Origin of the sequence: Zooshikella ganghwensis, assembly GCF_018263875.1 — a bacterium.
GTDB classification, from domain to species: Bacteria; Pseudomonadota; Gammaproteobacteria; order Pseudomonadales; family Zooshikellaceae; genus Zooshikella; species Zooshikella ganghwensis.
Genome location: NZ_JAEVHG010000009.1, coordinates 1 through 115,343 on the forward strand (window position 1 = coordinate 1; position 115,343 = coordinate 115,343).

Genomic DNA, 115,343 nt, shown 5'->3' on the forward strand with positions numbered 1-115,343 from the left:
AGCGGTTTGGCTGTGTTTACTAAATCGTTTTTAGCTAATTAGTAGACAATGATGTCTCCAAATCAATTTTTTAGACATTATAATAGGGTATGTACAACTGCGCCATTTATTGATAAATAAAACTAAGTTTTACGCTGGGATGATATTCGTTAATAGTTAATGCTCAAATGGAACGAATTGTAGTTATAGGAAACAGCGGCTCTGGTAAGTCCTTCTTATCAGGAGAAATTGCCAAAGCAAATGGGAATAAACTAATTTCCCTAGATGATTTATTCTGGGAGCCAGAAGGATTCAATACCAAAAGGCCCAAAGAAATAGTTAGAAGAGATATTGAACGTCTTAAAGTAAAGAGCAATTGGGTTGTTGAAGGAGTCTTTGGTGCATTAGCAGAAGCATTTATGCCCTATTCAGATCTTGTAATTTTTTTAGATGTTCCATGGGAAGTTTGTAAAGCAAGCATATTGTCTAGAATTAGGCAAGGCCAAACTGAAGACTCATTAAAGAGGTTGATAGACTGGTGTGCTGAGTACTACACACGAGAAAGCAAGAACTCTCACTCATTCCACTATGCGCTTTACGAATGCTTCAACGGAGATAAATTGAGATTTGAAGGTCGTACTCAAGTGAATGAATGGCTAGAAAGCATCAATAAGGCAAGAAGCCACCTTGCCGGATGCTAAGGGGCATAAGCTCTGCAATGAAGCTGGATTTCGCGCTAGAGTGGAGTTCACTCGTATTTATAAGATAAAAGGGTCATAGGTAGTAAAGTATGGAACTTGTATTTTGGGCTTTCGTAATACATCTGCTTCTGGGGTTTAGCTTTTGCTCGTGGATCGCACGCAGACGAAGCACTTCCCCAACAAAGTGTACTGGTCTAATGCCATCGGACACTTAAGAGGATTGGCAACTTGAAAGCAGCGAAAATTTTAGGGCTTACAGTGCTGGTTTTACCATCGCTATGTGGCGCCTTTTTTTTAATACCAATTTTCGTATTGCAAATTCACTTAAGTGGAGCGTGTCAGGAAATAGCAGCAATAGCTAGAGATGAGCAAGCAGTTGCCTATTTAGATAATTGGGTTTCCAAGAATATTTTAAATCAGGGTTATACTTTCGTATTTGGCATGCACGGTAGAGTTTGGGTTCGTGAAGCCGATCAATATGTAAATATCACCCAGCTGCCCGAAGAATCGATATCTAGAATTCCAAATGAGTATTTAAGGCTCGAAATTGTAACAGTCAGTGGTGACCGTGACCAACCAATTACCAGTACCAATGTTGGTCAAATTGCAATTGGGTATGGGAGAAATCAAATCATCCTACTTAAAAACGGTAAATCTCTTTTAAGCTATCGAAGTGATGATGAGGGCTCAGGGCATTTACTTCGTATCAATGAAGCAGTGTATGCATATTGTGCGGATGCAAGGTTTTAGAAGCAATTAACTCAGCTCTCTACCCACCTTGCTGTATACCACTAAACATAAGGTCTACAGTGATGTTAGGTTTACGTCAGAGTAGCGTTTATTAGTAGTTATGTGAACACAAAAGTGACGGGATAGATCTGAATGAAGTGTCATGGAGTTTATGTCTGTAGAGGAGTTAGAAACTCCATTCAGTATTTGTTTGAGGGTGGCCAAGAAATAATTGACTACTTTTCAAATATATCTGCATTTAAAAGTAAGTTTGAAGATGATATCGCTCAATTCGATAATCAGTATATTAGAATTGACTCACCTTAAATATTTGAGTTTTTAGAAAATGTGGATGGGGGTTATGCGGGAATGCATATAAGTACCTATTTGAAGTTGAAATCACTCTGGAGTATGTCCATAACCCCTTTAAGAGAGAATGTTTAGGGCAATTTGAAAAAATTAAATTCTACGAAGATAATCAAATTAAGCATATTTTTGAGGTAGGCTAAGAGCTACTAGCTAAAACCGTAGAGCTTACAATGAAGCTCGCTTGTGTCAATGTGACGTTCGTTAATAATTATAGCTAAGACATAATATATGGAGTATGGGTACCTAGCAGAATCATCGAAATATAAAGTCTTTTCGCTAGCTGATTACGTCTATTTGAAGAATAAGGCTAATTGCAAAAGTCATACTGAATAACGAAAATATTGCGTGGATTTATGGTGAGCCTGATTCTGCCATTATTACCTTTGATGAACGGTATGTTGTAATAGCTGGCTGTGGAATTTCCGTTTACGACATTCAGTTAAAAGAAACTACTTATTTGTTTGGTGAACCAGATTCTATTGAATGGACTGAAGGCGTTTACCTTAGTGAAAATGATGAAATTTTTCAAGTTAGGTTTAATGCATTGACTAAAACCGAAAAGCTGGTTATCAAACGTTTAAATTTGAAGTCACATAATGTCGATATCTTGAGCTGAAGCTATAATCGGGTAAGAGCTGGTACCTAAACTGCTTCATTATTGAATACCAACTCCACCAAAATAGCCGATAACCCTAACCCTGCGTATCTGCTATTTTGGTGCAAACCACATAAAGCCCAACATCTATGGGCCTTTATCAATCATTCACAAAGCTATCTACTGATAGTGCGGATAGACAGATAAAGTTTATCTATTAAAATGAATATGTCGCAGGCAAATCCAGAGCCGTAAGACAAAACACTTTTTGAATAATTCTGTGAATTAGCAGGTTAAGTATATCCAAAATAAGTTTGTTTTTACGCTAATTAATTTTTGCAACAGAACTATCTAAAGGAACCTTGGGTTTTCAGTTTGTGTTTCGCATCTTAACTCGCCTAAATTCAATGATGGCAGCGCCATACTTTCTTCTTGCAATGGCCAAAACTCGTTTGTTGATGTAGATGCAAAATATGACGGCGAGAGCAGTAAACCATAGAAAGCCCATGGCTTCTGTTATATCAAATTCGATATTTCTTGTGGCTAAGCCAACGATGAGAATAACCAATATGATGATCGCAGAGATCGGAAGCATCCAGATAAACAAAACAATAATTGCAGTTAGTCCATACTTTATGGATAGCAAAAGGTAAGAAAAGTAAGTCTCAAGTTTAGTTCCCCGAAGTCGAAACAGCTTGAATAACCATTTAGTCACCGTTAATTGAGAAATTGCTTCGATGAACAGATAACAAATTGAAAAAAGGAAAAACACGGTGCCCAGGTTTTCTTCATCAACAAAGATGATCCAGATAAATGATAGAGCCATTAAATGGAGGAGTACGGCCAGTACAATCCGAAACCGGGATACCTCGGCTTCCTTAACCAACTCATAGCTTTCCATTACAAGGGGGTTAATATACTGCCAGTTTTGATTGCCTTCATGTATCAGCGCAAACAAGACAGAAAGATCCAGTGCTTCGTACTGTTTAAAGATTTGTTGCTCCTTCGGAGTCCATCCAAAAACCTCATCCAGTTTGGCAAGCATCTCAGCGGGAATATTCGCTTTGTGTCGTAGCAGTCCTTGCTTAACCTCCAATTCATCATGCAGCCAAAGCAAGACGTCTCTGCTTAAGGCTCTGAATGTCGAATAGTTATTCAGGGCGTCATGATGCACAATTTCGTCAATCAGAGCTGGGTCTTGAAATTGGCCCTGTTTCCATTTATTCAACAGCGACATTACTTGTTCAAACAAGCCGCTGCCGTCTTCTTCGCGCCAATTTGCTTCTTGCGCTTTACTTTGTTCAGGCTTGGTCTCTTGTTCAGGTTCAGTGTAAGAACTGGGTTGGATTATGGTCTTAGTCTCTGGCGACCGTGTATCCTTTAGTGGCTCCGGCGGCATTTCTAATTCTGGAGTTTGAGCATGCGTTTCCAGCTGAAAACTAGGCGTTTTTTTAGTTGGACGATGGCTCTTTCTGGCTTGCTCAAATGCCTGGCGAACTTGGCTGAATTCTTCCGGATGGGTATCCGGCCGATAGGTTTTTATCAGTTGACTGTATGCGGCTTTGATATCTGCCAATGATGCATTGGGTTGAATGCCCAGAATTTGCCACCACATTTAAAACCAGATCTCCTGTTCCATAGCATTTAAGGCGTCTTTCACTTTGTCTCGGTTTTGCTCAATTGTTTTCGGATCTTGCGTGGCCAGTAATTGATTAAAGTAGTCGATGATCTCCGCCACCTGATCTCGTCTTTCGCCGATAGATTGCTCGTACAGCCGCTCTGCCTTTTCAAGAATTGCTCGATTGGCTTCATCATCTCTAGGGTGAACTTTTATTTTTTCGAGCTTTTTCAACGCTGCCTGAATTTCTTCCGGTGTGAGTTTGCCGGGAGTTTGTTCAAAAATAAGCTGTTGCGTTCGGCCATGGCCAGCTTCGACAAGAACTTCAAGAATTCCATTTGTATCATACGTAAAGCGAACATCAATAAACCGCTGTTCAGCGTTTTTGGAAAGGTGTAATTCTGCTGATCCTAAATTGATATTATTTCGGGTATATCGGCTTTCTCCCTGAAAGACATCAACCCGGATTTCAATCTGCTTCTTTTCGACAGGATAAAACCGATTGACCCGGCTAACCGGAACGGTTTGGTTCCGCTCAATAATCGGTTCAAAGTACGGATTTTCCAGCTCCGATTCATTATGCACAGCAATGCCCATGGAGTAGGGCATCACGTCCGTCATGACCACTTCCTCCAGGCCTTCGCTTCTAGCTAACAATCCTGCTTGTATCGCCGCACCCAGCGCTACCACATGGTCTGGGTTTTCGGAAGAGCGAGGAAATCGTTTGAACAAACGAGTGACAAATCCGTGGAAAATCGGCATGCGAGTGGAGCCGCCGATAAAAACAATGTCGTCAAGCTCTTCTGGTTCGATTTCCGCATCCTGTATCGCTTTAACAATCGGCGCTCGAATACGATTTATTAGCGGTGTCGCCAGTGACTCAAACATTGATGACAGTAGCTTTAGTGTGGTGTCTTCATCGATTTGAATCGAAGTGTTATCGGCCTTGGAAAGACTCCGCTTGGCAGACTCCGCCATTTGATAAAGACGGGAGGGAGTAGGAGACTTAACTTTTAGTTCGTTGCACTGTTTGGTGATCCAGTCTGCAATCACCTGAGTAAAATCTTCGCCCCCCAGATAATTGTCTCCCGCACTGGCTCTGACTTCGAGTATGCCATTGAAATATTCAAGAATGGACACATCAAAGGTTCCGCCTCCTAAATCTAAGACCAGATATTTACGGTCATCGGATTGATCTTTCAATCCGTACACCAGGGAAGCAGCCGTTGGTTCATTGATCAGTTTTACCTCAGTAAAACCAGCAAGTTTTGCAGCGTTCTGCGTCGCTACCCGTTGGGTGTCATTGAAGTAGGCAGGTACACTGATGACTGCCTGATCGATCTGTTGGTTTAGGGCGTTCTCAGCATCGGCCTTGAGGCTTTTTAAAATCAGGCAGGATAATTCTTCAAAGCGCAGCGTTTGTTTGCCGAGCTTCCAGATTTTACTAGTGCCAGCCATGCGCTTAAATGCATGGACAGTTTCCGATGCATGGCTGATTAACCTCTCCCTAGCACTAGCTCCAATGAGAAAGTTGCCATTTGAGTCAACACTGACAATTGACGGTGTTAAGTAATCGCCATGTACATTTTGAATGAGTTTTGCTTCGCCATTTTCACACACGGCGATAAGGCTGTGCGTTGTTCCCAGGTCTATGCCGATATCTGCCATATTGAATCCGCCTTTATGTAACTCACTGTTAGTATTTTAGTAAGCGGAAAGCAATGAGAGGTACTTTAAATCAGTCGACCAGTATAAAATCACTCGCTAATAGATGGCGAGCTTAAAACTGAAGGTCAATACAGAGAAAAGCCAAGTGGTGAAAATACCACAAAGCCAATTATTAGGCTTTTGTTTTAAGTCGGAAAAGGTCCAGTGGCATGCGAAAAAAGTACTGCACAAATTTAAACAAGCCATACGTACACAAGGAAGAGGACACCCATGATTTGATTTTTATCAAAAAGTGGATGCCTCCTGCTGTTTATTATGCTTCTGTTAATGCGTTGAACGGGTCATTTTATCTAACATGCCCATGCCAAAAGCTGAAAGAACAAACGTCAGGTGGATGATTACATACATCAATAATTTTTCGTTTTGTATATTTTCAGCATCTACAAAAACCCTCAGCAGATGAATAGAAGAAATCGCGACAATCGATGCAGCCACCTTATTTTTAAGCGTGCCAGCATCCATTTTACCTAGCCAATTTAGTTTTTCGGTACCCTCTTTAATATCCAATTTTGAAACGAAGTTTTCGTATCCACTGAACATTACCATCACCAAAAGGCCACCGACCAAAGCCATATCGATTAAAGATAATATAACCAGAACAAGATCCGATTCTTTCATTTCAAGCAGCGCCGGAACAACATGGATTATCTCTTGCACCAGTTTAATACCCAGCGCCATCAAGGCTAAACTCAAGGCCAAATAAATAGGTGCCAAAATCCAACGGGAGGCGTACATTAAATTCTCAACCCAACGTTCCACTATGTGCATATTTGCCTTCCTCAAGTTTTTTTAGCTTTGCCTCTCAGTACACAAACGACCAATACAGCCCTGGCAGTGCGGGCCATTGAAAGGGCAGGCTATCTCGCCCCCCGACCTGGTTGACCCCACACTTAGACAGGCGTTCAACATCCTAAGATGTTTTAAGCAATGGGTCCAGAGAAGAGTGCTCAGGTCAAGCCCAACCGGATACTTTACCTTGCAAACTTCGTATAGCCTATTTTGTAAATAGACGGCAGATTGAGTTTATTACACCAATATTTCTGGCAATCCAACTAAGACGAAAGTACAGATAAAGCTTCTTGATTGAGCCTACGGTAATCAAAGAATCATATGCAGCAGGATATAAAGCAGTTCGCCGCAAAAAAACAGTGTGATTTGCTATTCTTTACAGAGGTTTAGATGCAGAGTAGTTCATTATGGCTGAAGTTACTGGAAGCAAAGAAATAACCTCAGAAGATCGTGAGTCTGCCAAAGAGATATTGAATCATGTCTACAACGGTACATTGACAGTTACTTATGCAAATGACCAGCTTGTCGTTATTGCAGCAAAAATCGTACATGAAAGTGGTGAATGTAGTAACTCTATGAATATGGTTAATATTGTTTTTAGCCTATTCGCTGGCAATGTCCAAGGCAAAGTTAATATGCTGAAGGTATTGCGAGAAGGTGGGAAAGCATTAAGACGAAATGGCAAATTTTACTCGTCATGCATTGATGCAGTTAAACTCAAGTATCGTCGTGATGTTGAGATGAATAATATATAAGTCATCGACTTAAACGTCGGATACTCTTAAAAATTGGCATAATATCGATTTCTCTTGAAACAGAGAAATCACCCATATATTTTGATTTTTCAGTTGTTGTAAAAAAGATAACTGTACTTGAAGTATCATCGCTATCCATCATAAAAATTATTAATCCATCTTTTTTTAGTTCTTTAACTCTGTTGGATTTTATACTTTTTGAGGCATCCATAACTTTCATCACGTACTCAGCAACTGTTACGTTTTCTTCTGCAGCCTCTTTGCTTTTATCTTCGTAGGCAGAAACCCAGTTGAAGTTTTTACCTTTAAAAAAGATGCTCCCCCCTTTACTCCCGCTACTCCCCCTGAGAAATTCAGCATTCTCAAGATCAATTGGAAAGTCAGCTAGCCAACCTGGAAAAATGATCACTGGAATCGTATTGGGCTGTTTCGCCGTGACATGACTACAGCCCACTAACCATAAAGCAAGGAAGAGAAAACTAAAGTGATTTTTTTTATACATCTAGCTAAAAGCCTCATTTATGGCTAAAACATGTACTACCCAATATAGCTTGAAATGAGTATTTGCGATAACTGCTTTATGTTCCGCGTGAAACATTGCGGTGAAACGGTTATTAAACTGTCATCCGCCCTCGAAGGGCGGAATATTATGCGCAAAATTAACGCCACCATTCTTTTGGTCTTACATTGCCCAGCCACTCTGAACGCATTAACTCTTTGAACTCAGAAAACTCCATATCACTATCTGGGTAATAATGCCCAATACCTGTACCTTCGTTATCAATATAATCAAAATACTCATAATGACTTCTATTACTTTGGTTATAAAGATAACACTGTATTGTCATACAAGTAGGGCCATTCTCATTGATGTTCTTCAGCTGATGAATTTGATTCAACCCAGGTGATATCCACGTTACATCATCTTTCACTAAGATTTTTTGTGCGAATGGTTGCTGATGATTAATAGACAGCATTGCATAAAGGTTAACGCCTATTTCACCATGCAATACACGAATAATCGCATTGGCACCTGCATGGTTATGAATAGGGGAGTAATGTCCAGCAGGCCAAATTTCTAGAACATATGGAATGCCTGGACTCCAGCCTTGGTTTACGCCTAATGTAATTCTTAGGTAAGTTGCTTTGATGTCTCCCTCACCGCCAAACTCGCTCTTTTTTTCCTCAAGTTTTTTATAGCACCACCCATTAGGGTTACGAATACTAGCTTCAATAGCATCGGTAAAATCAGGAAAGTCAGGCGTATTAAGTACAAAACTTTTACCAACAACATTTGAATACAGCTCCTGGCACTCTTGAGATAGCGCGTTTGGTACCACAGCCCGATATTCTGCTGCATCCATCATTGTGAACTTATCTGTTGGTAAAACAATAAGCGGAGGCTCAGCAGTGACAGGATCTTTCCACACGGTCACTTCTGAAGGGCTACTGACGTTGTACTTTGATAAATCATTCATCCAGAACTTTGAGGGGTCGCCACCATCATCAGGAAAAACATACTCAAGCAATGTAGTCAGACTTCGCATCTCCCCTTTCCCATAGTGAATAGCGCGGTTTTGGCCAAAAAAGCTAAACCAGTAAGTAGCTCCTTTGTCTTCATCAAGGCCAATCGCTAAGCCCGAGCGCTCCTCCAATAGTGTTTCTGTGCCACCTTCAAGCTCATAGAGTTTAACGCCTTCCTCTAGTACGACTAGACGTATACCTTGCTCAAGGGTTTCATTCGTCACAACATCAATTGAAAATGGAGTGCGTTCTTTCAAGACTACAGAAACAACTCCCTGACCATTAACGATTAACGTACCAAAGGAAGAAATTACAGTACGGTTTTGACTATCGGTATACGTCTGCTGTTTCCCCCCCTCTTGTTGTAATACTTTTTTTATTGGACTCTCTAATAACGTTTTTAAAGCCTCGTCCATGATAAGCTCCTCATCAAACCTTCTAAGTTGTATTTTTATAAAGTTATTTGTTATGTACTGGCGGTGTAATAAATGAATAGTTGAGAATAATTTAAGGGTCAACAAGGATAGAAAAATTCTAACAATAGGCTTGATCGCCTAATTATTGAGTGGTCCATCAGGTTATCCATTGACAACTCTAGATCTTTGATTTTTCTTGTAATCCGAAAAATATTATTTTTGCAATATTTCTGTAATGCAGCTCATGAGCTTATCTTTACTCAAGAACTGTACAGTTTTAAGCTATTGGGGAAAATGTTTTCTTTGCATTGTCTTACGCAAAAAAATCGTCAATATATACCCTTCACAAATCATTTTTAGGTTTGTATTAGAGTGGCGTTCATTAATAGTAAGGTAGCAAGTTAGTGCAATCAGAAAATTATAAACCTAGTCTCGATGAAGTGTTGAATGCATTACGTGACTCTTGGTCTTTAGAAAGTACAGAAGAACCTGAAAATTGGGAGCCATCAAACCCAAGTCGAGGGCAATGCGGCATTTCTTCTCTAATCATAAATGACTATTTCGGTGGCCAATTAGTTCTTTGGAAGGTTTTCGTTGGTGAAGAACAAGTTGGTTTTCACTACTCCAATGAATTACCAGACGGTACGTGGATTGACTCTACTAGAGACCAATTCTGGGAAAATGAAATGCTTAGAGATCCTGAGGTTTTTACGAGGCCAAATACACCACCTAAGAATGGTGCTGATCGCTATGCAGAGCTATCAAAACTCGTTAATAAAAAAATAGAAGGCTATGCTTTGGGTGTTAATGCCATTTCCTAATAGGCTCAGAGCAGCTCCCTAGCCAGCCACACTCTGGAATACTGCTTCCACAAAATAGCCAAAGCATTTTTTTCAAAGCCACTTAAAACTATTTTAAAAATAATTTCATCAATATTTTCTTTGGATTTATCTTTATTTTTGAACTACAAAAGTCTGAATTTCATTGGCAAATCCCAAACCCGCTTCTTTATAAATATTGAAGGTATGCTCTACGCCAATTGCTTTTAAATCATCTTCCTCATCGGGGTATTTTGCTGTTGCGGCAATATTACCAAGGTACCCCATTTCTTTGAGGCGTAATGCAGCATTCATATTGGCTTTATGTGTTGGCAAAGTCAGTAATACCCATTCCAACCCATCCAGCAATTCAGGCACCCTAGTCCAAAAATCAGGATTGGTCGCATCACCACTTACCACATTTAGCCCTGATGCCCTGTGGCGTAATGTCTTATCCTGATCAATCTCAACACCCACTAAATGGCCTTCGTAGTCACAATGCATAGCATTATATGCAGCTGTCCCCATGCGTCCCATACCAAACACGACGACCTTGATATAACCAAGATCCAAATTCTCTTCTCCTAATAAACGCCTTGGTCGCTCGAACCTCTTCAGCTTTGGCCGCCATAAGTGATACAGGCTATCCCGAATATTCACTAAGTGGGCTGATAAAATAAAAGAAAAGGTCAGTACAATCGCAAACACTGCCAACCATTCATTTGATAACCATCCCGTTGAAGCTGCAATGGCTCCAACAATCAAACCAAACTCACTATAGTTCGCTAAGTTTAAGGATGTCCGCCATGAGGTACTGGATCGCAAACTAAATAAGTTGAATAGACCAAAATACAGCGCAACTTTTAATGGTAAGAAAAGGATCAGTAATAGTGCGATCAATATCTCGACCCAGCCTGGCATTGCTGTCATTCCCACGCTAAGAAAAAATCCCACCAAGAATAATTCCTTGAAACCCAGCAGTGCCTTTGACAACTCATTGGACTTAGGATGATTGGCAATGAGCATACCCAGTACAAGCGCCCCAACATCTTCTTTTATACCTACCAGCTCAAAGATATCAGCTCCTAACAGCGCCAGCGTGATGCCAAATAAGATAAGTAACTCGCCATGTCCAACCCTATTGAGTAACTGGTAAAGTAGAAACCGCAAAGGAATAAGAGCAAGCAAGGCTAAAGCCCAAGGAGATGGAAGCTTACCCATCGACAAAGCTATGAATACAACCGCAGCAATATCTTGCACCACCAGCACACCAATTGCGATTTGGCCATTTTTTGCGTTAGCTGCACCAAGCTCATCAAGTATCTTTACGGCAAAAACGGTACTGGAAAACGACATGGCAAAACCAATCAATAATGCAGACTCCAAATCCAAACCAGATAGGAGTGGAATGCTGGAATAGGATAGTAGCAGTATCATTGCCCCAACAAGTAACGTTACTATCGTCATGTGTAGCGATGCGACACCCCAAACCTCTGGTCTCACCAGTGCTTTCAACTTAAGCTTGAGTCCAACAGAAAACAGTAAGAGGGTAATACCAAGATCAGCCATTGCATTAAGGAACTCCCCACCCTCAGCACCCAACACATTGAGTATAAAACCAGCAGCAAGAAAGCCTATAAGAGGGGGTAACCCCAACATCTTAATTATTAATCCACAGAGAAAAGCGATAGCTATCCAGAGCGGGTCACTATAATGAATGGAGAGTAATTGTGGATCCATGAGTTACCTAAGCGATAATGAATATTTCAGATATACACTTGCGCCAACATGACAGGCATAAAAGAGACTCCTACTTTAAGCTTACCTGTTTTTACTCCCGCATATAACCGACTATGTAATATTAATTAACCCTTTTACTGAAGTATTGTTTGCGGTGTATTTGCCAAGTTTCAACCAGCTTTTCCCCAGTAAGTGACTGTCTCAAAATTCGAGAAACCTGAACTATTGAGAGAATTATAAATAATGACCAGCAAAGTCTTATTCAAACAAGCTTAGCACTCACTGTTGCCATAAAAAAACTGGGGCATCGCCATATATATCCTTAACCAATCAATTAAATAAAGCGTTTTTGAATGAGGTTTTATTTCTGTCTGTTAAAACACCGTCTGGCGGTCAACCTTCACAAAATAATCCTTCAGATAATCAATCAACAGTCGTAGTTTTTTTGAATTAGCACTGCCTGGTGGAAAAACGCCATAAACATTAATATCACTCAGTTGATAGTCCTCTAATACCTGCTCAAGTGTGCCAGCCTGGATTTTTGGCCTGGCATCGTAAACGGGAATGCGCCCTAAGCCATGGCCACCCTCGATAAAAGCAGTGCGTGCTGCGGCGTTATTGGTGGTAATACTGCCCTTCACAGCAACGCTGTATGACCTGCAGCCTTTGCTTAATTTGATAGCACCAGAGGTGAGTTTATAAATTACCCAGTCATGTTGTTCCAGCTCAGCAGGTGTACTTGGGCGCCCATGCTTTTTGAGGTAATCAGGTGATCCGCACAGACAGGTGGCTAAAGTGGAAAGTTTACTGGCCTGAAGTCCTGAATCAGGCAAAGGTGCCCCCCGAATGGCAAGGTCGATACCTTCTTGTATGATATTAACGACTTCATCTGTCAGCATAACATCCAGTTCAATTTTGGGATAAAGACGACGGAAGTCGTTTAATGCTGGCACAATCATCTGTAAACCAACATTCACTGGACAGGTTATTTTTAATAAGCCTTCAGGTTCACTTTTCAGGTTCTCTATCTGCTGATTTGCAGTGGCCGCCTGCTCAGCAATGATTCGGCAAGACTGATAGTATTCACTGCCAGCTTCAGTCAGTGCAATGGAGCGGGTAGAGCGATTAAGTAATTTCACCCCCAGTTGCGATTCCAGTTTTTTGATGTGATAGCTGACAACTGCTCGCGATAAACCAATGTGCTTAGCTGCAGCGGTCAGGCTACCTTGCTCAACGACTTGAGCAAAAACCACCATGCTTTTGAGTTGTTCAAAATTTAATGTCATAGCCTAATTGTATCAATTTTTTGACTAATGAAGTCTAATTTTTCCATATTGTTAGAAATAGATTGCAGCCATACACTGTCATCAATTGTTGATTGAGGAGATAGAAAAGTGACTGGCTCAAATGTAAAAAGAGTATTAATGGTCCTAACATCCCATTCAGAGTTAGGCAATACAGGTGAAAAAACAGGCTTCTGGGTAGAAGAGTTTGCTGCACCTTACTACACCTTGGTTGATGCAGGAGTGCAGGTAACACTCGCTTCTCCTTTTGGAGGGCAACCACCCATTGACCCAAAGAGCGAACAGCCTGACTTCCAAACAGCTTCGACGCTGCGTTTTAACGACGATACGAAATTACAGGCCTTGCTGGCAAACACTCTGAAACTGTCCGACGTTAAGCCTGAAGATTATGACGCCGTGTTTTATCCCGGAGGGCATGGACCTCTTTGGGATTTAACTGAAGATAGCCACTCCATTGCCCTAATCGAAGGATTTTTAGCTTCCAAAAAACCTGTCGCAGCAGTATGTCATGCACCCGCAGTACTTTTGAATGCTAAAGACGGTCAAGGTAACTATGTGGTTAAAGGCAAAGCAGTGACAGGTTTTAGTAACAGCGAAGAAGAAGCTGTGCAATTAACGACTGTTGTCCCCTTTTTACTGGAAGACGAGTTAAAAAATCGTGGCGCTGACTTTCAAAAAGTAGCTGACTGGAATGCTTTTGCCGTACAAGACGGTTTGCTGATCACCGGCCAAAATCCAGCAAGTTCGGAACTCGTAGCTGATAAATTACTTACTGCACTTGATGTATAAAAAGGAATATGTGTGATGTTGAATTTTAGTTTTCAAAATACAACCCAAATCCACTTTGGTGAAGGGCAAATTAAAACCATTAGGCAGGCAATACCAGCATCAGCAAGAGTATTAGTTACTTATGGTGGCGGCTCTATCAAATCTAATGGTGTTTATGAGCAAGTGGCCGAAGCACTGAGTGAGCATACCTGGTTTGAATTCTCAGGCATTGAGCCGAACCCAAGTTATGACACTTTAATCAAAGCTCTGGATTTAATCCAACAACATAACATTGACTTCCTGCTGGCCGTTGGTGGGGGGTCCGTTATTGATGGTACCAAGTTTATTGCGGCGGCGGCGTTGTATAACAGTGATGACCCCTGGGAGTTTGTCGCCAGTGGGCAGGTTATAGAGCAGGCTCTGCCAATAGGATGTGTACTGACGCTACCTGCCACGGGCTCTGAAACCAATGTTGGCTCAGTAGTGACTCGTGATGGTGCTAAGCTGGCGTTCCATAGCCCCTTAATACGTCCCTTATTTGCAGTGCTAGACCCACTTGTTACTTTATCACTCTCTGACCGCCAAATTAGTAACGGGGTCGTCGATGCATTTGTTCATGTCATGGAGCAATATTTAACCTACAACGTAAATGGAAAAGTACAGGATCGGTTTGCTGAAGGGCTGCTACTTACACTTATTGAAGAAGGACCAAAAGCGCTGGCACTGGAAACCAAAAATGATCTTGAAGTCCGTGGCAACATTATGTGGGCTGCCACCATGGCACTTAATGGTTTGATAGGTGCAGGAGTACCTCAAGACTGGTCGACACACATGATTGGTCATGAAATCACTGCTGCTTATAGCGTTGATCATGCGCGAACCCTGTCGGTTGTTTTACCCGCTGTAATGAAAATCTGTAAAGATGCTAAACGCGAAAAGCTCTTGCAGTATGCTGAACGCATATGGAATCTGACAGAGGGCGATGATGAGATCCGCATCCACAAAGCCATCGAGTTAACAGAGCAGTTTTTCGAAGTCATGCAAGTGCCTGTGCGTTTATCGCAAATCGACATCGCTGAAATGAGTATTGACACTCTCGTCGAACAGCTAACCCAACATGACATGACTCAGTTGGGTGAACACGGCGCAATCACACCTGAGGTTAGTCGCAATATTTTAACTGCCGCCTTGTAATGATAGGGAAATAACAAATGACAAAATTCAAGCCACAAAATGGAACGATTAATCGCCAGTGGGTTTTAGCTTCTCGACCTGTAGGTGCACCTGCGCTGAGTAACTTCAACTTTTTAGAAAGCGAGAAGCCAACACCTAAGCAAGGAGAGCTCCTATTACGGACGGTGTATTTATCACTGGACCCCTATATGCGTGGCCGTATGAGCGATGCCAAGTCCTATGCTGAACCTGTTGCAATCAATGAGGTTATGGTGGGTGGTACTGTGTGCCGCGTGGAAGTATCTCATCACCCAGATTATGAAGTGGGTGAGTGGGTGGTTGCCTACTCTGGCTGGCAAGACTACTCGATTTCTGACGGCAGCGGTCTGCTGAAGCTGGGAAAAGCACCCATGAAGCCTTCTTACGCGCTGGGCGTAATGGGAATGCCCGGTTTAACCGCTTATATGGGTTTGCTGGATATTGGCCAGCCAAAGGCAGGTGAAACCGTTGTTGTTGCCGCAGCTACTGGGGCTGTTGGTAGTCTGGTGGGACAAATTGCTAAGTTGAAAGGCTGTAAAGTCGTCGGTATTGCCGGTGGTGAAGAAAAATGTCACTCAGCTGTTGAAGATTTGGGCTTTGATGCCTGTATCGATCATAAAGCCCCTGACTTTGCTGAGCAGTTGGCCAAAGCATGTGACAAAGGCATTGATGTGTATTTCGAGAACGTAGGCGGTAAAGTCTTTGATGCAGTATTGCCATTACTCAACCCAAGTGCACGTGTTCCCTTATGTGGTTTGATATCACAATATAACGCAACAGAGCTACCTAAAGGCCCTGACCGTATACCGATGTTAATGGGTACCTTGCTAGTAAAGCGGATTAAAATGCAGGGTTTTATTGTCTTTGATGACTATGGCCATCGTTACAACGAATTCAGCCAGGACATGATGCAATGGCTGCAAGATGGAAAAATCACTTATCGTGAGGATCTGGTCAATGGACTGGAAAACGCTGTTGAGTCTTTTATTGGCCTGTTAGAAGGGAAAAATTTTGGCAAGCTGGTCATCCAGGTCGGCCCAGACGAGCTATAAAAGCGCCTGAAACCCCAATAAAAAGGGGCTTATTTAAAATACTTTTTAGTGTAGTACAGGTATTGTTTGAAGGTTGCTTATTTAAAAGCTCCCTATTTAAAAGCCCCTTATTTACAAACCCCTTTATAAAACTCAGCTAGGAATACATTATCTATGTTGACAGTACATCACTTAAATCAATCCCGCTCCACACGAGTACTATGGTTATTGGAAGAGCTTTCCATGCCTTATCAGCGTGTTGATCACCAGCGTGATAAAACAACTCATCTTGCGCCAGCAAGTTTAAAAAAGATTCATCCGTTGGGTAAGGCCCCAGTTATGGTCGATGGGGATGTGGTTTTATGCGAGTCCAGTGCAGTAATGGAATATATCATCGATTTGGATGAACAAAAACGTTTGAGACCAGCCCAAGGTACCGCAGAATATTATCAATATCTTGAGTGGTCCCATTTTGCTGAGGGTTCCTTGGGTTTGCCCGTTATTACTCACCTGTTTATGCAGCGAGAAACGCGCAATGGTGACCAGCCTATGGATAACTACATTGCCAAGGAAATTAACGTAGATTTTGCCTATATAGAATCTACATTGAGCCAGCGCGCATACTTTGCTGGCAATGAGTTTACCGCTGCAGATATTATGATGACGATTATGTTGGAGATTGCGAATAGAAGTGGCTTGCTAGAAGGCCGCGAAAATACTTTGGCCTACCTCACCAAGATAAGGCAACGTCAGGCTTACCAAAAAGCATTGAGTTTTGGGTAAATAATTCATCCATTTTTTTGGTACCTTCTCTCACTATCATAGGCAATTTTTAACCCAATTAAGGTTAAAAAATTGCCACCATGAACATCACTTGATATACAACAAATTCATCTTACTTTACATGCTGTAATATTCTCTACAGATGAAAATAAAAGCTTAAGAAAAAATATAATTGGCAAAGCGTGCCGACACCAGGTCTTATTGATGTGCTGGAAAAAATTAACACAGCTTCGCCAGCCCTTTTGTGTAAGCACTACTGGTAGTACACAAGGGTGCTCATAAAAATGATTAGTGAAGGGTATATAATTGGATTTAACAGCTACAATACCATCCAGTCTTATTATTTTCGTTGACAACAATATTTAGGGGAATACCTTATCCTTAGCAAATTATACTTTTTTATTTCCTAATTATTTGGGTTAATGATGGTAGTATAAATATGAAAGAAGGAAACGCATTAAGACCTGAGCTTACATGGCACAGTATCTCTTCTAAAATCACGCTTGAAAAACTTCAGACCTCTACCTCAGGCTTAAGCCAACATGAAGCCGAAAAAAGACTAAATAGTCATGGCCCAAATTGTTTACCACAAGCCGACAAGCGTAGTGCTTTCATGCGTTTCCTACTGCAATTCAACAATATTTTAATATATGTATTAATGGGCTCTGCTGTCATTACTGCCTTTCTTAGTCACTGGATTGATACTGGTGTCATTCTGGCGGTGGTTGTTGTTAATGCCATCATTGGTTTTATCCAAGAGGGAAAAGCAGAAAAAGCGATGGATGCCATACGCCATATGCTAGCCCCACAAGCCAATGTGATTCGTGGCGGGGAACGGATCACTATTGATGGCAAACATCTGGTACCTGGCGACATTGTTTTACTGGAAGCAGGCGACAAGGTACCTGCTGATATTCGTCTTCTTACAGCACACGGTATGTCAGCCCAAGAAGCTATTTTAACGGGAGAGTCAGTTCCAGTAGAAAAGCACACCCAACCAGTAGCAGAGAATGCACCGCTGGGAGATCGGTCTTGCATGGCTTTTTCCGGCACACTCGTCACTAACGGACAGTGTAAAGGAGTAGTAGTAACAACGGGATTAGGCACTGAGATTGGACGCATCAGCGACCTGTTATCCGAAGTCGAGACCTTATCAACACCCTTAGTCGAGCAAATGGGCATGTTTGCTAAATGGCTGACCATGCTCATTCTTGTGATAGCGGTAATACTGCTGACATTCGGTTATTTCGTCGCACATTATGAATTTACTGAAATGTTTATGGCTGTGGTTGGGCTGTCAGTGGCTGCTATTCCGGAAGGGTTGCCTGCTGTTCTGACAATCACACTGGCCATTGGCGTCCAGGCTATGGCTAGACGAAATGCCATTGTAAGGAGGTTACCTGCGATTGAAACACTGGGAGCACTGTCAGTGATCTGCACTGATAAGACTGGCACCCTCACACGCAATGAGATGATGGTAACCTCAGTACTCACCCACCAGCACCTCTTTAATCTAGAAGGTAATAGCTACGAACCTAGAGGCGCACTCATGTTAGATGATGCTCATGTTTCTCCCGCAGAGCATAGTGTGCTGGAAGAGTTAGCCAGAGCAGCGACGCTCTGCAATGACGCAGCACTTCGCGAACATGAGGGGGTGTGGATGGTAGAAGGTGATCCAATGGAAGGAGCACTACTCGCCTTCAGTGGAAAAATGGATATCAACATCCGACACGAGCAAGCCAAGTGGACTCGCACAGATGCGATTCCCTTTGATGCAAAACATCGCTTTATGGCAACCCTTAACCATGATCACGAACACCATGCTTGTGTTTTCGTCAAAGGTGCTCCTGAGCAATTACTCAGCATGTGTAAGAACCAGCGTGGTGCAAATGGCGAAATAGAGCCATTGGATACCCATTATTGGAACAGTCAGGCAGAAGCAATCGCTGTTCTTGGTCAACGTGTGCTGGCATTTGCGGTTAAACCCGTACAGCCAAGCGAGACCATTTTGGAATATAGCGATGTTGAAGACTCACTGACGCTCGTGGGGATGGTGGGAATGATCGACCCTCCTCGCTCAGAAGCCATTGAAGCCGTAGCGGAATGCATTAGTGCAGGCATCCGAGTGAAAATGATTACCGGCGATCACATTAAAACAGCTGCAGCAATAGGTAAGCAGATTGGTTTACAGAGTACAGAGAAAGTTCTCACAGGCGCTGATCTTGATGGTTTAGATGACGCAGCCTTAAAACATGCGGTACTTGAATGTGACATTTTTGCCCGCACCAGTCCTGAGCATAAGCTGCGCTTAGTGATGGCACTGCAAGCTCACGGAATGACTGTCGCAATGACAGGTGACGGTGTTAACGATGCACCAGCACTCAAGCGGGCTGATGCAGGTATTGCTATGGGTCAAAAAGGCAGTGAAGCAGCTAAAGAAGCAGCAGAGTTGGTTTTGGCTGATGATAACTTTGCTTCTATTGTGGCAGCTGTACGCGAAGGACGCACAGTTTACGATAACCTTAAAAAAGTTATCAGCTGGACACTGCCCACTAATGCAGGTGAAGCAATGACGATTGTTATCGCTCTGCTCTTAGGTATGACGTTACCCATTACCCCTGTTCAAATTTTATGGGTTAACTTGATTACGGCCATTACACTAGGGATAGCACTGGCGTTTGAACCCACGGAAGAAAATACAATGCGCCGTCCACCACGCACTCGTAATGAGCCATTATTAAATGGTGGTTTAGTTTGGCATATTGTGCTGGTTTCCTTTCTTTTTCTTTGTGGTGTATTTGGTATTTATCATTACGCAATGGATCAGGGTTATACCGTTGAACTTGCTCGCACCATCGCACTTAACACGCTAGTGGTTATGGAAACTTTCCATCTGTTTTTCATTCGCAATATTTATGGTACATCGCTAACCTGGAAAGCCATACGTGGCACTAAAGTCGTTTGGTCAGTAGTAGCCTTAGTTACAGCAGCTCAGTTTGCAATCACCTACTTTCCACCACTACAAGCCGTATTTGCAACAGCCCCAATTCCATTCTTAGATGGTTTATTGATCATTTGTGTTGGTGTTGCTCTGTTTACAATTATTGAACTGGAAAAACAAATTCGCCTCGCATTTCGGCGAATGAAAGAACCAGTTGTATAAAATATGATTTTAAAATTGTTTGTTTTAAACTTGGTATTAGAAAAGAGTCGCTAAAACAGCTTTGGCCCTAACAATATTTTGCTCGACGGTAAGAATAAAATAGGCATACATAAGTGTTTGATGCCTTTTATTCTGAGACGCATGGTATGAAAAAATACTAATCGCTTTATTTTGATTACAACGTATAGGCTTACTTGCTTCCTCTTTTTTTAACTCTTTAAGTATCCATTTTAATAACAAGGAGGTGTTTTCATACAATTCCTTTGGTTCCATAGCACATCCTTTTAAAGCGTGAAAATACTGTATATTTTACGCAACAAGAAAAACCTCAAGAATAACTAGTCTTTCAATAAACACATCTGCTTATTATAATTCACCGCACAGGATGTTGTCTGTCCCCAAAAAATGGGGACAGACAGAAAGTAGTTGGGATGGCATTCTAAAAGGTTTCACCAAAAGCTTTAACTTAGCTGAGCAATCACACTATTAGGAAGAGATGGATTCAGATGAACAAGATGATCACTGGCCGTAGTACCAGTCAAGCTCGTGACTTTATGGATGGTATATGGAATAAACATGAGTTAGCCTGTATTTCTGAGCAAATGGCACATAATTCAATTATCGAAAGCCCTGTCAGATATTCTATTGGTAGTGTGGCTTTTAAGAATATTATGCAAATTTGGCTACGTGCCTTCCCCAATATCAAGTATATGGAAGAGTCGCTTTCAATCACAGAAGATTGTTTACTCTTAAAGTGGTCTGTAAGCGCAAATCACCTTGGTGAATTTTATTCAATTGCGCCTACAGGAAGAAAAGTACGCTATGGTGGTTTAACAAAGTTTACCATTAAAGATAACTTGATCTGTAATTACAGTGCTTTTGTCAATGTCAAAGGTATTTTATCCCAGCTTACCAGCCAAGATACAGTTATTTTGAACAGTAACTTAATCGACAGCTTATACGATGCGGTAAGAGAGGTGCTAGGCAAAAACTTATCGAATCAACAGATCACATGTCTTGCACTTTCCTGCTTAAATATTTCAGTAAAAGAAATTGCTCAGTTTTTACGTATAGAACAAAGCTCTGTACTCACCTATTTACACCGTGCATTTTGCTCACTTGGTATTTATAACAAGAAAATGCTGATTGATTTTGCTATTGAACATAATGCATTTGAACTACTTACTAGAATTGCCACAACCTTAAAGCTGCAAAAACTATGAACCAATCTTCAAAGTTAGAAATATAAAGTGGACCCCATACAGTTCATGTATGGGGCCAGTGCTTTAACAAAAAGCACCGCAAAACATCAAACAAAATCATTATAAAAGAATGGTTAATATGCGTACATATAAACGCTTGCTATATTTTCACTTAATTACTTATCAACTCTTGCTCTGTACGAAAGTTATGGTCTAGTACTCTTGAGCTACCCATTATTTTGGTCGCAAACAAGTAGGTAAATCCTGTTGCACCTATTACTAATCCTGTAAAAACTGGGTTAAATGTTGATAGTGAAGTTATCACCAGCGGTGTTAATCCACCAAAAATGGACAGCGCTATATTATACCCAAGCGCAAGTGAGGTTGTTCTATTTAAAGCCGTAGTCTGGTTAAATAAAACAGCGCATGTTGGCGAGAGAATGAGTGCTGATATGATGAGAATACAAGATTGCGCCAAGATAAGCATGCTTATATCCGTTGAATCAAGCATCATATAGAGCACGGGTGAAAATACAATCAATCCATAAATGCCCATAGTCATGGCTTTTTGTGTAGACCAGTGCTTGTCCACCGCATAACCAACCACCAAAAATAATAGCACCAATATTGTATTATTGAGCAAAGCATAAAGCGCTTTTAATTCGCTGCTGTCAGCAATCAGTTTAACTAAGGTATTTGAGCAGGTAGCATTAACATAAAAAATAATACCTGCAGGAATGGCAACCAAAAATACTTTTACAATAGAGTGCATATCAAGCTTAAAGGTTTTATGATTAGCCTCAAGTGGTACTTTATCCGTTAATTTGAGTTTAAAGTAAAAACTAATGATGATATTTAAAACCCCAAGCGCCAAAGGTACTCTCCATCCCCAACTTGTCATTTCTTCTGCTGTTAGCTGATACTCCAATATAAAGGTAACAACTAAAGAGATAATAACGCCCAGCAAACTACTACTCACAATTAACGATGAAACTCTGGCCTTTTCGTTAGGATAAGCATTATCTAATAAATAACTGATAATCACGGGGTATTCACCGCCAAAGCAGAAAGACTGCATCATTTGCAGTAATAGCAGGGCACAAGGTGCTAACAATCCAATATGTTGATAGGTCGGTAGACATGCAAGCATGAGTGTTGCTGCACCAATTAATGCGCTAGTAAATATTAGCGCTGGCTTTCTACCATGTTTATCAGAATACATTCCCATGACTAAACCACCAATGGGTCTCATGAGAAAGCGTAGTGCAAAAATTCCCCAAACAAAAAGCAATGAGTTTTCAGTACTTTCTGGAAAGAAGTTTACTGCTATATAAGTTGATATGCTTGCATATACTGCGATATCATAGTATTCAAAAGTATTCCCTGCGACAATTCCTAGTCGCCTTTTCCATGAAATCATTTCTTACTTCAGCTCCGTACTTAGTTTTATTCCATAAAAACTATTTTACATTGCCTTTATAAAATTAGGTAGACATGCTTTCAAATAATACTTACAGTAAGGCAGATACAGTGTTTTAACTTGTTTATCTGCTTTACTGTAATTAAATTAGAGTACTGCACAGAATATACATCAACAAATAAAAATGTTTTACAGTTCTTTTGCCTCAGTACTAATGGCCTTCTGATACCAATAAAAGCTTTTTTTACGATACCTTGCTAAATCCTTGAGATCAAACTCGTCACGATTAACGTAGATAAAACCATAACGTTTACTGCAACCTTGATGAGTACTAACCAGATCTATCGCTGACCATGGACAAAAACCAAATACTTCAACACCTTCCTCAGTCGCTAAACGCATCTGTTCAATATGCTGGCGCAAGAAGTCAATGCGGTAATTATCCTCAACCGTAAGATTACCCTGCTCATCTTTTACTAACTCATCAAAGGCACCTAAACCGTTTTCAGTCACAATTAATGGCAGCTGATAACGATCATATATTTCTCGTAGAGTCATCCTAAAGCCAACAGGATCAACCTCCCAACCAAACTCATTAACCTTTAAGTGAGTGTTTCGGCTAGCGGTATAAAAGCCTGACTCACCTACCGTTAAATGCTGATCGCCAGTATGACCTTTTTCTACCTCTTCACCCGAACTACGTGTAACCGTTTGAGATGTATAATAGTTAAATGCTATAAAATCAGGTGCTGCATTTGCCAGTATTTCCATATCGCCTTTTTCTATCGTTGGAGTCCACCCCCTACATTCTAAAAAGTTCCAGGCTATAGTGTTGTAACGTCCAAAAACAGCCATATCCAAATATAACCAGTTTCGTATAGCAGAGTACGTATTTGCTGCAAGTATATCCTCAGGATGAGATGACGCAGGATAGATAGAAACAATGTTCGGAGCAGGGCCAATCTTAGCAGTAGGTAAAACCTGTCGACAAAGTTTTACTACCTGTGCTTGAGCTAATAACATATGATGATTTTCTTGATACAGTGCTTTCATCGGATCAGCTAAGAAAGTATCTTGCGTTCCAAGAGCATTACCGTGAAGTATCATCATGTTTTGCTCATTAATAGTAAGCCAGAATTTGACCCTGTCACCAAAGTGATTGAAGACTGTTCGCGCGTACTCAATAAATGCATCTATTGTCTCGCGATTTCCCCAACCACCTTGTTCTGCTAAAGCTTGAGGTAAGTCGAAGTGATAAAGCGTTACAAATGGCTCTATCCCATAATTTAATAACTCATTAATCAAACTATCATAAAACGCTATTCCCGCTTTGTTAATATCACCTCTTCCAGTTGGGTATATCCTTGTCCACGAGATGGAAAAACGGTACGTTTTCAAGCCTAGCTCTGCAAAGAGCTTAATATCTTCTTTGTAACGGTGATAGTGATCACTACAAACCTTAAAGTCAGTTACACCTTCAGTATGGTTTGCCAAATCAATCACTGAAAGCCCTTTCCCATCTTTATCCCACGCGCCTTCAACTTGATAAGCCGAAGTAGATGCTCCCCACAAAAAATGTGGTGTTAACTGTCGTGACTTTGGATTTAACATACAACGCTCCAGAAAAAACACCGTTCATGTCATAACAGTGTATTAGTATACTGTAAGCGAACCTATGAATCTCAATAAAAGACATAAACTGTATCTTAGCCAATAACACTGACTAGATATTTTTGAAAATTTTACACCATTATTTTCAGTGATTATATCCACTCGCTTTTGACTTCTGTAATAACCACATCCATACTGGTTAACCCACTCTCTATTTGAGATGTTATCCGTTCTATGGTTTGTTTATCCTTCGAAATAATGACAGCATTCCATTCAGCTAAGTCATGGCTATTGTGGTAGTCAGACTCAGTTACTGCGACATTAGATAGCCTTCCAAATTTATCTTTAAAGCCAGCCATGCGTTGACGTTTCTCTTTGAGAGAGCGGCAGCCAGGTAACTGAAGACTGAATATTATTAACCGAATATGCATAATTTAAAATTTTAAGCGTTTTATTTTTGTGATTAATTGAATAACTGCATAAACTATATTTAATAAAAAATACGACAACATGACATTATAGTTTAATATAGTTTTAAGGTAAGAAAACGACTTTTAACTTTATTTTAAAAAATAATATTAGAGAGGATAAGGTAAAAAATATTTAAAGTACTATCCCTGTACAGCTGATTATTCCTTAAATAATACAGTCTTACTTATATACTCAATAAAAAACTAGTGTGAAACTTGCGTTTGCCTTTTAGCTTTATATTTATAAACTTCTATATGGTTAACTGTTGGGTTAACTTGTTGCATCTCTGGGTGACTCGACATAAAAATCTCTTCACCAACAATTTCACTATACTTATCATCTGCATCAGGAAGTAAACGAACAGCAAGCCCACGCATCACATTTTCAAGATGACCGTCTTCCCATGAACTGACTGTTCCCTGAAAGTCCCAATCAAAACCTGTTAGTTTAAAGGGCTTTCCATTCATCTTCTCAATATCACGCAAAGTCAAACCTATCACAATACCTTCTTTATTATGGTAACAAGGTACTTCATCCTCAGTTACTCGATCAATGATAATAGCCTCAACTCTTTCGTTTTCATCCAGCTGTAGCACTAATTGTTTTTCTTCATTTTCAGGGTAAACAGTGACATGCTTTAAATGTGTATCTTCATCCAGGGGAATTTCTTCCACTAACATATTGTGCTTTCCAATATGTTTGCGCACACTGGAAAGTGAATCATTCAACTTAATACTGCCCACTTGTTGGCCTGGAATTATCAAGCAATCATCGTCGGCATAGCTAACAAAAGCCTGTCCTAATAATATAACAATACCCAGGTACCACTTTGCATAATTACTCATGTTGTCACTCGTTTAGCATTCCTTTTATTTATGAATGTTCACTAACTGTTTTATTAATACATGTACTGTTGTATGTCGATACACTCTTCGCAAACCATTTTTAATGGATATGCATGCAGTATGTTATATTAAGCAAAAGCTCAAATACGTTAGTCAATTCACTATGTCTGTAACTAACACTATCACAATTACTTAAACAGAAAGATTGTGAGTTACCGCAATCTTTTAAACTTATACCAATATCCCAAATTTCTTTTGATTTATTAGTCATATTGTTGTGACTGGTGTATCAATTTTGGCTACTCTAATTTTAATAATATATTACACTTATGTTATTAAAATTATACGCGCCTGACTCAGCCTCTTAGGGCACCTAAGTCAACCAACTATTTGCAATGTCTTGAATAAATGCTGGTTAATTAACTCAATACTTGGCTTTCATTCATTATGATTGATCATATCACTCTAAACGTGGGCAACTTGGAAAAAAGCAAACTGTTTTACCTTTCAGCCCTTGCTCCACTTGGTTTATCAGCAGTACAGTATTTGCAAAATTGGACCGCGATTGGCAAAGATAACCAACCAGTGCTTTGGTTTCAGCAAAGCACTACCACTCGTCCCCATTTGTCCCTTGCTTTTAAAGCTGAGTCACAGCGACAGGTGGATGAATTTCATACCGCAGCTATTAGTGCTGGCGGTATCAGCCATGGCAAGCCTGAAAACCGACAGCAAGAGAGTCATTCAAATCGACTTAGCTACAGCGCTTTTGTGCTCGATCCAGATGGTCACATCATTGAGGTATTCAAGCCTTTAGAGTAAAACCTTTCCTCAGGACGAGGGTATCGCAAAAGACTAGGAACACAGCAAAAGCTAGGTAAAATCAGTGAAAAAGCAGAGTTTATAGATCATCAATGAGCAGTAGAGATCAAAGCTGATCTTCTACTGCGGGGAAGAGTAAATCACTTCATCAAAACGAGCCGTGTATCAGTACGAGATAACGCCTTAACAGACTTACCTTCGTTACCAATACCTCTTAGAATGCGCACGCCATCATCAATAACTTCCATTAAACGATCCAAGTCATCCGCTTCTACATAGAACAACGTATCATGACTACCAAGTAAAGCATGTGCACTTTTTATTTCAGGGTGCTTGCTAAGTAAACGCTCACTGATATTTATTGCACCACTAATATTAATATCAGCCAGAATCCAAGCGGCTGTATTTGTGGGGTGCCCATGGCTTTCTGCGGTTAATTGCTCGCCAAAATATTCAAGTGAAAGAGAAGTTTGCGTATGCGAAATAGGGTTAAATTTATCTTCAATTAAATGAGCTAGTTTAAACGTTACCACTTCTTTCAATGCAGCTAAAGAACTTGCCTCACCATAACAAATCAAGTCATCTGGACCAATTAAACAGTGGACAAGAATAATTTCATCTATTTGTAACAATTCTTCACGAATTTTGTGGACATCATTATCGCCCGCATCGACCAAAATAAAAAAACCCAGTTTTGTGCTCACGATGAACTCCTGCCACTTGTTAATAGTTTAAACTCAACATGCACTATGTTAGCAGTATATTGATACAATACCTTGTTAAGCATCAAGCACCTTGCATCTCACAAAGCAGTCGCTCTATTACAGGTTGAGTATCTGGTCTTATCCCACGCCAACAGTAAAATGATTCTGCAGCCTGCTCAACCAACATACCTAAGCCATCAAGCTGAACCCTGCCTCCGGCTTCTTTTGCCCATTGGTTAAACACCGTTATATTTGGCCCATACATCATGTCGTATGTACAGGTAGTTGGGCTGATCAATGACTCAGGTAATGGAGGAAGCTCTCCAGCTAAACTCGCCGCTGTACCATTGATCACGAAATCAAAGGTGCCATCATTTGCCACCAGCGATGCCAAAGAGGACAGTTGTTGTGCAGTCACATTACCAGCTGCTTGAAATACACTGGCAAGCTGTTCCGCCTTAGCATGTGTACGGTTAGCGATTGTGATACTTTGTGGGCCTGCTTCTAGCAGCGGAGCAAGTACTCCTCTTACCGCGCCGCCCGCACCTAGCACTAAAATTCGTTTTCCTTGGAGGGAGAAAGCATGATTTTGTTGTATATCTCTAACCAATCCCACGCCATCAGTATTATCTCCCCACAGCTCACCTTGCTGATCTTGCCATAGGGTATTAACTGCACCAGCCTGTAATGCTCGCTCAGTTAAATTGTCAGCTAACTGAAATGCAGACTCTTTGAAAGGAACGGTTACATTAAGTCCCCCACCATTATTCGCAAAGAACTCTTTAACCGCAGACTCAAACCGATCCAGTTCAATACAGTAAGCGTCATACTGCAATTGCTGCTGAGTTTGTTTAGCAAACAGCCTATGAATTGTTGGTGATTTACTATGGTTGATGGGATTACCAAATACACCATATCGTGCTTTTTGCTCAGCAGCTTTCATTTCAGTTACCTAAATCCATTCTTGCTTTTTCAGATACCGCTCATAAAGTTCTGCTTCTGGCGTACCTGATTCAGGCTGCCAATTGTAGTCCCATTTCACTAAAGGCGGTAAAGACATCAGTATCGATTCAGTTCGGCCGCCAGACTGCAAACCAAATAATGTGCCTCGATCATAGATCAAGTTAAACTCTACATAACGACCACGGCGATAGAGCTGAAAATCTCGTTGCTGCTCATTAAACGGCATGTGTTTACGTTTAGCGACTATGGGCAGATATGCAGTTAAGTAACCATCACCTACAGCCTTCATAAATGCAAAGCAACGGTCAAAACCCCAGGCATTAAGGTCATCAAAAAACAGTCCACCAATCCCTCTGGGCTCATTACGATGCTTTAAATAGAAGTAATCATCACACCATTGTTTATAGTCTTTATAAACTTCATTACCAAATGGCAGGCATAAGTCATACGCCACTTCGTGCCAATGTTTACAATCTTCATCAAAGCCATAGTAGGGTGTTAAATCAAAGCCTCCTCCAAACCACCAAACAGGGTCAGCACCAGGCTTCTCTGCAATAAAAAACCGAACATTAGCATGAGAGGTCGGCACCATTGGGTTTTTCGGATGGACAACTAAAGATACCCCCAGGGCCTGAAATGATCTGCCAGCCAACTCTGGACGATGAGCAGTTGCAGAGGGTGGGAGTCCTTCGCCATAAACATGCGAAAAGTTAACACCACCTTTTTCAAAAACTGCTCCATTAGCGATAACACGAGTACGACCACCACCTCCCGCTTCTCGCTCCCAGCTTTCTTCAACAAACTCAGCATGTCCATCCATTTCAGCGAGCTGTTCACAAATTTTATCTTGCAGGGCTAGCAGATAATCTTTTACTGCAGCGATATCGGGTTGGTTCACCGTGTATTACCTGTATTAATTATTTGCTCAACCTGTTTTTTGGTACTAAAACAAGCGCAACTACTGACGAACAATACGTCCTGATACCAAATCTTTAATCACCGAAGGCCTTAACTGCTCACCTAAAGCCCCTCTCACAATCCCCCCCAAGTTACTACCTAATGAATGCTGCAAGCCTTGTTCATCAAGAGGGGGGTCTCCTGCTTTGTTTGCAGAGGTTGAAACAATAGGCTTGCCAAACTCAAGGCATAGCTGACTAACAATGGGGTGAGCACTCACACGTACTGCCACTGATGTGAAATCACCTTTGATCCAATAAGGAAGCCAGTTTTTTGAATCGGGGATTAACCAGGTGGTATGACCTGGCCATGACGCTTTAAGCGTTTCCTGTTGCTGAAAAGACAAAGGGGCTATTAATGGTGCAATCTGCTCTAGGTTAGCCGCAACGATAATCAAACCTTTATTCACTGGCCGTTCTTTTATCGTTAGGAGCTGCTGAGCTGCTTTTTCCTGCCATGGGTCGCAACCAAGCCCCCATACAGCTTCTGTGGGGTAGGCAATAACCTCCCCCATTGTTAACGCAGTTGCAGCCTGCTTAATACTCAGGCTTTTCATCATCGGGCCTGAAGCTTCTCTTGTAAGGCCTGGTTTTTCTCTAACACTTCAGCTGCATTATTTTTGCGATCTTCAAGCAGCGCTTTCTGTAACTCTGCATCTTGTAGTGCGATAATTTGCAAAGCTAGATAACCCGCATTTTTTGCACCTGCCTTGCCAATAGCTACTGTAGCAACAGGAATACCACCAGGCATTTGAGAAGTAGAAAGTAATGCATCCATACCATCCAATGGACCTGCATCAATAGGCACACCAATTACAGGCTTAATGGTAAGTGAAGCAACTACACCGGCAAGATGCGCAGCCATACCAGCACACGCAATAAAAACAGCACATCCACGCTGATCGGCGTCTTTGACATAGTGATGGGTAGCATCTGGGGTTCGATGCGCAGAGTGAACTCTTACTTCAACAGGAATATCAAACTTTTCCAGGACATTTAGAGCGGCCTCAACTTTCGGGAAATCTGAGTCTGAGCCCATAAGTATCGCAACAAATGGCTTTGCCATAATTACACTCCCTCAATGCGTTAGTCTCGACGGTGCGTAAGTTATCCTGTCAAATATTATCTGGCAAGCAATCCATGGCTAAATATTTTTTGATCGTAGTATATTCCAAACAGCTCAACTTCTTATAAAAATCCAGGTGCAAACATAACCCAATATAGAGCGCGCTAAGACCTCATACGTTTGCGATAGCCACCAGGAACACTTTCAATAAAGCCTGATAATTCTAGTTGCAATAACGCATCAGCAACTTGTTGTACATTAAGTGTCGTTCTCAAAACAATTTGGTCTATGTGACAGGTAGTATCCTCTATCGCTTCCATCACACTCTGCTGTTCAGTGTTGAGTGCTGATTGGGTTGCTTCGTCAGATGTTTCATTATTTCCAAAGTCAATGTGTTGGACATTGGGAGGGGTCTGGCGCCGTACTTCTTCCACAATGTGATCAACTTGATCAACCAGCTTGGCCCCCTGTCGAATCAGCTCATGACAACCTTTACTCAACGGGTTGTGAATAGAGCCTGGTATTGCAAATACATCACGCCCCTGTTCCGCTGCTAACCTAGCAGTAATCAACGAGCCACTGTTCAATGTTGCTTCCACCACCAAGACTCCTGTACTTAGACCGCTGATTAGCCTATTGCGACGAGGAAAGTTACTGGACTGAGGTTTTGTTGATAATGGAAAATCACTAATCAAAGCACCTCGCTCACAAATACGTTCAGCAAGTGCTTTATGTCGCGCGGGGTACACCACATCAAGACCAGTTCCCAATACCGCAACTGTCGCACCACCACCAGCCAAGGCCCCTTGATGCGCAGCAGCATCAACACCATAGGCTAAGCCACTGGTAATCACATAACCACGACTGGCTAACTCTGCTGCAAATGAATAAGCATTTTCCTGCCCTTGGTTACTTGGATTTCGGCTACCAACAATAGCAATCTGCTTGAGAGACAAAAATTCTAAATGACCATTCACAAATAGCAGTGGAGGCGCATCAACAAGCTCTTGTAATAACTTAGGGTAGAGTGTCGCGTGGTAGGGAATTATGTAGTGATGAGGTTTTTCAAACCAAAGGTAAGTATCCTCAAGTTGTCGTTGAATTTCTGAGTAAATTTCACCCGTCTGCCTTTGTAACTGCCTTAACCCTTCAATGGATTCCTTTGGCAAACCCGTTAGTGTATTTGGGTTTGCTGCTAATACATTTTCAGGTGTTCCCATTTTTTCTAATAGCTGATGAAAACGACGCGGCCCAATGCCAGGAATTAAAAATAGCGTCAACCATGGTGCAATAGCAGTCCATTCATATTGCTGATGTGGCATAGTGATTATCGCCCCTCGTCATTATCATGTACTTTCCAATATACAATCACATACTTTACTTATCGCTCAACACAAAAAAGGAGGACTCTGGTCCCCCTTTATAAATAATCAGTAGTTTTTTATTTACTGAAAAACAACGTTCTTATGGATTGGTAACCATGTCACCCGTATTAATAGGCTGTAATGCTTTTAATACAATGCCATAGCTCATTTTATCAAACGCTTTATACACCATCAGTGTGCCTACATGCTCTGGCGGTAACTCGACTTTTTGCTTAGCAATCTTATCATGAACAATTGCTACCCGATTAATTGATAAGACTGTTCCAGACATCACACCATTGCGGCCACCAAGGTTTATTAATACATTATCAAACTGACCAATTTGGGTAACCCCCCCAATCACACTCAGTATTTCACCCTCAACGGTTTGTTTTGGTGCACTAGGATAAAAAGTCGGTTGTACCGCTGTTTCTTCTGTTTCTAACAGACGGTCACCTACTCTAATCTCCTGGTTACTTTCGGTAATAGAAACAGTCCCCACATCACCTGAAACAGACTTTATTTTCGCCACACCAATATCATGAACAACTGTTCCTAAATACTCTTTTGTTTTTGGATCAGTGTAATCTCTGCCTTTACGAAACACCCCCATAGCTTTTGCATCTTCAGGGAATTGTCCTCTTGCATAAATCACATCACCTGCCCCAGTCACAATTCTTTCTTGACGGCTGGCAATCACATAAGGTGCTTTTGAAACACCGTCTGTGTTATCAATAATTCGGCTCCGTTTTAAAAAGCTGCTAATGGCATTTAATGGAATTGATGGTATTGCCGTATCAATGGGTGTGGAGCGAATCTTTGGAGACAAGCGAATTGTGCGTCCACCATCTCCACGCTTACCCAACACGAGTCGTGGTTTGCCATCAACATACACTAAGTTGATCACATCACCTGGATAAATTTTATGTGGATTTTGTATTTCAGGATTAACATGCCAAATTTCAGGCCACATCCATGGCTTGCTTAAAAACATGCTTGCAATATCCCAAAGGGTATCACCGCGTTTCACTGTATAGGACTGCGGATGCCCTGACTTCACTACATCTTCTGTCGCCCCAAAGGCTGAAAAGCTGAACAAACAGGATAATACTATCCCAAGCAGCACTTTCCTCATGGTGAAGGCCCCTAACTTATTGGTTATCATCGTTGCAATTAAGGCAGATAAAATGATGGAGCGAACTCCCCCGAAAACGAATTTGACCCCTTTGCAATATGTTACATATGCCAACATACACAGTCTGTTGTATACACAAAGCGGTCGAGGCTCATATGGGCACTCATATCATCAATGCCTCTAAGCGCAATATAGCGCAGGATTTTCTGTATTACCGTTACTTTTTCACAAAAAATGTGATGTATATAACTATTTATTTGTGAATAACTATTATTTGATCAAGAGATACTGATAACCAAAAATTATAGAACGTGATCTCAAGTCAAACCAGTAAATGAACTATCACCTTATATAAAAAGACAAACCATTAATGACAGGTTGCTAACGACTTAATGGATACTTTCTCTCACCCGTTACTTAAAGCAGAGTGTTTTGTGAAAAGCACTTTGGTAACAGAGAACCAGGACAACACGTTAAGAAGCTGACCAGCGGCCATAACTTAAGCCAGTTTTCTGTTTTGCGCTATTGTATTATTATGGGCTTCCAAAAAGTGGGCAGTGTTTGAATAGAGGTATAAGAGAAAGCATGGCTATCTTAAATATTCTGGAGTTTCCTGACTCTCGTTTACGAACCAAGGCACAGCCAGTTGAAAAGGTAGATAATGCTATCAAACAACTTGCTAAAGATATGCTGGAAACAATGTATGCAGCGCCAGGTATTGGTCTTGCTGCCACTCAGGTGAATGTGCATAAGCGTGTGGTCGTTATGGACACGTCTGAAGAGCAAAATGAGCCCTTAGTGTTTATCAACCCAGATATTACCCCACTGACTGACGAACAAGGGCATCTTCAAGAAGGCTGCTTGTCTGTACCAGGTTTTTATGAGGAAGTAGTTCGCCCCACTCGAGTCACAGTAACAGCACTCAATGTCGAAGGTGAATCCTTTACGTTGGAGCTTGAAGGCCTACAGGCTGTGTGTATTCAGCATGAAGTGGATCATTTAAACGGTAAGCTGTTTGTTGACTACTTATCTCCACTAAAACGAAACCGCATCAAAAAGAAACTTGAGAAAGCACACCGCCTTCAACAAAACCCAGTGAGTGCATAACCCTAACATCACTTTCAAATATATCTCTTCTAGTTCTAATCTCCCTCATTAGAGTATGCTTCAGGCTTGCTTTTACAAAGCAGGCCTTATCGTTTTGTCAGGAGAAAAAATGAGCCAATCACCACTGAACGTTGTGTTTGCTGGCACCCCAGACTTTGCTGCTGCCCACTTACAGGCATTACTTGAAAGCGAACATCAAATTATCGCCGTTTATAGCCAACCTGATCGCCCTGCTGGCCGTGGTCGAAAAGTTACCATGAGTCCCGTGAAAACACTGGCTCAACAGCACCAGCTGCCTGTTTATCAGCCGAAAACATTACGTGACCCAAGTGCTCAAGCTGAGTTAGCTGCGTTAAAGCCTGATGTATTGGTAGTTGTCGCTTATGGCTTAATTTTGCCACAAGCTGTGTTGGATATCCCACGCTTAGGCTGTATCAACGTACATGCATCATTACTCCCCCGCTGGCGAGGTGCAGCCCCCATTGAGCGAGCATTATTAGCAGGAGATGAAAAGACCGGAGTAACCATCATGCAAATGGATGCTGGGTTAGATACGGGTGATATGCTGTTAACAGCAGAGTGCCTAATTACCCAGGCAGACACATCTGCTGAGCTTTACCAGCGCATCACTGCACTTGGCGCACAAACACTGCCTGCAGCTCTTTCTGCACTTGCTCAAGGAAACCTTTCTCCTGAGCAACAAGATCACAGCCAAGCAACTTATGCAGAAAAGATCAATAAAGCTGAAGCTGAAATAAACTGGCAGCAACCTGCTGAAACTATCCACCGATTAATTCGTGGTTTTAATCCTCGTCCTATTGCTTTTAGCAATCTCAACGGAGAAGTAGTTCGTATCTGGGAGGCTGAGCTGGAAGCAATTGCTCACCAAGCAGAACCAGGAACAATTCTAGCAGCAGATAAACACGGTATTACTGTAGCCTGTCTAGATAGTGCCATTCGCATAACCAAGCTACAGCTTGCTGGGGCAAAAGCGATGAGTGCTCAAGATATCCTAAACAGTCGTGGCCACTTATTTACAATTAATCAACAATTCACATCTGCATAAACTTTATGAGTGAAAAAATTCCCCCAGCTAAAAACCATAGCCAAAATAAGCCTGCGAGCAAAAAACAGGGTAAATCACTAAGCGCCCGAACTGCAGCAGCTTTGGTTATCAAAGAGGTTATTGTAAATAAGCAATCACTTGCTAGTTTATTACCTAAGTATTCACTGCGAGTTAATCAAACAGAAAGTGGTTTATTCCAAGCACTATGTTTTGGTTGCTGCAGACACTTCTATAAACTGCAACAGTCAGCCCACCAGCTGTTACAAAAACCTCTTAAACCTAAAGACCAGGATGTTATGGCGCTTATCATGCTGGGCATTTTGCAGCTCACTCATATGCGAACCCCTGCTCATGCCGCAGTCTCTGAGACAGTGGCTGGGGCTAGACAGCTCAAAAAACCATGGGCCAATAAATTAATTAATGGGGTGCTGAGGAATTATCAACGCCAGCAAACAGCGACTTCCTGTCAAAGTGAAAAAATGGAAGTCACTTTCAACCATCCTGCTTGGTTATTAACATTGCTAGAAGCGCAATATCCTGACCAATGGCAGCATATTGCCTCAGCCAATAATCAGCACCCTCCCATGACGCTTCGAGTAAACCAGCGTTATATTCAGCGAGATGAGTACTTACAAACACTCAAAGCCAGCGGAATTGGTGCATTTGCAACGCCACATTCATCAGTTGGTATTCAGCTCGAACAACCTATTGATGTTGCACTGCTACCTAACTTTACTGATGGTTTTGTGAGCGTACAGGATGAAGCACCGCAATTAACGCCAGCATTATTAGACCTAGCACCAGGCCAGCGTGTGCTGGATGCTTGCGCCGCTCCAGGCGGTAAAACCTGTCATATGCTAGAGCATGAGCCAGACTTAGCCAATATGGTGGCGCTTGACTGTGACAGTGAGCGTTTACAACGTGTCAGTGACAATTTATCCAGACTAAAACTCAGTGCAGATTGTATAGCAGGTGATGCTGGTAATCCTGAAGCATGGTGGGATGGCAAACCATTTGACCGTATTCTGTTAGATGCACCGTGCTCGGCAACAGGTGTTATTCGTCGTCACCCTGATATTAAATTACTCAGGCAAGCCAGAGACATAGCAAATTTAGCAGATCTTCAACAGCAGATTTTGTCAGCACTTTGGGCTTTGCTAAAGCCGGGAGGCAAGTTACTCTATGCAACATGCTCAGTGATGCAACAAGAAAATAGCCAACAGATTGCGTATTTTTTGCAGCACACAACTGATGCATCGTTATTAAATTTGGATGTAGGCTGGGGTTATGATACAGGTTATGGCAGACAGCTACTCCCTACTAACGATAGCCATGATGGTTTTTTTTACGCACTATTACAGAAAAAAAAGGCATAACACCGCCATCATTACCGGTCTGTAACCAATAGCGCAAACGACTTTAAAAATATACGGTTTGTGAAGACTATTTATGTAAAAATACTTATATCATTTCATTTATGCATAACTATTGTTTACTTAACCCCCATTTTCTGGCTAAGCCGGAAATAGAATAATCATGAATCACGTAGGGTACTCAGCCTGTTGTGAGCATCTTGTCAGAGGCTGTGAAGAGCGACTATGAAAATAATTATACTAGGCGCAGGTCAGGTTGGCGGGACACTCGCTGAAAATTTAGCTGATGAAGCAAATGATATCACTGTAGTAGACACCAATGGTGATCGCTTACGTGAACTGCAAGACCGAATCGATATTCGAACCATTCAAGGTCACGCTTCATTTCCGAATGTATTACGTCAGGCTGGGGCAGATGATGCCGATATGCTGGTTGCCGTCACTAACAGTGACGAAGTGAATATGGTGGCCTGTCAAATTTCTTATACCCTGTTTCGCACCCCCACTAAAATTGCACGTATCCGTCAGACGTCTTATTTAAATCAGTCAGAGTTATTCAAAAACGATGTCATTCCAATTGATGTCCTGATTAGCCCAGAGCAGGTTGTAACAAACTATATTCAACGCTTGATCGAACACCCAGGAGCACTTCAGGTTCTAGACTTTGCAGGAGGAAAAGTACAGCTAGTAGCAGTAAAAGCCTATTACGGCGGCCCTCTTGTTAATCAAGAATTACGCTTTCTACGTGAACATATGCCTTCTGTTGATACACGTGTTGCCGCCATTTTTCGCCGTGGTAAGGCTATTATGCCAGAAGGTTCCACCGTCATCGAAGCAGATGATGAAGTGTTTTTTATTGCAGCACAAAAACACATTCGTGATGTTATGAGTGAGTTGAGACGGCTGGATAATGTCTATAAGCGCATTATCATTGCTGGTGGGGGAAATATCGGTCAGCGCTTAGCAGAGTCGATTGAGAACCGTTATAACATCAAAATCATCGAGCGTGACTTACCTCGCTGTCACTTTTTATCGCAGTTACTCAATAAATCAATTGTCTTCCATGGTCACGCATCTGATCGCGAGTTATTACTGGCTGAAAATATTGAAGAAACAGATATTTTTTGCGCCTTAACTAATGACGACGAAGCCAATGTCATGTCTGCAATGCTGGCAAAACGTTTAGGTGCCAGAAAAGTAATGGCATTAATCAGCAACCCTGCTTATGTTGATCTTGTTCAGGGTGGTGAAATTGATATTGCCATTTCACCACAAATGGCAACCATTGGCAGCTTATTAACCCATGTTCGTCGCGGTGATGTCGTCAATGTCCACTCATTAAGAAGGGGAGCTGCAGAAGCAATTGAGGCCATTGCTCATGGTGATGCCAAAAGCTCTAAAGTAGTCGGTCGAACAATTGATGAAATTGAGCTACCTCCAGGCGCATCAATTGGCGCGATTGTTCGTAATGAACAAGTCCTCATTGCTCATGACCATATTGTGATTGAATCTAATGATCATGTTATTTTATTCGTAACCGACAAGCGCCGTATTAAAGAAGTTGAGCGTCTATTCCAAGTTGGCCTCACATTCTTCTAGCTTAAAGGACTAAATTTAAGGCAAGCATGCGTTTTTCTATTATCATTAAAATTCTTGGCATCTTGCTCATGCTTTTTAGTTTTACGCTATTGCCTCCAGCATTAGTCGCTAAATGGTATGGTGAGCAAGAAGTGGCTATTTTTGGATATGCCTTCCTGATCACGTTAGCAACAGGCTTCATAAGCTGGGCACCTGTTTGGAAAGTCAAACAGGAGTTAAGGATTCGTGATGGTTTTTTAGTCACAGTACTTTTTTGGACAGTGCTAGCAACCTTCGGAACACTCCCCCTCTACTTAATGAAAAGCCCACAGCTGTCGTTTATAGATACGCTGTTTGAGTCACTGTCTGGACTTACCACAACAGGTGCCACAGTGATTACCAGCTTAGACAGCCTACCCAAGTCCATTTTATTTTATCGGCAGCAACTTCAGTGGTTAGGGGGAATGGGGATTATCGTGCTTGCGGTAGCCATTTTGCCCATGTTGGGTATTGGAGGAATGCAGCTGTACCGTGCAGAAACGCCAGGCCCTATCAAAGATACCAAGCTAACACCGCGGATAACAGAAACGGCTAAAGCGCTTTGGTATATCTATTTATGCCTAACCCTGGCCTGTTTTCTCGCTTACTGGTTAGCAGGAATGAGTTTATTCGACGCAATTTGTCATAGTTTTTCAACCATCGCCATTGGCGGATTCTCAACACATGATGCCAGTCTGGGTTACTTTAACAATAGTGCCGTTGAAGCTATTTGTATTGTTTTTATGGTTCTGGCAGGGATTAATTTCGCGCTCCACTTTTTTGCCTGGCGACACCGAAGTATCAAGCACTATTTTAATGATTCAGAGGTTAAACTGTACCTCTGGTTACTGCTTTCAATTAGCTTAGTCGCTGTTTTAGTTTTATATTTTGACTCCCCTTACAACCTCTCAGAGTCTATTCGCTTTGGGGTTTTTGAAGTGGTGTCTATAGCTACAACCACTGGTTTTGGTACCGCAGATTTTTCGATCTGGCCACACTTTTTACCCTACCTGCTATTTTGGACATGCTTTGTCGGAGGCTGTGCAGGATCTACAGCTGGTGGAATTAAAGTTATTCGTGTTATGTTGATATTTAAACAGGGGGTGCGTGAGGTTCAAAAACTCCTTCACCCAAATGCCATCGTCCCCATTAAGCTTGGCAAAAAAGCACTTCCTGAACGCGTGATAGAAGCGGTATGGGGTTACTTTTCAGTATATGTTTTCATTTTTATTACGCTTTTTCTGGCAATGCTGGCATTAGGTTTGGATTTACCCACTTCTTTTTCAACAGTTGCATCCTGTATGAATAACTTAGGTCCAGCCCTAGGTGATGCAGCAGCGAACTACGCAGGTTTACCTGATGCGGCAAAATGGATCCTTTGTTTGGCTATGCTTTTAGGTCGTCTGGAAATTTTTACACTGCTTGTACTATTTTCTCCAGCATTTTGGCGGCGCTAACAACCAGTATTTTGGCAGTGCTAACAAGAGGGTATCTGGCAGTTTTTGTAAGCAACAAGGAAGCATAATGCCTATCCCCAAAACAAAGGTTTTTTAGCAGGCTAGTCTGGCCTGTTAATGATATTACTTGAAAACAAGATTACTTTACTCATAACGTAACACAACTGATTTAAACCATTAATCTGTCTTAAATGTCTTGACCCATAGGGTCTAATCTATAGGAAATACATCGATAAATATAATAAGCAATACTTCAGGAGCCGGACATGAATGAGTTTAAAAATATCCTCGTAGCGATTACTCACACCCATTACAACAACGATGAGATCGATAAAGCCATTAAGCTTACCAAAGCAAATAATGCAAAGCTTACGATTGTAGCTATTGATGAGCCTATCTCTCGCCTGGCTGAGCTGGCCATGGAGACAAAGCTAAAACGGCTTTTTACTCATCAACTGGATGAAGTAGTGAATGAGTTTCGCAATAAAGTCAATCAGGCAGGTGTTAGCAATTGCGATACTCGAATACTTTGGGGTAAAGCTTACACCGAAATCATACGACTGGTTCAGAAAGAAAACTTCGATTTGGTAATTAAGCTTGCTGACCCCTTTATCAACTTCAGCCGTAAAAAATTAACAGGCGATGACCTTAACTTGTTACGCAAATGTCCCGTCCCAGTTTGGCTCCTTGTCGATACAGGAACACACACTGGTGATGTGAAGAAAATTTTAGTGGCTATCGACTCCGACTTTGACAATGATGAGCGCGTCAAGCTCAATAAGCGTCTACTTAGCTATGCAGATAGTTTGTTTACTATGGAGCAGGCAGAAGAACTTCATATTATCCAAGTGTGGGGGCTATATGGAGAAGAAAGGTTAAGAGGTCCTTTTATCAATATGCCTGAAGAAGAAATTGACGAAATGCTGGAAAAAACCCGTAGTGAAAATGAGCGGGCGATGAATAACTTAATTAATGCCGAGGGAATGGATAAACCTGGAGTCATCCCACACCTGATCAAAGGCAGTGCTTCTGTAGAAATACAACGCCTGGCGCAAAAAGAAGATGTTGATATGATCGTCATGGGCACCGTTGGCCGAACAGGACTCGCAGGGTTCGTCATAGGTAATACAGCTGAAAACGTACTGAATGAAGCGAGCTGTTCAGTGCTTGCGGTAAAACCAGAAGGTTTTGCTGCTCCAACCATTAAATAAATATACCCTTAGTTGAGGGTAATACTCAGCAAACTTTGGCAAGAGCCAACTACAACAGCCCCATACATAAAGTGTTTATGAAAGCAACTACTTTAACTTTCATGTAATACAAGTATTTGGGGCTTTCTCTATATTTTCATATCCATAACACGCTATAATCCCGCTCATTTTTCCATCGCATTATGCTATTACCGAGGTGGTATTGTGGCTAAGCAGAATTCACCAGACATCCGTACATTTCAGGGATTGATCCTGGCACTCCAAGAGTACTGGGCAAACCAGGGCTGTGTTATTTTGCAACCATTGGATATGGAAGTAGGTGCAGGCACATTTCACCCAGCCACCTTCCTACGTGCTATCGGTCCAGAACGCTGGAGTTCTGCTTACGTACAGCCCAGTCGCCGGCCCACTGATGGTCGTTACGGTGAAAACCCAAACCGTTTACAACATTACTATCAGTTTCAGGTGGTCATAAAGCCATCGCCAGATAATATTCAAGAGCTGTATTTAGGTTCTCTTAAAGCACTGGGCATCGACCCACTTGTTCACGACATTCGCTTTGTTGAAGATAACTGGGAGTCACCCACATTAGGTGCATGGGGCCTAGGTTGGGAAGTATGGCTTAACGGTATGGAAGTCACTCAGTTTACTTACTTCCAACAAGCAGGTGGCATAGAGTGCTACCCCGTTACAGGTGAAATTACTTACGGCTTAGAGCGTATTGCTATGTATCTACAAGAAGTGGATACCGTATACGACTTGGTATGGACTGATGGCCCTTTAGGCAAAGTCACCTATGGTGATGTTTTCCACCAGAACGAAGTGGAAATGTCCACGTTCAACTTTGAGCATGCTGACACTGAGGAGCTGTTCAAACAATTTGACTTTTTTGAGCGGGAAAGCCAGCGCCTTGTCGATTTAAACCTACCTCTTCCTGCTTACGAGTATGTACTGAAGGCTTCTCATACATTTAACCTGCTGGATGCTCGGCATGCCATCTCAGTAACAGAAAGACAACGCTTTATTTTGCGAGTACGAACGCTAGCCCGAGCAGTAGCCCAAGCTTACTTTAATGCACGTCAAGCGCTGGGCTTTCCCCTAGCGGACCCATCTATTCGCGCAGAAGTTTTGGCTAAATCTCATGAGGAACAAAAGTAATGGCAAAGCAAGATTTCTTAGTTGAGCTAGGAACGGAAGAATTACCACCTAAGGCTTTACAGTCTCTTTCTATTGCCTTTGCTAACGGGATCATTGAGGGTTTAAAGGCCGCTAACTTAAAGTTTGCTAAGCACCAGATATTTGCAACGCCTCGCCGCTTGGCACTACTTATAAGCCAGCTCGAAACACAGCAACCAGACCAAGAGATCGAGCGGAGAGGACCTGCACTTACTGCTGCCTTCAATGCTGACGGAAAACCGACGAAAGCAGCAGAAGGTTTTGCACGATCTTGTGGTACAACTGTGGATAACTTGGATACCTTAACTCAAGGAAAAAATGCCTGGTTGGTATATCGCACGGTACAAAAGGGCTCTAAGGCAACCACTCTACTACCATCAATTGTGGATAAATCTGTTGATAGTTTACCGATTCCTAAGCGTATGCGTTGGGGTGCGAAACGCGATGAGTTTGTCAGACCTGTACAGTGGCTGGTCATGCTGTTAGGACAAGACATCATCAACTGTGAAGTATTGGGTCAGCCCGCAAGCAACATAACCTATGGCCACCGCTTTCACTGTGGTAAACCTTTACCGCTGAAAGCACCACAGGATTACCCTAAAGTATTAAAAGAGCAAGGCTTTGTTATTGCTGACTTTGCTGGGAGAAAACAACAAATTCGCCAACAGATAGAAGACTTAGCGAAAACCATTTCTGGTCATGCGGTTATTGATGAAAGCTTATTAGATGAAGTAACAGCGCTAGTTGAATGGCCTGTTGCACTGTTAGGCTCATTTGATGAACGTTTCCTGAGTGTACCCTCTGAAGCGCTTATCTCTTCAATGAAAGGTCACCAGAAATATTTCCACTTAGTGGATAAAGAGCAACAACTGTTGCCTAACTTTATCACGGTTAGCAACATTGAAAGTAAAGACCCCAGCCAGGTCATTTCAGGTAATGAGAAAGTAATACGCCCTCGCTTGGCCGATGCGATGTTTTTCTTTGAAACAGATAAGAAAAAAACCTTGTTCGATTTCAGAGAAAAACTTAAACCCATCGTATTTCAAGCAAAACTAGGTAGTATTTTTGATAAAACAGAACGTGTCGCCAACTTAGCAAGCTATATTGCCACAGCAATCAATGGCGATGCAGAACTTGCTCAACGTGCAGGTCAGCTCTGTAAATCAGACCTTGCAGCAGAAATGGTACTGGAATTTCCTGAGCTGCAAGGGACGATGGGTTATTACTATGCCCAGCACGATAATGAACATGCAGAAATTGCAAGTGCCTTGCATGAGCAATATATGCCCAGATTTGCAGGTGATCAGGTACCGACAACAACGACAGGTGCCGCCCTCGCGATTGCAGATAAATTGGATACACTTGTAGGTATTTTCGCTATTGGTCAACCACCTACAGGAACTAAAGACCCCTTTGGCTTGCGTCGTGCAGCTTTAGGAATTCTACGTATTATCATTGAAAAATCACTCGACTTAGACCTACTAAGCTGTATTCAAAAGTCTATTGAGGGTTATAGCCAAAGTAATACCAAGCTTAATATTGCTAAAGACTTGCATGAACATGTCTTTGAGTTTCTTTTAGAACGGTTTAGAGCTTGGTATCACGATGAAGGTATCGCAGCAGAAGTATTCCTGGCAGTTAAAGCACTGAAACCAGTCAAGCCTTTAGACTTTGATCAACGTATTAAAGCTGTTGCTCGCTTTACTGAACTCCCAGAGGCTACTGCGCTTGCTGAAGCGAATAAGCGTGTCTCCAATATTTTGGCAAAACAAGGTAAAGCTTTTACCGACCAACCTATTGATAAAAAACTGCTTCAAGAAAAGGCCGAGCAACAACTAGCAACAGCGCTTGACAGTAAGCGCAAAGAAGTAGCACCGCTTTTTCAACAACGTTCATATACTGCAGCGTTAGAAGCATTAGCGTCGTTAAAAGACAGTGTTGATCGTTTTTTTGATGATGTTTTAGTTAATGCTGAAGATGCTGCATTACGTCAAAACCGATATGCACTGCTTAGAGAACTGCGAGCCTTATTTTTAGGTGTAGCGGATATTTCTCTATTAACCACTAAGTAAGAAATAAAGCAGCTGTTTTACAGCTGCTTAAACATTCCAGAGCAGTTATGAGCAAGCTAATCATTCTCGATAGAGATGGTGTCATAAACCAGGACTCAGATAGTTACATTAAGACAGTAGAAGAGTGGCAACCGATTCCCGGAAGTATTGAGGCTATCGCTAAACTTTCTCAGGCAGGTTATCTCATTACAGTTGCTACAAATCAGTCTGGCATTGCACGTGGACTGTTTTCAGAAAAAACATTATTGGCAATGCATGAAAAAATGCTATCAATGGTTAGCGAGGCAAAAGGCAAGATTGAGTGTATTGTTTACTGTCCTCATGGACCTGATGATGCATGTGACTGCCGCAAACCAAAAACGGGTTTAATAAATCAAATTGAATCAACATTGAAAACATCAGCTATCAATGCCTGGTTAGTCGGTGACTCATTACGAGACATCGAAGCTGCTGAAAAAGCAGGCTGTAAACCTATATTGGTAAAGTCAGGTAAAGGTCAACGTACATTAACAGCAAACCCAGCAATTAAAGCAGAAATACATGATGATTTGGCAGACTTTGCCGAGGCTCTTTTATCCCAGGACCACAAAGCATGAAGGATAACACTATTTTATTAGTTTCCAGAACCGTTCTATTTTATTTAGTACTATCAGTATGGACATGTTTGTGGACAAGTTTTTTTATTTTAGTGGGACTCGCAATCCCTCCACAAAAGCGTCACGCCATTATTGTCAGCCCTTGGGCTAAAGTAGCGGTTTTATTATGTAAAATTTTTTGTGGTATAACCTTTGAGATAAAAGGCAAAGAAAATATTCCTGAAGATAGCTGTGTTATTATCAGCAATCATCAAAGTGCTTGGGAAACATTTTTTCTACAAACACTCATTAGTCCACAAAGTCAGGTAATTAAACGAGAACTTCTTTTTATACCTTTTTTTGGCTGGGCTTTCGGCTTAGTGCAACCAATTGCGATAAATCGCAGCAATAAACGCCAGTCAATGAAATATATTTTAAAAAAAGGGTCAGACCTGCTTAAAAAAGGTTACTCAGTTTTAATTTTTCCTGAAGGAACTCGAAAGCCATCAGGTCAGTTAGGAAAATTTTCAACAGGAGGGGCAGTTTTAGCTGTAAATTCCGGAAAGCAGATTCTCCCTATTGCACATAATGCTGGTGACTGTTGGCCGCCAAAATCATTTATTAAACGTCCAGGTCATGTCACAGTCCATATAGGCAAACCTATTGCAACAGCTGGCAGAGAGTATAAAGCAATTAATGATGAATGCCGCCAATGGATTTTTTCAGCGCTGTCATAGCGTCTAATGAAGGTGAAGCAGCTTTATTGCTTCACTTTTAATCCTCCCTGCAAATACCTCCTTGCTGTATTCCATACTCTCCATTTAAGCACCATAAATAAACAATCATTACAGAGCTGATGTTTAACTGTCGTCCGCAACCAAACCTCAAAAAGGAGGTCAAGGTATACGTTAGAGTGACGCTTATTAATAGTTGTGAGTCCAAGGAGAGTTTGTACACCTAGTCATGTTTGACATTGATGGGACGTTGGTCAAGTCATATGATTTCGATACAGAGTGTTTTCAGGATGAAAGTGAAGTGCGCTATCATTCCAGAACCTACTTCGGGGATGGCCCTTGTGATCAAAAGGCATCCGAAATGTTAGGCTACAATTTTGTATCAGTTGGAAATAGGGTGCAAAGCCCCCAATTTATTAGTGACTACACTGAGGCTGACAAAGCATTAAAATATAATGGTTTGTAAAAAATCGCTGCACAGTAACTTATTTTTCGCAGCTTCAAGCCTACACATAAGCTGGATGTTAAACACCATGATGAATATTGAAGTACGAAAAGCTGAAAATAGTGATTTAACGGCGTTTTGTATGTTGTGGCAGTTTTACCAATACCATCAAAGCTCTTTTAACTACGAGGATATAGATCAAACTGGACGCTTTGATATTGATGACGAATACCTTAACGACGTGTTATCTGGTCTTGAAGAGTGTGATGCCTACATTATTTTTGTCGAAGATAAAATAGCAGGGTTTGCAACCATAGAGACTACCAAAATTTCAGGGAAACAAATGAATGAGCTGTCAGATATATTTATTCTTCCAAAATACCGAAAGCAAGGAGTAGCTAAGTCTGTTGTAGAAACTCTAATGATATCTAAACAGTATGAGTGGCATGTTGCTATCTATCAAAATGACAGACAAGCACTACACTTTTGGGAAAGCATGTTCAATAAGCTTGAAATTAAAGGGGTTACTAAAATCGAACCTCCTGAAACAGAGGGTTTTCACGAGTTTGTAGTAAAAAACACCTAGTTGGATAAGCCTGGTAAACGATGCCCTAGTTATTACTGTAAACTTAAAATTAATCTGGCAAATCTAGAGGGCTTCGACAAATAGCTTGCATACCTCGATAAATTGATAGATGTATACTGGAGAGCCACAGGATCTATAAAACGTATACAAGTTAGTGTTTTTTTCCACATTTCAATGATTGGTGCATATTAATAATTTAAACCAAGGAAGGGTGACCTGATGGGTAATAGAATACAGTTTGTACTAAACCGTTTGCGAGAAAGACTGTGGTTCAAGCCCATTGGTATGTGCTTGATATCAGTTTTTTTTGCACTGATGGCTAAAAATAGTAGCTATCTCGATATTAATGATCATGTACCGAATATTTCACTAGAAACACTAGAAACATTACTGTCAATCATATCTAATAGTATGTTAGTCATCGCTACATTTTCTGTAGCCTCCATGTTATCTTCCTATACCTTGGCCAGTAATACAGCTACACCTCGTTCTTTTGATTTAATTATAGCTGATGATGTTACCCAAAATGCTCTTTCTGCCTTCATTGGCGCATTTATTTTTAGTATTGTGTCATTAATAGCGTTAAAAAATAATTTTTATGATAAAACAGGTATTTTTGTACTTTTTATTATCACCTTAACGACTTTTGGTATTGTCATTTTAACATTTGTTCGATGGGTTGATCGGGTTGCAAGATTAGGTCATCTAGGCCCCACCATTAATAAAGTTGAAGTGGCGACAAAGAAAGCCTTTCAGAAACGATTACAAAACCCCACACTAGGTGGTATTAAGATAAAAACGGGCTTTGTAGAAAAATATACTGTTTATGGTAGTGAAATAGGGCATATACAAAGAATTGAGATGAGTGGGCTTCAGAAGTTTGCAAAAGAACACGATTGTTTTATCGAAGTTGTGGCATTACCTGGTACTTTTGTAAGTCCGGGATATCCATTGGCTCACATTTATAATATGGAGTCTTTTGATGGTTGTGACGAATGTATTCAAAAGACTTTTACCATAGGTCGCTGTAGAACGTTCGACGAAGACCCTTGCTATGGTTTGGTTTTATTATCGGAGATTGCTTGTCGATCACTTTCACCAGGTGTGAATGATTCAGGTACAGCGGTTGATGTAATTAAATCAATGATACGACTGTTTGTTTTATGGAATAAATCAGACAAGAAGGAAACTACCATAGAATATGATAGAATTATGGTACCTGAAATTACCATAAGCTCAATGTTTAATGATTCATTTAGAGCGATTTCCAGAGATGGTGCAGGGGATTTGTCAGTATCAATCTGGCTGCAAAAAGCTTTTTATTCACTTTCAAAGCTTGAGTGTCCAGAGATTCAGAAAGCTTGTCTGGAGTATGCTAGAGACTCATATTTATGCTCTAAAAAAACGTTAGGTATTGAGTGTGATGTTGATATTTTGTCTGATATGGTAAAAAAGATGAATGACAAGGTCATTTGTGACTAATTATATTTTTTTACATTAAAATTAATTTTTCAACACAGCTCAGTCATATTTTAAACATGAGTTATTTTACTCAGGTGTAAGCGAATAGGCGCTAACAGTGAGAAACTAAAATCACCATTACTATTAGCATTTCATGATTCTTTGTAATTTTAAGAAGTGGTAGTTTTGAAAGCTTCATATAAACCTCAGCGTATACTTAAGATACTTTTTTACTACAATACTATTATAGACTTGGGTACTAATTTATTTGCATTCACTGGAAATAGCTTTAGTAAAAATAATATTCATTCATTAATCATCTAAACCAAGCAGACGTTCCAATTAATTTTTCAGAAATACTCATTTCAAATCCCAACCGGAATACTTATGTCGGACCATAGAGAATACTCACATGAATCTTGGTTTGAACACCTTGGTACAGCACTAAAGCGATCTATTGCTGGTATCTTCTTAGTTATTTTGTCCTTTTACCTTCTGATATGGAATGAAGAGCGTTCAGTACTCCGGCATCAAGCCATTAAAGAAGGGGCTGGTGTGGCTATTAGCGTTCGACCAAATCAAGTTTTATCTGAGAATAATGGCAAGTTGGTTCATACTTCTGGTCAGCTAAAAGTGTTTAATCAATTAACTGACCCAGTTTTCAACGTTAGCGTTGCTGCGATAAAAATGTCCCGTGATGTATTCATGTACCAATGGGTTCAAGAAATCATAACTCGAACAGAAACTGCTCAGGATGGCGGTGAGTATACTATTACTGACTATAACTATAAAAAACAGTGGGTTAATAAACTGGTAGACTCAAGTAGTTTTAAGAAAAAAAACCATGAAAACCCAACAGAAATCCCCTTTCAGTCTCAGCTATTTTTGGCTGATAAAGTTAACCTCGGTGATTTTTCACTTTCAGAAAAGTTTTATAAAAAACTAAAACATTATGAGTCATTCAAGGCAGAGAGTATTGAACCACTAGCATTAAATGAGCGAATGAAACAATATGACGGAGGGTACTATATAGGAGAAAACCCACTATCACCGGCAATTGGTGACGTTAAAATTTCATTTCATATAGTAACGCCAACCATAATCAGTGCTATTGGTGAGCAAAGAAATAATTCGTTAGTTCCGTATTCTACATCGAGTGGTGAAAGCCTCGCGTTATTAGAGTATGGTACAGTAAGTATGGGCAAAATGTTTACTATCGCTGAGCAAGAAAATATAGCGTTAACATGGTTGGCTCGATTTGGCGGCTTTATACTGATGACGTTTGGTTTTCTTGCAACGTTTTACATATTTGAAGTGATTACACGCGTACTACCTTTTTTTGGGCGTTTAATAAATGCGGGTTTACTTATATTGAGCGTATTTCTCTCTGCATCTTTATCAATCATTACTATAGCACTAGGGTGGATAGCCCATAGGCCAATAATTGCATACAGCCTCATTGCAATTGCAGTATTATTTTTTGTATTTAGTATTTTTAAAGTAATGAAAGCAAACCCAGATATTGATGATGACTAGCTTTACTTGATCATATTGACCTATAAATGAACGCTTAAATACGATTTCCGACGTCTAATAAGCACCATAGCCAGTTGTTTTAATCAGACATCAAGCTTGCGAAATCCTCTTTTATGGCTTCTTGTGCCATGGTAACAGTAATAGGAACAGCTCCAGAGTATGGGTGCAAAGCATATACATTCATGACACTTATATATTCTATTGCTTTAATACCTGAGTGGTAATTGAGCAAAATGTCAGGTACAAGGCCAATACCCATATTCGCCTTAATTAATGCAATTGTTTGCTGAATAGTGTTTGTTTTGTGTTTAGCTTCAAAGCAGACGTCTTTGCCCTTTACTTTATGTGTTACATACTCAGGTTGCCAATGGTTTGCAATGTAGTGAGCATCTTCTATTTTCACGTCTGAATCAATGGATTGACAGAGTACATCACGAAACTCTCCTATACGCTTTTGACGATAACTACTGTCATTTGACTCTCCTACTCTAATGGCTAAATCAATGCCGTGACTCATTAAATCAAGCTTCGACTCCGAGCAAATTAATTCGAGAGAAACATCTTCAAGGTGTGAAAAGGTCCGAGTAAGCGCTGGTAGAACTAAAATATCCATCAAGGCATGTGGTGCCGTTACCGTTAACTTACCCTTTGGAACTTGCTGTTGAATTAGAATTTCATCCCATGCCTGATCCAGAATGACCTGGAGTTTACAACATTGTCGATAAAACTGTTCTCCTGCAGAAGTCAGTGATTGCCTACGGGTAGTTCGCTTAAGGAGAGTGGTCGATAACTCTATCTCAAGCTGTTTTAAATGTTGACTAAGCACTGATTTAGAGAGGTTAAGCTTTTCTGCTGCCTTAGTCATAGAGCCAGACTCTACGATAGTCATAAACAGCATCATACTTCTGAGTTTTTTCATTTTGTTTAATTTTTATAAACAGTTAGTTTTTATTTGTTTGTTTATCATAACAAATAGAGCACTTAAAATCTCTGTATCTTACTAGGAGGAAGTCATAGATGAACTCAAAAACTCTAGAGGTTTTCAAAGCTGGTAGTATCGCATGGCAAAATGCCTTTAACTCAAAGAATGCAAAAGTCTGTGCAGACCAGTATGCCGAAGGCTCAACGATGGTAGCAAAACCTTTCGGTGAATTTGTTGGTCGTAAAGCAATTGAGGCTTTTTGGCAAAGTATTATCGATCAAGGTTTTTCTGATGTGGAATATTCTAATGTTGAATGGCAAGCTGAAGATGAAGGTATTTACACTCTTACTGCTAAATGGACAATGAATAAAGCATTTGGGGTTATTCATAAAGAGCGCTGGCAAATTCAGGAAGATGGTAAGGCTCTTCTTATCTATGACGAGTTCGAAGTCATGGGAGAGAGGTAAGCATATTAAACCAACAAAACCAGATAAAAGTTAACGTCGTGCTCAGCTAGAGAGACTCCGTCTTTTATCTGGAAACATTCTTATGATGTGCTCGTAATTTCTTGATGGCCCACTCATAATGGCTAGACATTGCTGATACACAATAACTTCCAAGTGTAGTAGTACCTGTCCAGTCAAAATACTGTTTAGTAAAAAGCGCTTCATCAGAGAATGCTTGAGTTACTTCTAATACAGACGCATGACTTTCATTAAGCAGCTTTTTCGCCTTTTCAAGGCTAGTATTTTGATGTTTTTTCCAAATTTCAATATTCATTTCACTGTATATTTTCCATGTATACGGCTCGGGAAGAAAATTTCTTTTATTTCCAGCAGTGTTGGATTTGATCCAACTTAAAAGTAACTGATGCCACTCATAAAGATGCACTAGTACATCTCGAAGATTTTTATCACGTTTCCAGTGAGCTTCTTTCTTTTTCGGGTCATTTGAAAAGTCAAAATCCTTTTTAAGGGATTCATCAGGCATAGAATCAATTAACTGCCATAGTTTAGTAAAGTTAATATTTGCTGCCTCAATCATTTCTTTTTTTGTACTAGGTCTTGCCATTTTTATATCCCTTTCTGTACGCTAGCCGAGGAAAAACTTAGTACTGAAACCAGGTTGAGCGTTATAAAATTCCCATACTCTAAATGCGCTAATATCATACAAAATAATGTATACCCAAACCGAAGGTTTTTTAGGGGCGGCCGTCAAGCGATGAAGCCCCAGGAGCTTATATTAATAAGTGACTGGAGTGAAGAGCGCTGACAACAAACCCTAAAAATGATTCGTGAAGGGTATATAGCGCCTTTTAATTATAAAAGACGCATAGGTATTATTTATTACACCCAATCAATGTAGAAACTCAAACTAAAAATTATAAATACTGTTTATGAAATCTTAAGTGATCTTCAATAAATGAGGCTATGAAATAATAGCTATGATCATACCCTGACTGCAGCCTATACTCCAAAGGATAATCAATAGCATCACAAATATCTTTTAGTCGATCTGTTTTCAGTTGATTCACTAAAAACTCATCTTCACTGCCTTGGTCCAACAACATCGGAACTTTAGTCAGATTCTCTTGCTTTAAAATACAGCAAGTATCATAAGCTTCCCACGAGGCTGTGCTTTCACCAAGATAATGTCGAAATGCTTTTTTCCCCCAGAGAGAATCTACTGGATTTACAATGGGTGCAAACGCTGAGACCGATTTAAACCTGTCAGGATTTCTTAATGCTATCATCAATGCACCATGCCCGCCCATAGAATGACCACTAATACTCCAACGATCACTGAGTGGAAATTCTTTCATAACCAAGGAAGGCAACTCATTCACAATGTAATCATACATTAAGTAATGCTTATTCCACGGGGACTCAGTAGCATTGACATAAAAACCAGCCCCAAGCCCGAAGTCATAATGTCCATCAGGATCATCTGGAACATTATCTCCGCGAGGACTTGTATCAGGCATTATCAACGCAATACCTAACTCAGCCGCTACACGTTGAGCACCTGCTTTTTGGTTAAAGTTTTCGTCAGTACATGTCAATCCAGATAACCAATATACTACAGGTACTGGCTGCCCCATTAATGCCTGAGGGGGCAGGTAAATTGAGAATGTCATCTGACAGTTTAACGTTGATGAGTAATGACTATAACGCTGTTGATGTCCCTTAAAACAGTAATTATCCGCCAGCTTTTCTAATACCATAACCAAACTCCTGATGGCTGGTTTTTAATAATTGATAAACTAAAAGTGAATAACTGTTCGAATCGACTTACCTTCATGCATTAAATCAAAAGCAGTATTTATTTCTTCTAATGGCATTGTATGAGTAATAAATGTATCTAACTCAAACTCGCCTTTTAAATACTTTTCTACGTAATCTGGTAATTGAGACCTACCTTTTACGCCACCAAAAGCCGAGCCACGCCATACCCGCCCTGTAACTAACTGAAAAGGCCGTGTATTAATTTCAGCTCCAGCTTCTGCTACTCCAATTATTACCGATTCACCCCAACCTTTATGGCAACATTCCAATGCAGAACGCATTACATTAACATTGCCAATACACTCGAAGGAAAAATCGACGCCACCGTCAGTCATTTCAATGATGACTTCCTGAATGGATTTATCGTGGGATTTTGGATTAATGACATCTGTAGCACCAAGCTGCGTTGCAATCGAGAATTTATCTTCATTAATATCTATAGCAATTATACGACCAGCCTTTGCCATACGTGCGCCAATAATAGCGGATAAGCCCACACCACCTAATCCAAATACAGCAACTGTATCCCCTTCTTTAACTTTAGCTGTATTTATTACTGCTCCCATACCTGTTGTAATGCCACAACCTAATAGACAAACTTTTTCTAATGGTGCTTCCTTACTGATTTTTGCAAGGGCTATTTCTGGCAAAACAGTATATTCTGAAAAAGTTGAAGTCCCCATATAGTGAAAGATAGGCTTACCATCCTTATAGAAGCGGGTTGTTCCATCAGGCATTAACCCTTGTCCCTGTGTACTACGAATTGCCTGGCATAGATTCGTTTTACCAGAGGTACAAAATTTACACACACCACATTCAGGCGTATACAGTGGTATTACATGATCTCCGGGTTTTACACTTGTCACACCCTGGCCAACTTGCTCTACAATTCCAGCCCCTTCATGTCCTAAAATAGCAGGAAAAACACCTTCGGGGTCTTTTCCTGACAATGTATAATCATCTGTATGACAAACTCCCGTCGCTACTATTCTTACTAGAACCTCACCTTCTTTTGGGGGCATAAGATCCACGGTTTCTATCGACAATGGCTTTCCTGCTTCCCAGGCTACAGCTGCACGTGTTTTAATCATTTTTTAGTTCACTCCATTTTGACAGTGCACACATGTATTTTTCTAAATTATAGAGTTTTAAAACATACAATATCAATTTACGACTTAACAGTCATATAAGCAGAGCAACTGTGTATAAAATAGTTTGAGAGTTGATAAAACCGTACTCCTTCAGGTACCTTGCCATCATATTCATCACCATACGGCTCACGTCGTTCATAGAGATCTTTCCATTCAACTTGAATGGTGTCCTCTCGATAGGTCTCACCACGTACTGTATTGAGCTTGAAAGCCGTTCTTAATATGGTCAGACATCTCAGATACAAAGCACAGCACAAGCAGCGTAACGGTAATGATTAATAGAAAGTCATCCTTCCAGCCTCTCGACTGAATACTTAGAGAGTCCAGCTCTGAGGCAGAGATATTACCTTGTTGAATCTCGTCTAATTGCTTGTTATGAATGGCTTGTTTGAGTTCTGCTTTGTGTTGCTTATTGGTGAGATAGGTTTGGAAAGGGCTGGTAACTGCGGTGATTATACTTGAAACTATTTGCTTAAGTAGTAACTATACCCTCTTCTTTATTAATGATGGCAATAGCGTATTGTTGGCCGTCTTCATGCCAGTTTGAGATGGCTACACGTACAACAAACTCATACCCATCTTTTCGTTTTGCATAAATAATATTTTTCCTTTTATTCATAGGTCGAGGGGGTTCGTTATCTGCCATATACTGTTTAGCAAACAGATTATGGCTTATATGAAAACCTAGAGGAATTAAGATATTTAGGGGCTTTCCTAACACCTCAATGCTTTGGTATTGAAAAATAGCTTCAGCTGCTTTGTTAAAACAAACAGTATAAAGCTGCTGATCAACAATAATGACAGGCTTATTTGATTCATCTACTATGAAAATTAATATTTCTAGGCTCATCTTTACTTTCTCTTGTTTTTAAAGAAGAGTATAGCTATTAATTTTCAAGGTTTCACACAAAACCCTCTCCTTTGTATCAAGTATTTTCCAGAGCCACAGGGGGGTCTTACAGAGTCACTGTTCAAGTTGTGGGCTAGTAAGGGTTAGGTACCTTTAGGGTCATGACGCACCTTCAATGCGCAGTGAAAATGGTTGAAATCATTTAGATAGTTATAGTTTTCCTTTTCATTGTTGCGGAAGATCGATGATAGCAATAGCACACTGTTGGTCATTTAACTGCATATTTGAAATAGAAACGCTTATAGGGAACTCATAGCCATCCTTTCGTCTGCCATAAATAGCACTATTTCTACTGATCATCCTTCTGGGAGCAGCATTATCGGCCATAAACTTTTTAGCGTGCTGATTATGAGCACTATGTAAACTAAAAGGTATTAGAATATTAATAGACTGCCCTATGGCTTCTTCAGGTTTATATTGAAACCATTCTTGTGATTGTTTGTTATAACAAACAATACTAAGTTGCTGATCAATAACGATTATTGGCTCATTTAACTGTTCTATTAAAAAAACTAATTGCTCAATGCTCATAACATTTTCTTCATGGTTTAAAGAGTTGCATTTATTAGGCTAGCAGTCTTTTTTTCAAAGACACAAACGTCCTAATACCCATTTGTCAGATACCTAAGTCTAAATAGCAATAACCGTAGAAACTGTTTGCTTTATTGTTCATTAACCTCTATAAAACACTCTGAATTCATATAAACGCGAGATTAGAATGAGCACAGGTACAGTTAAGTTTTTTAACACAGCTAAAGGTTTTGGTTTCATCGCTCCCAACGATGGCAGTAAAGACTTGTTTTTCCATAAAAATGATATTCAAGGCCATGCGCCACGCGATGGTGACACAGTAGAGTTTGAAGTAGGCCAAAGCCAGAAAGGACCTTGTGCTATCAACGTTCAAGTTGTGAGCTAATAAAGCTTAAGTACCTATTGGAGTGGTGGCGCATCTTCAAAGCCTTCCGTTAGGTACTTCAACTCCTCCATTGTTAGCATATTCCCCACGTAGCCTGGCCTAGCTTTCAATGCATACAGCCTTCCCAGTTGTTGCTTATACAGCGGCATCATTGGGCCTATGGGTGGAAACTCAAGCATATCCTCAGTGACAACCCTTACACCTGGTCTATCTTCGAATACCTCACTATTGTTTAATGCGGTGAGAAAATCCCTTATTTCTGTATAGTATTTATCTTCTCTACCAAAGCCATTAAATACAATTTTATCGCTGTCAATTTCCCTTTGCTCCTCTAGGGACAAATAACTGTAGCTAGTTTCCATGAGGTCATACAGCTCAGTAATAGCGAGGACATCACGCTGAATGTCATGGGGTAGCTCAAAGTTACCCTCAAAGATCTCAGGGAAAAGTTCAACCAAATTACTGTCTAAAATCTCGATGTAATTCTTGTATTTATTGGCTTCGTAAATGCCACCGTCTTTATTAAATGCTGGGGCTAGTAATTGAAGGATTTTATATTGATTACTAAGTACGACTTTCTCGAAGTAGTCTAGGTGGTATTTGTTTGTCATTAGATTAGTTTGTTTGCAGTGTTAGTCGTGTAATAGCGTGTAATGGTTATATTTTTTTGTCTTTCTTATCTTTAACTAGGAGTAGCACCAATAATAAAACCATTTTAAAGGAGAGTAGAATGGGTTACGGAGCTTTTGTCCATATCACAAATGGAACAGATCAACTACTGCAAGTGAAGACAAAAAATGACACATGTATGTATGGTACTGGTAATTGGTCAGAAGTGATTTTCCCTGGCCAAGAATACCCATCACAATATATTGAAGCTAGGGCATCAGGTGCGTGTGCATTTTCCCCATCTTCAGTTGAGTACTCAATAGAGTCCGTTTCAGCTTCAGGCTATAACCAAATTGCTAGCTTAACATTAACGGAACAATCTAATAATTGGGGAGTGTCTGGCAGTACAGAAAATGTAAGGGTAGATAAAATTATAGAAGCAGAACAAGCTCATATGTGGTTTACAATAACTTCTACATAGTTATAAGGGAAGACTCCCACCACTCCCCTACATCAAAACCAGGGCAGCTTTTATGCGGGTCTAAGTCACGATGCCCGCATATCTCTGCAAGCGGATACTTATCTTTCCAGCGGGTTAACACACGGTCCAAGCTATCAAATTGGTCAGCTGTAAACTCATCCCGACCAATCAAGCACATACCCAGGCTGTTACTGTTGTAGCCCTTAACATGAGCACCTTCCCAGTACTCGGGCCGACCATTCTCAACCGTTCCATCACGTCGTATAACTTTGTGATAGCCGATTCCAGCCCACTTGCGTTCCTTATGCCATCGCTGTATGTCTTCAGCGGTTACGTCCCTATCATTCGGCGTGTCCGAACAATGGACAACTAATCTAGTGATTTTCATAGGTATAGTTTGAAGTTTGAATAGTTGATTCATAGCTGCTCCTCAGATCATGAAGCCGTTTACTATCCGCACGGGTCATGCGGGGGCTTTGTATTTGGTTTTATTGGGTAAGTTTGCATATTGAAGGCAAAAAAAAGCCCTCAAAGGGCTTCGGTGAGTTGTTTATGAAGCAGCACTATTAGTTACTTCCCAACATAGCCACACAAAATGAAACAGGGTGTTACCTGCAAATACAGAGTAAATCACATCATGGATTTTGTTTTTGCTTAGTATGCCCCATCAGTGTTTAGCACGTTACTTTCATATTCCTCACACTGTTTTGAAACACATGAAAAAAGCCTTTAGTTCACTCTTAGTTACCATATTGTTTTCCAATATAATTGGCTGTGCTTCAATTAATGGGCGGAGAGGGCCTGGCAAAAGCTATGATGGAGAGTACTACTGCACTTACCCTTTTATAACGACTCGTGAGGGTACTTTTACTTTAGGCGTGGAATTTTTAGCATTTGTTGTACCTATGGTAATTGATGCCGCATTTAGTGCAACACTTGATACCATTCTTTTGCCGTATGATGCGGCACAGTGTGTTTATAGGAAAAATCAGTAGTTCATAAACAAAAAAGCCCCATGGTTGGAGCTTATATAGATCATATTAGCATGTATAGGTTTTATCGAGTAGCGCGTAAAACCCCATCATCAAAGCTTTTCGAAGGCTGGAATTTGTCATTTAGTTCTAAATTTCTCAGATATTCTTTATGGTCGATAACTTGATTGATTTTATATTGAAGGTAAAGTGCAGCACCAAGAAAGGTAAAAAACCAATTCATCCAAAACGAACTTCTCTTATTAGCTTTGCACATGTAATGAAGTCTATCCCTTATCGCAAACAACCAAAAAATTGATGTGATTAAGCAGGAATAATTAACAACAGATTCAGCTAAAATAATCTGTGAATCATAGTCCCAACCTAACCTTACGGCAAATAAAAGATAAAGCCCTAGAATAAGACTTCCTACAAAAAGTACTACAACAAGACTTGACAAAAGAGGTGAAATTTTACGGTCACAGACCCTATTAATTATCTTTGTTCTAGAGAACATCCAGTAATAATAATAAATACCAAGCGAGAAAAATATTAAGGAAAATACTATTAACAGGTTAACTCTAGGAAGTTGGCAAATACTGTCATTCTCAGAGCTATTGGTTGATATATCTGAGCTTGGGGCTGTATAGGGACTGCTATCTAGACTCACAAGATACTCCAGAAAGAAAAAAGCCCCGCTTAACAGCGAGGCTTAACCTTAAAATATAGTTCTCTCAGTATGAAAAATATTATTTCATATCCATTCCAACCAATCAACATTATTTAATTTTATTAATGAAAAAGTTTACCAGAAACATGCTTAACCCCAATTTCAACTTCTTTATGAAGCGCTGCCACAGTGTTCTGAGACACCTCCTTCCACATACGGAAGTACGTGGTTTGTGGGATACCCGTCAGGGTAGAAATCTCTTTAACGGTCGGTGGCTTGTGCCCTGAGCCGTCACAGCTCTTGCACTTAGTACGTCGAGTAACGCCTGTTCCATTACAAAACTTACAGATATTATCTGACACCACCTCATAAACCGCAGCTCTCATTAGGTGTCTGGCTTGCGTACTTTGGTAATCATTTCTTCTACAGATCAGCTCTGCCAATTCATTGATTACGCTAGCATCGCCTGAATACTTAATTCGAACCAATAGATACGGAATACGGTCTAGCCCAGCGCATGCGCCAGCGACCATATCTGAGGTGATTTCGGGTATTCCATTGTCACCTCCTCCCATAGCTTTGTAATTAACTCCTTTCGCAGCCAATAAGGCTAATAGATTGTCGCTCATGTTCGTTAGGTTTTTAATTATTTTATGATTGCACCGCCTTAGGTGGCGGTTGTTTTATATTTTAAGATAAGTATTAATGTTAATCATGACTAGAAAAGGTAACTGCATGCTATTTTTACTTCATTCACTACTTTGTAAATCTCCTGTAGCTTGGGTTTCTGGCTCCATCTCGTAAGACTGCCAATTTGGTGGCAAGCTATCAGTATCTAAGTACATCACTAGCGATTTATCTATTTTATTGCTTGCACTTAGCAATCTGGCTAATCAATAACTAAAATGTACATAAATAGGCAACATGCTTGTTATTACTTAAACAAGCTCCCAAGGGTTTTACTCCATGGCAAGAATTTTAATCGTAGATGACTCAATAACAATGATAGAAGCGCATAAAGCAATTCTTGAAGGGTTTGGACACACTATATATTCTGCCCAAAGCGGTGAAGAGGGTGTTGAAAAAGCAATTGAGATTTTGCCAGACTTGATCCTGATGGACATAGTTATGCCTAACATGAATGGATTTCAAGCCACGAGAAAGATCACCAAAGATGATCGCACTAAACACATTCCAGTAGTGATCCTATCAACAAAAGATCAGGAAACAGATATCATCTGGGGTAAGAAGCAAGGAGCCAAAGGGTATTTGGTCAAGCCTGTTGACAAAAAGGAGCTAGCGAGCACGATAGACCAGCTTCTAGAAGAAGCTAACCAGTGAACTTATTTCCCACCATCTCCCGCATACGACTAGTGGTAATATACAGGTTTTATCAAAAGGAGCCTTAAAGAATGGTTTTATACTCTTCGTTTTGGATATATATCGAAGTGAAGACTTATTTAACAAATACTGTAAATAGTTTTTTAGATATAGCTTACTAAAGTTAAAATAGCAGCACTAAATCTACCGACTCTCTAATAATAATAAGTCATTTCTATTGTGGACCATGAGTTATCTTTTAAAAAGCCAAGATGAGGATCTTGTTGGTCAATACCAATATCAACATAGGTTAATAGTGATAATTTCCACTTTTCTCCTATTCTCATTCCTGCATCTAGTTTAATTAACGATGACTTGTAATCGAAGTCTTGAATATACAGCAGCTTAATTTCTGATCCTGCGGCATCATTTAAGCTTAGCCTGCCACCCACTGCAATATCTTGTTGCCACCAACCTGCTGCTTTTGCATTTCGGTCATCTCGGTAAGCTTCAGCGATTAAGCCTAAGTCATAACGGCTCTCCATAATGCCTGTTATCGTATATTCAAAACCAGCTGAAACTGAAGAAAATCCCTCATTCAGTTCTTGTCCTCCCATTAACTCTAGCTTCCATAACCAGTTTCCATCAGCCAAGCTCATATCAATCGCTAAATGATGGTTAACAACATAGTAAGGTTGTAATTCTTTACTACTTGGAGAAGGCGTTAAAATTGGACTTCTTCGAGTACCTGAAAAAAAACTAAGCCCAACATCTGCTTGTCCTATGGGACGATACCAACGCATAGCCCAATCTATTCGGTGCTTACCATGAGATGACTCGTAACGTTCGTGGTTATCTACAGCCAAACTTGTCGTTGGACGACTTGCTAAGCCAGGGAAAGGACGTGACCTAAACCAAGGCAACATAAATAGCTCTAATTCTCCCTCTTCCAACAGCCACGACCAACTGGCTAGAGGTTGTCCGAGCTTGTCTTCACGCTCAATACCAACAATATAGTCTGACTGATTTATAACATTAACAGGGTTTGCAGCTTCTAACGTCCCCCAAAATATACGTCTTAAGCCAACGGTTAAATCACCACTGTCAAATTTTTTCCGCCAGTAGGCCTCACGCATATCACCATAGCTTTCATCGCTGTCTTTGTAAGACCAGCGCCAAAAAGGAGCAAATAGCCACTCATTATCCTCTGACTGCCATATATACTCCCCCTCAAAACTTAGTTCAGGATAAAACTGCGATTGTCTTGAGTTTTTACTTTTTTGAGGAAACAGTTTTCCTCCTAATGTTAGTTCTGTGCTGTTATCAACCAACTCAACGCCATAAAGTGCATAAGTTGATATACACAATATTATAAAAATTAAATACTTCACACTACGCCCATTAACGTAATCTCTTTAGCCCACTTGGTTTAAATAGTGTTTTTTCCAATCCAACCTTCATAGTTAAGGTGTTATACAATAGTTCTGTACTTTTACCTGTTTGATGATTAACCATAGCCACTTTCAAAGGCCGCCAAAACTCGCCTGAAAATAATTTAAAGCCACTATTAATCTGTGTTTTTAGTAATGTTTGTTTGCGATCTATATAATTAATTTTTCGTATACGATAAGCTTCTTTGTCATACCATACCTCTTGACGTATATAGCCTGAAAACTTATCTTTTGGTATTCTTTCTACAACAAAACAGTCAACACCGTTAAGAACTTCATCTTTTAAATATCGATACTCATATTTCTCTAACTCTGGTGAGGATAAATCTTCATAAGAAAATTCACTTCCCATAAATGGACCTGATTTATTTTTTGAAGCTAATCGCTTTACTCGCTTAATAGAAGGTAAAAATAACCAGCGCTCATCATCTTCAATTTTATGAGTATAGTTAAGTAGTGCAGTCCCCTTTACATCTCCAGGGCTAAGAAAACGGATTAAAACTTTATCACCATCATTATCAACTTCCTGAGTAAAAATGACCATATCACGCTTACTTTCTTCTCCCTGCGCATTGCGCAAAACCATGGTCACATCCGCTTGACTATCATTAAACCCTTTACGCTTTTGCTCTGCTTTTTGAGCCACAACAAACCCTTGCTGGCTGTTTGTTTTAGCCCAAATCACATGAGTTATAAACAATAAACACAGTGTCCCTATTTGCCATTTTTTAAGTTTCATTAATTAATCCCTTTTAAATTTTCGACAACCTTTGGCTGATAGGCTTGTCGGAATCCCCATTTATCCAGTGAAACTAAGAGGCTTGGAAGTATCACAATATCGGCTATTAATGCTAGTAAAATTGTAATTGCTGTTAATAATCCCATCGCAGCGTTTTTCTCAAAGCTGGACATAGCTAAAATAAAGAAACCCAAACTTAATACAACAGAACTCACCAACATAGCTGGACCCACCTTAGCCATAGACTGTTGGCAAGCTTGTTGTGCTGTTTTTCCACCTCTTCGCTGCTGTAAAAAGTGATAAAGAAAGTGAACAGTATCATCAACCACAATACCAATTGTCATAGAGCTTACTCCAGCCAATCCCATTGATATTTCGCCGACAAAAAGCCCCCAAACTCCAAAGGCTAAGCCAATGGGCATCAAATTAGGGATAATACTTACTATTCCTAACTTTATTGAACCAAGCATAATGGCAAGCATAAAAGACACAATGATAAGCGCAAGCAATGCTCCCGTAATTAAGCTACGAGTGTTTTCCAAACCTATATGAGAAAACATGACTGTCGGCGATGAATGTCGAATCCTGATATCTGTATTATTATTTTTTTCAACAAACTCACTCACTCTCGCTTCTAACGCCAGTATTGATTGACTGTCTAAATTTTGTAAACGCGCAGTTGTGCGAATTGCTGATTTTGCAATATTAATCCGATCATTTAAATCTTTCCCAAAAGGTAAAGACATTTCATAGAGTAAAAAAAACTGTACTGCTTCTTCACGACTACTAGGCAATCGATAATAATCAGCATTTCCACCATGCATGTTTTTATTAATGTCTTTCAGAACATCTGTAAGTGAGCTAACACTGACTATCTCTGGTTGAATTCTTAACCAGTTAGCAAACTGCTCTGCAAACTGCAAGGCAGCAGGCTCCATCATGCCATTATCCTTATGGCTTTCTAGTGAGAATTCTATAGTATAAATACCAGTCAAATTTCGATTAATAAAGTCAGTTTCAGCCCTGAATGGAACAGACTCTGAAAAATAATTCACAAAATCATCATTTGGAATGTTTTTAAAGCTAAATGCAGAAACAACTACAACTACAGGCAAGCCTATCCATAAAATAGGACGTCGCTTACTAATTAATAAATCGGCTAACCGTTCAAACCGCTCACCTCTGGATACCTGTGTTGTTTGTTTTGGTAATGGGAATCTCAACAAAAGCCAAGGCACTACAGTCATTGATAACAACCAAGAGAAAACCACCCCTAAAGCTACAATATTGCCTAAATCTCTAAATGGTGGTGAGTCGCTGAAATTCATCGACAGGAAACCGATGACTGTGGTCAAGCTGGTTAAACCTAATGGACTAAAACAAGCTGTCATTGCACGTTGAACTGCCTGCTCCTGATGATCAGTTATTCCAACACTCCGCTGCAATGCAGACAAAATATGAACACCTGCTGCTACAGTAATAGTTAACAAAATAATAGGTGCAGATACCGAAGGTGCCGACAGAAATATCCCCAGCCATGCAGCGCTACCTAAAGCAGCAAGTACCGATGAAACCACCACAATAGATAATGTGACTAATGCCAAGCCACTTCGCAATAGCAATCCTGCAGCACAAAGGGTTAGTAGTAACATTAAAGGAATAAGGGTTATTAAATCTTGCCGTGCAGCTTCAAAAAAAGCATTATTGAGCATAATAACCCCAGAGCTATATACTTGATAGCCAGGGTTTTCAGCTTCGATTTTTGCAATCAGTTGTCGTGTAGCTTGAGCTAACTGGGACGTTTCGTGTTTTTGATCTTTACCTGGCAGTTGAGCAACTAAATTGACTGCAGATAGCCGACCATCCTCAGAAATTAGCTGCCGATACAATAAAGGCTCTTGCAAAGCATAAGCTTTAATTGATGTTAAATACTCAGGGGTTAGGTTATCTAAATCAGTTACTAACTCTTCGACAAAGAGATCATCACCTTCAGCCTGGGTTCTAGGATAATTTGTCACTGAGTCCACACGAATCACATGCGGTAGCGACCAGCCAGCTTCTGTCAGCTGGTATAAAATAGAAATTGCAGTTTTATCAAAGGCGTCTTTTCCTTTCGGTGGTACCAGCACTAATAATACATTATCGGAGCTGGTATACATGCGTTGTAGGGAAAGGAAGGTATTTAGATCCTGGTTATCATCATCAAAAAAAATCCGATAATCACTCACCATGGCTAACTTTGGTAGCCCTGCCGCCGCAAATAACGTCAACAGCAATACCAGCAAAGTCAGTTTAGCATTCAAGGACCGAGCAAAGAGCCCTTGGATCGCAGACATATACTTTCTCCCTAAACTAACTCTGCTACTTTTGCTGCAACCCGAGAAGCATCCCGGTCTGCGCCTAACAATAATTCAGATGCTCGACAACTTAACCACTTCCGCCCTACAACAAACATCCCGGGTTCAGGAGTTGTGCCCGTATTAGTAATGAATCCTTGACGATCAATACAGTGGGGTAGCTTTAACCAATCTGTATTTTCCTGATAGCCAATGCACCAAATCACTACATCTACTTTATGCGCTTTGCCATCTGCTGTTTGTAGCTCATGATTAGAGGCACCAACAACCCGAGCCGCCAGTTGAATACCCTGCTTTTGTAGTGCTTTATTATTTAACTCTTTGCAAGGCGCTGGATTACGCTGTTTTAGTTTTCTACCTAAAAAGCTGTCACCACTTGCGTATAACAGCTGGCAACCATGCAGCCACCAAAATAAATCTTTTCCCAAAAGCCGGTTAGGCATCAAGACTCGCGATTTACCAAAAAGCGTTACCTTACAATAGGGATGTAATTCCATGGCAATTTGTCGTCCACTTGCACCATCTCCTACAACACCAACGTGTAAGCCGGCTGGTATTTGTTGATGATTTAAATAATTCGCGGCAGTTAATTGATAAATAGAAGCGTTTAGTTGATCTGCATATTTGGGTATGACCGGTTGCTGGTTTGCCCCCGTAGCATTAATTATTGTTTTGCTTTGTAGTAGCTTTCCATCCGCCAGCGTTATATTGAATAAATCACTATTACGTGTCACTTCCACTACTTCAGAAGCTACTTTTACAGGAAGTTGATGGTGAATAGCAAACCGCTCTAAGTAATCTGCAATTTCATTTTTATCCGGATAACCATCAGATTCTCCCGGTAAATCTAAACCCGGTAATTGACAAAAACGACGAGAAGTAAACAGTCTCATACTGTCAGGTCGTCTTCGCCAAACATCTCCCACACGTTGATCTCGCTCCAGAATCAACACACTTAAGCTACGCTCTTTTAGACGTAAACCAGCTACTAATCCAGCTTGCCCAGCTCCAATAATAATGCAGTCACTAACCATGTACGGCCTCTTCTGCAATATCTTCAGTAAGCAGTTCACCTACTTTGTCTGCAAGTGCAGTAATTGTTGGATAGTCGTAAATTAATGTGGGTTCCAACTCCAACTCTAACCACTCTTCCAAATCGCTCATTAAAGTGACTTGTCCCACCGAGTCTAAACCTAAGGCATCAAAAGAAATATCATTAGCAGGTTGAATCGCATAACGTTTAAATTGATCAGATAAATGTGTTTGTAACCAGTCAGCTATCTGCTCTGCCTTAACTGCTTTCATTGGCTTCTCCTTTATGCCACTACTTTTAATGCTTTATCTTGATAAAGACTTTTACAACGCCGACGCTGTACTTTGCCACTCGATGTCAAAGGTAAACTGTTAGCTCGAATAAACACCAAGTCAGCAAGTAGAATATCGTGCTCAGCATTAACTGCTTGGACTAACTCTCGCTTTAATTGCAGCGTATCAATAGTTTGTTCTGCGCCTTTTTCTAGCTCCTGTACAGCTATTACTTGCTCACTGGCAGCTTCACTTGGTTCTGTTAAAGCAAAAGCAGCTGCGCGATTATTTCTAACCCATTTTGAACTCAGTGCTAATGTGCGCTCAATATCCTGAGGATAAAGATTACGACCACGTACTATAATCAAATCTTTTAGACGACCTGTTATGTATAGTAATCCATCTCTTAATACACCTAAGTCTCCTGTACGCAGGAACGGCCCTTGTCCACATTGAGTATATGCAGCAAAAATTTCTGCAGTTTGCTCAGGTTTATTCCAATAACCTACTCCCACACTTGCCCCTTGCACCCAAATCTCGCCAACCGTCTCACTATCACAAACTATTTTTGTCTTTGGGTTAACAATTAATACTTGGTGATCGTTAACTACACGCCCACATGCAACCAATTGTTGAGTAGAAGTTTTTTCATCCATCAGTGTTGTGTGCGCTAATACAACTTTATTTTCGTTAGCTAACAGCGCCTTATTAATGGTTAAAACATTTACATTAGACTGATGAGAAAAACCACTTACCATTAAAGTTGTTTCAGCCATGCCATAGCAAGGACTGAATGTTGTGGATTTAAACCCTACTTCCGCAAATTGTTGGCTAAATTGAGCTATCGTTTTTGCGGATACAGGCTCAGCACCATTACACGCCCATTGCCAGCTAGATAAATCCAACCCATCCATTAGTTCAGGCTTTAGCTTTACTCTTTCCAGACAAAGCTCATAGGCAAAATTTGGAGCAGCAGAAAGAGCTGCGCGATAATCACTCATTAATTGCAGCCAACGCTCGGGTCGTTGAATAAACGATAGAGGAGGCATAAAAATATAGTGACCACCAAGCCCTACTGTTAATAAAATATGGCCTATTAATCCCATATCATGAAATTGTGGCAACCAGCCACCAATGGTTAGATGTTCAGGTACTCTTAGTGTGGACTGTATAGCCTGGAGATTAGAAATTAAATTGTGATGCGTGATCATCACACCTTTAGCGGCTCCAGTTGAACCTGAAGTATATTGCAAAAAAGCAACATGCTCAGGGTTTATCTCATCATTGACAGATTTTGCTATTGTAGATAATTCCGGCTCATGTAAAAGTACGATACTTTCTTCAGTATTTAATAGTTTTTCCTGTAATGCAGTCTGTAATTCTGGAGGAGCCAAAATAGCAGCAGCATTTGAGTCGTTAGCAATTTGCCGGAGCCTCAAATAATGCTGACTATTACGCGCTAAATTAGTTGGTACAGCAATCACCCCAGCATAAAAGCAACCAAATAAAGCAATGATAAATGGTATACCTGGTGGGTATACTAATAATGCCGTTTTACCTGCAAGTTGTTGTTCAATTAATTTATTTGCAAAAGTCCATGCCCGCTTTTGTAGCTCATGGTAGCTAACCTGGACAATATTGTTATTAGTTTGTCCTTTTGGTAAAAAGGAAAACGCAGATTTTTCTGGTTGCTTTTGGGCATAATAATCCAGGCACGACAATAATGAGTCACTCTGCTGTAACGGTAACGCCTTCATACTGTCACCTCCATATCCATTGAAAGTGCTAGCAGAGCTTGGTACTCCGTTGATATAGCCTTAATCAAATGATTTATAGCATGTTCGTTTGTAAACTGCCCAATACTAATCCTCACAGCACTATCAATTCGCTCATTATTTAAGCCCATAGCTTGCAAAACATGTGAACGTCGGCTGGCTTTATTGTTACTACAAGCAGATCCAATAGACACTGCAATTTGATGATGGACATCCAAAAGCGCAGCTAAAGCTTCAGCACGAATTCCAGGTAAGCTGACATTTATGGTATTTGCCACTACCTGATCAGATTTTTGTGTACCGTTAATTAATATTCCAGGAATTTCTCGTTGCAATCCAGCTATTAACTGTCCTCGTAAATAGAGTAACTGTTGCTGCCATTGCAGAAATTTTTCTTTTGCTTCTCGAGCAGCGGCTGCTAATCCTGCAAGTCCTAATGTATTTTCAGTACCTGCACGCCATCCAGATTCTTGACCTCCACCATGGATCAATGGTGAAAAACTACACCCTTTACGTATATAAAGCCCACCAATTCCTTTAGGTCCATAAAATTTATGTGAGGCAAAAGACAAACTATGGGCTTGTAATTCATGGCAATTTAATTGTAATTTTCCTACTGCTTGAACCCCATCAATGTGACAGTGAATATTATGTTGTTGAGCAAGTTCTGCAACTTCATAAAAAGGTTGAATAGTGCCAGTTTCATTATTAACAGCCATTAATATAACCATCTTGGTATCAGCTCTTAGTGATTGCTGAACATCACTGGCTGATATTGCCCCAGAACTATCAGGTTTTATCCATGAAATAGCTAACCCTTTTTCACTCTCAAAATAACGAATCACTTCGAGTACAGAAGGGTGCTCAATACTAGATATCACTACGTGACCTGTACCCGGTGGTATATTGCCCAAAACCCCTTTAATCGCTAAATTATTAGCTTCACTTCCACCAGAAGTGAACACCAGCTCAGCTTCATCACAATTCAGTAATGACGCCATCGCTTGTCGAGCACTTACCAATAAATTTCGAACAGGAAGACTTTTTTGGTATTGGCTGGAAGGATTTGCAAATAATGAAAGAGAGTCAATAATAGCGAGTTTAACGGTCTCTGACATTGGGGTAGTCGCATTGTAATCAAAGTAGGTATTTATCTCCTTCTCCAGGATAGCGCTGTTCATTGCACTATCTCCTCTGCTTTTAACTGATTAAATAGTGACTTAAGCATATCCAAGCAATGATGCTGGGAAGGTTCAATTTCACCTAACATCGTGTCTACATGATTATCTGCTAGTTTTAACGCCTCTGTGATCGTCAAGCCTTCCACTTGACGGCAAAAGATATTAGCCATAGCTAACGAGGTCGCGCATCCCCATGCTTTAAATCGGATTTGAGTAATTTTTTGCTGATCGCAACAAGCAGTAATTTCAACTTTATCCCCACATACAGGATTACCAAGTGAAAGCTTAATATCAGGGGATTCAACAGTCCCCTGATGTGTTGGTGCAGAAAAATTTGTCACTATTATTTCATTAAACATTTTTCTACCCCTTTATGCTTCTACCAAAGGGCATGCAACTTCTTCATCTGCATTCATTTTTTGTTCTAAATTGACTGCACAACAGCCAAACTCTTTTGCATTAGGTGCACGCATTACATATTGAATACGTTGACCCGTTCTTCCACTAGGGCTAACTTCAGGAACCAGGTGTACCATGTCTTCAGTCAGTATCATTCCAGGAGTTGACCGCGCTAAAGGGTCAAAAATAACCAATTGACCTGTTTTGCCTGGAGCGACTTCTTTGGTCAAATCATTTGGATCTCTTACTGAAAAATGAACATAAGGTGGTACATGTTTTATTTGAAATTCATCTTCAATCACCAGCATATTAGCTTCTACGAGACCATACATATCTCTTACATTTTCAGGAGCAATACCTAAGTATTCAGCACATTCTTCATTAAATGCTTTACGAGATATCATTTGCCCAGTAAAACGTTTCCAGCCACCTAAAGTAATTACCAGACTATCCGGTTCTAAAGTTAGCGTTGTATTGGTTGCTTTAAGGAAACTAATAAAACGATGAATTAAAAATGGTGGGCCAATAATGTGACGAGTAAATTTATTCTGCCATTTTGCTAATTGCTCAACGGCTTGCTCGGGAATAAACCGGTCATTACTGACCATAAAGGCATGGCAATCTAATAATCCAGATAAGAACGTAAATGCTTTAATCATTCCCATCTCTGGTATTTCTTCAGTAGAAGGGCATAAGCATAACCCAGCACCTTTGGACAACTTGAAAAATTCACGATACATAGCGTATATGGCTATCACCGCATTATCCAAAGTGTCCCCACAACGTCTTGAAATACTGGGTATTCCACTTGTTCCTGTAGAGCGCATTTCATGTTCAATATGAATTAAGGATTTAGTTAATAACTTATGACTATCTGGGGACTTAAAGAGAGAAACAGGAATAAGTGGAATGCGATTGATATCTTCGAAATTATTAATTTGCTCAGGGCTTACACCTTTTTCCATGCACTGTTTGCGATAGAACTCATTATTCTCATAGTGAAATCGAAAAGCATCGGCTATAAGCATTAATTTTAAGCGTTGCTGACTTTCTTCTTCTAATTGATAAAGTCCTTTAAGATCAGAAACAAACACTTTAATAGGGTCCATCCCGTTATCTTTTAAGTCATTATATAACTGCTCAACTTTCAGCATTGGACACTCCCTTCATAACAGTCCTTTATAATCCTCACAGAATAGAGGATGAGTCTTAATAAAACTTGAATAAAGTGGCTATAAAAAATTCACTCGACAAATAAACATTAAATAGTTAATGGCAATTATAGTGCTTGTTTTGTTATTTTTATTAGTTATAGCTTGCTAGACTACAGAACCAGTCCTGAGAGTTTCTTGTTGAGCATATGCACAACATTAACTTTTTTATTCACAGAGCAGGATTTCATAAGCAGTGTAAGAATGGAAAAGTCTATCGATTAAGTCGAACTACACTAAGGTACACAAAGTACAGTATTGTCTACCAAGCAGTAATTGTGTATTCACCAATTCTTGCTCAACACCTGATACTAAAGTAGCTAATGATGAGGATAAATACCCTTGACGCATGATAAAAGATGGCTTTAAACCATACATTTCTTTACAGGTTCGACTTAAGTGAGCACTATCGCTAAAACCAGCCTTAGTTGCTGCAATCGTTAATGAGTTAGTCAATAACGCATATTTTAGTGCATCATTCAATCTTCGCCACAATAAATACTGGCGAAAGTTCACGCCAATATTTTCTTTAAATAAGTGTCTAAATCGACTTTCAGATAAACATACTTTTTCTGCAATTGACTGAGATGAAATAATTTTTTCAGGGAGACAGTCAATAATCTCAACAGCCTTAGCAATCCGCTTGTCAAGTCCATAATGACATCCACAAGGCTTATTCAATGAGGCCATCAATGTCTTAATATCTAAGTACTGTTTGTTTTCAAAAGCATCAAATATTTGTAACAACATATTTTTTACTTGTTGACTACTTAGTTTTAATACTTCTCGGCTTTGCAGCAAATGCTGTAAGTGATGACTATGTAAGTGATCAGAATCAACCAAAATAGTTAGACAACAATCGCCGTATACCTCTAGTCGGTGCGGAATAGCTGAGCCAATAATAAAACCATTTGCTAAGCATCGTTCATTATTTACATCTAAGGCTAGTGGGTTTCCATGTAAACCTAGGGATATTTGATAACTTAAATGACTATGCCATTCGGTTACCAGAGTACGACCAAGGGTAATGACGCATCCTTCACCGCAATACACTCGAAATATTCCTATATTTACAGAAGTACTATTTGCTACCATGCTTTTTAGCTATTTGTAAAAATACTGTCTAACCATTCCATTTAAAACAGTCATTGGTTATTAATTATGTATATGTTGCAATCAACTATCCATATTGATTAACTTCGTGTGTTAACACTATAGCTTCCCAGCTAACCTGACTCCTTTGTAAATAATCTCTACTACTTGATGATTTTAAAAATGTTAATGCATGCTGTAACGCTTGTTGCTTTAACTCCTTGACAGAAACAGGATACATCTTTCGTTCTCTATTCAGGTTTGGTCCAAAGCGCAATGTAATTATCAAACGGCCTTGCTTGTTTAACAGTTGTACAATATGACCAAGAGACAATTCCCGCTCTCTTGAAGTTAAATGCATCCAAACAGCACTAATTAAAATAACATCAAACTTTGTTTGAAGTTCACGCACTTTCTTTAAGTCGGGTAATCTGTCATCCAGCCAAGTGACTTTTGGCGTTTTAATCTCTGCAAGCTCACGTAGACGGCATGCTGGTTCTACTGCAGTAACCTTATATCCCATATGATCTAACCAAGCTGCATCACGACCACTTCCTGCACCAATGTCTAATGCTTTGCCGGGAGGTAGCGGTAGGCACTCAGACCAACTACTATGGACCGTTGCCGCATCAAGTTGTGTATATTCCTCTATAAACCGTTGAGCGTACTTGGAATACACAGCTATTATCTTATCCATATTGGTCAGCTTTAAGATTATCGTTCCCTAACTATCTTTATTAACTAGCTGAAAATACTATTTTATTTAGACTTCTTTTTTCATTCTCTCACTTAAAGAGAGCAAAAGTGCTACTGATAAAATACCTTAATTGTAATGCTTTGTCTCTTCCCGGTAATACTTTCACTATGATATGAATGTAAGCTTTTATAAATACAAACTAAATTAACAAAATCTAAATTTTGTACTTATTTTTAATATACCCAAATGGTTTTTAGGTGCGGCCATCGAGTGACAAATCCCCATGAGCTTATATTAGGTGATTGGGGTGAGGAGTGAAGATAACAAAACCTAGAAATCATTCGTGAAGGGTATAACTAATCTGAAATATATCTGTCTTTCTTCATACCCTTGCTAAGCAACTTTTCACTTTCTAATCTATTTTCTCTTTACAGTCTTTTTTCTCTTTCCAATCTTTGACTTAGGAAATTATAAATATCTGTAATTAATTTATAAGTAGCAGAAATGATCTTAAAAAAATAAGGCTTATAGTTTTTAAAAAATCGAGTAGCTCTCAGTTTAAATGAGTCGCTTTTAACTATTTATTATATTGAGTTACTTAAAGTTGAATTATTTATTATTTTTTAAGCCTAATTTTTAAGAGGTATAAAGCATTATGGATAATAGAAAATCATATACTGATAAAGAGATAAATGAATTAAAGAATACTTTAAAATCATTGAAGCAATGCACTCCCAAAAGGCAGACCAAATCTGCTTATGCTGTAATAGTAGCTCTTGAAAACGATATAAATGAACTTATTACACTTGGTTTTTCTCTTGAAGAAATTTATCAACGTCTACAAAAAGAAGAATTCGACATTACATTAAAAACATTTAAAAGCTACTGGAAAAAAATAAATGCTATTTCTGGAAACTTGAATACTCCTTCCAAGAATTCTCAAAAAGAAAAAAATACACTTAATTTTTCATCTAGAACTCAAACAGACTTCGTCCAGGATATTCCTGATAGTGAGCTATAAAAAGGACTACAATGAGTAATATATATTTTTTTCATGGTGATAAGGGCGGTGTTGGAAAGTCATTTGCTGCCAATCTATTTATTGACTTTCAAGTCAATCTAAAACAAGCAAAGCCCATTGTTATTGAATCAGACTCTCGAAATCCTGACGTTGCTAGAGTTTGGCATAAGCTTGCTGATGTCATACCTGTCAACCTGCATCGCCATGAAGGCTGGATGGATCTAATGGATATTATGGCAGATAATCCTGATGTGGATCTTATAGTATCATTACCCGCTGGAGTAGGTGGGGTCATAAGACAAGAGGCGGCTACTTTTAAAGAAGCTCTTAGAACACTCAAAAGACAGTTTATCTTATACTGGGTAATGAATAGGTTGAAAGATTCAATCATCCTACTAAAAGAAGCCCAGCAAGATCTAGGAGATATAACCTACAAAAAAGCCGTCATTAAAAATGGCTTTTATGGTGACGAGGATAAATTTTATCGATGGGACAATTCTCAAACTCGTCAAGAATTTTTAAATACAGGTGGCTCTGAAATTTTCTTACCAGAGCTACATGAGCGCGTTGCAGATAAAATTCATAATATACCTTTATCACATGCTATTAGTAATGCCGATTTAAAATTTTCAGAAAAAAATGAGCTACAACGTTGGCTTGCAAATGCGCATAAAATTATCAATATTTAATGAATATCTATTCTGTAAAATAAAAAAACCGGGTAAATAATACCCGGTTTTTTTATACCCAAATGAAGGATATTTATTTAAACATCTAGATTTGCAACATTTAAAGCATTACTTTCAATGAAGTCTCTACGAGGCTCTACCTGATCTCCCATTAGTGTCGTGAAGATCTGATCTGCTGCAATTGCATCTTCAATGGTAACCTGAAGCATACGACGAGTTTCGGGGTCCATTGTTGTTTCCCACAACTGCTCAGGATTCATCTCGCCCAGTCCTTTATAACGTTGGATATAGTGACGCTTTGTCGACTCACTCATCAACCAGCTTAATCCTTCGTCAAAACTGCTAATATTTTTCTTTCTCTCCCCTTTTTGCATAAATGCAGTATCTGAGAGTAACCCTTGTAAAGCTTGGCCTAACTCTACAATCAACCTGTAATCTTTTGAGTTAAAAAATTCAAAACTAATTGTGTATTTGTAATCAACACCATGATTAATCATGGTTAATTTGGGCAGCCAGTAATGATGTTCTTTATCTTCTACAAGGTTTACCTGATAAATCTTACCCTCACCAACTAAGGAAGTTAGCTGCTGAGAAAGTGTTTCAGACCACTCTTCCATAAATGCTTTATCTCTTAAAGAGTCTTCATTTATAGGTTTCAGGTAAATTAAACGGTCAAGCACTTCTTCAGGATAAAGACGTGATAAACGTTCAATTGACTGGCGAACTTTACGGTATTGAAGTACTAGCTTTTCGAGCTGCTCTCCTTGGATAGGAGGAGTATCTTCTGACGGGAATAGGCAAGCACCTTCAAGTGCAGAGTTTGTTAAGTAACTACTTAAAGCATCATCATCTTTAATATACTGCTCTTGTTTACCTCGTTTAACTTTGTATAGCGGAGGTTGAGCAATATAGATATGCCCTCTTTCGAGTATTTCAGGCATTTGCCTAAAAAAGAATGTTAATAGCAATGTGCGAATATGTGATCCATCAACATCCGCATCAGTCATTATAATTATATTGTGGTATCTTAATTTATCGATACTGAACTCTTCCCGGCCAATTCCACAGCCAAGAGCCGTAATGAGTGTCCCTACTTCTGCTGAGGAAAGCATTTTATCAAAACGGGCTTTTTCTACGTTTAGAATTTTTCCTTTCAAAGGCAGAATTGCCTGCGTTCTCCTGTTTCTACCCTGTTTAGCTGAACCTCCAGCTGAATCACCCTCCACAATATACAGTTCAGAAAGTGCAGGATCTTTTTCCTGACAATCAGCAAGTTTTCCAGGTAAGCCAGCAATATCTAAAGCTCCCTTACGGCGGGTCATTTCTCTGGCTTTTCTTGCTGCTTCTCTAGCCCTAGCAGCATCAACCATCTTACTGACGACAGCCTTAGCATCTTGTGGATTTTCAAGTAGGTAGTCATTAAGTGCGCGGTTCATTTCTTGCTCTACGGCACTTTTTACTTCTGAGGATACTAACTTATCTTTTGTTTGTGAGGAGAATTTCGGATCAGGTACTTTAACGGAGACAATTGCAGTCAAACCTTCTCTTGCATCATCACCTGTCGTATTTACCTTTTGCTTTTTCAATACACCTTCATTATCAATATATTGATTTAGAGTACGTGTAAGTGCAGCTCGAAAGCCTGCTAAGTGAGTTCCACCATCACGTTGTGGGATATTATTGGTAAAGCAGTAAATACTTTCTTGAAAACCATCATTCCACTGCATTGCCACTTCAACACCCACTCCATCCTCACGCTGATGTGTAAAGTGAAAAACTTGATTAAGTGGGTTTTTATTTTGATTTAAGTACTCAACGAAAGCTTTTAATCCACCATCATACTTAAAGATATCTTCTTTCGTTGTTCTTTCATCAAACAAACGTATAGATATACCTGAGTTTAAAAAGGATAACTCTCGCAGACGCTTGGCTAAAACATCATAGCTGAAGCTAATATTTGAAAATGTTTCTTCTGAGGGGTAAAACTGAACTTCAGAACCTGTAGTATCTGTTTCACCAACAATTGTCAGCGGTGCTTTTGGAATGCCATGTTCATAAATTTGTTCATGTACATTTCCACTTCTACGTATAGTGAGCCTTAGGTACTTTGAAAGTGCATTTACAACCGAAACACCAACACCATGAAGTCCTCCTGAAACTTTATAAGTGTTATCATCAAACTTTCCTCCTGCATGAAGTACAGTCATGATGACTTCTGCAGCAGAAACACCTTCCTCTTCGTGGATATCTACAGGTATTCCTCTACCATTATCTTTAACTGTCACTGAGTCATCTGTATGGATAATGACTTCAATCTCGGAGCAAAAGCCAGCTAGAGCTTCGTCTATCGAGTTATCAACTAACTCAAACACCATATGGTGTAACCCAGTACCGTCATCAGTATCACCAATATACATACCAGGCCGCTTACGAACAGCATCTAAACCTTTTAACACTTTAATGTTAGATGCATCGTAATTATTTTCCGCCATATTTTATGCTCCTATACAAACATCGTTATGGCTGCATTTCTTTTACCTGACCATGTTCCACGTGGAACAATCTCACTTTAGATTTATCCTTCCAACTATTAATGATTGAATCAGTATCTATAACTGTGATAAAAACTTGTGCACCACTGTTTTCTAATAGTTGGCAAATATTATTTCTAAAGTGTTGATCAAGCTCTGAAGCCAGATCATCTATCAAAAAAATACAAGGTCTTTGTATCTGCTTCAGATACAATAAACCTTGTGCAATTTTTAAGGCACAAACTATTATCTTCTGCTGTCCTCTTGAAAGCACATCAGTTGCCAGCTTGTTACCTACTTTAATTTTCAAGTCTGCTTTATGAGGACCTAGACTTGTAAAACCAAACTTTTTATCCTTTTGAAAGTTAAGCTTTAAAATTTCACTATAGTCTTTTTCTTTATCCCAACCACGATAGTAAGACAAACTTAGATCACTTATATTAATAAGTTTATCTACTATCTGATGAAAAACTTCTTTAAGTTGATTTAAATAAAGTGCTCTAAATTGATCAACTTTATTTGCATTCTCTACTAAAGTAATATCCCATGAAACCACTTGAGGGGAAGTAATTGTAGCATTTTTAAGCAGATTATTCCTTTGTTTAAGTACTTTTCTTGTGTTTTTCCAATAGGTTAGAAAATTATGTTCCACGTGGAACACACCCCAATCTATAAATTGGCGTCGCAAGGAAGGTGACCCAGATAGCAGTTGAAATGTATCTGGAGTAATGACAATTAAGGGAAGCTTACTTGCTAAATCAGCAACAGAGAAAAGTCGTTTGCCTGCATATTTTATCAATAACTCCCCATCAACCAAGCGTTGGATCCCTAGAGGATTTCCATTCTCGAGACGACCAAAAACCGTACAAGCATTCTCACCATGCATAATTACTGGCTGAATTTTTGCACTTCTAAATGAGCGAGCAAGACCTAATAAATGAATTGACTCTAGGATTGAGGTTTTTCCACTACCATTAATACCAGAGATAATATTAATGGTAGGTGAGGGCTCTATGACCACCGATTTTAGGTTACGCACACCTGCAATCTGAAGATGGTCAATAGGCATATTATAACCGCATAGGCATTACGACATATAAAGACTCACCACCTTCTGAGTCTTCAACCAGTGCACTACGATCTGGACCTGAAAGGGTAATTTTAACTGATTTACCAGAGATAACAGAAAGTACATCTAACAAGTACGAAACATTAAAGCCAATCTCTAATGTTTCTCCTTGGTAATCAACAGGCAACTCTTCCTGTGCTTCTTCTTGCTCTGGATTATTTGCAATGATAGTTAACTGATTCGGTGCAAATGTTAAACGTACGCCACGATACTTTTCATTAGATAAAATAGCGGCTCTATTTAGTGCTTGTCTCAGTAGTTGTCTATCAGCAATTACTTCTTTATCACCACCTCGTGGCAAAACTCGCTCATACTCTGGGAACTTTCCATCAACAAGCTTTGAAGTAAACGTATAATCACCTGTTACTGCACGCATATGGTTTGAACCGAGCAAAATATCTACAGTTTCTGCTCCATCTGTCAAAATTCGAGCAAACTCTAAAATACCTTTTCTTGGCACAATTACCTGGAGCCTATCAGTAGCACTTTCCTCACGCTGCAGGTTGCTCGTACACATTGCTAATCTATGACCATCTGTTGCGACCGTCCTTACATGCTCGTCCGTTAACTCAAGCAACAAACCATTTAAGTAATACCGAACATCCTGCTGAGCCATGGCAAAGCCAGTATTATCGATGAGTGATCGAAGCATATGCTTATCAGCACTAAATGAAATAGAACCAGGATCTTCATCAATACTGGGAAATTCTGCCGCAGGAAGGGTAGATAAGGTAAAGCGACTACGACCTGCTTTTACAATAACTCGCAGATCATCTTGCTTAAACTCAATAATGGCATCATCCGGTAATGACTTACAAATATCCATTAACTTTCTTGCAGGAACCGTTATTTCACCATCTTCAGCACCTTGCTGTAAGTTAACACGGCCAATCAACTCTACTTCCAAATCAGTACCAGTCAGTGATAAGCGATCACCTTCAACAACCATCAATACATTTGATAACACAGGTAGAGTATGTCTGCGTTCAACTACACCAGTTACAAGTTGGAGTGGTTTAAGTAATGCTTCTCGAGTGACTGTAAATTTCATAATTCTGTTCTCTCGCCTTCACTAACATGGAGATTAACCAATGAGAGCTTAAAAAATAGAAGAATCAAGTTGTTAATAATCGTAATAAGTTTTTATAGTCTTCTCTTATTTCTGCATCAGCTTCTGTAAGCTCTTTGACTTTACGACACGCATGTAACACTGTCGTATGATCACGTCCCCCATAAGCATCACCTATTTCAGGTAGACTGTGATTTGTCAGTTCTTTTGAAAGTGCCATAGCAATTTGGCGAGGCCTTGCAACAGAACGGCTTCTTCGCTTTGACAAAATATCAGAAATCTTAATCTTGAAATATTCAGCAACAGTACGCTGTATATTATCAATGCTAACTTGCTTGTCTTGTAACGCTAATAAATCCTTTAAAGACTCTCTAATTAAATCGAGGGTAATATCACGTCCCATAAACTTAGCGCTAGCAACCACTCTCTTGAGTGCTCCTTCCAGCTCACGAACATTTGAGCGAATACGTTGTGCTATAAAAAAAGCAGAGTCATGTGGCAAATTGACCTTAATCTGCTCCGCTTTTTTCATCAGTATGGCTACTCGAGTCTCAAGCTCAGGTGGCTCAACAGCAACAGTTAAACCCCAACCAAAACGCGACTTTAAGCGCTCTTCCAGCCCAGATATCTCTTTCGGATACCGATCACAAGTAAGGATCATTTGTTGTCCACCTTCTAGTAATGCATTAAAAGTGTGGAAAAACTCCTCCTGAGACCGCTCTTTGCCAGCAAAAAATTGGATATCATCAATCAACAAAGCATCAACAGAGCGGTAATAACGCTTAAAGTCATTTATTGCATTAAGCTGCAATGCCTTAACCATATCTGCGACAAAACGTTCTGAGTGAAGATAAATGACTTTCGCAGAGGAATTTTGCTGCACTAAATAGTTACCCACAGAGTGCATCAAATGTGTCTTACCAAGACCAACACCACCATACAAGAAAAGAGGGTTATACGCAGCTCCGGGGTTTTCAGCTACTTGTCTTGCAGCTGCAAGCGCTAATTGATTAGATTTACCTTCAACAAATGTTTCAAATATAAAATCTTCATTTAAAGAACTGTTGTGCTTTAATCCACCTTCTACATCAACTTGACGTTCGGTAACTTTTTTACTTGAGCTGACAATAACAGGTGATGCAGACTGAGGCGTTAAATTATCTTCAAGTTCAGCAAGCAAGGAATGATTGACTGGAGGTAAAATAGAATCTTTGAGAACTTTTTCTTTCAAAGACCTCGATTCATTCGCTGCTCGGGTAGACTGCTTTCTAAGTAGGGGAGAAGAGGAATCGTAATCAGTCGTATCTTTATCTAATGACAGGGTTGGAGAAACACTGCCAACAAGCTTAGTGTCTTTAACATCCACCATGTCTTTGAGCGTATTTTCTATAGCTACCGTTGGTTTTACATTAGTACTATTAAGTACCTGTCTTGAGCTAGAAACATTTTGTGATGGAGAACTTGACATATCTCCACTTCGAGAAACAGGTCGAGATAAGTGACTATTTCTGTTTGATAAAAAACTCTGTGTTCGGTTAGCGACAGCTAATGTGACAATAGGTGCAAAGCCTTCAGACCAGTCATTTAGAATTTCTTCAATACGTTTCAAGAACTTTTCTTGCACCCAGTCTTTAACAAAACGATTAGGGGCAATCAAAACTAACCCACCATTTTCAAGGACTTCTGTCTTTAATGGGCGGATCCAGGTATTGAATTGCTGTGATGGCAATTCATCCTGCAATGTTTCAAGACACTGTTGCCAGAGAGCTAGTGGCACAGAATAATCCCCTCAAAAACAGCTGAGTTGTTAATAAGCATCAGTTAGCGTGTTAATTCTATACTTATCCAACCTAGTTATCCACACCCTAATGCAAATTTTATCTTATTTACTGTGCACACCCTGATATACTTGATTAATCAAGCACTTTTTGTGGATAAAGTGAAATTTTATCATCTAATTTCGAAGAAAAATCCTCTCTTAATAACTCTGTGGATAAATTGTTATTATAAAGATGATTATCCTGTGGGTATCTTGGGGTTTTTTATTCACATCAAAACAGTGTACAGGTTATACACCAGTAATACTCAAGTAACTGACAGATAATTCCCGTGTTTTTAACAATGTTATACTTTGAGTAATTAATTGATTTTATTGTAAATAGTAGACTTATCCACAAAATTGCTTATCTATAATAAATAACAATAACAACAAATAAATAAAAAATATCATATATATATATTTAATTAATTTTATTTATATAAAAGCTTAAGAAGAAAAAACATTTACCAATGAAGTGTGCAGAAAGGAGCATAAGAAATGTAAAAGAAAGTGTTTGATACTCAATTTGGTAAAGCTGTAGCCGTGTTTAAGGTCTAAACTATGCACAGGTCACGACTTATCCTGTTATTTAAGGAAGTTATTCACTGGACCTATAAATATTATTCAGATCAAATTGACGATTGCCTAGATATTCTCTAGAATTACGCGCCTTAAACTATATCCACAAGAGCCCGGTTCATTGTTAACCTGCTCTTTAACTAACTCAAAGGTTAGTGATTACTGCTAGTAGGTGAGCTATGAAAAGAACATTTCAACCTAGTTGTCTAAAGCGTAAACGCACTCATGGTTTCCGTGCACGCATGGCTACCAAAAATGGACGTCAAATTCTAAAACGTCGTCGTGCAAAAGGGCGCAAGCAATTAGCTGCTTAAGCTGTCAGGCTTTAATCGCGTGCGGCAGGTATTTCCAAAACGGTTTCGGCTTTTAACATCAGCTGATTATCGTTGTGTCTTTGATCAGTGTAGTATCAGAGTGCCGCACAAATTCCTTTTGATGTTAGCTTCCCCCTCAAAATCAGAACAATCTCGTTTAGGGGTGATTGTATCTAAAAAAATTGCTAAAAAAGCAGTTCAAAGAAACCGTATTAAACGTCTTTTCCGAGAGTCATATCGACTTACTCATAACCAGCTTCCTGCATTAGATATTGTAATCTTGGCTCGGCCAGGGTTGACTGAACTGGAAAATGAACAAATATTTGGCCTCCTTCGTCAGTCATGGCAGCGTTTGAATAAGCGTGCTGCAACCCAAAAATACCTTTAACAGATGCTTATGCGCTAAAGGGGGCCTGTTGACCTAAGCTAAAAGAACACTAAAACGACAACTTTAGGTTGGCAGTAAAACAACTTTTTTTCGTATAATCACGAGTTTCCATTGCAGCTGGATATGTAACGTTCAGACCTACATTGGGATAATATTTTATTAACTACAACGTTTGGCCCTTGAACCATGGATTTGCAAAGAACTTTAATCATTGCTGGCTTAGTCGTTGTGGGATATTTAATGATCCTGCAGTGGAATCAAGATTTTAACCAGCACAGTGTTACTGCTGAGCAAACAGCAAGTGTAACTAGCTTAATACCTGAAGCTGATTCAACAACAACTGTAGACAATGCTGATGCACCAACAGTCTCCGACTCAACAGGGGATGCGCCTCAAATAGCTAAAGCACCAACAAGTGTTGCTGAGTCAAATCAACAGTTGATAAAAGTCACCACAGATAAGCTCTATATTGAGATTAACCCTGAGGGTGGTGATATTATCAAAGTCTCACTACTTGATTACCCTGTAACGCTCCCTTCCGAAGAAAATCCTTCTCCTGAGCCTTTTACAATTCTGGAAAGCTCCAAGCAGCGGACCTTTATAGCTCAAAGTGGCCTTGTGGGTAAAAATGGTCCCAATAGTAAAGGTACTCCTTTATATTCTGCTAAGAATTCAGCGTTCCAGCTAAAGGATGGAGAAGAGCAGTTAGTTGTTGATCTTTCCTTAACAACAAAAGAAGGCGTTGAGTTAGTTAAACGTTATACATTCCATAGAAATAACTATGCTGTGGATCTTGATTATGTTGTTAATAATAAGTCTTCCAACTCTTGGAAAGCGATTTTTTATGCACAGTTAAAGCGGGATAATTCACCAGACCCCAGTTCCACTCAAGGTGCTACCAGTTTTAATACTTACCTTGGTGCTGCGGTAAAATCGAATGAAGAGAAATACAAGAAACTACCTTTCGATGAGTTTGCTGAAGAACCTTATAAAGAGAATGTGGCTAGTGGATACGCTGCAATTTTACAGCATTACTTTGTAGCTGCCTGGGTACCAAAAAATGATAACCCTATTGAGTACTCTACCCGAGAAGTAAAACTAAGTGGGCAGTCACAGTATATCGTTAGTATGGTTGATATGAATAACCCCATTGTTTTAGCGCCAGGAGAACAGGGTGAGGCAAGTGCAACTCTCTATGTTGGACCAAAAATTCAGGATAAGTTACAAGCTTTAACTGATGGGCTGGAGTTAACGGTAGACTACGGCATTCTATGGTTTGTAGCTAAGCCTTTGTTTTTACTGCTGGGCTTTATTCACAGTTTAATTCCTAATTGGGGTTGGTCGATTATCATCCTGACAATTATGGTCAAACTAGCATTTTTCCCTCTATCAGCCGCTAGTTACCGCTCTATGGCTAATATGCGTCGAATTGCGCCAAAAATGCAGGAGCTGAAAGAGAAGTTTGGTGATGATCGCCAAAAAATGTCTCAAGCCATGATGGAGCTTTATCGAAAAGAAAAAGTGAATCCAATGGGGGGATGTTTACCCATACTTGTCCAAATGCCAGTATTCATTGCTTTGTACTGGGTTCTTTTGGAATCAGTAGAGTTACGTCAGGCGCCTTGGTTAGGATGGATTAATGACTTATCTCAGATGGATCCATACTTTATTCTTCCATTAATCATGGGCGCATCAATGTTTGTTCAGCAGCAGCTTAACCCAACGCCTCCTGATCCGACTCAGGCCAGAGTAATGAAGCTGCTTCCAGTAATTTTCACCGTGTTCTTTTTATGGTTCCCGGCGGGATTAGTTTTGTACTGGGTAGTGAACAACGTGTTATCAATATTGCAGCAGTGGATCATCACTCGTCGAATTGAGCGTCAAGCTGAAAGTTCTAGTTGATACACTGTTTACTCACAGAGTTATCCACAGGCCTCGGCAATGACCGAGGCCTTTTAGTTTCTGGCTTAAGCTAATTTAGGTGTTACTCTAAAATTACTGTTGTTAACAAGCTGTCAAAAGAACGCAACAATGACTGCAACAAACTACATACCTGATACGATTACGGCTATTGCCACTCCTCCTGGTAGAGGCGGTGTTGGCATCATTCGTGTTTCTGGCCCTAAGTCTACGCATATTATGAGTAAGATTTTAGGCAAAACGATTAAACCTCGATATGCCCATTATGGCCCATTTTTTAGTCAGGCTGGTGATGTTATTGATGAAGGGCTTGGGCTATTTTTTGCCGGACCAAACTCTTTTACTGGTGAAGATGTTTTAGAGCTGCAAGGGCATGGAGGGCCTGTTGTCTTAGATATGCTCTTAAATGAGGTGTTAAGTTGCGGGGTTCGACTTGCTAATCCTGGAGAGTTTTCTGAGCGAGCATTTCTAAATGACAAGCTTGATTTAACTCAGGCTGAAGCCATTGCAGATTTAATAGAAAGTGCTTCTGAGTCTGCAGCGAAAAGCGCAATGCGTTCATTACAAGGGGTCTTTTCTCAGAAAATTCGAAACCTTGTGGATAAACTCATTCAATTACGAATGTACGTTGAAGCAGCTATTGATTTTCCAGAAGAAGAAATTGATTTCCTGGCTGATGGAAAAGTTGCAAGTGATTTACAAGGCATCATTACCCAGCTTGATTCAGTATTGAAGGAAGCTAACCAGGGAGCAATTTTGCGGGAAGGCATGACAGTCGTTATTGCGGGTAGACCTAATGCAGGTAAGTCAAGCCTGTTAAATGCACTTGCTGGAAGAGACACTGCAATCGTAACTGATATAGCAGGGACAACACGAGATGTACTTCGTGAACATATCCATATAGAGGGTATGCCACTACATATCATTGATACAGCAGGTTTACGTGAAAGCGATGATGCTGTGGAGCAAATAGGTGTTCAACGGGCCTGGCAGGAAATAGCTCAGGCTGATCGTGTTCTGTTAATGGTTGATAGCAGCACAACAAGTGCGATTGACCCTCACCTAATTTGGCCTGAGTTTGTGGATAAACTGCCTCATCCTGAAAAAATAACTGTAGTTCGTAACAAAATTGACTTAACAGAAGAGCGTGCTGAACAGTACATTACTAATGAAAAGCTGCCTGTGATTGGGTTATCCGCAAAGGATGGTAAAGGAATCATTTTATTAAAAGAGCATCTCAAGTCATGTATGGGGTTTACAGGCAGTACAGAAGGTGGGTTTACTGCACGTAGGCGACATTTGCAGGCATTACATAAAGCCAAAGAATTCTTATGTAATGGTCAGTTACAACTGTCGGGTTATGGTGCAGGTGAGCTACTCGCTGAAGATTTGAGGTTTGCTCAAAATGAGCTAAATACAATAACTGGAGAGTTTACCTCCGATGATCTATTAGGCAAAATTTTTGGCTCATTCTGCATTGGAAAGTAGTCTCACTAAAAAGGTTGATTAAAGTCGTTAGCGGTTTATCTGTACTGGCTCAGGCTCTATTTGTACTTTGACCTGTTTTTACCGCAGCACCAATTAGATGAGCTAAACGGAGGACTTCAGGGACATTGCCTTGGGCAATCAGCTTGTCTATGACTTTCTCTGCAGTCATAGGTGAGCACCCAGCTACTTGAAAGTAAAGTTTATCGTGCTTATAAATTTTACCTGCATCTTCAAGTAATTTTTTTCTCTCTTGATAATCAGAAAAAACATGAAGTGCTTTATCAATCCGTTCTAAATCAGGAAGCTTTCGCATAATAGCAATACATGGTCGTTGTAAATCTGCACTTAATAAAGGTAAGTCAATAATATTAAAACCACCTATCGCTATTCCATCAGTTAATACAACATGGATTTGAGGATAAAACTTACTGTTTTTAAGCATGTTTATTAAGACATATGTTGCATCAACTCCATCCTTTGTCGCTTCTCCCCAGAGCATACCTTCAAAATGTGTATTAGCGCAGATTATTCCTGAGATATTGACAGAACTACCCCGCTCTTTCTGAAAAGGAGCGTCATCGAACCCTATGGCCCTGATGTTTTTATTCAAACGTAAAAGTTCTTTTAGAGGACGCATAATCGTAAATAATTCATTAGTGGGATAAAAAACAAAGATTATATGAGTGAATTAAGCTCACATTAATACAAAACTTTGCATTTATCAGTTTCTAAATTTTATAAGATCACAGCTCTGCAAGTTATACCTAGTGCAAAAGTATAACTGCTTTTATGATCCTTTAAGATGTAAAAATAGGAAGTGTTATGTCTGGTAAACCCGTAGCTCGTGTCGGTGATATGAACGCTTGTGATGATCATAAACCCAACGCAATTAGTACGGGCTCACCCAATGTTTTTTTCAATGGTGTTTCTGTTGCTCGAATGGGAGACAAAACAGCTTGTGATGACACCATTGCTGAAGGTATTCCAAATATATTAGTCAATGGACAGCCTATTGCACATGTAGGCAGTAAGACCGCACATGGTGGTGTCATTATCTCTGGTTCACCGACAATTACTGTTGGTAGCGGTGGAGCAATTGGCACATCTACCGCAACAGAGATGTATAAGGTTGTTTCTGGTGATACTCTTTGGGATATTGCTAAACGCCTTGGTGTCTCTTTAGCTGACCTTATCAAAGCAAATCCACAGATTGTCAATCCTGATGTTATTCGCCCTGGTGATGAAATCAATATTCCAGGTAATGGCCAACAGCCGCAAAGCACGACTTCAGACAATCAAAGTGATGCCCAAAAACAAAAAGCCAGCGAAAAAGAGTTTGGTAGAAAAATAACACATATTGTTATTCACTGTAGTGCAACAGAAGAAAGTAAAGCCTTTCGAGCTGCTGATATTAAACGTTGGCATGTAAGAGATAATGGTTGGCAGGATATTGGTTATCATTATGTTATTTGTCTTGATGGAACGTTGGATAAAGGCCGCTCAATAAAAAAAGCAGGTGCTCATGTCAAGGGTCATAATAAAAACAGTATTGGTATTTGTTTGATAGGAGGGTTGAGAAATGGCAAGCCTGCAAGTACATATACACAGAAGCAATTTACTACGCTTAATTATTTGGTGCATAAACTACTAAATCGTTTTCCGCAGGCCGAAGTTTTAGGCCATAGAGACTTTCCTGGTGTGAGTAAAGCATGTCCATGTTTTGATGTGGCTAGCTGGTGGAGCCAACATAAATCAGACACTATTACAGAAGAAGTATCCACAGAAAATTCACAAAATACTCCGGCTGCAACGGCTGCTGGAAATGCTACCTCAAATAACAGCACAAAAGCACAACATGGCGATGGCCAATCAGATGGTTTATATAATCATTACCATGACTTTAAAGGTGAATGGCCATGGCTGGATATTTCAATTGAACATTTAGCGTGTAAATGTTGTGGAGAGTATTTTCACTGTACACAATCACTAAATATGCTGCAGAAGGCAATGGATATTGCTGGTAAAACCTTTGGGCTAAATAGCGCTCATCGTTGTGTTAAACATAATAAAAGAGTGGGTGGTGCAGTCAATAGTGAGCATCTTAAAATTGCTTTTGATATCAGTCTAACAAGTGCGGATAGACAAAAAATATATAAAGCACTGCAGCAAGCTGGATTTAGTACATTTGGCTTTTATAAACAGTTTATTCACACTGATAAGAGGCCAGGTAGACGCTGGTGGGGTGAAGGTGCCAAGCCTTACTGGTAATCTCGCTTCTAAGGAAATATTTACGATGTAGTCAAAGGGCGTCACCAGCATTAGGAGAAGGCGCCTTTTGTGTCATCGAGCCATCTGCTCTGATTTTGACTGAAATATAAATCACGCGCTTTAAAGTACTAAGTGAGATTTATATTTCAGTGCGCGAAACTGTGTTTATGGAATAAAAGCGCAACTCTCTTTATCCCGCAAAAGAAATGCCATCAAGTATGAAGCAAACCGAATAAGGTTTGAAATAGATTCCCTCTTCACAAAACTTAATCGATTAAGCATAATAGTATTGCGCTGCTAAACCGTTTTAGTATGCTTGGCTTGTGATTGATCTGTATTGGAGTGTTAATGAGTAACCAGTTATGGGTATTGGGAGATGCCGTAGTAGACCTTATCCCAGAGGGAAGAGATCACTATCTTAAGTGTCCTGGGGGAGCACCTGCTAATGTAGCTGTGGCTGTTTCACGTTTAGGGGGTAGGAGCAATTTTATAGGTCGAGTAGGCAAGGACCCTCTTGGACAATATATGAAATCGATCCTAGAAAAAGAGCTGGTAAATACAAAATACCTTTCTTTTGATGCGAATTATCGTACCTCGACGGTCATTATTAACTTGGATGAACATGGTGAAAGAACTTTCAGCTTTATGGTGAAGCCAAGTGCTGATCAATTTCTTGAGTTTAAGGACCTCCCCAGCTTTTCAAAAGGTGAGTGGCTACACTGTTGTTCAAATGCATTTGCGAATGAGCCTAGTCGCTCAACAGCTTTTAATGCAATACAGGCTATTCGAAAAGTTGGCGGTTATGTTTCCTTTGATCCTAACCTGCGTCATGAGGTTTGGTTATGTCCTGAAGAAATGAGGGATGTGATAAAGCAAGTGCTTTTAGTCGCTGATGTTGTGAAGTTTTCTGAAGAAGAGCTGCTTTGGTTAACAGAAGCGAGTGACCTCAAAATAGCTCTAGATAAATTGGAATCGATTGCCATTCCTCTCGTTATTGTCACACAAGGAAAGGACGGAGCATTACTTTGCGTTAAAGGTAAAGCCCCTGTGTTATACAAAGGAAGAGAAGTGAGTGCGGTTGATACAACTGGGGCTGGAGATGCATTTGTTGGTGGTTTATTAGCGATATTGGTTAAACAAGATCACTGGTATACAGAGGAAACAATAAGCGAAGCTATGGTATGGGCAAATGCTTGTGGAAGATTAGTTATTTCAGAAAAAGGGGCAATGACAGCGCTTCCAACACGAAAAATGTTAATAAAAGAGTTATCTATATCTACAGCGAAAGATTTTTAGGTGCGGTGGTTATTAAGTGTCTGGATAAGAAAACCTAAAAATAATTAGTGAAGGGTATACCTGAAATATAAGAAGTAAATGGCTATTAAAGTAAAAAATTAAATCGACTTCAGACTGAGAGGAGTAGCCTGATGAATACTGCTGAGGTTGTAAAAAAACTAATTCCTTTATTGGGTGGCGTTGAAAATATAGCAAGTGCAACACATTGTGCAACACGCTTAAGACTGGTTCTTCATGATGATACAAAAGGAGATAAAGTCGCAATTGATCGACTTGACAGTGTAAAAGGATGTTTTGCGAACGCTGGACAGTTTCAGATTATTTTTGGTACTGGGTTGGTTAATGAAGTATATGATGAATTTATAAAAGAAACTGACATCGAACAAAGTAGTAAAAGTGAAGTAAATTCTATAGCCTCTCAAAAACAAAATATCATACAACGCTTTGCTCGAACACTTTCCAATATATTTGTTCCCATTATTCCAGCAATAGTTGCATCAGGCTTACTAATGGGATTACTGGGTACATTACGAACATATAATCTAGTTGACTCTCAAAGTACATTATTTGTATTACTGGATATTTTCAGTTCAGCAGCGTTTATTATTTTGCCTATTTTAATTGGCTTTACTGCTGCAAAAGAGTTTGGTGGTAATCCCTATTTAGGTGCTACATTAGGCGGTATTTTAACGCATCCTGCGTTGACAAACGCTTGGAGTGTCGCAGGTGGTTTTGAAACCATGCAGCTGTTTAATATGGACATTGCCATGATAGGCTATCAAGGAACAGTTTTTCCTGTTGTGCTCGCAACCTGGTTTATGAGTGTAGTTGAAAAAAATATACGGCGAGTGGTACCAAATGCTTTAGATATTATATTGACACCATTTATTACTGTTGTGATTACAGGCTTTGTGGCCATGATATTTATTGGTCCTGCAGGTAGAGCTTTTGGTGATGGGATCTCATGGGTTCTGAACGTAATGTATACGCATGTTGGCTGGGTTGCAGGGGTACTGTTTGGGGGTAGCTATTCAGCAATTGTTATTACCGGTATCCATCATAGTTTTCATGCTATTGAAGCTGGCTTGCTAACAAATCCTGAAATTGGCATAAATTTCTTGCTACCTATTTGGGCTATGGCCAATGTTGCTCAAGGTGGTGCGTGCCTTGCGGTATATTTTAAAACAACTAATGAAAAAATTAAGTCGATTGCTGTTCCCTCAGCAGTTTCATCATTGCTGGGTATTACTGAAGCTGCAATATTTGGAATTAATCTTCGATTTATTAAGCCTTTTTTTGCTGCACTTGCAGGAGGGGCTTGTGGTGGAGGTTATGTAGTCTTTAGTAAAGTGGGTATGACAGCTGTTGGTTTAACAGGTTTACCTGGTATGGCTATTGTCCAACCAAATAGTTTAATACATTATATTATTGGAATGATAATCGCGTTTACAGTTTCATTTATTATTTCTTACTTACTGAAATATAACACCGAAAATGTATAAAAAAGAACAGTATTATCAGAAGGTTATTACCAGTTTATTGAACGGTATGCACTTCCTTGAGGCTGATTATTATCGGCCTCAATGGCATGTTTCTGCACCCATTGGTTTGCTTAATGATCCCAACGGTCTCGTTCATCATAAAGGAAATTATCATCTATTTTATCAATGGAATCCTTTTTCATGTGAACATGGCATCAAAGCCTGGGGGCACATGATCTCAAAAGATTTAGTGTCATGGAAACATCTTTTTCCCGCACTTATTCCAGAAGAAGAATATGAGTCACATGGCTGTTATTCAGGTTCCGCAATTGTTGTTAATGATCAGATAAAGCTGTTTTATACAGGCAATGTTAAGTTTAAGAAAGGGAGAACAGCCTATCAATGTCTTGCTTTGCTAAATAGTGATGGCAGTGTTCAAAAGCTAGGCCCTGTGATTTCTCTGCCCAAAGGTTATACAGGCCATGTTCGAGACCCAAAAGTGTGGCGGTATGGAGAAAATTATTATGTTGTTTTGGGGGCTCAAGATATCCACAAGCAAGGAAAAGTGATCTGGTATCGATCAAGCGACTTAGAAAACTGGATATTTTTAGGTGAACTGGCTGGCTCAAGGCTTAATGGCTTTGGTGATTTTGGTTATATGTGGGAATGTCCTGACCTTTTTCATTTGAAAGGAAAAGACGTATTACTATTTTGTCCACAGGGATTAACGAAACAATATGAGTGTTTTGCAAACTTATTTCAGGCTGGTTATGTGATTGGGAAACTTAACTATCAAACCAATAGTTACCAGCATGGTGCTTTTCAAGAACTGGATTTAGGTTTTGATTTTTATGCTCCTCAAACCATGGAAGATGAACAAGGCAGAAGAATACTGATAGGATGGATGGGGTTACCTGATGAGAATGAAGCTTATCATCCCACCATAAAAAGTGGATGGATACACCAAATGACTTGCCCGAGAGTCTTAACTTTAAATAATGGCAAGTTGTGTCAGCAACCTGTTGATGAACTAAAAAATCTCCGTAGCGATAAAATAGAAAGCAGCTCTATCGCTAATGATATACCATCTTTTCCAATGATAAGCTCAGAAATGATAGTAAAAGGAGAAGCTAACTATCAGATAAAATTATCTGATGTTATCTTAATAGAAGTTAATAATATTGGGTTAATATTAAAAAGAAAAAATTGGCGTACTCACTCATGGGAGTCTCGAACTTGGCAAGGCACTCTTGATGAATTACATGTATTAATTGATCGTTCAAGTATTGAATTATTCATCAATAATGGTGATGCAGTGCTCAGCAGTCGTTTTTTTTCAAATAAAGAAAGTACCAACATTAGCTTCAATGGAGAGGCTATGATTCATCTTATCTACTGGAAATTATCAAAGTAAGCGTATTGCTTTCGCAAATGGTGATTTGATCGCTCTTGACTACCAAGGATGGTGGGAATGCAGTTTATGCAGGAGCATTTAACTGCAACCCCAGTCACATATTAATATCCACTCATTCCCACAAGATTTTTTGTTCGAGGTGTGTATTAGTAAGTTCTTATGTATGTTGTTCCAAAGAGTAATGTACTAAAAAGTGAATAGTTACCAGTTTTCTAACAATTGATATACAAAGCTTAATACAATCTAAAGTTATGGCGGTGTCTCCAGTATAGCTTTGGCTTTCAGTGTAAATGGGGGTAAGGGTTTTAATAAGGTAACTGACCATCATAGCTATTTTTATTCGTCTATCAAACTAATGTGTTATAAAATAGTCGACTCACATAGGGCTGGCCAGGTGGGTTGTGAAAGAGAAAAAGCGAATAACACTAGCAGAAATAGCGAAAAAAGCTGGTGTATCAAAATCTACAGTTAGTTTCATTCTTAATGGAAAGGCTGAAGCACTAAGAATTAGCGAAACCACCCGTAAAAAAGTGTTAGCGATAGTTGAAGAGTATAACTATCGTCCAAGCATTCATGCGCGTTCATTAAAGTCCAAGCGTAGTTATACCATAGGTTTGGTCATACCCGATCTAACAAACTTAGGCTTTGCCTCAATAGCTAAAGAACTTGAAAAGCACTGCCGAGAAGATGGTTTACAGCTGCTTATTGCTTGTTCAGAAGATGATCAAAGTTTAGAAAAAAAAGTCGTAACTCACCTTGTTGAACGACAGGTAGATGCTCTCATTGTGGGCTCTGCTATGACCAATGATCAGTTTTATATAAAACTCACAAATCAATTGCCAGTTATCCAGTTAGACAGACAGATCGGCAACTCAAGCTTACCACTTGTATGTTCAGATGCCTGTAATGCAACTGCGGATGTAGTAACGAAGCTAATATCAAATACGAGACAAGAATGCTACTTTTTTGGTGGTCAGTTAGAACTGTCACCAAGTAAACAACGACTTGATGGCTATAAATTAGGACTAAAAAGAGCAAGCTTAATACTCAGACCTGGCTGGATTAAGCATGCAGATTATCAGCCTCAATCAGGCTATAAAATGATGGATGAATGTATAAAAGAATTAGGACGTCCACCTTATAGTTTATTCACTGCATCCTATACTATACTTGAAGGGGTTCTGCGTTATTTACGTGATCACCAATTACTCGATTTTGATATAAGAATAGCAACGTTTGATGACTACCATATACTTGATTGTTTGCCCATTGATATAGATTCAGTAGCACAAGACTGTACTTCTCTTGCTTATACCGCTTATACAATTACAAAAAACTTGCTAGATGGTAAAGAAACAAGTCAGACTCAGTTTACTATACCTGCTAAAATCTGTTGGCGATCCAGGTAAGTATACCCAAAAAGAAGGGTATATTAGAACATAAATAAAGAAATACAATACACTTTTATGAATGTAAATAAGTTGTCTGTTCTCATTATTGATGATCAACAAGAATATCAAACTCAAATCAAAAATATATTAAATAAGCTTTCTATTACCAATATTACTGTATGTGAAAATGGCAATATTGGTCTTTCATTACTTCGAAATAAATTTTTTAAGTTTGATCTTGCCATTACAGACTGGTGCATGCCTCTCTATAGTAGAAGAACAATTGAAAGGTTACAAAAGCAATTGTACCGCGACAGCGAATTAAGAGAACTACCGATTAAAAATGGTATTGACTTTTGCCACTATGTGAGAAATGACACAGCTTTATATGAAATGAGATTAATACTTTGCTCAGCTTGTCTTGATGTTGAAAAACAGCAAGGCTTTATTAAGTCTGGTGTTGTTGATGCTTGTTTGAAACACCCTCCAGGATTAGAGGAAATTAAGTACTGCTTGTCTAAGTGGTATAGTTTATGATTTTTACACAAACTATTACATTTTGTAAATTTAAACTTATTAGAATAGAATACTTTTAAAAGAAAAGTGAGATTTATAGATGAAGTTTACTGATAATTTGAATTTAGATGAGATATTCCACTGTGCACTTTCTGCAAGTGAGCAAGGAGATCATGCTCAAGCAATAATACTATTGAAAGAATGTATTCAAAAAGAAGAACGTGCAGTTTATTATTATATGTTGGCGGCTGAACACGCTGAAATAGGACTATATCAATATGCAATTGAGGAAATGAAAATTGCATTAGAAAAAGATCCTAACTTATGGATAGCAAAGTTTCAGTTAAGCTTGTTATATTTGACTACATCAGAAATTGAAGAAGCGGCTACTGTGTGGCTTGAATTGAAAGAAAGTAATGCTACAGATTACTTAAAACTATTTGCTGAGGGTCTCTTACTATTACAGGAAGAAAATATTAGCTTAGGGATAGAAAAATTAGAATTAGGAATAGAAGCAAATAATGAAAATAAACCTTTAAATGGTGATATTGAAAATATAATACAAACAGTTACTGAAAATAACATAAGGGAAGAACAGCAGAATCTTAAAGATGAAAGTGAAGTCTTACTGGAAAGTAAATTAAATAAAGATAGTGCGATAAACAAGATATTTATATCGAAGTATCAGCAAGATAGCAATGAAAATTGATAATAAGTTAGATAGTATATCTCGTATACTATCTAAACTAAGCAATCGAAAATCAAGTGGAACTGATCATTTTTCGGCTAAAATTGAGCAAGAAGAGTCAATAAATGAAGTATTAGCATCAAAGTTTTCAAAAACAAATCTGAATGAATTATCTGATAAAGAACTCTGTAGACAGCTTGTGACAGTATTGTTATTAGAAAAACTAGGCGCAGATTGTGTTTCGGAAGGAATGATTAGTAATGTCACAAAAAAATTCTATGAAATAATCGATACACATAGTAGTTTTATAGAGCTGAGAAAAATTTTACAAGGCTTATAATTATAAAAGTAACTTTTACACTAATGTGTATTTGTTAGGAGATAAAAATTTTGAGCGGATCTCACATATTGCGATATTATGTAATTGTGAGACTCTAGCTTTGGAATAGCTTAAAGTATCAGCAATTTCTTGAAAAGACTCATCAAGTAAGTAGTGATGAATAATAATATGCTTTAATATTTCATCTAAAGATTCAATTGCACGATATATAGATACCGCTAGAGGTGCATCTATTTTACTTGTATTATTGATACTGCTTTCACTTGATACTATAAAACACTCAAAGTCATTTGATAAAAAATATGTGATTCCTAAGTCTATAGTAATATTAATAATTGTTTCAAGGTCTAATTTAACAATAGATTGTGACATTGCATTATTATGCTGATTTTCAAGCTTTCTTTTCCAGTGATAGTAATTTGAAAACTCAGAAAATGTATGTGCAGAATTCAAAATAGAACCTTTAATTCGTAAAGATGCATAAATATCAAAGTTAGAGCCTTTATCTATATTATAGTTTTTAATACTTTCTATAAGGCCTACAAATCCATATTGAATACAGTCATCCAAAGATATCCCTGAAATAAAGACTTTTTTATAATAGATATTTGCAATTTTATTTACGAGAGGGGTATATATTTCAATGAGCTTATCAAAGTTTTCTTTACAAGTATCTTGCTTATATTTCCTCCAAAAAAAATCAATATTTTTTGAGTCTTTAGTCGTCATGAGAATAGACTAAAGCCTCTAAAAAAAACTACCAACGAGAGCGTAAGTGATTAATGACCAACCATCGATTAATACAAAAACTAAGAGTTTTATTGGTAAAGATATCATCATGGGAGGTAACATAATCATACCAACTGACATCAATGTACTTGAAATTAAGAGATCTATAAGTAAAAAGGGAAGAAATATGATAAAGCCAATTTGAAAAGCTGTTTGTAGCTCGCTTAATAAAAAAGCTGGCACTAATGAAATTAAATCAACACTTTGTACAGAGTTTGGCATTTCGCTACCAGATAGCTCAAGAATCATTGCTAGATCTTGCTCTCTGGTATGTTTAAGCAGAAATTGCTTTATAGGTTGAGATGCAATTTCTGCTGCCTGAATAGAAGTAATTTCTCCATTTTTTAAAGGTTGGAGTGCTTGATTATTTACTTGCTGCCAAACAGGTTGCATTGTATAAAATGTTAAAAATAATGCTAATGCTATTAATACATTATTTGGAGGAGTTTGCTGGAGACCTAAAGCATGACGCATCATTGATAAGACAATAATTATTCTGGTGAAAGACGTCAGCATCATTAATAGGGCTGGTGCTAAGCTTAAAACCGTGAGTAATAAAATTACTTGAAGTGGTGAAGAAAGATCACTACTTGTATTGTCAAAGCCGATAGATAATCCAGAGATATTAACAACTTCTGAGCTGCTAGCAATTGGAACAATACTTAATAAGATTAAAAGGATGAATATCTTTTTAATCATGATGTCTGATCACTTATAGACTGAGATGATTGGGAGAGAGGTACTATTTGATTATAATTACTATTATGGGAAACAATAAAGTTCTGGTTTTCTATCTTAATAATAGTTATAGTATTTTTAGAGTCTAGTTTCTTTTGATCAATGATTTTAAAATCAAAAGTACTTTGATTATTATTTTTTAGTAAAATTTTATTTTTATAAAAGATGAGAATGCCTGCTATTAATAAAATGGCACCAATAGTTACACTATACTGCGTAAGCTTATAGTTTTCAGTTACTGACTCACTCTTAAAAACAAGTTTTTCATTATTTTCTGGTATTTTATCTACTGTGGCAAAAACCGTAGTAGATAAAGAGTACAGTAAAGCCAAAACGTACAAGCTTTTCATAAAGTATTCTCAAGAATATTAATAATACGGATACCAAAGTTATTATTTACAACAACAAGTTCTCCTGTTGCGATGGTATGTCCATTAACCTTGAGCTCTAAAGGCTGATCAATTAATGTATCAAGTGTAACTACATCATTTTTTTTCAGTTCAAAAAAATCTGAAACAGACATTTCAGCAGAACCTAGCTCTGCTTCGATTGAAATATTTAAGCTTTCAATAATAGATGGCTGAATTCTATCAAAAAGAGACTCTTTGGGCGAAGGAGTATCATTATTTGTATAACTTACTTTAGATAAATCAATAGATTCATGCTTCATGGGTAACCTCGGAATAACTATAAAATTTTGTCAACAATGTAAACAGCTTTATTATCTTTATCACTACATGGTTTGCATGTAAAAACTTCTTTTTTCTCATGAGATTTGAGAAAAAGGGTATTGCCAGAGAGAGTATCTAATGAGATTACATCACCAGTACGTAAGCTATTTAGTTCTTTGACTGTTAAAGAAATAGAATCACATGTAGCTTTCAATATTATAGTTTTATCTGAGATAGTATTAAGTCTACTTGTTAGTTGAGTTTTATTATCTTTTATTACTGGTAGCTTTAAAATTGGTTTAATAAACGAAGAAGGGAGGAGTAAAGAAAAATAATTATTTTCCGATATAAAAAGCTTGATAGTTAACCACCCACTGCCAAACTTCAGAATATTTGATTGCTCAACATCGATATCACTCAGTGAGCTAACCTTTAAAACAGTTAATAAGTCTGAAAGACACTCATTAAGGATTGATTGACAGAGAGGGTGTGTAAGTTGATCATTGGAACATTCATCTTCAAACAGAGAGCTGTATAATACTTTATTCCAGTTATCAAAACCGTAAAAAGGAATGTTAAACTTATTCTTTATTTCATTTTTTTTATCAAGTAATAAGCTCTCTGTTGGTATATCTACTGCTAATGATGAATCACATGAAATAAACCACTTTTTAACCCATTTTGAATAAAGAGAGTTAAAGTGACTCACTAGTGAAAATAAATGTTCATTACTATAGAGTGTTAGAGGATAAATCAATGCTATTTTCCTCGAGCACTGTTATAAAGTTCTTCAATCATTTTATTAGTTACACTAAGTACTTGAGAGCTAGCTTGGTAACCTCTTTGCACTATAATAATTTCAGAAAACTCATGTGACATATTAACGTTTGATTTTTCGATGGAGCCACCCTTTATTGTGCCAAACATTTTTTGGCCACCATGACCATAAACGATTTCAGATCTCTCTTGATAGACAAACATACTATTACCAACAGAGGTTAAATATTGATCATTAGGTAAATTTGCTAATAGTACATGTAAAGTATCTTGCTTATCACCGTTTGTGTATTCAACAGACAGTTTACCTGTATGGTCAAATGATAAACCTTTCACCTGACCAGCTTCTCTTCCATCTTCAGCATTGAATGCGACAGATGAATTAGCTGAAGAATAGCCTGTTAAGTTAGCGAAAGTACCAGACTGACCTATATTTAGTTTAATTGATTGGTTGTCATCAATTTTGACTGATAAGTTAGCACTATCCGCATGCGGGGAGCCGTTACCGTTAAACTTTATCGTATGAGTTGCAAGTGTTTCAGTTTCAGATTTTTTTACTGCTACAGTCCACTCATTACCCGTTTTTTTCGTAAAGCTAAAATAAAGAGTATGTTTCTCTCCAAGCTTATTAAAATAAACGGCTTCTAGTTTTTCTTCACCTTCTGCAGGAACTTTTGTTCCTGTTGCAGCACCTGCATTCAAGTTACCTTTGAGTTGGATACTTGTAGTTGATTGAGGTGAACTAATATTATAGTGATTTAGATTGAAGTTTTGAATATTTCCATCACGAATACCTAATACTTTATATCCTGTAGACTTATCAACTAACTGCCATTGATCAAACTCAAACTGCCCTGCACGAGTAAAGTATTCACGCTCTCCATCAGTTAGCACAAACCAGCCTTTACCATCGATGGCTAAGTGAGAGTCCTGACCTGTACGACTAATATCACCTTGAGTTAGTTTTAAGGTTTCTCCTGTGTAATGAACTCCACCACCTTTGTTCTGGTCTGATAGCATATCTCGGAAGTGAACAGAAGTGCCCTTAAAACCAGGTGTGTTGATATTAGCAACATTATGGCTAAGATTATTTAAAGAGTGGGAAAAGCTTTGTAACCCAGAAAAACTTTTATAAAGAATACTTAAAGTTGACATTGCTTGGTTATCACCGAACAATTGAAATCATTGATGGTTTGATATCAGGAACAAGTTCACCATCTTCTTTTTTGATGGTGAGAAGTGGAGTATTTTGTACAAAGCGTAACGTGGTTACTTCACCTACATGTTTTTGATTATCAAATACGGCTTCGACTGTTTTTCCAATTAAACCAATAGATTGCGTATTAGCTGAAAGTTGGGTAAGTTCAGTTAAGGTATCTCTTGTTGATCGCTCTAACTCAAGTTGTGAAAACTGAGCTATTTGTGCCATGAACTCACGGTTATCTACAGGATTGAGTGGATCCTGGTAATTTAGCTGAGTAATGAAGACATTGAGAAACTCTTCAACACTAATAGTATTATTTTGTACAGACTGATTGGTTGAGTTTACTTGTCCTACTGCATCTATAGTCATGGTGTATGTACTGCCAGTTTTTCTTTATACTTTTCACGAATATATTATTAGCGAGGTTATACCTTTGATTTAGGTATATACTTCGTTATATGGAAATAGTTGTATTGACACCATTGATTACAACAGAGTCAATCTTTACATTAAGCTCTTTGCTCAAAGACTTAATCTTCGAAATAAGTTTCTTTTTGTCTTGGGACTCTTGAGATACATAATTTCTTATATACAGCTTTAACTTACCGTCGCTATCATATAAAAGTTTTGCGCTTTCAACAGGCAACAGTCTTGACATTGTTTCAGAAAGCTTTGTTGTTACTCTTGTTTTGCTCTTTGAAACGAATATATCTGCATCTTTTACAGTCAGTAAGCCTGTTTCGGCTTTGCTGTCTGATATAAGGTTTTTCAGTCCACTATTATAACAGTCAATATGTTTATTAGATAGTGGAACATCTATCTGAGTTTTACTAACAACAAAACCTGTATTTATATTATTACGTACCATTTTAGATTCAAGATTTGCTTGGGGAAGAGTCGCGTTTATATGCTTACTACTAAGAGATTCTTTTGATAGACGACGGCTTTGATCGTTTACAGAAGATTTATTTACAAACTGTAAAGTTTCCTCCCATTGTTGTAGCACTTTTTGCTTTTTATTCTTTTCTTGGGTGTTTGAGTGACATGTCTTAAGCAGGTTAAAACTATTGTGTATTGTGGCTTTCACTGTTACTCACTTACATAAAAGGATTGAGTAATATAAAGTTCCAAATTTTCTTCGATATCTATGATTTCTAAAAAAAGCTGATTCTCTTTCATAGAGTTTGCAAGCTTTTCAGTCAGTTTAGTTTTGGTATATAGCTCTTTGCAAAGTATTTGATGAGTAGATCTATAATCATTATTAAGCTTATCTTTGATTGATAAGAGCTGTTCTGACTTTAGAGAAAGTTTATGGTAGTAGCCAAGCAACTGTTCATGCTTATCTGCTTGATAATGCTTAGGACTTGTTAAGATGCTATCTAGCATATTCTCTAGTAATGTTATTTGATCTTGATTGGTTTTAAGTTGAGAACTATTTGATTTCAACATCCTAGAAAGATGATCAAGTAACTGTACATAACCCTGAGTACGCTCTGAGCACTTCAAAAGTAAGTACTTTATAAATGTAATTTTTTTACTTGATATTAGCTTCATTAATAGGACTATCAGTTCATAAGTAGCTGCTAATACGCTTGAGTACTTCAGCTCTTACTGCATGTTTATCTGTATAGAGGATGGGTTCAAGTTTCTTGTATAAAGAGATAGTATGATCATGTTCTTGATTTTTACCTTTTTCATAAGCACCTAGCTCTATCATCTCACGAATTTGGTTGTATTCAGCCAATGATTTTCTAAGACGATTGATGATATTCTGCTCGTAATCTGATGTGAGCCGGTTATAAAGTCGACTTACACTTTGCATTAGGTCAATTGAGGGATAAAGGTTTCGATTAGCCGTTTCTCTGGACAGTGTTATATGACCATCAAGTATTGAGCGAACATGATCGGCAACAGGTTCATTATGATCATCTCCCTCTACAAGAACACTGAATATACATGTAATCGAGCCTTGTTTTTTAAAGTTTCCTGCGCGTTCAGCGAGCCTGGCTATCGTTGCGAAAGATGAAGGAGTATATCCTCTGGATGTCGGTGGTTCACCTACTATAAGTCCTAGTTCTCTTTGTGCCATTGCGAGGCGTGTAATAGAGTCCATCGCAAGTAAGACATCTTTGCCTTTTTTACAAAAGTATTCTGCTATAGACATGGCCGTATTTGCAGCCATAATTTTCATTATGGGGGGCTCATCTGCGGTTGCAACAACTATAATTGCGCGTTTTCGTTGTTCTTCAGTTAAAGTGTGAAAGATAAATTCATTGACCTCTCGTCCGCGCTCACCAATTAAAGCTATAACGATGATATCTGCAAGCTGAGTTTGGGTGATTTTGCCCAATAAGGTGCTTTTTCCAACACCACTGCCAGCAAACAAACCAATACGCTGTCCTTTACCAAGGGGTAAAAAAATATCGATTAAGGGAATACCTGTTTCTAAGCGCTCACCGATTAACTGTCGGTGTAAAGGATTTTGAGCAGCACCTTCGAGGCTGATATTTTCTCCAATATCAATTTTTTCAGAACCATCAAGCGGTTCACCAGTGCCATTTATAGTACAGCCAATTAATGAATTGCTGAGTGTTATTGATGGAAACTTCCCTTGAGCAATAACACGGCTACCCAGCCGAATACCAGTAGTTTGACCAAACGGCATTAATGTGAGTTTACCATTATTAAATCCAATAACCTGGGCCGAAATAGGCTGTTGGTTATGATTGGTGATAGTGCATAGCTCACCCAGTGCGGCATCAGGACCATCACTTTCAATAGCATAGCCACGCGCTTGGGAAACAAGGCCTATTGGGGTAATTATTGAGGCTCTTGTTACGACTGACTCAAATTGTTCTATTAGACTAGTGAGCATTTCTACTTGTCATCGAATAAAAAAGAAATACTTTCAAGTAAACTGGATAACTGATTACTTAGTTGAGCATCCCATCCTTGATATTGACTCTTTAGAATACAGCCACCAGCCTGTATTGAGTCATCAACAGCAAATGTCAGTTTGACTGGCTTGGCTTTAGCTTGTATTTCGGGAGTACAAAGTTTGATTCTGTTGTAATCATACCTATGTAAATAGATAACAAGTTCGTGTTGATTATCAACAGTTTGTATGGCTTGGCTAATGAGTGCAACAATGGTTTCTGACTTCGTGTAAGCTTCACCCAAAATTTTGGTTAACGAAGATTGAAGCATCGTGAATAAAGCATACTTATGACTTTCGAATTCTTTTAAAACTTTTTGCTTTAATAAGGTGCAACATTCATTCAACGAATCATTGAGGTCACTGAATTCTTGTTTTGACTTCTTAAGACCTTCTTCAAAACCTGCTTTATAGCCTTCACGTCGCGCATTTTGGTATTGGCTTTCAGTTGTTTCAGATAGATCTTTTTGTACCTCTGCTAGCTTGTTTTGAAGAGCTGTATTTTCAGATCTTAGCTGATCAATAAGCTTGTGTAGCTTATCCATGTGTTCATGATGTTCTTCTAAAGAAATTTGACTGTTGTCGCCATCGGCTAAGCTATGGGCTTCCTTATTTGACTTTCTTATCAGTTCATCACGAAAAATTTTTGTCATGAAGAGACCTCAGTTTTTACTAACGTATCTTCAATAAGTCTGTTAAGCGCTTCTTGTGTATGCTTTGTAATCTTTCCATTAGCCTCAGCATAACCGTTTACTTTATCGATTGCATAGTTATATAAAAAGGGTGGTAAGCCTTCGAATGCTGTCATGCATTTATTTTGAACACAGCTTTCTCTTTGTACATTGCTGTTTTTGGGAAAATAGTTGTTGCTACTAGCGGTATCATCACTCAAAGTAAATGCTGAAGTGGCTTGATTTATTAGCTCATTAGTCTCGTCAAAAGACAGCTTTGCATATTTTGCTTTGCTAACAGTCTTTAAAATAGACTTAATCCGGACACGTTGTTTTTTTTCGAGCTTACGTAGTATCCAGTAACGATCAAGCCAGCTTAACTGAGCCAGCTTAAGTGCAACTATTTTTTCAGAAGGCAGTTCATCGTTCATTTGAATCCACCTTTAGCCAATTCTTTACTTCAAGTAGTAATTGCTGTCTTTCGTCTTTTGTAAGTCGCTCAGGTTTTTTCTTTCTAATGGTAAGTAAAACGATTAGAAATAAAGTAATACCGGTTAGTGAAAAAACAAGGGACACGACTTCTTTCTTTTCAAGAACTTTATCAGCCAGGGTTTGAAAGAATGTATTTTCGGAATTAGGCGTATCAAAAACAGGCTGTGGATTATATTCATCGTTATTTGCTTTTGACTCAGGTAGTTGCAATGCAGGGATAACGCTAACTGAAATGCTGTCACCGCGGCCAGGTTGTAAACCAACAGATTTGGAAATTAAATCTGTGAGCTTATTTTGATCTGTGTTGCTTATCTCAGATGATAATAATACTGCTACCGTAATAGATTTTATTGTACCTGCAGGTTGCTTTTTAGTTCTTGTTTCTTTCGAGAACACATACTCTCTTCTTATATGTTCATCTGTGAGTCTGTCAGTTAAAGCCATATCATTTTGCTTATCTTTAGCAAATTGATACTTTTTATCCTCTACTGTTTGTCTAACGATTACTTTGCCATTTTCACGCACAGGAATAGAACGTTCTTGATGGATTGACTCACTGACCTGATTTAATGCAATATCAATATTAACGGTGTACTGGCTGTTAGCGACAATTCTTCTTAATAAACGCTCTACTTTCTTTTGATAGAATAGCTCTAAATCTCTTTTTTGATTTATAGTGCTAAAAGCAGAAAATTTACTAGCGTCAGTAGATAGTTGTTGTCCATTTTGATCTATGATTGTAACTTGGTTAGCCAATAGGTTTGGCACTGCTGATGCTACAAGGGTACGTAAACCTTCGATTTGCAAAGGACTAAGTTTTTTACCAGGGTGTAACGCTAATGTAACCGAAGCTTTTGCTTTAGACGAGTTTGCTCTAAATGCCCTGGTTTCAGGTAACACTATATGAACTCTTGAAAATCTTACTTCTTCAAGTGTATTGATAGTTCGAACAAGCTCTCCTTGAAGTGCGCGCTGATAATTGATTTTCTGCGCAAATTTAGAAATTCCATAGTCTGCTTGGTCGAATAACTCAAGCCCTGGTAGTTGATTTTGCTCTAACCCACTATTAGCAATTGCTAAGCGAGCTTTGTGTAGCTGATCAGGATCAACATATAAGCTATTCTGATCATCAATCGTATAATCGATACCTGAACGATTTAACTCTTTAACAATCAGACTTTGCTCTTGTTGTGATAAGTTACTGAAGAGTAAAGAGTAGTTTTGAGAAAATAATAAAAATAAAGATATTGCAGCAAGCAAAAGAATTGCTACTACAAGTAAAATAAATGAAATTCGATTCTTTTGGCTAATGCTATGCCAGATATTCATAAAAGTATTCATCAGTTTAAACTTGTAGACGCATAATTTCTTGCAACCCTTCAATACACTTATTTCTGACCTGAATTGCCAGGTTCAGATTACGGGAAGCTTTATCTATTTGCTGCATAACTTGATGCAAATTTTCGATCTCACCTGAGGCCATTTTTAAAGCGCTAGATTCAGCTGTTTTATATTGCTGATCCAATGAGTTTATTTGCTGAATAATAGCATCAAAGCTACTGCCACTGATGGTTGCTTTAGGTTGAAGCTGGTTATAACTAATGCCATTAATTGCTTCTATTGATTCAATACTCACACGCTACCTTTCTAATACAAGTTGTGCCATTTTTTTACTAGCGTTGAAAACACTTAAGTTTGCTTCGTAAGCACGAGTTGCCATCATCATCTTCATCATCTGATCGGCCATATTTATATTGGGTCTTTCAATAAAGCCATCGCTACTAGCTAAGGGATGTTTTGGATTAAATGTCTTAATTGGCTGTGTTTTTATTTCTTTTACCTGTGCTTGACCGATGCTAAATGGTTCTGATGAATTAGTGACTACAAGTTCTTGCGCCCTATAAGTTTCTCCAGGCCTTGCAACAGTATTTGCATGTGCAACATTTTGAGCAATTAGATTTAACTGCTGTTTTTGCAGTGACATACCTATTTCGCTTAATGCGAAGCTATCCATTATGACTTACCTTCCTTTATTGCCAGTGTTAGCATGTTATTTAATTTACTTTTGGCTGTAAGAATTGCTTGATAATGAATGACATTTTTAGATAACTTTGCAAGTTCTTTTTCAAGCTCTATTTTGCTAGCGGTAGAGTCTGATTGTATGTTGTGCTCTGGAACCCACTGCTTGATACTGTTAATCGCACTTTGTGAAGAGTGAGAGTTATCTAAGCTATTGATTACCGCTGTAAAATTATTATTTGTCTTGATAGTTTTTGCTTTATAGCCTTGAGTATCTACATTAGCAATATTATTTGCAATTAACTTATGCTCCAGCAGCGTTCCTTCTAAAAACTTATTAAGAAGGCTTACTGTCGATGTTTCTAGTAATAGGCTCATAAAATATATGCTCCGCTATTTTATGATAAGTTCTGCATGTAAAGCGCCGGAAGATTTTATTGCTTGCAAGATAGATATTAAGTCCCGTGTACTCACACGTATCTTGCGTAATGCTGTCACTAAATTACCTACGGTTGTTCCTGATGGCATTGAAATGGCAGTAACAACATCTTCTTTCACTTCAATTTGGGTATCAGGCACAACAGTGGTATTAATGCCAGACGATGAATTGATGTTGGCTTGAATATTTATATTAGGTTGTGAAGTAACATAATCAGTAGTAATTGATAGTTCGATATTACCATGAGAAACCGTAATACTATCGATTATAACATCACTTCCTGACACAACTGTACCCGTACGTTCATTGATGATTATTTTAGCCACATTATCAGGAATAATTGTCAAATGCTCTATTGTCGCTATTAATTCAACATAATCATATTGGCTGTTTTGACGTAGAACAATCTTACCAGGACTTACTGCGCTGACATGTACACCTTTTAACTTTTGTTTTAGTTTCTGCTTTATTCTGGCTGCGGTTGTAAAGTCAGGCTCTTTTAGTAAAAGTGTAATGTCTCCATTATGATTTACAATGTTATTTGTTATGGCTTTTTCAACGCTGAGTCCATCAGGAATACTTGCGACAGTAGGATGGTTTTTTTGGATTATATTGCCGTATAGGTCGTACTTAAATCCACCAACGGAAACAGGGCCTTGTGCTAAACCATATATCTTACCATCCGCTCCTCTTAGCGGGGCAAGTAATAAGGTTCCTCCCACCAGGCTTCTTGCATCTCCTAAAGACGCAATATTAACATCAAGTTTATCACCTTTATTGGCAAATGCAGGGAGTTTGGCTGTTACCATAACCGCTGCAACATTACGACTACTGATATCTGAGTCGGAAACACGAATACCAAACCTAAGTAATGCATTTGAGATAGAATGAACCGTAGCTTGACTGCGTCTACTATCACCAGTACCTGCTAATCCAACTACAATGCCGTAGCCTGTTAAGGCATTTTCTCGCACACCTTCTATTCGAACCAGATTTTTTAGTTGAATGGGGGTTGCATGTGCTGCTAATGCGAAAAGCATTGCCAAAATTACTACAAGCTGCTTCATTTAAAAGCCTAACCAAGAAAAAAATCGAGTAAAAAAGCCGGGTTCATCATTGTCAAAGCCAGTATACTCAATATCAGCCTGACTAATTCTAGTCGATAAGATATTGTTGTTTGAATCTATATGTTCAGGCCTAATCCAGCCCTTCACAGATATAAACTGCTCTTCACCATCAATCAATATTTTTTGTTTGCCTTCAAGTCTTAATCTACCTAGCCGGTCTTTTTCAATTATATCGACTGTTATTTGGGCTTGTAGCTTGCCATAACGCGTTGCTGAGTCTGTACCATTATATCCAAAGTTAAGCCCAAGACTGCCTTTTTCCTCTCGTGTAGAAGTTGAAAACTTACCACCTACATTTACACTTTGATCATTATTACTTTGGTTATTTGTTGCTGCGGAAGATTTTTCAACTACCAAAACGGTAACACTGTCACCTACTTTTTTAGCAATAGGATCTTCGACTAACGACTGATAGGTGTCTTCAGAATAAAGAGATGTTGCGTTGGCTTGGCTGCAAAAAATACAGCAAGCTAGCAGTGTAAGTTTAAACTTTCTCATTTTAATTAATTACATGAATCATGTTGGTGTTGATTACTATACCATAAAAATTTTCACCTGAACTCAAAGATTGCACTTTAATACGTTGGTTGATATTGCCATCTTGGAGTGCTTTTACATAGGTTTTGATAGTTATGCCACTATGCGTTGTTTTTGCAAGGGTTACCGCATTTTTTTCAACCGCTGGTAATTCTTCTAAGTGAGTTGTAAGTAAAACGGTGCCTGCAGGTAAGCTACGCTTATAACGATATTCAAGAAGCTTAGGGTTTTTAACTAATTTTGCTACAGGTGTGTTTGCAATATCAACGATTTGTCGAGAAACCTGAGACTGATGAAAATGATTATTGGCCTGTTGAGTTTGAGATAAAACCCAAGCATGCTGTTTTAACGTTACACTAAACCAGATAGGAACTGTTTTACTGTTTTTACTTGTTTTGATAGTTGCCCATATGCAAGTACGTTTCAAAAACTGGTTATCAAGGTTGCGTTTAAAGCTTAAAGTATAGTTTTGTTCACTTACATAGACATCAGGTATATCACTTACTAATTCAATAACAATATCTTCTGCAAGTGGTACTAACTGATTGTGCAAAAAACGTTTAGCTTGTAACGCTAGTTCATTTATGGCTACTGAATAACCTTTCCGAGTCACTTTTACTGTATCGTAACTTTGTATTTGAAAGTCTTTTAGCACTAATGCCAAGTTACGCTCTAATTTACTTTTAGTGAGTACTGTGTATTGTGCAGGTTTTAATCCCAAGATAATTTGTTGATTTAAGACTTTGTCAATTTTTGTGGATAACTCTGTCGTTGATATAAGCTTTACAATTGATTTCAGCTTTGGGTTTGACTCATTTACAATCACTGCAGGAGGTAGTTGGAACATCGTACCTCCCAAAGCACTTATGGGAAGAATAGGTAGTATCAGTAGATTGATAATAATGGCTGATAATAACGTATTCTTAAGCATTTTTTATGATCTTAAGCTATTTGTTATTCTCATGATGTCATCTGCTGCACGGATAATCTGCGCTTTCACTTCATAGCCGCGTTGCGCTAAAGTAAGTTGCATTAATTCTTCTGTGAGATCCACATTGGATGATTCCAAAAAACCTTGTTGGATTTTTCCTGCACCATTTTCGCCTGCAGAGAGATAGAATGGCGTTCCTGACTGTTCATTGGCGAGGTATATGCTGTTACCAACAGTCTCTAGTGCTTCAGGGTTAGCAAACTTGACCACCTGTATTGAACCAAGCGGTATATTTTCATAGCCAACTTGTGCACTGACTTCACCTAACTCATTGATTGTTAGCGACTTGGCATCTGTCGGTATTTGAATTCTATCCGCAAGTAAATTACCTTGCTGATTAACTAAAAAACCATCTTGATCTAATCTAAATGAGCCATTACGTGTGTAAGCTAATTCACCACTGGTTAACTCGACTTCAAAAAAACCATCACCCGCAATAGCCACATCAAGATTACGATTTGTAGGCTTTAGATCACCACTATCAAACTGTACCGAAGCTTGGTTAAAAGTTACACCTGCACCCTGACGAATTGTTTGGTGAGAATTGTGATCAACCTGTTGAACCTGCATCACTTCGTTAAATGATAGGCGTCCTTTCTTATATGCCGTTGTATTTAAGTTTGCCAGGTTATTTGCAATAACATCCAAAGCTTTTTGCTCTGCATGCATACCACTGGCAGCAATATGTATTGCATCAATCATTACTTTATGCCTAATAAAAAACTTTAATTAAAAGTTAACTAATTAAAAGTCACCTAACTCAGAAATCGTTTTTTCCAATAAGCTGTTATAGCCATTGGCTACCTGAAAAACTGACTCATAATGTCTACTTAACGTGATAAGATTTACCATTTCATCCATGGCAACAGCATTAGAAGACTCTAAATGGTGTTGAAGTATGTCTTTATCTTGTTGTTGTATTGGGGTGGTATTTTCATAAAGAAATAAACCGTTTCCCAAATACTGCTTGCCGCTTAATTCAGCACTCACTACTTGAATCGAATCTTTAACAACATTGTCCTGAATAATGTTACCTTGTTGATCAACACTAAAGCTTTTTGGTTCTAATAGGATATCACCACTTTGTCCTTGAAGACGTTCACCAGATGATAACGTCAAGTAGCCTTCTTTACTAACTTCTAGCTCACCACGACGAGTCAAGTAAGTTTGTCCTTGGTGTTTAACGACAAAAAATCCACTGCCTTTTAACGCAATGTCTTTATAACGATTCGTTCGTTGAAGGCTACCAGTAGATAAATCGATTGATGAAGTGTTCTCTGATGCAATACCCTTGTTGACATTCATCCATCTTTTATAAGCATTGGTATTTGTGTTGGCCAGGTTATGAGTAATATTGTTTAATGATTGCAGATCCTGACTAGCAGATATATTTAAAACACTCATTAAGTCTGACATGTATAAACCTTTAGCATAACTAGACATTCAAAATGCTGAATGAAATTACCAATAATCAATTAGCTCTTTTCGATTCTTGGATATCTACTGTTGAAAAAGATGTTATTGCAATAACTGGAGGTATTTCTTGTATTGAGAGTATTGTTAAATGCTTAAGCGTTCTTTCTGTTACTAACTTTAAGTGTGGTCGTAAGGCTGCAGAGCATAATAACACGGGTTTTAAATTATTCATGGCCATTTGTTCTGCAGTATTAGCTATTGCTATAACAAGTCTTTCTGTTAACAATGGATCAAGGTGAATATTGGTTGTCTGGTCTGTTGCAGGCTGTAGTTGCGAGACAAGTTGTTGTTCAAGTTTTGGTGACAATGACATTACGTGAAGGGTATTACTATCATCCAATAACATCTCGCAAATACTTCTTCCCATATTTTGTCTAACAGACTCACTCAAAAAAACAGGGTCTTTTGTTGTTTTACCATGATCGGCCAGTGCTTCTAGAATATGCTCTATATTTCTGATACTTACACTTTCTTTAACAAGACGTTGTAACACCTTTTGAATGTCTGTCAGTGTCAGCATGTTTGGAATAACCTCTTCATATAAAGAGGTATGATGTTGTTTTATAGGTATCAAAAGCTTTTCAACTTCACTTCGTGTTAGCAGCTCATCCGCATGTCTTCTTATAACTTCACAAAAATGTGTGAAAACAACTGTTGTTGCATCAACAACTGTACACATTTGTTGTTTTGCAATGCTTGTTTGATCTTGGGTAATCCATACGGCAGGTAGTTGGTAAGAAGGGTCTTTATCTTTTATACCTTCCAGTGCTATATCTGACTGAGTTGAAATAGCTAAATACCGATCTAAATAACAGTTGCTGCTATCGACTCTTGAGCCATGAATACGAATTTCATAGTGATTATCGGCGAGCTTACTATCAGCAATCATTTTTACTTTAGGAATAACCAAGCCGCTTTCTAAGGCATACTGTTTTCTGAAAGACTTAATTTTTTCAGAGAGTAGACTGTTTTCTTCATCAAACCGGTTAGCAAGGTCTTTACCCAATGATAACTCTATGGGGCTAATAGTTAACTGGTTGTATAATGATTCGCCTTCACTTTCCTGAAGATCTTGTTGGCTTGTGTCTTCTTCTATGTCAGCACGGCGGTGAGCCATAATAGCTTTATATGTCAATAAACCGACTACAAGCAGGACAGCAAAGACAGGAAGCCAAGGAATACCTTTGGTAAACATAATACACAGTAATGCGACAGCAACCAGTATTAAGCTTTTTGGATAACGAGTTACTTGTCGGCTAACTTCTTGACCAAGAAAGGAGTCACTTGCAGCACGAGTAACAATAATGCCCGTACCTGTTGAAAGAATTAATGCAGGTATTTGGGTTACCAGTCCATCGCCCACAGTCATTAAAGTATAAGTATGCAGTGCAGTAGACCAAGATAAACCATTCTGCCCAATACCTACTGATAGACCGCCTATAATATCAATCAGAACGATGATAATCCCGGCTATCGCATCTCCTTTGACAAACTTACTAGCACCATCCATCGCACCATAAAAGTTTGCTTCTCTTTCTAGGTCAGAGCGTTTTTTTCTTGCTTCTTGCTCATTGAGAATACCCATGTTGAGCTCAGCATCAATGCTCATCTGTTTGCCTGGCAAACTATCAAGGGTAAAGCGAGCAGCCACTTCTGCAACACGTTGAGCACCATTAGTGACTACAACATATTGGACAACGATTAGAATAAAAAATATAACAAGGCCAATAATATAGTTGCCCCCAACTACGTATTCACCAACAGCGTTTATAACTTGTCCGGCGTCACCATCACTTAAAATAAGGCGAGTCGCAGAAATGTTTAGTGCTAACCTGAATAGGGTAGCAATGAGTAGTAACGATGGAAATGTAGAAAAGTCAACGGGACGATCGATATAAAAGGTGACTAATAAAATAAGCAGGGCAAAACTAAAGTTTGTAATTAGTAGTATATCCAGAACAACAGCGGGCACTGGAGTAAAAAGTACGAGAAGGATGCCAACAACAGCAACCACAAGCAGTAGCTCACTCTGTGAGCCTAGCAAATCTTTAATTGTTATTGACTTCATTCGTTGTATTCAGTCTTGGTAAGAGAGTTTCTTTGCTGATAAATTTTATGGAGTATAATGGCTATATCTAAAAATGTTGACTCTGGTATTGTGCTGTTAATGACCGCTTTTTTGTATAATGCTCTTGCAAGAGTGGGTTTTTCAATAATAGGGACACTCGCTTTTGCTGCTTCATAACGAATTTGCTTTGCAAGATTATCAGCTCCCATTGCAACAACTTTAGGGGCATCCATTTTATTACGTTGATAGCTGATTGCAACTGCTATGTGAGTTGGATTTGTAATCACTACATCGCTGTTTTTGACATTATTGAGTCCGTCAGTTTGTTGACGAAGTTTGTTTTGAAGTTCTTTACGTTTTTGTTTGATTAAGGGATCGCCTTCGCGCCGTTTATATTCATCCTTAACTTCTTGTTTGGTCATTTTGAGTTGCTTTATGTACTGCTTTCTTGTAAATAAATAATCAAGAATAGATAAAGCTAAAAGTAGACCTATGACAGTAATACATAGTTTAGAAAGTATATGAAGTATTGATATCATCCCTTGATATAATTCTTGTTGATGCAACCTAATAACAGCGCTAACAATTTCTTCATGATACAAGTAAAGAATCGTAACCAGAATAGCTATCTTGATGACTGATTTTAAAAGGTCAAATAAGCTTTTTATGGAGAATAGTTTTTTGAAGCCTTTAATTGGATTGATTTTTTGTATATCCCACTTTAAGGGAGCTGAAGAAAATATTATTCCAGTTTGTAAAATGTTACCCAGTATACCTGCCACCACAGCAATAGCGCTTAGTGAAAAAAGCATACTACAGGTCATCGTGAATGAGTCTTTTATAGCGTCGAAAATAGTCTTTTTGTCTGCGGCAAACTCTGTTAGGTCCAATGTTGCTTGGGTCGACTTAGCTATCTCTATAATACTATTAATACCATAACCACTCACGACTAAGACAAACACTGTTATCACAGTTAAACCTGTGACTTCCATGCTTTTAGCAAGTTGGCCTTTTTTCCTGGCTTCCTGAAGACGAAATTGGGTAGGCTGTTCTGTTTTTTCAGAAGTATTACTCGACATAGAGTTTAGAACTGCCTTTTAATTAAGTACTGACTGCCAGTAGTCAATGAGTGAACCTAATATGTCGATATTGAGGTTCGTAAATGATGGTAGCAGACAAATGAACAACAATAGTCCTAGTAAAATTTTGATTGGCAGGGTGAGAAAATATACGTTAAGTTGAGGCATTGTTTTTGACAATAAACCAAACATTATATCGCCAATAAAAACGAGTGCAATAACAGGTGCGGCTAACCTTATACCAAATAAGAATACATTGGGTAAGAACTGGATGGCGTGAGCTATATTTACCTCATAAAATTGGAGAGGATTTAGTTTTTGTAAAGAAAAAACTAACATATATAAAAGATTATGATGCTGATTCGTAAAAAAGAATACAGCTAAAACCAAGAGTCTAAGTAATTGTGTAGTAAAACCAGACATTGATTGTGAATGTGGATCAAATGCGGCCATTGCATTAATACCTGTTTGAGTATCAATAACCCGGCCAGCAAGGTTAATAGCACCAAAAACAAAATATATACCTGTTGCTAACAGCATACCCAGTATTACTTCTTTAACCATAAGAAGGATAAGATGTATTATATCTGACTGGCCCAATCCAACAGATTGATCAACAAATGGCAATAAAATAAGTCCAAGAGTAATCGAGAGTGTACCTTTAACTAACCAAGGTAGCTTGATTCCCCCAGCCTGAAATAACGCAAATAATACGATTCCAATCCTTGTTGTTGTCAGTAACAGCGCATATAACCATGTAACATCAAAGTTAATTACCATCTTTTATGAGTATCGTATTTAGCCCTTAGCCTATGTAATTTGGTATTTCACTAAATAATGCAGTAGCGTAACTTGATATCGTTGTTAGAATCCATGGCCCAAAAATAAAAAGGACACCTAAGATAGCCAACATTTTAGGTACAAACGTCAGTGTCATTTCTTGTATCTGTGTGATTACTTGAAAAATACTGATGATTAAGCCAACAACTAAGCTGGTGATCAAAACAGGTGCAGCTACTTTTGCAGTATTCCAAAGCATGCTATCTAATAACGAGTTCGCTACATCAAGATTCATTTTAAGTCGTGATTTATACTATGATTCAACTAGGCCTACACCCAACATACAATGGTTGGGTGATGTAAATTTTTAAGGATAAAGTGGGCTTGATACTTTAGTGCTTTTCTTGACGATTGATATTTTTTTTCAGAACAGACCCAACGGTAACTTGCTCAGTAATAGAAATATTCATTAATTGTTCGAATACATCTTGTGCTTCTTCAGGGCTTAAGCGGGCAAGAATTAAGTATTTTGCATAAAGGCCAGCAAGTGAGTCGGTATTCAGTAGTAATGCTTTACGGTAGTAAGCTTTAGCTTCGTCAAAGCGATTTTGAAAACAGAGTACGATAGCCATCATACCTTGTGACTCAGAAAACGCAGGTGCGATAGCTAATCCTTCTAGGGCTGCTTGCTCTGCTTCATCTAGCTGATTATTGATCAGCAAACACCATGTTAGTGTATTCCAGCTTCCTGGATGATTAGGCATATACTGCGTTGTTTTGTGAAGAGCAGATATAGCACTATTAAGGTCATTTTGTTGCATACAAATAAGCCCAGTGCCAAGCCAAGCTCTTCCGCTTTTAGGCTTCAATTTTAGTATTTGGCTAAACGTAGTTTGGGCACTTGATAAGTTATCCACTGATAAAAGCTGGAACCCTTTTACTATACTTGCTTCAAGTTGTTTAGGGTCAATAGCTAACGCGCTGTCAGCAAGGATATGTGCTTTATCAAAGTTTTCAATATCCCAGTATAACAGTGCCAAGTAGCCTATGCATTCAGCACTCGTTTTGTACTCTTCCAATAGTGCTATTGCTTTTTGTACTTCTCCTAAATTATGTAATGCCCTGGCAAATAATAAACGTGTAGGGATACCCATTTGCTCTACAGGCATTACTTGCAGAGTATTAAAAGCATTATCATATTGGTTGAGGCGCAGGTAAGCTAAGGCCAGTAAATAAATAACAGCCTCTTCGTAAACTCCAGTATGTTGTTGCAGTAGAGCCACAACCTCTTCATCATTACCTTGATAAGATGCAAGCGCTGATTTTGCAATTGATAAGTGAATGTCCTCATTAGCAGTGTAATGACTTATGACTTCATGCGCTTTATGAGGAGTATTTGTTTCCAGGTAAAGCTCCACCAACTTGCGAATAATAAGCGTATTATTTGGATCATAAGACAAGTATCCAATGTATTGCTTAATAGCATCTTGAAGAGAGTCGGTCATGTTTGGTTACTGCTCGTGGAGCTAAGTGTTAGTAAGAGCATATGTAAACAGTCTAAGTTCACCTACTCTTTTAGAAGCTGTCTTTAATAGAAGCTGTCAATATAATCTAAACGTAATATGTGCAGTTTTTATCATAAGAATGTTGATATTTCAAACAAAAGTTCCATAGAAGATATTAATTAACTTTGCTAGACAGATACAAATTACTGCTTACTTATTTAAATACTGTGTTGATGAGTAGCAATGGACTTACGGGGCAAGCTAGCGCAATTAAAAAAGTTATTGTGGCACTTTGGCTGTTAAAGTGAGTGAAAAGGGTTAAAGACTAAATGAAATGGCGAGACTTGGAGTATAAAGAAACGAAACAAGAGCATTTAGTTATTTTTATTGCTCCAAGTCATTTATTAGATTAAATTTTTTTGTGTGAAGCGCGGTAAAAATAATGTTTATCTTGTTGAACCTATGATGCATTCGTTTTATATGGGTGGTAACTATCTATGTTGTATTTGTCAAAACGAAGTAAAGTACTTAGTTAGTAGAAATCCAGTTTCGTTGACGACTCTTTACAAGCAGTATTTTTCCATTGTTACGAACCATTAACATAGATGCGGCGGGTGTAGAGTGAATATTGTCAATTGTTGTAGCAATTAAATAGCCATGCCGTTCTGAGTGGCTAGGAGATGCGGGTAGTTGTAGGTTTAAATTAAGCCAAATATAGTTGGGTATTGAGAAGTTGTGGAGTTGTTCGGGATAAATGGTTAGTGTTCTGTGTGCAGGGTGCAGTGTTATCACCATCATTTCCCCTAGCGAAAATACGTCAGAAGAGCGTAGTTCAGCTTGAATAAAAAACTGCCTGATTGTTAAGTCAAATGTATTTGCTGCAAGGTCTTGGTCAGTACATTCGCAGCTAAATGAAAATGAGCTTATCTCGAATATTTGTTTATTTCCTAGGAAGTCTTCTAGAATAATTTCTTGTTGATCGTGAGGGCTTCGGGAGTATTGAAAAAACTTTGGATTTTGCACCAGCCTGTCCTCCACGTAGTGATAAGATAGTTTTTAATTGAGTACAAAACTAGTGCCAATTTGGAATAACTGCTAATAATCAATAGGTTGAGTTAAGTGGAAGCGGCCAAGTGTAAAATATTTTGAATAAAAAGCCCGCCATAAGGCGGGCTTAATCAAGCGTGTTAACTTAGTATAGATATTATTAATTTTTCCACTTCCACTGCTGACCTTTCCAGTCAGATTGGTTATTCCATACACCTACC

117 protein-coding genes (1 of these 117 running past the window's edge) are annotated in these 115,343 nt (G+C 39.0%); 44 read left to right on the forward strand and 73 right to left on the reverse strand.

Annotated elements, in window-relative coordinates:
- The first annotated feature begins 167 nt into the window (after window positions 1-167).
- From KHS79_RS13380 to KHS79_RS13390, 3 genes are all read left to right on the forward strand, one after another.
- Window positions 168-680: a P-loop NTPase family protein gene (locus KHS79_RS13380; RefSeq protein WP_212719721.1), complete on the forward strand. Its 513-nt coding sequence runs from the start codon at window positions 168-170 to the stop codon at window positions 678-680.
- 228 nt (window positions 681-908) lie between these two features.
- Window positions 909-1,430 carry a hypothetical protein gene (locus KHS79_RS13385; protein WP_212719723.1) on the forward strand — a complete coding sequence of 174 codons (522 nt, stop codon included), beginning with the start codon at window positions 909-911 and terminating at the stop codon, window positions 1,428-1,430.
- Between the two features lie 132 nt (window positions 1,431-1,562).
- A complete protein-coding gene (locus KHS79_RS13390; RefSeq protein WP_212719725.1) occupies window positions 1,563-1,736 on the forward strand; it encodes a hypothetical protein in 174 nt (57 codons plus the stop codon).
- A 1,007-nt stretch (window positions 1,737-2,743) separates the two neighbouring features.
- On the opposite strand, the gene KHS79_RS13395 is transcribed toward KHS79_RS13390, so the two are convergent.
- From KHS79_RS13395 to KHS79_RS13405, 3 genes are all read right to left on the reverse strand, one after another.
- Window positions 2,744-3,988, reverse strand: a complete 1,245-nt coding sequence (locus KHS79_RS13395; RefSeq protein WP_212719727.1) for a J domain-containing protein — start codon at window positions 3,986-3,988, stop codon at window positions 2,744-2,746.
- Window positions 3,989-5,659 carry an Hsp70 family protein gene (locus KHS79_RS13400; protein WP_212719729.1) on the reverse strand — a complete coding sequence of 557 codons (1,671 nt, stop codon included), beginning with the start codon at window positions 5,657-5,659 and terminating at the stop codon, window positions 3,989-3,991.
- A 324-nt stretch (window positions 5,660-5,983) separates the two neighbouring features.
- Complete coding sequence (locus KHS79_RS13405) at window positions 5,984-6,487, reverse strand: TIGR00645 family protein (RefSeq protein ID WP_230413434.1); 504 nt, start codon at window positions 6,485-6,487, stop codon at window positions 5,984-5,986.
- A 428-nt stretch (window positions 6,488-6,915) separates the two neighbouring features.
- Here KHS79_RS13405 and KHS79_RS13410 point away from each other — a divergent pair, with 428 nt between their 5' ends.
- On the forward strand, window positions 6,916-7,263 hold the full coding sequence (locus tag KHS79_RS13410) for a hypothetical protein (RefSeq protein WP_212719731.1): 348 nt from the start codon (window positions 6,916-6,918) through the stop codon (window positions 7,261-7,263).
- A gap of 1 nt (window position 7,264) precedes the next feature.
- On the opposite strand, the gene KHS79_RS13415 is transcribed toward KHS79_RS13410, so the two are convergent.
- Both KHS79_RS13415 and KHS79_RS13420 read right to left on the reverse strand, forming a co-directional pair.
- Window positions 7,265-7,765, reverse strand: coding sequence for a hypothetical protein (locus tag KHS79_RS13415; protein WP_212719733.1), 501 nt, complete (start codon window positions 7,763-7,765; stop codon window positions 7,265-7,267).
- Between the two features lie 157 nt (window positions 7,766-7,922).
- Window positions 7,923-9,203, reverse strand: coding sequence for a cysteine dioxygenase (locus KHS79_RS13420; RefSeq protein WP_212719735.1), 1,281 nt, complete (start codon window positions 9,201-9,203; stop codon window positions 7,923-7,925).
- Window positions 9,204-9,607: 404 nt separating this feature from the next.
- On the opposite strand from KHS79_RS13420, the gene KHS79_RS13425 reads away from it, so the two are divergent.
- On the forward strand, window positions 9,608-10,024 hold the full coding sequence (locus KHS79_RS13425) for a YunG family protein (protein ID WP_212719737.1): 417 nt from the start codon (window positions 9,608-9,610) through the stop codon (window positions 10,022-10,024).
- 132 nt (window positions 10,025-10,156) lie between these two features.
- Here KHS79_RS13425 and KHS79_RS13430 read toward each other — a convergent pair whose 3' ends face one another.
- Both KHS79_RS13430 and KHS79_RS13435 read right to left on the reverse strand, forming a co-directional pair.
- The gene (locus tag KHS79_RS13430) at window positions 10,157-11,761 is read right to left on the reverse strand and encodes a cation:proton antiporter family protein (RefSeq protein WP_094789138.1); all 1,605 of its coding nucleotides are present in this window, start codon (window positions 11,759-11,761) and stop codon (window positions 10,157-10,159) included.
- Window positions 11,762-12,135: 374 nt separating this feature from the next.
- Window positions 12,136-13,047 (reverse strand): LysR family transcriptional regulator, encoded by a 912-nt coding sequence (locus KHS79_RS13435; RefSeq protein WP_094789139.1) that lies wholly within the window; start codon window positions 13,045-13,047, stop codon window positions 12,136-12,138.
- 138 nt (window positions 13,048-13,185) lie between these two features.
- On the opposite strand from KHS79_RS13435, the gene KHS79_RS13440 reads away from it, so the two are divergent.
- The 5 genes from KHS79_RS13440 to KHS79_RS13460 all read left to right on the forward strand — a co-directional run bounded on the left by KHS79_RS13440 (window position 13,186) and on the right by KHS79_RS13460 (window position 20,022).
- The gene (locus tag KHS79_RS13440) at window positions 13,186-13,854 is read left to right on the forward strand and encodes a type 1 glutamine amidotransferase domain-containing protein (protein WP_212719910.1); all 669 of its coding nucleotides are present in this window, start codon (window positions 13,186-13,188) and stop codon (window positions 13,852-13,854) included.
- Between the two features lie 15 nt (window positions 13,855-13,869).
- Window positions 13,870-15,027 carry an iron-containing alcohol dehydrogenase gene (locus KHS79_RS13445; RefSeq protein WP_212719739.1) on the forward strand — a complete coding sequence of 386 codons (1,158 nt, stop codon included), beginning with the start codon at window positions 13,870-13,872 and terminating at the stop codon, window positions 15,025-15,027.
- 17 nt (window positions 15,028-15,044) lie between these two features.
- Entirely contained in the window at window positions 15,045-16,097 is a 1,053-nt protein-coding gene (locus KHS79_RS13450; RefSeq protein ID WP_212719742.1) for an NADP-dependent oxidoreductase, read from the forward strand.
- 153 nt (window positions 16,098-16,250) lie between these two features.
- Window positions 16,251-16,859, forward strand: a complete 609-nt coding sequence (locus KHS79_RS13455) for a glutathione S-transferase family protein (RefSeq protein WP_212719743.1) — start codon at window positions 16,251-16,253, stop codon at window positions 16,857-16,859.
- Window positions 16,860-17,298: 439 nt separating this feature from the next.
- The gene (locus KHS79_RS13460) at window positions 17,299-20,022 is read left to right on the forward strand and encodes a cation-transporting P-type ATPase (RefSeq protein ID WP_212719744.1); all 2,724 of its coding nucleotides are present in this window, start codon (window positions 17,299-17,301) and stop codon (window positions 20,020-20,022) included.
- 36 nt (window positions 20,023-20,058) lie between these two features.
- Here KHS79_RS13460 and KHS79_RS13465 read toward each other — a convergent pair whose 3' ends face one another.
- Window positions 20,059-20,295 (reverse strand): hypothetical protein, encoded by a 237-nt coding sequence (locus KHS79_RS13465; RefSeq protein WP_212719745.1) that lies wholly within the window; start codon window positions 20,293-20,295, stop codon window positions 20,059-20,061.
- Between the two features lie 233 nt (window positions 20,296-20,528).
- Between KHS79_RS13465 and KHS79_RS13470 the strand changes: the two genes are divergently transcribed.
- Window positions 20,529-21,245: an ester cyclase gene (locus tag KHS79_RS13470; RefSeq protein ID WP_212719746.1), complete on the forward strand. Its 717-nt coding sequence runs from the start codon at window positions 20,529-20,531 to the stop codon at window positions 21,243-21,245.
- Window positions 21,246-21,396: 151 nt separating this feature from the next.
- On the opposite strand, the gene KHS79_RS13475 is transcribed toward KHS79_RS13470, so the two are convergent.
- The 4 genes from KHS79_RS13475 to KHS79_RS13490 form a co-directional block, all read right to left on the reverse strand.
- Complete coding sequence (locus KHS79_RS13475) at window positions 21,397-22,644, reverse strand: MFS transporter (RefSeq protein ID WP_212719747.1); 1,248 nt, start codon at window positions 22,642-22,644, stop codon at window positions 21,397-21,399.
- A 189-nt stretch (window positions 22,645-22,833) separates the two neighbouring features.
- The gene (locus tag KHS79_RS13480; RefSeq protein WP_212719748.1) at window positions 22,834-24,255 is read right to left on the reverse strand and encodes a glycoside hydrolase family 1 protein; all 1,422 of its coding nucleotides are present in this window, start codon (window positions 24,253-24,255) and stop codon (window positions 22,834-22,836) included.
- A gap of 152 nt (window positions 24,256-24,407) precedes the next feature.
- Window positions 24,408-24,686, reverse strand: a complete 279-nt coding sequence (locus KHS79_RS13485) for a DUF503 family protein (RefSeq protein ID WP_094789146.1) — start codon at window positions 24,684-24,686, stop codon at window positions 24,408-24,410.
- Window positions 24,687-24,929: 243 nt separating this feature from the next.
- Complete coding sequence (locus KHS79_RS13490) at window positions 24,930-25,571, reverse strand: hypothetical protein (protein ID WP_212719749.1); 642 nt, start codon at window positions 25,569-25,571, stop codon at window positions 24,930-24,932.
- 447 nt (window positions 25,572-26,018) lie between these two features.
- On the opposite strand from KHS79_RS13490, the gene KHS79_RS13495 reads away from it, so the two are divergent.
- Entirely contained in the window at window positions 26,019-26,390 is a 372-nt protein-coding gene (locus KHS79_RS13495; RefSeq protein ID WP_212719751.1) for a VOC family protein, read from the forward strand.
- Window positions 26,391-26,530: 140 nt separating this feature from the next.
- On the opposite strand, the gene KHS79_RS13500 is transcribed toward KHS79_RS13495, so the two are convergent.
- The 7 genes from KHS79_RS13500 to KHS79_RS13530 all read right to left on the reverse strand — a co-directional run bounded on the left by KHS79_RS13500 (window position 26,531) and on the right by KHS79_RS13530 (window position 32,578).
- Complete coding sequence (locus tag KHS79_RS13500; protein WP_027708849.1) at window positions 26,531-27,094, reverse strand: Lrp/AsnC ligand binding domain-containing protein; 564 nt, start codon at window positions 27,092-27,094, stop codon at window positions 26,531-26,533.
- An 82-nt stretch (window positions 27,095-27,176) separates the two neighbouring features.
- The gene (gene aroE, locus KHS79_RS13505; RefSeq protein ID WP_027708850.1) at window positions 27,177-28,037 is read right to left on the reverse strand and encodes a shikimate dehydrogenase; all 861 of its coding nucleotides are present in this window, start codon (window positions 28,035-28,037) and stop codon (window positions 27,177-27,179) included.
- A 9-nt stretch (window positions 28,038-28,046) separates the two neighbouring features.
- On the reverse strand, window positions 28,047-28,955 hold the full coding sequence (hemF, locus tag KHS79_RS13510) for an oxygen-dependent coproporphyrinogen oxidase (RefSeq protein WP_212719753.1): 909 nt from the start codon (window positions 28,953-28,955) through the stop codon (window positions 28,047-28,049).
- Window positions 28,956-29,015: 60 nt separating this feature from the next.
- Window positions 29,016-29,573 carry a Sua5/YciO/YrdC/YwlC family protein gene (locus KHS79_RS13515; RefSeq protein WP_233468424.1) on the reverse strand — a complete coding sequence of 186 codons (558 nt, stop codon included), beginning with the start codon at window positions 29,571-29,573 and terminating at the stop codon, window positions 29,016-29,018.
- Window positions 29,570-30,079 (reverse strand): 5-(carboxyamino)imidazole ribonucleotide mutase, encoded by a 510-nt coding sequence (gene purE / locus KHS79_RS13520; RefSeq protein WP_212719755.1) that lies wholly within the window; start codon window positions 30,077-30,079, stop codon window positions 29,570-29,572. The genes KHS79_RS13515 and purE overlap by 4 nt, the downstream gene beginning before the upstream one ends.
- Before the next feature lie 164 nt (window positions 30,080-30,243).
- A complete protein-coding gene (dprA, locus tag KHS79_RS13525; protein WP_038291571.1) occupies window positions 30,244-31,401 on the reverse strand; it encodes a DNA-processing protein DprA in 1,158 nt (385 codons plus the stop codon).
- A 142-nt stretch (window positions 31,402-31,543) separates the two neighbouring features.
- A complete protein-coding gene (locus tag KHS79_RS13530; RefSeq protein WP_027708855.1) occupies window positions 31,544-32,578 on the reverse strand; it encodes a LysM peptidoglycan-binding domain-containing protein in 1,035 nt (344 codons plus the stop codon).
- Between the two features lie 585 nt (window positions 32,579-33,163).
- Between KHS79_RS13530 and def the strand changes: the two genes are divergently transcribed.
- The 13 genes from def (at window position 33,164) to KHS79_RS13595 (ending at window position 48,994) form a co-directional block, all read left to right on the forward strand.
- Window positions 33,164-33,685: a peptide deformylase gene (gene def, locus KHS79_RS13535; RefSeq protein ID WP_212719757.1), complete on the forward strand. Its 522-nt coding sequence runs from the start codon at window positions 33,164-33,166 to the stop codon at window positions 33,683-33,685.
- A gap of 109 nt (window positions 33,686-33,794) precedes the next feature.
- Window positions 33,795-34,751 (forward strand): methionyl-tRNA formyltransferase, encoded by a 957-nt coding sequence (fmt, locus tag KHS79_RS13540; RefSeq protein WP_212719758.1) that lies wholly within the window; start codon window positions 33,795-33,797, stop codon window positions 34,749-34,751.
- Between the two features lie 5 nt (window positions 34,752-34,756).
- Complete coding sequence (gene rsmB / locus KHS79_RS13545; RefSeq protein WP_212719759.1) at window positions 34,757-36,127, forward strand: 16S rRNA (cytosine(967)-C(5))-methyltransferase RsmB; 1,371 nt, start codon at window positions 34,757-34,759, stop codon at window positions 36,125-36,127.
- Window positions 36,128-36,349: 222 nt separating this feature from the next.
- Entirely contained in the window at window positions 36,350-37,723 is a 1,374-nt protein-coding gene (gene trkA, locus KHS79_RS13550; protein WP_027708859.1) for a Trk system potassium transporter TrkA, read from the forward strand.
- Window positions 37,724-37,749: 26 nt separating this feature from the next.
- Window positions 37,750-39,198 carry a TrkH family potassium uptake protein gene (locus KHS79_RS13555; RefSeq protein WP_094789154.1) on the forward strand — a complete coding sequence of 483 codons (1,449 nt, stop codon included), beginning with the start codon at window positions 37,750-37,752 and terminating at the stop codon, window positions 39,196-39,198.
- 266 nt (window positions 39,199-39,464) lie between these two features.
- A complete protein-coding gene (locus KHS79_RS13560; protein ID WP_094789155.1) occupies window positions 39,465-40,409 on the forward strand; it encodes a universal stress protein in 945 nt (314 codons plus the stop codon).
- 204 nt (window positions 40,410-40,613) lie between these two features.
- Window positions 40,614-41,567, forward strand: coding sequence for a glycine--tRNA ligase subunit alpha (gene glyQ, locus KHS79_RS13565; protein ID WP_027708862.1), 954 nt, complete (start codon window positions 40,614-40,616; stop codon window positions 41,565-41,567).
- Window positions 41,567-43,657: a glycine--tRNA ligase subunit beta gene (gene glyS / locus KHS79_RS13570; protein ID WP_212719760.1), complete on the forward strand. Its 2,091-nt coding sequence runs from the start codon at window positions 41,567-41,569 to the stop codon at window positions 43,655-43,657. The genes glyQ and glyS overlap by 1 nt, the downstream gene beginning before the upstream one ends.
- Window positions 43,658-43,704: 47 nt before the next feature.
- Complete coding sequence (gene gmhB / locus KHS79_RS13575; protein WP_094789158.1) at window positions 43,705-44,253, forward strand: D-glycero-beta-D-manno-heptose 1,7-bisphosphate 7-phosphatase; 549 nt, start codon at window positions 43,705-43,707, stop codon at window positions 44,251-44,253.
- Window positions 44,250-44,969, forward strand: coding sequence for a lysophospholipid acyltransferase family protein (locus KHS79_RS13580; RefSeq protein ID WP_038291572.1), 720 nt, complete (start codon window positions 44,250-44,252; stop codon window positions 44,967-44,969). The genes gmhB and KHS79_RS13580 overlap by 4 nt, the downstream gene beginning before the upstream one ends.
- 530 nt (window positions 44,970-45,499) lie before the next feature.
- Entirely contained in the window at window positions 45,500-45,997 is a 498-nt protein-coding gene (locus KHS79_RS13585; protein ID WP_212719761.1) for a GNAT family N-acetyltransferase, read from the forward strand.
- Between the two features lie 219 nt (window positions 45,998-46,216).
- A complete protein-coding gene (locus tag KHS79_RS13590) occupies window positions 46,217-47,479 on the forward strand; it encodes a DUF2254 domain-containing protein (RefSeq protein WP_212719762.1) in 1,263 nt (420 codons plus the stop codon).
- A gap of 366 nt (window positions 47,480-47,845) precedes the next feature.
- On the forward strand, window positions 47,846-48,994 hold the full coding sequence (locus KHS79_RS13595) for a TMEM43 family protein (protein WP_212719763.1): 1,149 nt from the start codon (window positions 47,846-47,848) through the stop codon (window positions 48,992-48,994).
- A 79-nt stretch (window positions 48,995-49,073) separates the two neighbouring features.
- Here KHS79_RS13595 and KHS79_RS13600 read toward each other — a convergent pair whose 3' ends face one another.
- Window positions 49,074-49,913 carry a LysR family transcriptional regulator gene (locus KHS79_RS13600; protein WP_212719764.1) on the reverse strand — a complete coding sequence of 280 codons (840 nt, stop codon included), beginning with the start codon at window positions 49,911-49,913 and terminating at the stop codon, window positions 49,074-49,076.
- A 98-nt stretch (window positions 49,914-50,011) separates the two neighbouring features.
- Here KHS79_RS13600 and KHS79_RS13605 point away from each other — a divergent pair, with 98 nt between their 5' ends.
- Window positions 50,012-50,383 carry a nuclear transport factor 2 family protein gene (locus tag KHS79_RS13605; protein WP_212719766.1) on the forward strand — a complete coding sequence of 124 codons (372 nt, stop codon included), beginning with the start codon at window positions 50,012-50,014 and terminating at the stop codon, window positions 50,381-50,383.
- A 64-nt stretch (window positions 50,384-50,447) separates the two neighbouring features.
- Here KHS79_RS13605 and KHS79_RS13610 read toward each other — a convergent pair whose 3' ends face one another.
- The 5 genes from KHS79_RS13610 to KHS79_RS13630 form a co-directional block, all read right to left on the reverse strand.
- Entirely contained in the window at window positions 50,448-50,987 is a 540-nt protein-coding gene (locus tag KHS79_RS13610; RefSeq protein WP_212719768.1) for a ClbS/DfsB family four-helix bundle protein, read from the reverse strand.
- A gap of 310 nt (window positions 50,988-51,297) precedes the next feature.
- Complete coding sequence (gene fghA, locus KHS79_RS13615; RefSeq protein WP_212719770.1) at window positions 51,298-52,140, reverse strand: S-formylglutathione hydrolase; 843 nt, start codon at window positions 52,138-52,140, stop codon at window positions 51,298-51,300.
- Between the two features lie 39 nt (window positions 52,141-52,179).
- Window positions 52,180-53,292 carry an S-(hydroxymethyl)glutathione dehydrogenase/class III alcohol dehydrogenase gene (locus tag KHS79_RS13620; RefSeq protein ID WP_094789167.1) on the reverse strand — a complete coding sequence of 371 codons (1,113 nt, stop codon included), beginning with the start codon at window positions 53,290-53,292 and terminating at the stop codon, window positions 52,180-52,182.
- Window positions 53,293-53,824: 532 nt separating this feature from the next.
- Window positions 53,825-54,202, reverse strand: a complete 378-nt coding sequence (locus KHS79_RS13625; protein ID WP_212719772.1) for a PAS domain S-box protein — start codon at window positions 54,200-54,202, stop codon at window positions 53,825-53,827.
- Window positions 54,203-54,427: 225 nt separating this feature from the next.
- Window positions 54,428-54,793 (reverse strand): PAS domain S-box protein, encoded by a 366-nt coding sequence (locus KHS79_RS13630; RefSeq protein ID WP_212719774.1) that lies wholly within the window; start codon window positions 54,791-54,793, stop codon window positions 54,428-54,430.
- Between the two features lie 187 nt (window positions 54,794-54,980).
- On the opposite strand from KHS79_RS13630, the gene KHS79_RS13635 reads away from it, so the two are divergent.
- The gene (locus KHS79_RS13635) at window positions 54,981-55,178 is read left to right on the forward strand and encodes a cold-shock protein (RefSeq protein WP_212719776.1); all 198 of its coding nucleotides are present in this window, start codon (window positions 54,981-54,983) and stop codon (window positions 55,176-55,178) included.
- Between the two features lie 14 nt (window positions 55,179-55,192).
- On the opposite strand, the gene KHS79_RS13640 is transcribed toward KHS79_RS13635, so the two are convergent.
- Complete coding sequence (locus KHS79_RS13640) at window positions 55,193-55,789, reverse strand: YfbU family protein (protein ID WP_212719777.1); 597 nt, start codon at window positions 55,787-55,789, stop codon at window positions 55,193-55,195.
- Between the two features lie 119 nt (window positions 55,790-55,908).
- On the opposite strand from KHS79_RS13640, the gene KHS79_RS13645 reads away from it, so the two are divergent.
- On the forward strand, window positions 55,909-56,268 hold the full coding sequence (locus KHS79_RS13645) for a hypothetical protein (RefSeq protein WP_212719779.1): 360 nt from the start codon (window positions 55,909-55,911) through the stop codon (window positions 56,266-56,268).
- Here KHS79_RS13645 and KHS79_RS13650 read toward each other — a convergent pair.
- Window positions 56,261-56,689 (reverse strand): N-acetylmuramoyl-L-alanine amidase, encoded by a 429-nt coding sequence (locus KHS79_RS13650; RefSeq protein WP_233468426.1) that lies wholly within the window; start codon window positions 56,687-56,689, stop codon window positions 56,261-56,263. The two genes, KHS79_RS13645 and KHS79_RS13650, sit on opposite strands and share 8 nt — an antisense overlap.
- A 295-nt stretch (window positions 56,690-56,984) precedes the next feature.
- On the opposite strand from KHS79_RS13650, the gene KHS79_RS13655 reads away from it, so the two are divergent.
- Window positions 56,985-57,263 (forward strand): YceK/YidQ family lipoprotein, encoded by a 279-nt coding sequence (locus KHS79_RS13655; RefSeq protein ID WP_165773546.1) that lies wholly within the window; start codon window positions 56,985-56,987, stop codon window positions 57,261-57,263.
- 61 nt (window positions 57,264-57,324) lie between these two features.
- On the opposite strand, the gene KHS79_RS13660 is transcribed toward KHS79_RS13655, so the two are convergent.
- On the reverse strand, window positions 57,325-57,909 hold the full coding sequence (locus KHS79_RS13660) for a DUF4234 domain-containing protein (protein WP_212719781.1): 585 nt from the start codon (window positions 57,907-57,909) through the stop codon (window positions 57,325-57,327).
- A 122-nt stretch (window positions 57,910-58,031) separates the two neighbouring features.
- Complete coding sequence (locus KHS79_RS13665; protein WP_212719783.1) at window positions 58,032-58,538, reverse strand: hypothetical protein; 507 nt, start codon at window positions 58,536-58,538, stop codon at window positions 58,032-58,034.
- 337 nt (window positions 58,539-58,875) lie between these two features.
- Between KHS79_RS13665 and KHS79_RS13670 the strand changes: the two genes are divergently transcribed.
- Entirely contained in the window at window positions 58,876-59,250 is a 375-nt protein-coding gene (locus tag KHS79_RS13670; protein WP_212719785.1) for a response regulator, read from the forward strand.
- A 194-nt stretch (window positions 59,251-59,444) separates the two neighbouring features.
- Here the strand turns inward: KHS79_RS13670 and KHS79_RS13675 are convergent, their stop codons facing one another.
- From KHS79_RS13675 to KHS79_RS13725, 11 genes are all read right to left on the reverse strand, one after another.
- The gene (locus tag KHS79_RS13675; RefSeq protein ID WP_212719787.1) at window positions 59,445-60,620 is read right to left on the reverse strand and encodes a hypothetical protein; all 1,176 of its coding nucleotides are present in this window, start codon (window positions 60,618-60,620) and stop codon (window positions 59,445-59,447) included.
- A gap of 10 nt (window positions 60,621-60,630) precedes the next feature.
- Window positions 60,631-61,419: an outer membrane lipoprotein-sorting protein gene (locus tag KHS79_RS13680; protein WP_212719788.1), complete on the reverse strand. Its 789-nt coding sequence runs from the start codon at window positions 61,417-61,419 to the stop codon at window positions 60,631-60,633.
- Complete coding sequence (locus tag KHS79_RS13685) at window positions 61,419-63,755, reverse strand: efflux RND transporter permease subunit (protein WP_212719789.1); 2,337 nt, start codon at window positions 63,753-63,755, stop codon at window positions 61,419-61,421. Before KHS79_RS13685 ends, KHS79_RS13680 begins: the two co-directional genes overlap by 1 nt.
- An 11-nt stretch (window positions 63,756-63,766) precedes the next feature.
- On the reverse strand, window positions 63,767-64,810 hold the full coding sequence (locus KHS79_RS13690) for a flavin-containing monooxygenase (RefSeq protein ID WP_212719790.1): 1,044 nt from the start codon (window positions 64,808-64,810) through the stop codon (window positions 63,767-63,769).
- A complete protein-coding gene (locus KHS79_RS13695) occupies window positions 64,803-65,081 on the reverse strand; it encodes a phosphopantetheine-binding protein (RefSeq protein WP_094789177.1) in 279 nt (92 codons plus the stop codon). Before KHS79_RS13695 ends, KHS79_RS13690 begins: the two co-directional genes overlap by 8 nt.
- A gap of 11 nt (window positions 65,082-65,092) precedes the next feature.
- The gene (locus KHS79_RS13700) at window positions 65,093-66,838 is read right to left on the reverse strand and encodes a fatty acyl-AMP ligase (protein WP_212719791.1); all 1,746 of its coding nucleotides are present in this window, start codon (window positions 66,836-66,838) and stop codon (window positions 65,093-65,095) included.
- Window positions 66,835-68,037, reverse strand: a complete 1,203-nt coding sequence (locus tag KHS79_RS13705) for a cysteine desulfurase family protein (RefSeq protein ID WP_212719792.1) — start codon at window positions 68,035-68,037, stop codon at window positions 66,835-66,837. The genes KHS79_RS13700 and KHS79_RS13705 overlap by 4 nt, the downstream gene beginning before the upstream one ends.
- Window positions 68,034-68,396, reverse strand: a complete 363-nt coding sequence (locus KHS79_RS13710; protein ID WP_212719793.1) for an iron-sulfur cluster assembly scaffold protein — start codon at window positions 68,394-68,396, stop codon at window positions 68,034-68,036. Before KHS79_RS13710 ends, KHS79_RS13705 begins: the two co-directional genes overlap by 4 nt.
- A gap of 12 nt (window positions 68,397-68,408) precedes the next feature.
- A complete protein-coding gene (locus KHS79_RS13715; RefSeq protein WP_212719795.1) occupies window positions 68,409-69,590 on the reverse strand; it encodes a LuxE/PaaK family acyltransferase in 1,182 nt (393 codons plus the stop codon).
- 288 nt (window positions 69,591-69,878) lie between these two features.
- The gene (locus KHS79_RS26290) at window positions 69,879-70,700 is read right to left on the reverse strand and encodes a helix-turn-helix transcriptional regulator (protein ID WP_212719797.1); all 822 of its coding nucleotides are present in this window, start codon (window positions 70,698-70,700) and stop codon (window positions 69,879-69,881) included.
- A 127-nt stretch (window positions 70,701-70,827) separates the two neighbouring features.
- Window positions 70,828-71,436, reverse strand: a complete 609-nt coding sequence (locus tag KHS79_RS13725; protein ID WP_212719799.1) for a class I SAM-dependent methyltransferase — start codon at window positions 71,434-71,436, stop codon at window positions 70,828-70,830.
- Between the two features lie 655 nt (window positions 71,437-72,091).
- Between KHS79_RS13725 and KHS79_RS13730 the strand changes: the two genes are divergently transcribed.
- Entirely contained in the window at window positions 72,092-72,457 is a 366-nt protein-coding gene (locus tag KHS79_RS13730) for a hypothetical protein (RefSeq protein WP_212719801.1), read from the forward strand.
- A gap of 11 nt (window positions 72,458-72,468) precedes the next feature.
- Entirely contained in the window at window positions 72,469-73,146 is a 678-nt protein-coding gene (locus tag KHS79_RS13735; RefSeq protein WP_094789185.1) for a hypothetical protein, read from the forward strand.
- A gap of 77 nt (window positions 73,147-73,223) precedes the next feature.
- Here the strand turns inward: KHS79_RS13735 and gyrB are convergent, their stop codons facing one another.
- From gyrB to dnaA, 4 genes are all read right to left on the reverse strand, one after another.
- Window positions 73,224-75,638, reverse strand: a complete 2,415-nt coding sequence (gyrB, locus tag KHS79_RS13740; protein WP_094789186.1) for a DNA topoisomerase (ATP-hydrolyzing) subunit B — start codon at window positions 75,636-75,638, stop codon at window positions 73,224-73,226.
- A 25-nt stretch (window positions 75,639-75,663) separates the two neighbouring features.
- Window positions 75,664-76,746 (reverse strand): DNA replication/repair protein RecF, encoded by a 1,083-nt coding sequence (recF, locus tag KHS79_RS13745; protein WP_212719803.1) that lies wholly within the window; start codon window positions 76,744-76,746, stop codon window positions 75,664-75,666.
- Window position 76,747: 1 nt separating this feature from the next.
- Window positions 76,748-77,857 (reverse strand): DNA polymerase III subunit beta, encoded by a 1,110-nt coding sequence (gene dnaN / locus KHS79_RS13750; RefSeq protein WP_027709376.1) that lies wholly within the window; start codon window positions 77,855-77,857, stop codon window positions 76,748-76,750.
- A 64-nt stretch (window positions 77,858-77,921) separates the two neighbouring features.
- Window positions 77,922-79,652 carry a chromosomal replication initiator protein DnaA gene (gene dnaA, locus KHS79_RS13755; protein ID WP_212719804.1) on the reverse strand — a complete coding sequence of 577 codons (1,731 nt, stop codon included), beginning with the start codon at window positions 79,650-79,652 and terminating at the stop codon, window positions 77,922-77,924.
- A gap of 800 nt (window positions 79,653-80,452) precedes the next feature.
- On the opposite strand from dnaA, the gene rpmH reads away from it, so the two are divergent.
- The 4 genes from rpmH (at window position 80,453) to mnmE (ending at window position 84,383) form a co-directional block, all read left to right on the forward strand.
- Entirely contained in the window at window positions 80,453-80,587 is a 135-nt protein-coding gene (gene rpmH, locus KHS79_RS13760) for a 50S ribosomal protein L34 (RefSeq protein WP_027709378.1), read from the forward strand.
- A 19-nt stretch (window positions 80,588-80,606) separates the two neighbouring features.
- On the forward strand, window positions 80,607-80,975 hold the full coding sequence (gene rnpA / locus KHS79_RS13765; protein WP_038291838.1) for a ribonuclease P protein component: 369 nt from the start codon (window positions 80,607-80,609) through the stop codon (window positions 80,973-80,975).
- A gap of 186 nt (window positions 80,976-81,161) precedes the next feature.
- Window positions 81,162-82,877, forward strand: coding sequence for a membrane protein insertase YidC (yidC, locus tag KHS79_RS13770; protein WP_212719805.1), 1,716 nt, complete (start codon window positions 81,162-81,164; stop codon window positions 82,875-82,877).
- Between the two features lie 129 nt (window positions 82,878-83,006).
- A complete protein-coding gene (gene mnmE / locus KHS79_RS13775; RefSeq protein WP_212719806.1) occupies window positions 83,007-84,383 on the forward strand; it encodes a tRNA uridine-5-carboxymethylaminomethyl(34) synthesis GTPase MnmE in 1,377 nt (458 codons plus the stop codon).
- A gap of 49 nt (window positions 84,384-84,432) precedes the next feature.
- Here the strand turns inward: mnmE and KHS79_RS13780 are convergent, their stop codons facing one another.
- On the reverse strand, window positions 84,433-85,020 hold the full coding sequence (locus KHS79_RS13780) for an endonuclease dU (RefSeq protein ID WP_212719807.1): 588 nt from the start codon (window positions 85,018-85,020) through the stop codon (window positions 84,433-84,435).
- 185 nt (window positions 85,021-85,205) lie between these two features.
- On the opposite strand from KHS79_RS13780, the gene KHS79_RS13785 reads away from it, so the two are divergent.
- From KHS79_RS13785 to KHS79_RS13820, 8 genes are all read left to right on the forward strand, one after another.
- Complete coding sequence (locus KHS79_RS13785) at window positions 85,206-86,651, forward strand: PAAR domain-containing protein (protein WP_212719808.1); 1,446 nt, start codon at window positions 85,206-85,208, stop codon at window positions 86,649-86,651.
- Between the two features lie 348 nt (window positions 86,652-86,999).
- The gene (locus KHS79_RS13790; RefSeq protein WP_094789194.1) at window positions 87,000-87,947 is read left to right on the forward strand and encodes an aminoimidazole riboside kinase; all 948 of its coding nucleotides are present in this window, start codon (window positions 87,000-87,002) and stop codon (window positions 87,945-87,947) included.
- A 131-nt stretch (window positions 87,948-88,078) separates the two neighbouring features.
- Window positions 88,079-89,449 (forward strand): sucrose-specific PTS transporter subunit IIBC, encoded by a 1,371-nt coding sequence (locus KHS79_RS13795; RefSeq protein ID WP_094789195.1) that lies wholly within the window; start codon window positions 88,079-88,081, stop codon window positions 89,447-89,449.
- Complete coding sequence (locus tag KHS79_RS13800) at window positions 89,442-90,842, forward strand: glycoside hydrolase family 32 protein (RefSeq protein ID WP_212719809.1); 1,401 nt, start codon at window positions 89,442-89,444, stop codon at window positions 90,840-90,842. Before KHS79_RS13795 ends, KHS79_RS13800 begins: the two co-directional genes overlap by 8 nt.
- A 401-nt stretch (window positions 90,843-91,243) precedes the next feature.
- Window positions 91,244-92,251, forward strand: coding sequence for a LacI family DNA-binding transcriptional regulator (locus KHS79_RS13805; protein WP_027707483.1), 1,008 nt, complete (start codon window positions 91,244-91,246; stop codon window positions 92,249-92,251).
- A 57-nt stretch (window positions 92,252-92,308) separates the two neighbouring features.
- Entirely contained in the window at window positions 92,309-92,770 is a 462-nt protein-coding gene (locus KHS79_RS13810; RefSeq protein ID WP_094789198.1) for a response regulator, read from the forward strand.
- A 79-nt stretch (window positions 92,771-92,849) separates the two neighbouring features.
- Window positions 92,850-93,458: a tetratricopeptide repeat protein gene (locus KHS79_RS13815; protein WP_094789199.1), complete on the forward strand. Its 609-nt coding sequence runs from the start codon at window positions 92,850-92,852 to the stop codon at window positions 93,456-93,458.
- Window positions 93,448-93,777 (forward strand): hypothetical protein, encoded by a 330-nt coding sequence (locus tag KHS79_RS13820; RefSeq protein ID WP_094789200.1) that lies wholly within the window; start codon window positions 93,448-93,450, stop codon window positions 93,775-93,777. Before KHS79_RS13815 ends, KHS79_RS13820 begins: the two co-directional genes overlap by 11 nt.
- Before the next feature lie 15 nt (window positions 93,778-93,792).
- On the opposite strand, the gene KHS79_RS13825 is transcribed toward KHS79_RS13820, so the two are convergent.
- From KHS79_RS13825 to KHS79_RS13960, 28 genes are all read right to left on the reverse strand, one after another.
- The gene (locus tag KHS79_RS13825; RefSeq protein WP_212719810.1) at window positions 93,793-94,506 is read right to left on the reverse strand and encodes a sigma-70 family RNA polymerase sigma factor; all 714 of its coding nucleotides are present in this window, start codon (window positions 94,504-94,506) and stop codon (window positions 93,793-93,795) included.
- Window positions 94,507-94,524: 18 nt separating this feature from the next.
- Window positions 94,525-95,265 (reverse strand): flagellar type III secretion system pore protein FliP, encoded by a 741-nt coding sequence (gene fliP, locus KHS79_RS13830; RefSeq protein WP_027707488.1) that lies wholly within the window; start codon window positions 95,263-95,265, stop codon window positions 94,525-94,527.
- Complete coding sequence (locus tag KHS79_RS13835; protein WP_094789202.1) at window positions 95,262-95,654, reverse strand: hypothetical protein; 393 nt, start codon at window positions 95,652-95,654, stop codon at window positions 95,262-95,264. Before KHS79_RS13835 ends, fliP begins: the two co-directional genes overlap by 4 nt.
- A complete protein-coding gene (locus tag KHS79_RS13840) occupies window positions 95,651-95,974 on the reverse strand; it encodes a FliM/FliN family flagellar motor switch protein (protein WP_051311025.1) in 324 nt (107 codons plus the stop codon). The genes KHS79_RS13835 and KHS79_RS13840 overlap by 4 nt, the downstream gene beginning before the upstream one ends.
- 17 nt (window positions 95,975-95,991) lie before the next feature.
- Window positions 95,992-96,732 (reverse strand): FliM/FliN family flagellar motor switch protein, encoded by a 741-nt coding sequence (locus KHS79_RS13845; protein WP_212719811.1) that lies wholly within the window; start codon window positions 96,730-96,732, stop codon window positions 95,992-95,994.
- A 2-nt stretch (window positions 96,733-96,734) separates the two neighbouring features.
- Window positions 96,735-97,907 (reverse strand): flagellar hook-basal body complex protein, encoded by a 1,173-nt coding sequence (locus tag KHS79_RS13850; protein ID WP_094789205.1) that lies wholly within the window; start codon window positions 97,905-97,907, stop codon window positions 96,735-96,737.
- Between the two features lie 10 nt (window positions 97,908-97,917).
- Window positions 97,918-98,325 (reverse strand): flagellar hook assembly protein FlgD, encoded by a 408-nt coding sequence (locus tag KHS79_RS13855; protein ID WP_212719812.1) that lies wholly within the window; start codon window positions 98,323-98,325, stop codon window positions 97,918-97,920.
- A gap of 85 nt (window positions 98,326-98,410) precedes the next feature.
- Complete coding sequence (locus tag KHS79_RS13860) at window positions 98,411-99,043, reverse strand: hypothetical protein (protein ID WP_094789206.1); 633 nt, start codon at window positions 99,041-99,043, stop codon at window positions 98,411-98,413.
- A gap of 2 nt (window positions 99,044-99,045) precedes the next feature.
- Window positions 99,046-99,510 (reverse strand): hypothetical protein, encoded by a 465-nt coding sequence (locus tag KHS79_RS13865; protein WP_212719813.1) that lies wholly within the window; start codon window positions 99,508-99,510, stop codon window positions 99,046-99,048.
- Between the two features lie 16 nt (window positions 99,511-99,526).
- Window positions 99,527-100,831, reverse strand: a complete 1,305-nt coding sequence (locus tag KHS79_RS13870; RefSeq protein WP_094789208.1) for a FliI/YscN family ATPase — start codon at window positions 100,829-100,831, stop codon at window positions 99,527-99,529.
- A 2-nt stretch (window positions 100,832-100,833) separates the two neighbouring features.
- A complete protein-coding gene (locus KHS79_RS13875; RefSeq protein ID WP_212719814.1) occupies window positions 100,834-101,544 on the reverse strand; it encodes a FliH/SctL family protein in 711 nt (236 codons plus the stop codon).
- Complete coding sequence (locus tag KHS79_RS13880) at window positions 101,541-101,993, reverse strand: hypothetical protein (RefSeq protein WP_212719815.1); 453 nt, start codon at window positions 101,991-101,993, stop codon at window positions 101,541-101,543. Before KHS79_RS13880 ends, KHS79_RS13875 begins: the two co-directional genes overlap by 4 nt.
- Complete coding sequence (gene fliF / locus KHS79_RS13885) at window positions 101,983-103,395, reverse strand: flagellar basal-body MS-ring/collar protein FliF (protein ID WP_094789211.1); 1,413 nt, start codon at window positions 103,393-103,395, stop codon at window positions 101,983-101,985. The genes KHS79_RS13880 and fliF overlap by 11 nt, the downstream gene beginning before the upstream one ends.
- A gap of 4 nt (window positions 103,396-103,399) precedes the next feature.
- Entirely contained in the window at window positions 103,400-103,690 is a 291-nt protein-coding gene (gene fliE / locus KHS79_RS25925) for a flagellar hook-basal body complex protein FliE (RefSeq protein ID WP_212719816.1), read from the reverse strand.
- A 3-nt stretch (window positions 103,691-103,693) separates the two neighbouring features.
- A complete protein-coding gene (locus KHS79_RS13895) occupies window positions 103,694-104,068 on the reverse strand; it encodes a flagellar basal body rod protein FlgC (RefSeq protein WP_212719817.1) in 375 nt (124 codons plus the stop codon).
- The gene (locus KHS79_RS13900; RefSeq protein ID WP_212719818.1) at window positions 104,068-104,451 is read right to left on the reverse strand and encodes a flagellar basal body rod protein FlgB; all 384 of its coding nucleotides are present in this window, start codon (window positions 104,449-104,451) and stop codon (window positions 104,068-104,070) included. The genes KHS79_RS13895 and KHS79_RS13900 overlap by 1 nt, the downstream gene beginning before the upstream one ends.
- A 15-nt stretch (window positions 104,452-104,466) precedes the next feature.
- Window positions 104,467-105,579: a flagellar basal body P-ring protein FlgI gene (locus KHS79_RS13905; protein ID WP_212719819.1), complete on the reverse strand. Its 1,113-nt coding sequence runs from the start codon at window positions 105,577-105,579 to the stop codon at window positions 104,467-104,469.
- Entirely contained in the window at window positions 105,580-106,137 is a 558-nt protein-coding gene (locus KHS79_RS13910) for a flagellar basal body L-ring protein FlgH (protein ID WP_094789214.1), read from the reverse strand.
- A 1-nt stretch (window position 106,138) separates the two neighbouring features.
- The gene (gene flgA, locus KHS79_RS13915; protein WP_212719820.1) at window positions 106,139-107,107 is read right to left on the reverse strand and encodes a flagellar basal body P-ring formation chaperone FlgA; all 969 of its coding nucleotides are present in this window, start codon (window positions 107,105-107,107) and stop codon (window positions 106,139-106,141) included.
- A gap of 3 nt (window positions 107,108-107,110) precedes the next feature.
- Window positions 107,111-107,869: a flagellar hook-basal body protein gene (locus KHS79_RS13920; RefSeq protein WP_027707502.1), complete on the reverse strand. Its 759-nt coding sequence runs from the start codon at window positions 107,867-107,869 to the stop codon at window positions 107,111-107,113.
- A 42-nt stretch (window positions 107,870-107,911) separates the two neighbouring features.
- Window positions 107,912-108,583, reverse strand: a complete 672-nt coding sequence (locus KHS79_RS13925) for a flagellar hook-basal body complex protein (protein ID WP_038290413.1) — start codon at window positions 108,581-108,583, stop codon at window positions 107,912-107,914.
- A gap of 55 nt (window positions 108,584-108,638) precedes the next feature.
- Window positions 108,639-110,711 carry a flagellar biosynthesis protein FlhA gene (locus KHS79_RS13930; protein WP_212719821.1) on the reverse strand — a complete coding sequence of 691 codons (2,073 nt, stop codon included), beginning with the start codon at window positions 110,709-110,711 and terminating at the stop codon, window positions 108,639-108,641.
- Window positions 110,708-111,790 carry an EscU/YscU/HrcU family type III secretion system export apparatus switch protein gene (locus KHS79_RS13935; protein WP_094789218.1) on the reverse strand — a complete coding sequence of 361 codons (1,083 nt, stop codon included), beginning with the start codon at window positions 111,788-111,790 and terminating at the stop codon, window positions 110,708-110,710. Before KHS79_RS13935 ends, KHS79_RS13930 begins: the two co-directional genes overlap by 4 nt.
- Before the next feature lie 18 nt (window positions 111,791-111,808).
- Entirely contained in the window at window positions 111,809-112,570 is a 762-nt protein-coding gene (locus tag KHS79_RS13940) for a flagellar biosynthetic protein FliR (RefSeq protein WP_212719822.1), read from the reverse strand.
- A 25-nt stretch (window positions 112,571-112,595) separates the two neighbouring features.
- Complete coding sequence (fliQ, locus tag KHS79_RS13945; RefSeq protein WP_027707507.1) at window positions 112,596-112,865, reverse strand: flagellar biosynthesis protein FliQ; 270 nt, start codon at window positions 112,863-112,865, stop codon at window positions 112,596-112,598.
- Between the two features lie 97 nt (window positions 112,866-112,962).
- Entirely contained in the window at window positions 112,963-114,075 is a 1,113-nt protein-coding gene (locus KHS79_RS13950) for a tetratricopeptide repeat protein (RefSeq protein WP_212719823.1), read from the reverse strand.
- A 528-nt stretch (window positions 114,076-114,603) separates the two neighbouring features.
- The gene (locus KHS79_RS13955; protein ID WP_027707509.1) at window positions 114,604-115,098 is read right to left on the reverse strand and encodes a hypothetical protein; all 495 of its coding nucleotides are present in this window, start codon (window positions 115,096-115,098) and stop codon (window positions 114,604-114,606) included.
- A gap of 184 nt (window positions 115,099-115,282) precedes the next feature.
- Window positions 115,283-115,343: the 3' portion of a M4 family metallopeptidase gene (locus KHS79_RS13960; RefSeq protein ID WP_212719824.1), read on the reverse strand. The gene runs 1,898 nt beyond the window's last position; only the last 61 of its 1,959 coding nucleotides appear in the window; its start codon lies beyond the right edge, outside the window; it ends in the stop codon at window positions 115,283-115,285.

Coding starts and splice junctions, on each gene's coding strand:
- KHS79_RS13380 (WP_212719721.1), top strand. CDS start 168: ATGGAACGAATTGTAGTTATAGGAAACAGCGGCTCTGGTAAGTCCTTC.
- KHS79_RS13390 (WP_212719725.1), top strand. CDS start 1,563: ATGAAGTGTCATGGAGTTTATGTCTGTAGAGGAGTTAGAAACTCCATT.
- KHS79_RS13395 (WP_212719727.1), bottom strand. CDS start 3,988: ATGTGGTGGCAAATTCTGGGCATTCAACCCAATGCATCATTGGCAGAT.
- KHS79_RS13400 (WP_212719729.1), bottom strand. CDS start 5,659: ATGGCAGATATCGGCATAGACCTGGGAACAACGCACAGCCTTATCGCC.
- KHS79_RS13405 (WP_230413434.1), bottom strand. CDS start 6,487: ATGCACATAGTGGAACGTTGGGTTGAGAATTTAATGTACGCCTCCCGT.
- KHS79_RS13410 (WP_212719731.1), top strand. CDS start 6,916: ATGGCTGAAGTTACTGGAAGCAAAGAAATAACCTCAGAAGATCGTGAG.
- KHS79_RS13415 (WP_212719733.1), bottom strand. CDS start 7,765: ATGTATAAAAAAAATCACTTTAGTTTTCTCTTCCTTGCTTTATGGTTA.
- KHS79_RS13420 (WP_212719735.1), bottom strand. CDS start 9,203: ATGGACGAGGCTTTAAAAACGTTATTAGAGAGTCCAATAAAAAAAGTA.
- KHS79_RS13430 (WP_094789138.1), bottom strand. CDS start 11,761: ATGGATCCACAATTACTCTCCATTCATTATAGTGACCCGCTCTGGATA.
- KHS79_RS13435 (WP_094789139.1), bottom strand. CDS start 13,047: ATGACATTAAATTTTGAACAACTCAAAAGCATGGTGGTTTTTGCTCAA.
- KHS79_RS13440 (WP_212719910.1), top strand. CDS start 13,186: ATGGTCCTAACATCCCATTCAGAGTTAGGCAATACAGGTGAAAAAACA.
- KHS79_RS13445 (WP_212719739.1), top strand. CDS start 13,870: ATGTTGAATTTTAGTTTTCAAAATACAACCCAAATCCACTTTGGTGAA.
- KHS79_RS13450 (WP_212719742.1), top strand. CDS start 15,045: ATGACAAAATTCAAGCCACAAAATGGAACGATTAATCGCCAGTGGGTT.
- KHS79_RS13455 (WP_212719743.1), top strand. CDS start 16,251: ATGTTGACAGTACATCACTTAAATCAATCCCGCTCCACACGAGTACTA.
- KHS79_RS13460 (WP_212719744.1), top strand. CDS start 17,299: ATGAAAGAAGGAAACGCATTAAGACCTGAGCTTACATGGCACAGTATC.
- KHS79_RS13465 (WP_212719745.1), bottom strand. CDS start 20,295: ATGGAACCAAAGGAATTGTATGAAAACACCTCCTTGTTATTAAAATGG.
- KHS79_RS13470 (WP_212719746.1), top strand. CDS start 20,529: ATGAACAAGATGATCACTGGCCGTAGTACCAGTCAAGCTCGTGACTTT.
- KHS79_RS13475 (WP_212719747.1), bottom strand. CDS start 22,644: ATGATTTCATGGAAAAGGCGACTAGGAATTGTCGCAGGGAATACTTTT.
- KHS79_RS13480 (WP_212719748.1), bottom strand. CDS start 24,255: ATGTTAAATCCAAAGTCACGACAGTTAACACCACATTTTTTGTGGGGA.
- KHS79_RS13485 (WP_094789146.1), bottom strand. CDS start 24,686: ATGCATATTCGGTTAATAATATTCAGTCTTCAGTTACCTGGCTGCCGC.
- KHS79_RS13490 (WP_212719749.1), bottom strand. CDS start 25,571: ATGAGTAATTATGCAAAGTGGTACCTGGGTATTGTTATATTATTAGGA.
- KHS79_RS13495 (WP_212719751.1), top strand. CDS start 26,019: ATGATTGATCATATCACTCTAAACGTGGGCAACTTGGAAAAAAGCAAA.
- aroE (WP_027708850.1), bottom strand. CDS start 28,037: ATGAAAGCTGCTGAGCAAAAAGCACGATATGGTGTATTTGGTAATCCC.
- KHS79_RS13515 (WP_233468424.1), bottom strand. CDS start 29,573: ATGATGAAAAGCCTGAGTATTAAGCAGGCTGCAACTGCGTTAACAATG.
- purE (WP_212719755.1), bottom strand. CDS start 30,079: ATGGCAAAGCCATTTGTTGCGATACTTATGGGCTCAGACTCAGATTTC.
- dprA (WP_038291571.1), bottom strand. CDS start 31,401: ATGCCACATCAGCAATATGAATGGACTGCTATTGCACCATGGTTGACG.
- KHS79_RS13530 (WP_027708855.1), bottom strand. CDS start 32,578: ATGAGGAAAGTGCTGCTTGGGATAGTATTATCCTGTTTGTTCAGCTTT.
- def (WP_212719757.1), top strand. CDS start 33,164: ATGGCTATCTTAAATATTCTGGAGTTTCCTGACTCTCGTTTACGAACC.
- fmt (WP_212719758.1), top strand. CDS start 33,795: ATGAGCCAATCACCACTGAACGTTGTGTTTGCTGGCACCCCAGACTTT.
- rsmB (WP_212719759.1), top strand. CDS start 34,757: ATGAGTGAAAAAATTCCCCCAGCTAAAAACCATAGCCAAAATAAGCCT.
- trkA (WP_027708859.1), top strand. CDS start 36,350: ATGAAAATAATTATACTAGGCGCAGGTCAGGTTGGCGGGACACTCGCT.
- KHS79_RS13555 (WP_094789154.1), top strand. CDS start 37,750: ATGCGTTTTTCTATTATCATTAAAATTCTTGGCATCTTGCTCATGCTT.
- KHS79_RS13560 (WP_094789155.1), top strand. CDS start 39,465: ATGAATGAGTTTAAAAATATCCTCGTAGCGATTACTCACACCCATTAC.
- glyS (WP_212719760.1), top strand. CDS start 41,567: ATGGCAAAGCAAGATTTCTTAGTTGAGCTAGGAACGGAAGAATTACCA.
- gmhB (WP_094789158.1), top strand. CDS start 43,705: ATGAGCAAGCTAATCATTCTCGATAGAGATGGTGTCATAAACCAGGAC.
- KHS79_RS13580 (WP_038291572.1), top strand. CDS start 44,250: ATGAAGGATAACACTATTTTATTAGTTTCCAGAACCGTTCTATTTTAT.
- KHS79_RS13585 (WP_212719761.1), top strand. CDS start 45,500: ATGATGAATATTGAAGTACGAAAAGCTGAAAATAGTGATTTAACGGCG.
- KHS79_RS13590 (WP_212719762.1), top strand. CDS start 46,217: ATGGGTAATAGAATACAGTTTGTACTAAACCGTTTGCGAGAAAGACTG.
- KHS79_RS13595 (WP_212719763.1), top strand. CDS start 47,846: ATGTCGGACCATAGAGAATACTCACATGAATCTTGGTTTGAACACCTT.
- KHS79_RS13600 (WP_212719764.1), bottom strand. CDS start 49,913: ATGAAAAAACTCAGAAGTATGATGCTGTTTATGACTATCGTAGAGTCT.
- KHS79_RS13605 (WP_212719766.1), top strand. CDS start 50,012: ATGAACTCAAAAACTCTAGAGGTTTTCAAAGCTGGTAGTATCGCATGG.
- KHS79_RS13610 (WP_212719768.1), bottom strand. CDS start 50,987: ATGGCAAGACCTAGTACAAAAAAAGAAATGATTGAGGCAGCAAATATT.
- fghA (WP_212719770.1), bottom strand. CDS start 52,140: ATGGTATTAGAAAAGCTGGCGGATAATTACTGTTTTAAGGGACATCAA.
- KHS79_RS13620 (WP_094789167.1), bottom strand. CDS start 53,292: ATGATTAAAACACGTGCAGCTGTAGCCTGGGAAGCAGGAAAGCCATTG.
- KHS79_RS13625 (WP_212719772.1), bottom strand. CDS start 54,202: ATGAGCCTAGAAATATTAATTTTCATAGTAGATGAATCAAATAAGCCT.
- KHS79_RS13630 (WP_212719774.1), bottom strand. CDS start 54,793: ATGAGCATTGAGCAATTAGTTTTTTTAATAGAACAGTTAAATGAGCCA.
- KHS79_RS13635 (WP_212719776.1), top strand. CDS start 54,981: ATGAGCACAGGTACAGTTAAGTTTTTTAACACAGCTAAAGGTTTTGGT.
- KHS79_RS13640 (WP_212719777.1), bottom strand. CDS start 55,789: ATGACAAACAAATACCACCTAGACTACTTCGAGAAAGTCGTACTTAGT.
- KHS79_RS13645 (WP_212719779.1), top strand. CDS start 55,909: ATGGGTTACGGAGCTTTTGTCCATATCACAAATGGAACAGATCAACTA.
- KHS79_RS13650 (WP_233468426.1), bottom strand. CDS start 56,689: ATGAATCAACTATTCAAACTTCAAACTATACCTATGAAAATCACTAGA.
- KHS79_RS13655 (WP_165773546.1), top strand. CDS start 56,985: ATGAAAAAAGCCTTTAGTTCACTCTTAGTTACCATATTGTTTTCCAAT.
- KHS79_RS13665 (WP_212719783.1), bottom strand. CDS start 58,538: ATGAGCGACAATCTATTAGCCTTATTGGCTGCGAAAGGAGTTAATTAC.
- KHS79_RS13670 (WP_212719785.1), top strand. CDS start 58,876: ATGGCAAGAATTTTAATCGTAGATGACTCAATAACAATGATAGAAGCG.
- KHS79_RS13680 (WP_212719788.1), bottom strand. CDS start 61,419: ATGAAACTTAAAAAATGGCAAATAGGGACACTGTGTTTATTGTTTATA.
- KHS79_RS13685 (WP_212719789.1), bottom strand. CDS start 63,755: ATGTCTGCGATCCAAGGGCTCTTTGCTCGGTCCTTGAATGCTAAACTG.
- KHS79_RS13690 (WP_212719790.1), bottom strand. CDS start 64,810: ATGGTTAGTGACTGCATTATTATTGGAGCTGGGCAAGCTGGATTAGTA.
- KHS79_RS13695 (WP_094789177.1), bottom strand. CDS start 65,081: ATGAAAGCAGTTAAGGCAGAGCAGATAGCTGACTGGTTACAAACACAT.
- KHS79_RS13700 (WP_212719791.1), bottom strand. CDS start 66,838: ATGAAGGCGTTACCGTTACAGCAGAGTGACTCATTATTGTCGTGCCTG.
- KHS79_RS13705 (WP_212719792.1), bottom strand. CDS start 68,037: ATGAACAGCGCTATCCTGGAGAAGGAGATAAATACCTACTTTGATTAC.
- KHS79_RS13710 (WP_212719793.1), bottom strand. CDS start 68,396: ATGTTTAATGAAATAATAGTGACAAATTTTTCTGCACCAACACATCAG.
- KHS79_RS13715 (WP_212719795.1), bottom strand. CDS start 69,590: ATGCTGAAAGTTGAGCAGTTATATAATGACTTAAAAGATAACGGGATG.
- KHS79_RS13725 (WP_212719799.1), bottom strand. CDS start 71,436: ATGGATAAGATAATAGCTGTGTATTCCAAGTACGCTCAACGGTTTATA.
- KHS79_RS13730 (WP_212719801.1), top strand. CDS start 72,092: ATGGATAATAGAAAATCATATACTGATAAAGAGATAAATGAATTAAAG.
- KHS79_RS13735 (WP_094789185.1), top strand. CDS start 72,469: ATGAGTAATATATATTTTTTTCATGGTGATAAGGGCGGTGTTGGAAAG.
- gyrB (WP_094789186.1), bottom strand. CDS start 75,638: ATGGCGGAAAATAATTACGATGCATCTAACATTAAAGTGTTAAAAGGT.
- recF (WP_212719803.1), bottom strand. CDS start 76,746: ATGCCTATTGACCATCTTCAGATTGCAGGTGTGCGTAACCTAAAATCG.
- dnaN (WP_027709376.1), bottom strand. CDS start 77,857: ATGAAATTTACAGTCACTCGAGAAGCATTACTTAAACCACTCCAACTT.
- rpmH (WP_027709378.1), top strand. CDS start 80,453: ATGAAAAGAACATTTCAACCTAGTTGTCTAAAGCGTAAACGCACTCAT.
- yidC (WP_212719805.1), top strand. CDS start 81,162: ATGGATTTGCAAAGAACTTTAATCATTGCTGGCTTAGTCGTTGTGGGA.
- mnmE (WP_212719806.1), top strand. CDS start 83,007: ATGACTGCAACAAACTACATACCTGATACGATTACGGCTATTGCCACT.
- KHS79_RS13780 (WP_212719807.1), bottom strand. CDS start 85,020: ATGCGTCCTCTAAAAGAACTTTTACGTTTGAATAAAAACATCAGGGCC.
- KHS79_RS13785 (WP_212719808.1), top strand. CDS start 85,206: ATGTCTGGTAAACCCGTAGCTCGTGTCGGTGATATGAACGCTTGTGAT.
- KHS79_RS13790 (WP_094789194.1), top strand. CDS start 87,000: ATGAGTAACCAGTTATGGGTATTGGGAGATGCCGTAGTAGACCTTATC.
- KHS79_RS13795 (WP_094789195.1), top strand. CDS start 88,079: ATGAATACTGCTGAGGTTGTAAAAAAACTAATTCCTTTATTGGGTGGC.
- KHS79_RS13800 (WP_212719809.1), top strand. CDS start 89,442: ATGTATAAAAAAGAACAGTATTATCAGAAGGTTATTACCAGTTTATTG.
- KHS79_RS13810 (WP_094789198.1), top strand. CDS start 92,309: ATGAATGTAAATAAGTTGTCTGTTCTCATTATTGATGATCAACAAGAA.
- KHS79_RS13815 (WP_094789199.1), top strand. CDS start 92,850: ATGAAGTTTACTGATAATTTGAATTTAGATGAGATATTCCACTGTGCA.
- KHS79_RS13820 (WP_094789200.1), top strand. CDS start 93,448: ATGAAAATTGATAATAAGTTAGATAGTATATCTCGTATACTATCTAAA.
- KHS79_RS13825 (WP_212719810.1), bottom strand. CDS start 94,506: ATGACGACTAAAGACTCAAAAAATATTGATTTTTTTTGGAGGAAATAT.
- fliP (WP_027707488.1), bottom strand. CDS start 95,265: ATGATTAAAAAGATATTCATCCTTTTAATCTTATTAAGTATTGTTCCA.
- KHS79_RS13835 (WP_094789202.1), bottom strand. CDS start 95,654: ATGAAAAGCTTGTACGTTTTGGCTTTACTGTACTCTTTATCTACTACG.
- KHS79_RS13840 (WP_051311025.1), bottom strand. CDS start 95,974: ATGAAGCATGAATCTATTGATTTATCTAAAGTAAGTTATACAAATAAT.
- KHS79_RS13850 (WP_094789205.1), bottom strand. CDS start 97,907: ATGTCAACTTTAAGTATTCTTTATAAAAGTTTTTCTGGGTTACAAAGC.
- KHS79_RS13855 (WP_212719812.1), bottom strand. CDS start 98,325: ATGACTATAGATGCAGTAGGACAAGTAAACTCAACCAATCAGTCTGTA.
- KHS79_RS13865 (WP_212719813.1), bottom strand. CDS start 99,510: ATGAAGCTAATATCAAGTAAAAAAATTACATTTATAAAGTACTTACTT.
- KHS79_RS13870 (WP_094789208.1), bottom strand. CDS start 100,831: ATGCTCACTAGTCTAATAGAACAATTTGAGTCAGTCGTAACAAGAGCC.
- KHS79_RS13875 (WP_212719814.1), bottom strand. CDS start 101,544: ATGACAAAAATTTTTCGTGATGAACTGATAAGAAAGTCAAATAAGGAA.
- KHS79_RS13880 (WP_212719815.1), bottom strand. CDS start 101,993: ATGAACGATGAACTGCCTTCTGAAAAAATAGTTGCACTTAAGCTGGCT.
- fliF (WP_094789211.1), bottom strand. CDS start 103,395: ATGAATACTTTTATGAATATCTGGCATAGCATTAGCCAAAAGAATCGA.
- KHS79_RS13895 (WP_212719817.1), bottom strand. CDS start 104,068: ATGGATAGCTTCGCATTAAGCGAAATAGGTATGTCACTGCAAAAACAG.
- KHS79_RS13900 (WP_212719818.1), bottom strand. CDS start 104,451: ATGAGCCTATTACTAGAAACATCGACAGTAAGCCTTCTTAATAAGTTT.
- KHS79_RS13905 (WP_212719819.1), bottom strand. CDS start 105,579: ATGAAGCAGCTTGTAGTAATTTTGGCAATGCTTTTCGCATTAGCAGCA.
- KHS79_RS13910 (WP_094789214.1), bottom strand. CDS start 106,137: ATGAGAAAGTTTAAACTTACACTGCTAGCTTGCTGTATTTTTTGCAGC.
- flgA (WP_212719820.1), bottom strand. CDS start 107,107: ATGCTTAAGAATACGTTATTATCAGCCATTATTATCAATCTACTGATA.
- KHS79_RS13920 (WP_027707502.1), bottom strand. CDS start 107,869: ATGATTGATGCAATACATATTGCTGCCAGTGGTATGCATGCAGAGCAA.
- KHS79_RS13925 (WP_038290413.1), bottom strand. CDS start 108,583: ATGTCAGACTTAATGAGTGTTTTAAATATATCTGCTAGTCAGGATCTG.
- KHS79_RS13930 (WP_212719821.1), bottom strand. CDS start 110,711: ATGAAGTCAATAACAATTAAAGATTTGCTAGGCTCACAGAGTGAGCTA.
- KHS79_RS13935 (WP_094789218.1), bottom strand. CDS start 111,790: ATGTCGAGTAATACTTCTGAAAAAACAGAACAGCCTACCCAATTTCGT.
- KHS79_RS13940 (WP_212719822.1), bottom strand. CDS start 112,570: ATGGTAATTAACTTTGATGTTACATGGTTATATGCGCTGTTACTGACA.
- fliQ (WP_027707507.1), bottom strand. CDS start 112,865: ATGAATCTTGATGTAGCGAACTCGTTATTAGATAGCATGCTTTGGAAT.
- KHS79_RS13950 (WP_212719823.1), bottom strand. CDS start 114,075: ATGACCGACTCTCTTCAAGATGCTATTAAGCAATACATTGGATACTTG.